This window comes from Streptomyces sp. CCM_MD2014 (assembly GCF_000772045.1).
Lineage (GTDB): Bacteria > Actinomycetota > Actinomycetes > Streptomycetales > Streptomycetaceae > Streptomyces > Streptomyces salinarius.
Genome location: NZ_CP009754.1, coordinates 1,254,558 through 1,369,900 on the forward strand (window position 1 = coordinate 1,254,558; position 115,343 = coordinate 1,369,900).

A 115,343-nucleotide genomic window follows, 5' to 3' on the forward strand; every position below is an offset into this window, starting at 1 on the left:
GCGACGCTGCTGGAGATCGGGCCCGAGGGGGCGTCGGCGGACCATGCGGCCAACCCCACCACCGTGCAGGACGTGTTCGTCCGGATCGGCGGCGCGGGCCCCGGCAAGGCCACGACCAGCATGGTGGTCAACAGCCGGCACACGATCGTCGACCACACCTGGGTGTGGCGCGCCGACCACGGCGACGGCGTCGGCTGGGAGACCAACCGCGCCGACTACGGCGTGGTGGTCAACGGCGACGACGTACTGATCACCGGCCTGTTCGTCGAGCACTTCAACAAGTACGACGTGCAGTGGAACGGCGAGCGGGGCCGCACGGTCTTCTTCCAGAACGAGAAGGCCTACGACGCCCCCGACCAGGCCGCGATCCAGAACGGCTCGGTCAAGGGGTACGCCGCCTACAAGGTCGGGGACGACGTCACCGAGCACGAGGGCTGGGGCATGGGCAGCTACTGCTACTACAACGTGAACCCGTCCATCGTGCAGCACCACGGTTTCGCCGCGCCGACCCGGTCGGGGGTGCGCTTCCACGGGCTGCTCGTGGTGTCGCTGGGCGGCCAGGGACAGTACGAGTGCGTCATCAACGACACCGGTGCGCCCACGTCGGGGACGGACACCGTGCCGTCGAAGGTGGTGCAGTACCCCTGAGCCGTGCTGCCCCGGGCGTCCCGCAGCGGGGGTGCCCGGGGCAGGCGGGGGCGGCCGTCTCCCGTGGAGCTCGCAGGTCTCGGTGGCGGCAGGTCATCCGGCATCGCCCGGGCTCGCGTTCGGCAGGCCCGGTGACCGGGCGATCTCTCGTTCGGCGGCTTCGATCAGGGCCAGTGCGGCCTCGGCCGCGGCCTCGGGGTCGCGCGCTTCGACGGCCCGCACGATGGCGCGGTGCCCCGGCAACGAGGCTTCCACCGCTCCCGGGGTCTGCGTGCTGATGAGGAAGCTGTGCTCCAGGGCGATCTCGACGGCCCGGCCGAGTGAGCCGATGAGACGGTTGCCGCTGGCGGCGAGCAGGGCCCGGTGGAAGGCGAGGTCGGCCTCGACGTAGCCACTGCGGCCGGGTGCCGCCGCCGCGGCCTCCATGGCGGCCAGCGACTCGTGCAGGACGCGCAGGTCGTCGGGTCCGGCCCGGTGGGCGGCGAGCCGGGCCGCCTTCGGCTCGACGATCAGGCGCAGTTCGCCCGTGTCGCGCAGCAGGGACGCGGCGTCCCCGTCCTGCTTCCAGCGCAGGACGTCCCGGTCGAGATGGTTCCAGTGCTCCGGAGGCAGCACCCGGGTGCCGGTGCGCGGTCGTACGCGCAGCATCCCCTTGGCCATCAGTGCCTTGACCGCTTCTCGCACCACTCCGCGGCTGACGCCCAGGTCGGCCGCGAGCGCGTCCTCGACGGGCAGCGGGTCCCCCGGGTTCCAGACGCCGCCCACGACGCGCCGCCCCAGTTCGTCGACCACACGCTGGTGCGTGGTCGGGAAGTGTCCCACGATCTCTGCCCGCCCCCTGGACGCCATTCATCGAATCATTTAATGATTGTGGCACAGGGTATGGCCCCGCGGACCCTCACCCGAGAACGCCCCTTCGTGAGACGGACGACGCCACAGCCGACGGGAGTGACCGCATGACCGACGGGCAGAGGACGAGCCGACGCAGCCAGGCGTGGTTCGGCGCGCAGGGCCGCAGCGGGATGATCTACCGCTCCTGGATGCGCAACCAGGGGTTCGGGCACGAGGTGTTCGACGGGCGCCCCGTCATCGGCATCGCGACCAGTGCCTCCGAACTCGCCCCGTGCAACGCCCACCTGACCCGCGTCGCCGAAGCCGTCAAACGCGGCGTGTGGCAGGCGGGCGGGCTGCCGCTGCAGTTCCCCACCATGGCCACCGGCGAGACCCTGATGCGCCCCACCGCGATGCTGTACCGCAACCTGATGGCGATGGAGGTCGAGGAGCTGATCCGGGCCAACCCGCTCGACGGGGTCGTGCTGCTGTCCGGCTGTGACAAGACGACCCCCGCCATGCTCATGGGCGCCGCCAGCGTCGACCTGCCCGCCGTGATGGTCACCGGCGGGCCGATGCTCAACGGCAAGTACCGGGGTCGGGACGTGGGGTCCGGCACCCACGTGTGGAAGTTCGAGGAGGATCTCAAGGCCGGCCGGATGACCCAGGAGGAGTGCTTCTTCGCGGAAGGCTGCATGGCCCGCTCGAACGGGCACTGCATGACGATGGGGACCGCCTCGACGATGGCCTGCGTGGCGGAGGCGCTCGGCATGCAGCTGCCCGGTTCCGCGGCCTGGCCCGCGGTCGACTCCCGCCGGATGGAGACCGCGCAGGCGGCCGGGCGACGCATCGTGGGGATGGTGGAGGAGGAGCTGCGCCCCTCTCGGATCCTGACCCGGGAGGCGTTCGAGAACGCCGTCCGGGTCAACGCGGCCATCGGGGGCTCCACGAACGCCGTCATCCACCTCACCGCCCTCGCGGGGCGTGTCGGTGTCGAGTTGAGCCTGTCGGACTTCGACGACCTGGTCCGCGAGGTGCCGACGCTGGTCAACCTGATGCCCAGCGGCACGTACCTCATGGAGGACTTCTGCTACGCGGGCGGCCTGCCGGCCGTCCTGGCCGAGCTGCTCAAGGGCGAGTTGCTGCACGGCGACCAGATCACGGTCACCGGACGCACCGTCGCCGACAACACCGAGCACGCCGAACACGTCGGCTCCGACGTCATCACCCCTCTCGACGCCCCCTTCCAGCCGGCCGGCACCGGCATCGCCGTGCTGCGCGGCAACCTGTGCCCCGACGGGGCCGTGATCAAGCAGTCCGCGGCGTCGCCCCACCTGCTCACCCACCGCGGCCCCGCGCGCGTCTTCGACTCTCCGGAGGCCTACCACGAGGTCGTCGACGACCCGGAACTCGACATCGACGAGAACACCGTCGTCGTCATCCGCAACGCCGGTCCCAAGGGGTACCCGGGTATGCCCGAGGTGTCCAACGTCCCGCTCCCCGCCAAGCTGCTGAAGGCCGGCGTCAAGGACCTGGTGCGGGTCTGCGACGGCCGGATGAGCGGCACGGGGTACGGAACGGTGGTCCTGCACGTGGCGCCCGAGGCCGCCGTCGGCGGACCCCTCGCCCTGGTGCGCGACGGCGACCCCGTCGTCCTCGACGTTCCGAACCGCACCCTGCACCTGGACGTGGACGACGCCGAGCTCGGTCGGCGCCGAAAGCTGTGGAGGGCGGCCGCCGAGCAGTACGCCGGCGGCTACACCTGGCTCTACACGCAGCACGTGGAACAGGCCGACCGGGGCGCCGACTTCGATTTCCTGCGCGGACGTCGTGGCCACGGCGTCCCCCGCGACTCCCACTGAGGCCGGCCCCGGGAACCGTACTCCCCCGACCCCAGGAGAGCATCGATCGTGGAATCGGCAGCAGTACACCCTCGTCCAATCCTCACCGGCTCCTGTGTCCTGCCCAAGGACGCGGACCGCGCGGCCCTCGTCGCACGCGTCCACGCCCCGGAGTGGGACGGGCCGTGTGTGGCCGCTGTGCGCGGGGAGCGTGTCGTCGACCTGACGGACGTCGTTCCCACCGTCTCCGACCTCATGGAACGCGACGACGCGGCGGCCGTCGTGCGGGAGGCAGACGGGGGACGCGTCTGGCACCTGGACGAACTGCTCGCAGCACCCCACGGCCGTCGTGACGTTCCCCATCTGCTCGCGCCCGTCGACCTTCAGGTGATCAAGGCCGCCGGTGTGACCTTCGCCGGGAGCCTGCTGGAACGCGTCATCGAGGAGCGCACGGGCGGCGACCCGGCGCAGGCCGCCCGGGTACGGGCCCGTGTCGAGCGGGCGGTGGGCGGCGCGCTCGACGGTGTCCGTCCCGGATCGCCCGAGGCGGACCGGGTGAAGGAACTGCTCGTCGCCGAGGGTCTGTGGTCGCCGTACCTGGAGGTCGGCATCGGTCCGGACCCGGAGGTGTTCACCAAGGCGCCGGTCCTGTCCGCGGTCGGCGTCGGCGCCGACATCGGAGTGCTCGCCGCCTCGGTGTGGAACAACCCCGAGCCCGAGGTCGTCCTCGTCGTGGACTCGCGCGGCCGCGTACGCGGCGCGACGCTCGGCAACGACGTCAACCTCCGTGACGTCGAGGGACGCAGCGCGCTGCTGCTGGCCCGTGCCAAGGACAACAACGCCTCGTGCGCGATCGGCCCGTTCATCCGCCTGTTCGACGACGGCTTCGACCTCGACACCGTCCGCGGGCTCGACGTCGGCCTGCGGGTCGACGGCCCGGAGGGCTACGCGCTGCACGGCAGCAGCTCCATGCGCGAGATCAGCCGCGACGTCCTGGACCTGGTGGCCGCCACGCACGGTCCGCACCACCAGTACCCGGACGGCTTCGTGCTGTTCACCGGGACGCTGTTCGCCCCCACCGAGGACCGAAAGGCACCGGGGTCGGGCTTCACCCACGAGCACGGCGACGTCGTACGCATCTCCAGCCCGCACCTCGGCACCCTGGTCAACACCGTCGTCACCAGCGAGCAGGCCGCGCCGTGGACGTTCGGCGTACGTGCGCTGACGCGCAGTCTCGCCCGGCGCGGCGTGCTGTGAGCCACCGGGGCGTCAGGCGGCTCCCGGCGGGCGGCCCGGCTCCCGGCCGAACATCGACCGCAGGCGTCGCGTGTGGTCCGGGTACCGTGCGGGCCCGGTCAGCGTGACCCCGGCGACGAGGCGGTGATCCGCGCTGGAGGCGGCCAGCCGCAGTTCCAGCTCACCCGGTTCGACCACGCGCCGGCCGTCGCGTCCGGTGAAGGAAGCGAGGTCGGCCGGGACCGTGACACGCAGACGTACGGCCTCGCCCGGCTCCAGGTCGACCCGGGCATGGCCGACGAGACGCTGCACCGGCTGGACGACGGAGGCGACGGGGTCGTGCAGATACAGCTGCACGACCTCGGTTCCGGACCGCTCGCCCGTGTTGCGGACGGTGAAGGCGAGACGGAACTCGCCGTCCGTCGGCGCCTCCTGCGCGTCGACCCTCAGGTCTGTCCATTCGAAGCGCGTATAGGACAGGCCGTGGCCGAAGGCGAACGCGGGTGTCGGGTCGACGTTCGACACTGCTCCGGCGTGGGCGAGCCGCGCGCCGAGGTAGGTGGCCGGCTGCGAACCCGGCCCGCTCGGCACGCTGACCGGAAGCCGCCCGGAGGGATTGACGCGGCCACTGAGCACACCGGCGATCGCGTGCGTGCCCTCCTCCCCCGGGAAGAAGGACTGCACGATCGCGGCGCCCTCCCCCACGGCACGGCCGAGTGCGTACGGCCGCCCCGCGAGCAGCACGGTGACCACGGGGGTCCCCTGGTCGAGCAGGGCGTCGAGCAGCTGTTGCTGCGCCCCCGGCAGTGCCAGCGTCTCGGCGTCGCACCCCTCACCGCTGGTGCCCCTCCCGAAGAGCCCGGCGCGGTCCCCGAGCACCACGACGGCGATGTCGGCCTCGCGTGCCACGCGTGCGGCCTCCGGGATGCCGGTGAGGTCCCCGTCGTCGATCCCGGTGCCCCGGGAAAAGGTGATCTCGGCCTCGGGGAACTCCGCGGCGAGGGTGTCGTGCAGCGTCGGCAACTCGATGCCGTGCGGGGTCCCGGGGTGGCGGACGCCGATGTGCTGGGGGAAGGAGTAGCAGCCGAGTACGGCGGTGGGCTCGCCGGCGTTGGGACCGAGCAGGGCGATGCGGCGAGGCCGGTCCAGCGGCAGGGTGCCGTCGTTGCTCAGCAGCACCACCGCCTCCTGGGCGATCGTGCGGGCCAGTTGCCGGTTCTCCGGCCCGTCCAGGTCGATCCGGCCCCTCAGGGCTTCCGGGTGGTCGAGATCCGCCCCTTCCAGTGCGGCCGGCACCGGGTTCCAGTCCGGATCGAGCATGCCGAGCCGCGCCTTCTGCGTGAGTGTCCGGCGAAGGGCGCGGTCCACCAGCGCCTCCGGGACGCGCCCGTCCGCGACGGCCTCGGCCAGGGGAGCGCCGTACGTCTTGACGTTGGGCAGCTCGACGTCGACGCCCGCCCCCAGCGCCAGTGCGGCCGCGTCGGCCCAGTCGGCCGCCACCCCGTGCAGGGTCCTGAGGAAGGCGATGGCGAAGTAGTCGGCGACGACGGTGCCGTCGAAGCCCCAGGTGTCGCGCAGCAGCCCGGTGAGCAGGTCCTCGTCGGCCGCGGAGGGGACGCCGTCGGTGTCCGTGTACGCGTTCATCACCGACCGGGCGCCGCCTTCGCGTATCGCCATCTCGAACGGGGGCAGCAGGACGTCGGCCCGCTCGCGGGGGCCCACGGAGCAGGGAGCGAGGTTGCGGCCGGCGCGTGAGGCCGAGTAGCCGGCGAAGTGCTTGAGGGTGGCGACGATCCCGGCCGACTCCAGCCCGCGCACGTAGGCCGTTCCGACGGTGCCGACGAGGTACGGGTCCTCTCCGATGGTCTCCTCGACCCGGCCCCAGCGGGCGTCCCGCACCACGTCCAGGACGGGAGCGAGTCCCTGGTGGACGCCGACGGCGCGCATGTCGCGTCCGATGGCGGCGGCCATGCGCTCGACCAGGTCCGGGTCGAACGTGGCGCCCCAGGACAGCGGGACCGGGTAGGCGGTCGCGCCCCAGGCGGAGAAGCCCGCCAGGCACTCGTCGTGGGCGAGCGCGGGAATGCCGAAGCGGTTCCCGGCGGCGATCCGGGTCTGCGTACGGGCCAGGGAGAGCGCCCCCAGCGCCGGGTCGACCGGGACCGTCCCGAAGGGCCGGGTCAGCTGGCCCAGCCCGGTGGGCAGGAGGGCGTCGAGATCCACGGCCTCTTCCATGTCGTGCTGGTGCGGGGCCACTTCGTCCCCTTCGTCGGAGGCGCCCACCCAGACTCCGTACATCTGGGCGGTCTTCTCGGCGAGCGTCATCGCGGCGACGAGCGCGTCGACGCGCGCGGTGACGGAGGCGGTGGTGTCGTTCCAGAGCGGGGCGGTGGTGGTGTTCTCGTTCTCTTCGGCCACGTTGGCGTTCACTTTCCTCCCACGTCGGCGTCGGTCAGCGACTGAATCCGGCGGTCAGACCGCTCAACAACTGGCGGCGGCCGAAGGCGTACAGGATCAGGACGGGCAGGGTGGTGAGGACGACCGCGGCCAGAACGGCGGGGACGTTGACCCCGTACTGGCCCTGGAAGGCCCACAGCGCGAGCGGCAGGGTCCGGCGCTGCGGGCTCTGGGTGAGCACCAGTGGCAGCAGGAATCCGTTCCAGATGGTCAGTGCGTTGAAGATGGTCACGGTGAGAATGGCCGGTCGGGTGAGCGGTGCGGCCAGCCGCCACATCGTCGTCCATTCGCCGGCGCCGTCGACCCGCATCGAGTCGAACAGTTCGTTGGGCACGTCCCGGACGAAGTTGGCCAGCACCAGCACCGACAGCGGGATGGCGAAGGCGACGGACGGCAGGATCAACGCCAGCAGACTGTCGTACAGCTGGAGTTTGATGATGATCAGGTAGACGGGGATGACGGTCGCCTGCAGCGGGATGGCCAGGCCCATGAGGAACAGGCCGTTCATCGCGCGCAGTACCCGCATGCGCCGGCCTCGGACGATCGCGTAGGCCGCCATGAAGGAGAACACGACCGCCGGCACCACGGCGCCGACCGTGACCACGACGCTGTTCGCGAAGTAGCGCAGGAAGTCGGACTCGACGACCAGCCGGTAGTTGTCCAGCGTCGGGTCGGCCGGAGGCACCAGCGGGTTCTCCGCGTAATAGCGGCTCTGGGCCTTGAGGCTGGTGATGAGGGTCCAGTACAGGGGCACGGCGACCACGACCAGCCAGAGCCATCCCGCCAGACCGCCGGCCCAGTTGCGCCGGCCGGTCACCCGGGACGAGCGCTGCGGCCGGTCGCGGCCGGCGGCCTCGGGCGGCCGTCGTGCCTCGGACAGTTCGGTGGTCACCTCAGACTCCCTCGAGTTGGCTCGCGCCGGCGTCCCGGCCTCCGAGCCGGCGCAGCAGCAGCGCGAGGGCCAGACCCACCAGGACCAGGATGACCGCGATGACGCTGGCCGGTCCCATCAGACTGGCCTGGAATCCCCGCTTGTACATGTCCAGTGCGAGCACCCGGGTGGCATCCCCGGGACCGCCCTCGGTCAGCACGAAGATGAGGTCGAAGAAGGTCAGCGACCCCACCACCATCAGCGTGGACGAGGTGATGACGGTGTACTTCAGCTGGGGCAGGGTGATGCTGAAGAACTGCCGGACGCGTCCGGCCCCGTCCAGCTGTGCCGCCTCGTAGAGTGACGTGGGAATCTGCTGGACGCCGCCTTGGTAGATCAGGGTGTGGAACGGGACGAACTGCCAGGAGACGACGAAGACGACGACACCGAACGCGAGCCCCGGCCGCCCCAGCCAGTCCTGGACCAGCAGCGGCAGCTTCAGTCCCGCCCCGAGCCCGAAGTTGGGATCCAGCAGCGCCTTGTACCCGATCGCGATGGCGGCGGAGCTGAGCATCAAGGGGATGAAGTAGACCACGCCCAGCACCGCGCGGTACCGCTGGCGGCCCGCCAGGAACGTGCCGAGCAGAATGCTCAACGGTGTCTGAACGGCCCAGGACACGGCCATCACCAGGAACGTCACCCACAGGGCGTGCGGCAGCCCGGGGTCGGTGAGCACCGCGCGCCAACTGTCCAGCCCAGAGGCGTGGATGGTGCCGATCCCGTCCCAGGTGGTGAAGCTCAGCGCGAAGACACCGACGAGCGGAACCACCGCGAAGCCGACGTACACCACCAGCGCCGGCGTCGCCAGCCACGGCAGGATGCTGCGCGGTGGGCGACCGGGCGAGTGGCCCGTGTGCGGGCTCATGTGCCGATGACCGCGTTGAGGTTGGCGGCGAACTGCTGCGGCGAGACGGACAGCTGGAACAACTTGGCGACGTTGTCCAGCAGCGTCTCGGCGGCCGTCGGGCTGAGGGCCTGGTCCCAGGACTGCACGAAGGTCTTGGCCTTGCTGGCGATGCCGTAGTTCACCTGGAGGAAGTCGGCGCTCTTGGAGGCGGCCAGGAGCTTCTCCGTGCCGACCCGGACCGGAACGGACCCGTTGTCGATCCACGCCTTCACCTCGGCGTCCTGGAGGACACCGGTCGCGAAGAACTCCTTGGCGATCTTCTTCTCCTCCTCGGTGGCCTTGGAGGAGAGGGAGAGGTACTGGGCGGGGTTGCCGACCGCGTTGCTCGGATCGCCCTTGCCGCCGTCGACGGGCGGGAAGTTCATGTAGCCGAGGCCGCCGCTGGCGACGAAGTCACCGCCGTCGGCCTGCTGGATGCCGTACGACCACGCGCCGTGCAGCATCATCGCGGCCTTGTCGGTGTAGAGCAGCGCCTGGTCCGCGTTGGAGTCCGCGGTGATGGACGAGAAGCCCTTGATGAACCCGTCGGCCTCGACCAGTTCCTGCACCCTGGTCAGCGCGGTGATGGCGTCGGGGTGCGACCAGGCGTCCTTCTGTCCGTCGATGACGGCCTGAAACACCTCTGGACCGCCGATGCGGTCGAACAGGAACTCCAGCCACATCATGTTCGTCCACCGGGACTGCCCACCGAGGGAGAACGGCGCTATGCCCTTCGCGTTGAACCGGGGCACCAGCGCCATCATGTCTTCCCAGGACTCCGGTGGCTCGGCGCCGACCTTCTCGAAGACCCTCTTGTTGTAGTAGAGGACGATCGGCTGCACTGCGTCGCACGGGACCGCGTAGATCTTGCCGTCCACGGTCGCCGCGCCGAAGGACGACGGGAAGCGTGACTTCTTGACCTCGGGATGTTCGTCGAACCACGAGGTGAGGTCGTCGACCTGGCCGGCTTCCGCGTAGGTGCGCAGCGTCCCGCCGCCCCAGCCCCAGATGATGGTGGGCGCCTGCCCCGCACCGATGGCCGTCTTGATCTTGGTCTTGTAGGCGTCGTTCTGGAACGTCGTGTCCTTGATCCGGCTGTCCGGGTGGGCCTTGTTGAAGGCGTCCACCGCACCGGCTCGGACGCCTTCCTGCGGCTGGCCGTTCAGGTACCAGTACGTGGCTCCGCCACCGCTCTTGCCGGGTCCGGACGAGCCGCAGGCCGCCAGCGCCGCGGAGACCGGCACACCGGCGGCCAGGCCTAGGAGAGTACGTCGGGAGAGCGCCATGTCTTTTCTCCGCACCCGAGAGCCGTCGGCTTCTCGTGACTCGTGGTGAAAGGTTTTCGAAATCGCCTTCTCCGAGCTCTGGTCATGCAAGTTAGGGAGCAGACTGACAAGGTGTCAAGGCATGTGCGCAAGCGTTCTCCTGCTTCAAGAACCGTTGGTACGACTGGGATTTGACGATCGGCAACGAGTCCGGACAGCTTCGAAACAGTTTCGAAAGGCATGACTGCGGGGCAGAGAAGGTGAGGTGACACGAGTCGCGTTGCCGTACTGTTGACCGGTTCCACCCGCGTTGCCGGCCCGAGCGGCGACTCACCACACGGTGGACGTATCCGTGGGAGGGAACCGATGCGACCGGACGCGAGGCGCACCACGTTGGCGGACATCGCACGAGCGGCCGGGGTGTCCGTGGCGACCGTGTCCAAGGTGGTCAACGGCCGTGGTGACGTGGCTCCGCAGACCCGCACCCGGGTGCAGGAACTGCTGCACCAGCACCACTACCTCGCCCCCGTGTTCCGGCACACGGAGGCGGTGGAAAGCCCCACCATCGAGGTGCAGTTCAGGGGTGGACTGAAGTCGTACGTGGCCGAGACGCTGGAAGGGATCATCGATTCGGCCTCCGAGTCCGGGGCCTCGGTGGTGATCAGCAAGGCATCCGGTGCCCCGCACTGGGCCCGGGACCTGGTCTCGGCCGGGCGTCGTGCCGTCATCGCGGTCACCAGCGTGTACACCACGGCGCACCTGAACGAACTGGCCCGGTCCGGGCTGCCCCTGGTGGTGCTGGACCCGTTGCACCTGCCGGACAGCCGGATCCACAGTGTCGGGGCCACCAACTTCGCGGGCGGCCTGGCCGCGACCCGGCACCTGCTCTCCCTCGGCCACCGCCGAGTTGCCTATCTCGGCGGACCCGCCATGGCCGTGTGCAACCAGGCACGCCTGCACGGCTACCGCGCCGCCATGGAGGCGGGCGGCGTCCCCGTGCCCGATGCCTACACCCGGCCGGGAGAGTTCACCTACGAGACCGGACTGCTCGGAGCCGCGGCGCTGCTGGACCTGGACGAGCCGCCCACCGCGGTCTTCGCGGGCAACGACGAGATCGCCGTCGGTGTCGTCGAGGCCGCCCGTGCTCGAGGCCTGCGCGTCCCGGAGGACCTGAGTGTGGTCGGCTTCGACGACACGAGCCTCGCCCAGATGGCGTCGCCGCCCCTCACCACCGTCCGCCAGCCCTTGCGCGAGATGGGCGGTGCCGCCCTGCGCACCGCCCTCCGGCTCGCCAACGGTGAGCGGGTCGATTCCCATCACATCGAGCTCGCCACCGAACTCGTGGTACGCGCCTCCACGGCGCCGCCCCGCGCGGTGTCTCCGGAGCGCGGGTAGCCGGAGAGGAAGGGGCCGGGTCCCCAAGCCCGACGCCACACGGGAGCCCGCGGTTCGGCACCCTCATGCCCGGGGCGTGAGGGTGCCGCGCCGCGCCTACCGCGTGGTCGTGACGGTCGTCGCGACCGGCGCGGGTGCGTAACCGGTGGGCCGGGCGGTGAAGGTGCCGCGGCCCTGGGTGCGGCTGCGCAGGCGGGTCGCGTACCCGAACAGCTCGGCCAGCGGCACGGTGGCGGTGACCACCGCCGCGCCGCCCCGCGTGCCGGAGCCGGTGACCCGGCCGCGGCGCGCGGCGAGGTCACCGAGCACACCGCCGACCGCGTCCTCGGGCACGGTGACCGTGACCTCCACGACCGGTTCCAGCAGGACCATCTCCGAGGCGCGCAGGGCGTCACGGAGACCGAACCGGCCGGCGGTGCGGAAGGCCGTGTCCGAGGAGTCCTTCACATGGGTCTGGCCGTCGGTGAGCGTGACCCTCAGGCCGGTCACCGGGTGCCCGCCGAGCGGACCTGCGGCGAGGGCGTCCCGGCAGCCCGCCTCGACGGCCCGGACGTACTCCTGCGGCACGCGCCCGCCGACGACCGTCGAACGGAACACGAATCCGCCCGCGCCTTCACTGCCGTCGCCCGCGGTGTCCCGCTCCCACGGCTCCACGTCGAGCACGACGTGCGCGAACTGACCCGCACCGCCGTCCTGTTTGACGTGCCGGTACACGAAGCCGGTGACCCCTTCGCCGACCGTCTCGCGGTACGCCACGCCGGGGCGGCCCACGGACACCTCGAGACCGTGCTCGCGCCGGACGCGCTCCATCGCCACCTCCAGATGCAGTTCCCCCATGCCCGACAGCACGGTCTGCCCGGTGTCCGGGTCGGCCCGCACGGCCAGTGAGGGGTCCTCCTCGGTCAGCCGGGTGAGCGCGGCGGCCAGCCGGTCGGTGTCGGTGGAGCGCCGTGCCTCCACGGCCACGTGCACGACCGGTTCGGCCACGCCGGGCGGTTCCAGGAGCAGCGGGGCGCCCGGTGCGCACAGGGTCGAGCCGGCGCGGGACGACTTCAGTCCGACGACGGCGACGATGTCCCCGGCGACCGCGCGCTCCAGCGGGTCGTGCCGGTCGGCCCGTACCCGCAGGATGCGGCCGATGCGCTCGGTGCGGCGCGTGCCCGCGTCCCACACGGTGTCTCCCTTCTCGATCGTGCCCGAGTAGACCCTCAGGTACGTCAGCCGTCCGGTCGGTGTGGCGTTCACCTTGAACGCCAGTGCCGCCATCGGCGCCGTCGGGTCGGCGGGCCGTTCCTGCTCCGTGCCGTCGTGCGTGCCGCGCACCGGCGGTACGTCGAGCGGCGAGGGCAGGTACGTCACCACGGCGTCGAGCAGCGGTTCGACACCGCGGTTGCGGTAGGCCGAGCCGCACAGCACGACCACGCCGTCGCCGGTGCGCGTCAGGTCGCGCAGGGCCGCGGCGAGGGTGGCCGCGGTGAGCGTCTCCCGGTCGCAGAACTCCTCCAGTGCGGCCGGGTGCCGTTCGGCCACCGCTTCCTCCAGCAGCCAGCGCCTGTGTGCCGCCTCCTCGCGCAGGGCGTCGGGCACCGGACCCTCCTCGGCCGCGTCCGCGCCGTCCGCCCAGACGAGGGCGCGCATGCGCACCAGGTCGACGACGCCGGTGAAGCCGTCCTCCGTGCCGATGGGCAGCTGCACGACCAGCGGCACGGGGTGCAGCCGTTCGCGGATGGAGGCGACGGCGGTGTCGAGGTCGGCACCGGCCCGGTCCATCTTGTTGACGAACGCGATCCTGGGCACGCCGTGCCGGTCGGCCTGCCGCCACACGGACTCGCTCTGCGGCTCCACTCCCGCGACCGCGTCGAACACGGCGACGGCGCCGTCCAGCACGCGCAGCGAGCGCTCGACCTCGTCGGCGAAGTCGACGTGCCCCGGGGTGTCGATGAGGTTGATCCGGTGACCGTCCCACGAGCAGGAGACCGCCGCGGCGAAGATGGTGATGCCGCGGTCGCGTTCCCGCGGGTCGAAGTCGGTGACGGTGGTGCCGTCGTGGACCTCGCCGCGCTTGTGGGTGGTGCCGGTGGTGTAGAGGATCCGCTCGGTGACGGTGGTCTTGCCGGCGTCGACGTGGGCGAGGATGCCCAGGTTGCGGACTCCGGCGAGCGGGTCGGTGCCGGTGTGGGTGTGGGTGCTGACGTGGGTGCGCACGGCCTGTGGCCTTTCGCTGCTCGGTCGAGCTCATCTGTGAACAGGGCGGCGCGATTCCCGGGACCGGACATGCGGGGGACGGGGCCACGGGCCCCGCGAGGGCGGGGCGGCAGTGGCGTTGTGTCAGATGCCGGTCGCGGGCATCCGGTGCCGGCCGCGCAGCGGACACCGGACGGCCGAAGACACCAGGATCACCTCGTACCGGGACGGGGGAACGACGGCAGTGGTGCGGATACGCACGGCCCTGCTCCCCTCACTCGGTCTCGATCTCGGTGTGTGGTGAGTGTAGGGAGGCCGGGTCCGGCGCCGCACCGGGTTTTTTCGTCCGGGAACGCGAAATGCCGACCGGGATGTCTCCCGGCCGGCATCACACTCTGCCTGTCTTGTGTCCGAGGGGGGACTTGAACCCCCACGCCCGATAAAGGGCACTAGCACCTCAAGCTAGCGCGTCTGCCATTCCGCCACCCGGACGAGGTGTCTGTCGCGGTGCGGGGTGTTCCCCGCGGCGACATGGACAACCATACCAAGGTTTCGCAGTGCCTTTCACCTGCGTTTCCTTCCCCCGCCCTCTCCCCGGGCGGCGGTCCGGGACCGGCGGCTCCGCTGCGCCTAGGGTCGCACCATGAGTGACTGGATGGTTACGCGGGGCCCGTCTCCGCGTCGTCGGCCGCGGGCGTTGTCGCCGCTCAGGGAACATCTGCGGGACACGTTCTGGTTCGCGCCCACCGCGGCCATGGTGGGTGTCTTCGTGGTCTGGCTGGCGGCCCAGGAGCTCGACGCCGCCCTCGTGCGTTCACTGCAGGACGACGGCGACTACGACACGCTCGCCGAGCTGCTGCGCTTCGCGGACGACGCGAAGACGGTGGTGTCGGCGGTCGGCTCGGCGATGATGACCTTCATCGGCGTGGTGTTCAGCATCTCGCTGGTCGCCGTGCAGATGGCGAGCGGGCAGTTCACCCCGCGGGTGGTGCGGCTCTTCGTCCGCAGCCGGATCACCAAGGCGACCTTCGCCGTGTTCCTCGCCACCTTCGTACTGACGCTGCTCGTCCTGACCAGCTACGACAGCAACGCCGACCCCCGCACCGCCACGTCCGTCCCGCTGGTGCAGTCGGTGCTGACCCTGGTCATGGTCGCGCTGAGCCTGCTGCTCTTCGTGATGTACGTGAACGCCACGCTGCGGCTGATGCGGGTCAGCCATGTGATCGCCCGGATCGCCGCCGAGTCCTTCCGGGTGGCGGCGCTGATGCCGGTGCCGGCGGGCGGCGGGGCTCCCGGCCTCGGGCCTGTGACGGCGTGGGTCGCCCACGACGGGCAGGCCGGTGTGCTGCGGGACGTGCACGTCGCCCGGCTGGTGCGGGTGGCCCGCAAGCACGGGGTGGTGCTGCGGCTGGTCCCGCGCATCGGTGACTTCCTGGTGCCGGGCACACCGGTCCTGGCCGTGCACGGCGGGCCGGCTCCCTCGCGCCGGGCGCTGCGGTACGCGCTGTCCGTGGGGGTGGAACGCACCTTCCACCAGGACCTGGCGTTCGGGCTGCGCCAGCTGTCGGACATCGGGCTGCGCGCCCTGTCCCCCGCGGTGAACGATCCGACGACCGCCGTGCAGGCGCTGGACCGGGTGGTGCAGATCCTGGCCACGCTGTCCCGGCGGCCGCTGGACGCCGTGCCGCACCGGGACCGGCGCGGCGCGGTGCGGCTGGTGCAGCCCGTGCCCGGCTGGACGGAGCTGGTGGACCTCGGGTTCGCCGAGGTGCGTGCCTGCGCCGTCGGGTCGCCGCAGGTCACGCGGCGGCTGCTGGCCGGCCTCGACGACCTGCTGCTGCTCGTGCCGCCGGAGCGGCGCGGCCCGCTGCTGCGCCACCGCGAGCTGCTGCGGCAGGCCGTCGAGCGGACCGCGCCGACCCCGGCGGACCGGGCCTTCGCCCTGCGGCCGGACCGGCAGGGCATCGGCTGACCCGGGGCGTCCGTCGGGTCCGCCTCACGTCCGCCGCGGCATGAGGTGGTGGTCCGGGAAGTTCCCCGGCAGCCGCTCCCCCGCCGGTCCGCGGGTGACGGCGCGCACCAGCAGCTCACCGCCCACGAAGGCACCGCGCCACGATCCGCCGTGCCCGCCGAACAGCTCCTCGCGGTCGCCGCGGGAGCGGGGCACGCCGTGGCCGACCTTGAACGCCCGGATCTGCGGCGCCAGCCTCTCGTAGGTCGCCGGGTCGTCCGTGGACAGGGTGGCCACGAGGGCGCCGTTGGAGGCGTTCATCGCGGCGAGCAGCTCGGCCTCGGTGTCGGCCAGGACGATGGTGTCGACCGGGCCGAAGGGTTCCGCGTGGTGCAGCGGTGAGGACCGGGGCGGGTTGAGCAGTGTGACCGGCTGGACGTAGGCCGAGGTGTCCTGGCCGGGCAGGAAGCGGGCGTCGGCGGCGCTGCCGCGGTGCAGCGGGACGGCGCCGCGGTCCACGGCCTCGGCCACCTGGTCCTGGAGCTCCTTGGCCTTGGCGGCGTTGATCACCGGTCCGAAGTCGAGCGCCGGGTACGGGTCGTCCGGTGCCGCGACGGCGAGCGGGTGGCCGACGCGCAGGGTGCGGACCGCCGGGAGGTACGCCGCGAGGAACGCGTCGAACAGCCGGCGCTGGACGACGAAGCGCGGGTAGGCGGTGCAACGCTGCTTGCCGTAGTCGAAGAGCTTCGGGATCACTTGCGCGAGGGCGTCCCAGTCCGTGAAGTTCCAGATGCCCCAGGTGTTGAGTCCTTCCTGTTCGAGGATGTGCCGCTTGCCGAGGTCGGCGACCGCGGTGGCGACGGCGGCGCCCGTGTCCCGGCCGCCGACGAAGGAGACGCAGCCGATCTCGGGCGCCCGCACCAGCGCCTGGGACAGCTCGCCGCCGCTGCCGCTGACGAGCGTGACGGGAAGTCCCTCGCGGGCGGCGAGCGCGCACGCGAGCGTCAGGCAGGCGACGCCGCCGTCGGTCGGGGTCTTGGCGACGACCGCATTGCCCGCCAGTGCCTGGACCAGCATGGCGTGGACGAGCACGCTCATCGGGTAGTTCCAGCTCGCGATGTTGGACACCGGGCCGTCCAGCGGGGCGCGCCCGTCGAGCATGGCGTCGATGCCGTCGACGTACCAGCGCACTCCGTCGACGGCCCGGTCGACGTCGGCCTGTGCCGACCGCCAGGGTTTGCCGATCTCCCAGACCAGCAGCAGTGCCAGCAGTTCGCGGTGCTGGGCCAGGGCGTCGAGGGTGGCCGCGACGCGGGCGCGGCGTTCGGGCAGGGGGACGTGGCGCCAGGCCCGGTGCTGGTCGAGCGAGGCGCGTACGGCGTGCTGGGCCGTCGCGGCGTCGAGCCGGGGCGGGCCGGCGACCGGGGTGCCGTCGACCGGGCTGGTGGCCGGCAGGACCCGGCCGTCCGCCCGCCAGCCGGCGTCCCAGAGGTTGAGGACGCGGTCGTCGCGGAACGCCTCGGGCGCGGCGGTGCGGCAGCGGCGCCAGGCGTCGGCCCACGAGGTGCCGGACTTGAGGGTGAGGGCTGCGGGGCCTCGCGCGCCGGCCGCCGTCATGCGCGGGCTCCGTCTTGGGTGGCGTCTTGGGCGCCGTCTTGGGCGGCTCCGTCTTGGGCAGCGCCGTCTTGGGCAGCGCCGTCGAGTACGGCGAGTACGTGCCGTGCCGTCTCGGTCGGTGTGCTCCCCACCCGTACACCGGCCGCCTCCAGCGCCTCCTGCTTGGCCCGTGCCGTGCCGGAGGAGCCGGACACGATCGCGCCGGCGTGGCCCATGGTGCGGCCCTCGGGCGCGGTGAAGCCGGCGATGTAGCCGACGACGGGCTTGGTGACGTGCTCGCGGATGTAGGCGGCCGCTCGTTCTTCCGCGTCGCCTCCGATCTCGCCGATGAGGACGATCAGTTCGGTGTCGGGGTCGTCCTGGAAGGCGGCGAGGCAGTCGACGTGGCTGGTGCCGACGACGGGGTCGCCGCCGATGCCGACGCAGGTGGAGAAGCCGGTGTCGCGCAGTTCGTACATGAGCTGATAGGTGAGCGTGCCCGACTTGGAGACCAGGCCGATGCGGCCGGGCTTGGTGATGTCGGGCGGGATGATGCCCGCGTTGGACTGGCCGGGGGTGATCAGGCCGGGGCAGTTGGGCCCGACGACGCGGGTGCCCCTGGTCCTGGCGTGGGCGGTGAAGGCGACGGAGTCGTGGACCGGGATGCCCTCGGTGATGACGACCGCGAGGCCGATGCCGGCGTCGGAGGCCTCCGTCACCGCGGCCTTGGCGAAGGCGGGCGGCACGAAGACCACGGTGACGTCGGCGCCCGTGCTCTCGATGCCCTCGCGGACCGAGCCGAAGACGGGTACGGCACGGTCGTCGAAGTCGACGGTGCGGCCCGCCTTGCGCGGGTTGACGCCGCCGACGACGTCGGTGCCGGCGGCCAGCATGCGGCGGGTGTGCTTCATGCCCTCGGTACCCGTCATGCCCTGGACGAGGACCTTGCTCTCCTTGGTGAGGTAGATCGCCATGTCGTCCTGTCTCCTTATCCGGCGGTGGGCGCCGCGGTGGCGAGCCGGGCGGCACGGCGGGCGGCGCCGTCCATGGTGGTGGCCTGTTCGACCAGGGGATGCGCACGTGCGTCGAGAAGCGCCCGGCCCCGGGCCGCGTTGTTGCCGTCGAGGCGTACGACGAGCGGCTTGGTCGGCCGGACCTCGTCCAGGGCCCGGACGATGCCGTCGGCGACCGCGTCGCAGGCGGTGATGCCGCCGAAGACGTTGACGAGGACGGACTTCACGTCGGGGTCGGAGAGGACGACCGACAGCCCGTCGGCCATGACCCGGGCGGAGGCGCCACCGCCGATGTCGAGGAAGTTGGCGGGGCGGGCGCCGCAGCCGGCGACCACGTCGAGCGTCGACATGACCAGTCCGGCGCCGTTGCCGATGACGCCGACCTCCCCGTCGAGCTTGACGTAGTTGAGGCCCTTGGCACCGGCTCGCGCCTCCAGGGAGTCGGACGCGGGCTTCTCGTCGCCCCAACGGGACCGGCGGAAGCGGGCGTTGTCGTCGAGGGTGACCTTGCCGTCGAGGGCCACGATACGGCCCTCGACCGTCCTGACCAGCGGGTTGACCTCGACCAGGAGGGCGTCCTCGCGGACCAGCACCTTCCACAGCCGCACCAGGGTGTCGACGGTCTGCGGGGGCAGTCCCGCGGCGTCGGCGATGCGCACCGCGGTGGCCGTGTGCACGCCCGCGACGGGGTCGACGGGGATGCGTGCCACGGCCTCGGGCCGCCGGGCGGCGACCTCCTCGATCTCCGTGCCGCCCTCCGCGGAGGCGATGGCGAGGAAGCCCCCGGACGCGCGGTCGAGGACGTAGGAGACGTAGAACTCCCGCCCGATGTCGCAGGGTTCGGCGAGCATGACGGTGCCCACCGTGTGCCCCTTGATGTCCATGCCGAGGATGCGCCGTGCGGCCTGCTCGGCCTCGGCGGGGTCGGCGGCGAGGCGCACTCCGCCCGCCTTGCCGCGCCCGCCGGTCTTCACCTGCGCCTTGACGACGACGCGTCCGCCGAGTGCGCGGGCGATCTCCCGGGCCCGCTCGGGCGAGTCGGTGACCTCCGCCCTCGGCACCACGATCCCGTGTTCCTCGAAGAGTTCCCTTGCCTGGTGTTCGTACAGGTCCATCTCGGCTCCTGACTGAAAGTGCCGCACGCCCCCTGGACACCACCCACCGGATGCGGGATAACAAGCTTCATACAGTATTCGTCGACTGTATGCAATGTACCGCGAGAGCGCCCCAACCCCTCGTGAAGGGACAGGACTTCGCCATGTCCGACGACACCCAGGACGTCATCTCCGGCGGCCACCTCGTTGCCAAGGCACTCAAGGCCGAGGGGGTCGACCGCATCTACACGCTGTGCGGCGGCCACATCATCGACATCTACGACGGCTGCGTCGACGAGGGCATCGAGGTCGTCGACGTACGCCACGAGCAGGTCGCCGCGCACGCCGCCGACGGATACGCCCGTATCACCGGCAGGCCCGGCTGCGCGGTGGTCACCGCCGGCCCGGGCACCACCGACGCCGTCACCGGTGTCGCCAACGCCTTCCGCGCCGAGTCGCCCATGCTGCTGATCGGCGGTCAGGGCGCTCACACCCAGCACAAGATGGGGTCCCTGCAGGACCTGCCGCACGTCGACATGATGACCCCGATCACCAAGTTCGCGGCGACCGTTCCGGACACGGCGCGGGCGGCGGACATGGTGTCGATGGCGTTCCGCGAGTGCTACCACGGCGCGCCCGGGCCGTCCTTCCTGGAGATCCCGCGTGACGTGCTGGACGCCAAGGTGCCGGCGGAGAAGGCGCGGGTGCCGCGCGCCGGGGCGTACCGTGCCTCCACCCGGTCGGCGGGAGACCCGGAGGCCGTCGAGCGGCTCGCCGACCTGCTGGTGCACGCGGAGAAGCCGGCCGTCCTGCTCGGCAGCCAGGTGTGGACGACCCGTGCCACCGAGGCGGCCGTCGAGCTGGTCCGCACGCTCAACGTCCCGGCGTACATGAACGGCGCCGGCCGCGGGACCCTGCCGCCCGGCGACCCGCACCACTTCCAGCTCTCGCGCCGCTACGCCTTCTCCAACGCCGACGTCATCGTGATCGTCGGCACGCCCTTCGACTTCCGCATGGGCTACGGCAGGCGGCTCTCGCCGGACGCGACCGTCGTGCAGATCGACCTCGACTACCGCACCGTAGGCAAGAACCGCGACATCGACCTCGGCATCGTCGGCGATGCGGGCCTGGTGCTGAAGTCGGTGACCGAGGCGGCGTCCGGACGGATCAACGGGGGCGCGGCGAAGCGCAAGGAGTGGCTGGACGAACTGCGCGCGGCCGAGCGGACGGCGCTGGACAAGCGGCTGCCGCAGCTCAGGTCGGACGCCTCCCCCATCCACCCGTACCGGCTGGTCAGCGAGATCAACGACTTCCTCACCGAGGACTCGATCTACATCGGCGACGGCGGCGACATCGTCACCTTCTCCGGGCAGGTCGTGCAGCCCAAGTCGCCGGGCCACTGGATGGACCCGGGACCGCTGGGCACGCTCGGCGTCGGCGTCCCCTTCGTGCTGGCCGCCAAGCAGGCGCGGCCCGACAAGGAGGTCGTCGCCCTCTTCGGCGACGGCGCCTTCTCACTCACCGGCTGGGACTTCGAGACCCTGGTCCGCTACGACCTCCCGTTCGTCGGCATCGTCGGCAACAACTCCTCGATGAACCAGATCCGCTACGGCCAGGCCGTGAAGTACGGCAAGGAGCGCGAGCGGGTCGGCAACACGCTCGGCGACGTGCCCTACGACCGGTTCGCCCGGATGCTGGGCGGCCACGGCGAGGAGGTCCGCGACCCCGCCGACATCGGCCCCGCGCTGCGCCGGGCCCGCGAGTCCGGCAAGCCGTCCCTGATCAACGTCTGGGTGGACCCGGACGCGTACGCCCCCGGAACCATGAACCAGACGATGTACAAGTGAGGTGACCCCCATGACCGGCACGACAGGCACGACTGGCACGACCGCAACGCCTGCGAAGGCTCTTGAGGGCATCCGCGTCCTGGACATGACGCATGTGCAGTCGGGGCCCTCGGCGACCCAGCTGCTCGCCTGGCTCGGCGCGGACGTCGTGAAGCTGGAGGCGCCGCACGGTGACATCACGCGCGGGCAGCTGCGCGATCTGCCGGACGTCGACTCCCTCTACTTCACGATGCTCAACTGCAACAAGCGGAGCATCACCCTCAACACCAAGACGGAGCGCGGCAAGGAGATCCTCACAGAGCTGATCCGCCGCTCGGACGTCATGGTCGAGAACTTCGGCCCCGGCGCGGTGGACCGGATGGGGTTCACCTGGGACCGCATCAAGGAGATCAATCCACGGATCGTCTATGCCTCCATCAAGGGGTTCGGCGAGGGCCCGTACACCGCGTTCAAGGCGTACGAGGTCGTCGCGCAGGCCATGGGCGGATCGATGTCCACCACCGGTTTCGAGGACGGACCGCCGCTGGCGACGGGGGCCCAGATCGGGGACTCGGGCACGGGCGTCCACGTCGTGGCGGGCATCCTCGCCGCCCTCTACCAGCGGGAGCACACCGGACGCGGTCAGCGGGTGAACGTGGCCATGCAGCACGCGGTGCTCAACCTCTGCCGGGTGAAGCTGCGCGACCAGCAGCGCCTGGCCCACGGTCCACTCGCCGAATATCCCAACGAGGACTTCGGCGACGAGGTTCCCCGGTCCGGCAACGCGTCCGGCGGCGGGCAGCCGGGCTGGGCGGTCAAGTGCGCGCCGGGCGGCCCCAACGACTACGTGTACGTCATCGTCCAGCCGGTCGGCTGGCGGCCGCTGAGCGAACTGATCGGCCGGCCGGAGCTGGCGGACGATCCCGAGTGGGCGACGCCGCAGGCACGGCTGCCGAAGCTGAACAAGATGTTCCAGCTGATCGAGGAGTGGTCGTCCACCCTGCCCAAGTGGGAGGTGCTGGAGCGGCTGAACGCCCACAACATCCCGTGCGGGCCGATCCTGTCCACCAAGGAGATCATCGAGGACGAGTCGCTGGTCGCCAACGAGATGGTCGTCACCGTCCCGCACCCCGAACGCGGCGAGTTCGTGACCGTGGGCAGCCCGCTCAAGCTCTCCGACTCCCCCGTGCGGGTGACCAGTTCGCCGCTGCTGGGCGAGCACAACGAGGAGGTCTACGTCGGCGAGCTGGGCCTCGGCGAAGAGGAACTGCGGCTGCTCAAGTCGAACGGGGTGATCTGACGTGATGGCCGAGGACCGCCGGGCGCGGGTGCGCGGGCTCCTGGACGCCGTACGGGCCGAGGGGCGCACGGCGCTCACCGCGCCCGAGGGCAAGGTGCTCGCCGACGCCTACGGAATCGCCGTACCGGGTGAGGAGCTGGCGCGGGACGTCGACGAGGCGGTGGCGTGCGCGGCGCGGTTCGGCGGGCCGGTGGTGATGAAGATCGTCTCGCCGGACATCCTGCACAAGACCGACGCCGGCGGTGTGGTCGTCGGGGTCGAGGGCGCGGCGGACGTGCGGGCGGCGTTCTGCCGGATCGTCGACAACGCACGCGCGTACGACGCCTCCGCGCGGATCGAGGGCGTGCAGGTGCAGGAGCTGCTGCCGCAGGGGCAGGAGGTCATCGTCGGGGCGGTCACCGACCCGACGTTCGGGAAGGTGGTGGCGTTCGGGCTCGGCGGGGTGCTGGTCGAGGTGCTGAAGGACGTCACCTTCCGGCTGGCGCCCGTACACGCCGACGAGGCGCTGTCGATGCTGGACTCGATCCGGGCGGCGGAGGTGCTGCGCGGGGTGCGCGGGCAGGCCGGGGTGGACCGGTGGGCGGTGGCGGAGCAGATCCGCCGGGTCTCCGAACTCGTCGCCGACTTCCCGGAGATCGCCGAGGTGGACCTGAACCCGGTGATCGCCACGCCCGAGGGCGCGGTCGCGGCCGACATCCGGGTGATCCTGGCGACCGACGCGCCGAAGGAACGGCGCCGGTACACGCGCGAGGAGATCCTCGCCTCGATGCGCCGCCTGATGCAGCCCTCTTCGGTCGCGGTGATCGGTGCGTCGGGCGAGCCGGGGAAGATCGGCAACTCGGTGATGCGCAACCTCGTCGACGGCGGTTTCGCGGGCGAGATCCACCCGGTGAACCCCAAGGCCGATGACATCTTGGGCCGCAAGGCGTACAAGAGTGTCACCGACGTTCCCGGTGAGGTGGATGTGGCGGTCTTCGCGATCCCCGCGCGGTTCGTGGCGGCGGCCCTGGAAGAGGTGGGGCGCAAGCGGATCCCCAACGCCGTCCTGATCCCCTCCGGCTTCGCCGAGACCGGTGAACAGGCGCTCCAGGACGAGATCGTGGCGGTCGCCGAACGGCACGGCATCCGGCTGCTGGGCCCGAACATCTACGGCTACTACTCGACCTGGCAGGACCTGTGCGCCACGTTCTGCACGCCGTACGACGTCAAGGGCGGCGTCGCGCTCACCTCGCAGTCGGGCGGCATCGGCATGGCCATCCTGGGCTTCGCCCGGACGACGAAGACCGGTGTGTCGGCGATCGTGGGTCTCGGCAACAAGTCGGACCTGGACGAGGACGACCTGCTGACCTGGTTCGGCGAGGACCCGCACACCGAGTGCATCGCGATGCACCTGGAGGACCTCAAGGACGGCCGCGCCTTCGTCGAGGCCGCGCGGGCGACCGTGCCGAAGAAGCCGGTCGTCGTGCTCAAGGCGGGCCGTACGGCGGCGGGGGCCAAGGCCGCCGGGTCGCACACCGGGGCACTGGCCGGGGACGACGCCGTGTACGACGACATCCTGCGACAGGCAGGCGTCATCCGGGCGCCGGGGCTCAACGAGATGCTGGAGTACGCGCGCGCGTTGCCCGTGCTGCCCGCCCCCGAGGGCGACAACGTGGTGATCATCACCGGCGCCGGCGGCAGCGGTGTGCTGCTCTCGGACGCGGTGACGGACAACGGGCTGTCGCTGATGGAGATACCGCCCGACCTGGACACGGCGTTCCGCGCCTTCATCCCGCCGTTCGGCGCGGCGGGCAACCCGGTGGACATCACCGGGGGCGAGCCGCCGTCGACGTACGAGGCGACGATCCGGCTCGGCCTGGAGGACTCGCGCATCCACGCGCTCGTCCTCGGCTACTGGCACACCATCGTCACGCCGCCCATGGTGTTCGCCGAACTCACCGCGCGCGTGGTGGCCGAGTTCCGCGAGCGCGGCGTCGAGAAGCCCGTGGTGGCCTCCCTGGCGGGCGACGTCGAGGTGGAGGAGGCGTGCCAGTACCTCTTCGAGCACGGTGTCGTGGCGTACCCGTACACGACCGAGAAGCCCGTGGCCGTACTGGGCGCCAAGTACCGGTGGGCACGGGCCGCGGGGTTGTTGGGGGGCGGTTCATGACGTGAGACGGCGAGGGGCCGGGCGACGGGTGCGCGTCGGCCGGCCCCGGGGACCCGCGCGCGCACGAAAGGCATGGGACAGGGGGCGCTGGCCAGTTCTTTCGACGCTAGGGGTGCAATCGACATGACAACCACCGATGTCACACGGGTCGCCGCCTACCGGGAGGTGACCGACAGGAACGGGCGCGTCTACCGCGTGGGCGAGTCCGACATCGACATCATGGGACGCAAGCGCAAGTGGATGGTGATCCTGCCCTGGATCGGGATGATGGGCATCTCCTCCGCCGAGTACGCGTTCGCGTCCGCCGAGGACACGCTGCACGAGGCCCACCACTGGTCCAGCGGCAGCATCTACTGGATGATGACCGCCTGGGTGTTCTGCCAGGCCGCGGTCGCGTTTCCGGCGGGGCGGCTGCGGGAGAGCGGCAGGCTGCCGGCGCGCTGGGCGATGATGCTGGGGTCGGCCGGCACGCTGCTGGGCTATCTGTCGCTGGCGTTCGCGCCACATGTCTCGCTCGCCTTCATCGGGTTCGGCGTGTTCAGCGGCATGGGTGCCGGCATGGTGTACGCGACCTGCGTCAACATGGTCGGCAAGTGGTATCCGGAGCGCCGGGGCGGGAAGACCGGCTTCGTCAACGGCGGTTTCGCCTACGGCTCGGTGCCGTTCGTCTTCATCTTCCACGGCTACATGGACACCTCGAACTTCCGCTGGGTGCTGGTCTCGGCGGGTGTCCTGCTCGCCGCGATGGTGGCGGTCGCCGGCTTCTACTTCCGGGACCCGCCGAAGAACTGGTGGCCGGCCGCCGTCGACCCGCTGAACCCGCCGGCCGACCCGCGGGCCCGGCGTTCGCTGGAGAAGAACCCGCCGGCCGTCAAGCAGTACTCCCCGATGGAGGCCTGGCGGACCGGCCGGGTGGCGCTGATGTGGTTCTGTCTCGCCTGTACCTCCGGGGTGAACATCTTCGGCATCGCCTTCCAGGTCGACATCGGCGAGGAGGCGGGCTTCGCGGCCGGGATCGTGGCCACCGCGATGTCGCTCAAGGCGATCGTCAACGGCACCGGGCGCGGCGTCATCGGCTGGCTCTCCGACCTGTACGGCCGCAAACAGTGCCTGCTGTACGTGTGCGCCATCCTGGGCCTCGCCCAGTTCGGCATCATCTGGTCGGCCGAGATCAAGAACCTGCCGCTGTTCCTGATCTTCTCCGCCGTCTCCGGGTTCGGCGGCGGTGCCATCTTCCCGATGTTCGCCGCGCTGACGGCGGACTACTTCGGGGAGAACAACAACGCCACCAACTACGGCATGGTCTACAGCTCCAAGCTGGTCTCCGGCCTGGGCGCCGGCATGGGTTCCGTGGTCGTCGGCGCCTGGGGCTACAACGGTGCCTTCAGCCTGGCGGGCAGCATCTCGATCTTCGCCGGGTTCGTGGCGCTGTTCCTGCATCCGCCGGGACGCTCGAAGGGCAAGCGCGTCACTGCGAATCCCCGGCCGCTCGGCGAGGAATGACCCGACTGAGGCTTCTTCGCACGGACCGGGCGGCCCCTCCCCCAGCACGCGGGAGGGGCCGCCCGGTCCGTGCGGCGGGTCAGTGGCGCCGCTTGCGCAGGGCGGCCAGGTTGTCGTAGCTGATCTTGGCCTCGCGCAGGGACTGCGCGGGGTCGGTGGCGCTCGGGGAGTTGTCGTCCTCGATCATCGGGTTGTGGTAGTTGCGCTGCCCGACCCGGGAGAAGAACGTCGTGTAGTCGATGACGCCGGTCCCGAACGGCACCATGTCGTAGCCCATGCCGTTGGTCGTGCTGACCACGCCGTCCTTGGCGTGGAAGAGCGGGTAGCGCCGGTTGTTGCGGACGACCAGCCCGGCCGGGTCGAAGACGTTCTTCCGGGTGGTGCCGTCGTGGGCGGTGTACTCGTGGAACTTGTACTGGGCGACGTGCGCCCAGAAGATGTCCATCTCCAGCCAGACGACCCTCGGGTCGGTGATCTTCAGGAAGTACTCCAGCTTCCGGATGCCCGAGCTGCGGGTCGGCCGGCCCTGGTCGTCCAGCGGGCCGCCGTCGAGCAGGAAGCCGTAGGCGCTGTCGTGGTTGTGCGTGTAGAGCTTGATGCCCTCCCGGTGGGCGATCTCGCCGAGGGCGTTCCACTTGTCGGCGGCCACGTCCCAGTCGGCGCGGTAGGAGCTGCCGGTGGGGTCGCCGCCGGTGCCCATGTGGTCCATGCCGAGGATGTTGGCGATCTCCAGGTGCTTCTTGAAGGTGTCCTTGTCCGCCTGGGTCAGCGGCCAGGAGGACGGGATGAAGCCGTGGTTGCCCTGGGCGCGCAGCCCGTAGTCGTCGAGCCAGGAGCGCAGCAGCCGGGCGCCTTCGACGGACTCCAGGTCGGCGCCGCCCGGCGCGTTGGCGTGCTGGCGGTAGCCGGCGAACTCGACCTGGCGGTAGCCGTGGCGGGCCAGCTGCTTGAAGACCTCGCGGAAGCCGGAGGGCAGGTCGGAGGCGAGGGGGTCGCGGGCGGTGGCGTCGCGGACGGTGTAGAGGATGATGCCGCGCTTGTCCGCCGGGACGAGGATCTGCCCGTGGCCGTGTCCGTGCCCGTGGTCGTGGTCTCTGTCCCGGCCGTGGGCGAGGGCCGGGGAGGCTCCGAAGACGGGGGCGGCGACGGCACCGGCCGCCACGGCGGTGCAGGTGCTGAGGAAGCGGCGCCGGTTCACGCCGAGGGTGCGGCGCAGGCTCTCGCCTGGTCCGTCGGCGGACGGGTCGGTGCCGGCGTCGGTGCGGGAGGGGTCGGTGAACGGGGTCACTGATGCCTGCCTTCTGGGTCGTGGCCTGCGCCGATGCGGCTCGGGCGGGCCGTTGTCAGTGCCGTGTGTTTCACTCTCGGTAGTCGGATTCGGCAGGCGCACCGGGTGGTGCGTCAGCCGAGTCCGGCCAGCCGGAGCAGGAGTTGTTTCACGTCGGTGGCCGCGACGCGGTCTCCGACAGCGCGGGGGGTGGAGCAGATGAGGAGCGGACCGTCGTCGTCGCTCGCGGGGAGGCGGCCGTGGCTGCCTCGAATAGGTGAGGGGTCCAGGGGCACGACCGCCATGCGGTAGCGCATGCCGAGCTTCTTGCGGGCCAGGGCGCCGGCCGCCTTGACCTTGACGTAGGGGTCGAGCGGGTCCATGAACAGCTCGACCGGGTCGTAGCCGGGTTTGCGGTGGATCTCGACGAGCTGCGCGAAGTCGGGCGCGCGGTCGTCGTCGAGCCAGTAGTAGTACGTGAACCAGGCGTCCGGCTCCGCCACGGCGACGAGTTCGCCGGCGCGCGGATGGTCGAGGTGCTGGGCCTTCTTGCCCTCGTCGTCGAGGAGTTCGGCGATGCCCGGCAGTCCGTCCAGGGCCGCACGGGTCGCGTCGAGGTCCTCGGGGCGGCGGACGTAGACGTGGGCGATCTGGTGGTCGGCGACCGCGAAGGCGCGGGAGGCCATCGGGTCGAGGTACTCCATGCCGTCCTGGGTGTGCACCTCAAGGAGTCCGGCGCGGCGCAGGGCGCGGTTGATGTCCACGGGCCGGCTGACGGGGGTGATGCCGTACTCGGAGAGCGCGACGACGGTGCGGCCCTCGGCGCGGGCGTCGTCGAGCAGCGGGGCCAGGGCCGCGTCCAGGTCGGCGGCCGCCTTGAGGGAGCGCGGGTCGTCGGGGCCGAAGCGCTGCAGGTCGTAGTCGAGGTGAGGGAGGTAGCAGAGCGTCAGGTCGGGGTGCCGGGTGGCCATGATGTGCCGGGTGGCGTCGATGATCCACTGGCTGGAGACCAGGTCCGCGCCGGGTCCCCAGAAGTGGAAGAGGGGGAAGGTGCCGAGCTTGTCGGTGAGTTCGTCGTGCAGGGCCGGGGGCCTGGTGTAGCAGTCGGGTTCCTTGCGGCCGTCGGCGTAATAGACGGGACGGGGGGTGACGGTGATGTCGGTGTCGGCGCCCATGGCGTACCACCAGCAGATGTTGGCGACGGTGTAGCCGGGGTGGGCGCGGCGGGCGGCGTCCCAGAGTTTGTCGCCGGAGACGAGGCCGTTGTGCTGGCGCCACAGCAGGACGTCGCCGAGTTCCCGGAAGTACCAGCCGTTGCCGACGATGCCGTGCTCGCTTGGGTGGGTGCCGGTGAGGAAGGTGGACTGGGCGGCGCAGGTGACGGCGGGCAGCACGGTGCCGAGCGGCGCGCGGGAACCGGACTGGCCGAGCTGCTTGAGGTGGGGCATGTGGTCGAGGAGGCGGGGGGTGAGACCGACGACGTCCAGGACGAGGAGGGGGGTGGGTGCGTCGGGGCGGAGCGGTCCTTCGGCGTCGGCCGGTCGGTGGGTGGGTCCGGTCATGGCAGTTCCTTCAGGCCGAGGTCCGTCAACAGGTCGCGGGCGAGGGTCAGCTCGGCGGCGATGCCGTCGGTGAGCTGGGCGCGGGCGCGGGGCCGCAGCTCGGGCGGGAGGGCCTGCCAGGTGTAGGTCTCGACCTCCAGATGGCGGGTGAGGGGGTGCGGGCCGCCGACGAGCCGGGTCAGCGCGGCCTCGAGCACGGGAAGGGTGGAGGTGAGGGGTGCGGCGGGCGCCGCGTGCAGGGGGACGTGGAAGTGGGCGCGCCAGGGCGCGGTGGCGGGCAGCGGGCCGCCGTCCGCGAGGGCCTCGTCGAGGTCGTCGGTGCCCTGCCGGCCGCCGGACGGTGTGGTGGTGCGGGTCTGGTGCAGGAAGCGCGGCTCGGCGAAGACGGCGAGGGCTTCGCGGACCGCGGGGTCGGCGGGGTGTTCGGCGTGCAGTGCGGCGGACAGCTGGGACTTGACGACGGGCACGCGGGCGGCCGTGAGGGCGTCCAGGGCGGTGTCCGGATCTTCGAAGGAGGTGGCGAGGTGGCAGGTGTCGACGCAGACGCCTATGCGTTCGTGGCCCATCGCGGTCAGCGGTGCGATGGCGTCGTGGGTGGTCTCGACGACGCAGCCGGGTTCCGGTTCCAGGCCGACGCGGATGGAGCGGCCGGTCAGTTCGTGAAGGGCGTCGAGGCGTTCGGCGAGGGTGACCAGGGCGGCGCGGGCCTTGTCGGCGCGGGCCTCGTCGTAGGCGGTGCGCCAGGCGAGGGGAAGGGTGGAGATGGTGCCGTCCGTGACGTCGTCGGGCAGCAGTCCGGCGAGCAGCCGGGCCAGGGAGGTGGTGTGGTCGAGGCGTTCGGGATCGGCCCAGTCCGGCTTGTAGACGCGGTACTTGACCTCTTCGGCGCCGAAGCCCTCGTAGGGGAAGCCGTTGAGGGTGACGACCTCCAGGCCGCGCCGGTCGAGTTCGGTGCGCAGGCCGCGCAGGGCGGCGGGGTCGGTGACCAGGGCGTGGGCGGCGTCGCGGGCGAGCCACAGCCCGATGCCGAGCCGGTCGCGCCCGAGGCGTTTGCGGACCGGCTCGCAGTGGTCGCGGAGCTGGGCGAGGACGCCGTCGAGGGTTTCGGCGGGGTGGACGTTGGTGCAGTAGGCGAGGTGGACGGTGGAGCCGTCGGGGTGCCGGAAGCGCATGGCTCACTCCCCGCCGCGCAGGATGGAGTTGCCCTCGTGGGTGGCCTCGCCCGAGGCCACGTCGAGTTCGAGGCGTCCGCTGAGTCCGTAGAAGGCGACGGGGTTGCGCCACAGCACCCGGTCCACGTCGTCCTCGGTGAAGCCCTCGGCGAGCATCAGGTCGCCGACCTTGCGGGTCTTGAGCGGGTCGCTCCGGCCCCAGTCGGCGGCGGAGTTCACCAGCACCTGCTCCGGGCCGTACTCGCGCAGCAGGGCGACCATCCGGGCCTCGTCCATCTTGGTGTCGGGATAGACGGAGAAACCGAGCCAGGCGCCGCTGTCCTTGGCCTCCTTGACGGTGGTCTCGTTGAGGTGGTCGACCAGGACCCGTTCCGTGGGCAGGGCGGACTCGCGGACCGCGTCGAGGGTGCGCCGCAGGCCGGCGAGCTTGTCCCGGTGCGGGGTGTGCACGAGGGCGGGCAGGCCGTGGTCGGCGGCGAGCTGGAGCTGGGTGGCGAGGGCGGTGTCCTCGGCGGGCGTCATCGAGTCGTAGCCGATCTCGCCGACCGCGACCACCCGGTCCTTGACGAGATAGCGGGGCAGTTCGTCGAGGACGGGCAGGCAGCGGGGGTCGTTCGCCTCCTTGGGGTTGAGCGCGATCGTGCAGTGGTGGGCGATGCCGTACTGGGCGGCACGGAAGGGTTCCCAGCCGAGCAGGGCGTCGAAGTAGTCGCGGAAGGAGTCGGGAGAGGTGCGGGGCTGGCCCAGCCAGAAGGAGGGTTCGACGACGGCGCGGACGCCGGCGGCGTGCATGGCCTCGTAGTCGTCGGTGGTCCGGGATGTCATGTGGATGTGGGGGTCGAAGATGCGCATCAGGACTCCTTGCCGTGGGGGTCGGCCGTGCCGGACGCGGGGCGTCCGGACTCGGTCAGGGCCAGGACGCGGTGCAGGTCTTCGGGGACGGTGCGGTCCGCGGCGGTGCGTTCGGCGGCGTAGTCGGCGAGCATCCGGGCGAGTTCGTCGTCCCCTCGGGCCCGGCGGGCGAGGTCCGCCACGCTGTCGACGGGGACACCGGTGAACAGGCACTTCAGTACGGCGTGCCGCCACTGGTGCGGGTCGAGGTGCCGGGCCGCGTAGGGGCCGAGGGCGGCGGCGACGAGCCGGGTGTCGTTGGTGCGCAGGGCGTCCTCGACGAGCGGCAGGGCGTCCGGGCCCGGCACCAGGTGCGGCAGGGCGTGCAGGACGGCGCGGCGTTCGTCGGCGGTGCCCTGGGTGTAGACCCGGGTCAGGGCGTCCGTGTCGGCCTGGGCGGCGTGCAGGACGAGGACGCGTGCGGCGTCGGCGTGGGCAGGGCCGCAGCGGCGTCCGGCCTCGGCGAGGCGCAGCTCCCACACCGAGATGGGGCCGTGGGTGCCGGGGTGGGCGGCGGCCTCGTCCAGGGCCTGGTCCAGCCAGGCGCGGGCGGCTCCGCCGAGGCGGGTGGCGAGGGCCGCGCGCAGTTCGGCGGGCGGGACGTGGGCGGGGGTGGTGCCCTGGTCCGGTCCGGCCTGTCCGACCTGTCCGTCGGGCCCGGCGGGGGCGCCGGCCGCGTCCTGGCTGTCGGGGGTGACGTGGGCGGCGTGTGGCTGCGTCATGGTGTGGCTCCCTTCAGTGGGTGGCGGAGGGCTCGCCCGAGCGGTTGGTGCGGGACGGTGACGCCGGTGCGGCGCGCCGCAGGAACGGGAGGGAGCGTTCGGCGAAGTGGGGGCCCGCGTGGGAGTGGCGGGGCAGTTCGACGACGGTCAGGCCCCGGTAGCCGGTGGCGGCGAGGGCCTCGAGGACGGGCGGGAAGTCGATCTCGCCGTCACCGAAGGGGAGGTGTTCGTGGACGCCGCGGCGCATGTCCTCGATCTGCACGTGACGCAGCCAGGGGGCGGCGGCGCGCACGCAGTCGGCGGGAGGGAGCGGTTCGAGGCACTGGCAGTGGCCGATGTCCAGGGTGAGGCCGAGCGGTTCGGGATCGCCGAGGGTGCGGCGCAGGGTGTGGAAGTCGGCGAGGGTGGAGAGGAGGTGCCCGGGTTCGGGTTCCACGGCGAGGGGGACGCCCGCGGTGGCGGCGGCGTCCAGGACCGGGGCGAGGGACTCGGCCAGCCGCTTCCACGCCGTGTCCTCGTCCGTGCCCGCCGGGGTGACGCCGCTGAAGCAGTGCACGGCGTGGGCGCCGAGGTCGGCGGCCACGCCGACGGCACGGAGGAGGAGGTCGGTACGCCGCGCGCGGTCCTCCGGGTCCGGGTCGAGCAGGGAGGGGCCGTGCTTGCGACGCGGGTCGAGCACGTAGCGGGCACCCGTCTCGACGGTCACGCCCAGACCGAGCGCGTCCAGTCGCCGCGCGACCCGGCGGGTGCGGGCGGCGAGGTCGTCGGCGAGCGGATCGAGGTGCATGTGGTCGAGGGTCAGGCCGACGCCGTCGTACCCCAGGTCGGCGAGGAGGGCGAGGGCGTCGTCGAGACGGAGGTCGGCGAGGCCGTTGGTGCCGTATCCGAAGCGCAGCGGGTGCGCGGCGGCCCCCTCCGCCGCCGTGTCGCTGGTGCCACGACCGGCCTGGGTCTCGTTCGGTCCCTGGTTCACGTCGCGGGTCATGTGATGCTCACCTTCCTCATGGCGGTCCGTCGCGCGAACCACCGGCCGGCCGGGGCGAGGGCCGCGACCAGGAGGGACGTGGCGCCGGCACCCGAGCGGGCGGCGAGCGCGGCCTGGAGCGGGACCGTGGCCCGGATGCCACCGCCCACGGCGCGCTGGGTGAGCGGGGGCGAGGGGTTGAGCACGGCGTGGAAGTAGGGGCGGGCGGCCGTCGCGGTGTAGGCGGCGCTCAGCCCGGCCCTGAGCGCGTCGGCGACACCGGGTGACGGGATGGAGCCCGGCAGGCCGGGGGCGGCTGCTGCCCGCCGGCCTGCCGGGAGTCGGGTGGGGCGGCGGGCGACCAGGCCGGTCAGCGCCCCCGTCGTGGCGAGGGCGGCCAGCGGGGCCAGGACCGAACCGCCGGTGGTCTCCCGGCGGGAGACGGCCGTGACCGCGAGGGTGTGGCTGCCGAGCAGCGCGGCCGAGGGCAGCGCCGCCCGGGTGCCGCCCCCGGTGGCGGCCGCGCCCAGCAGCAAGTCGAGGCCACGTGCCGCCGCCATGGCCGCGGGGCCGGCCGGTGTGTGCTTCAGAGCGAGGTCGTAGGCCCACACGGTGGCCGCGAGGGGCGCGGCGATCGTGAGGGCGGGTCGTCCCGCTCCGGCGGCCAGGGCGAGCCCGGCACCGGTGAGGGCACCCGCGGCCGCGAGTGCGGCGGCGGGGCGGATGCGGCCGGACGGGAGGGGGCGGCGCGGGCGCTCGACGGCGTCCTCGGCGCGGTCGGCCCAGTCGTTGAGGGCCATGCCGGCCTCGTACAGGCACAGGGAGGAGCCGATGGCCAGGAGCGTGCGGGGGCCGGGGCGCGCACCGGCCGCCGCCGCACCGGCCAGGGCGTCGCCGGGGACGGTGAACAGGGCGGGCAGGCGGAGGAGTTCGGCCCAGGCACCGGCGCGGGAGGAAGGGGCGGGCGGTGCTGCCGCACCCGCGGGAGGCGGTCCGGCGGCAGCGTCAGGCGGCCCCGGCGTCTGTGCCGCACGGCCCGAGGGACCGGCCGGCCCCCCGTCTGACGCACGGGCCGACGCACCGGTCGGCATCCCGCCCGACGCGCGTGCCGCGGACGTGCCGCGTGTGCTGTTCCGCGCGGCGGCGGAGATGCGGCTCATCGCCCCGCCCCGCGCTCGTCGGCGCCGCCGCCGGTTCCCGAGGCCCCGGGGGTCCCGCCGTCCTCGCCGTCCTCGCGCCGTCCGGAGTCCCCGCCGTCGCAGGCTCGCTCCTCGGCGTCCCGGAGTCGCCCGGCGAAGCGTTTCAGCTCCCCGTACTGCTCGGCCAGGGAGGCCGGCCCCTCCCCCACCGGGTCCTTGAAGTAGAAGCCCAGTTCTTCCAGCGGGCCGGACAGCCCCTTCTGGTGGGCGCGGGCGGCCAGGCGGGCCAGGTCGAGGACGAGCGGCGCGGCGAGGGACGAGTCGCAGCCCTGCCAGGTGGTCTGGAGGACCATGCGGGCGCCGAGGAAGCCGTCGAAGGCGATGTGGTCCCAGGCGGTCTTCCAGTCCCCGAGCGCGGGCACGTCGTCGATGTGGACCTCGCCCTCGACGGGGGCGCCGAGGGTGTCGGCCAGCACGCGCTCCTTGCCGGCGTTCTTCGCCGCGGCGGCGGCCGGGTCGGCCAGTGCGGCACCGTCGCCGCCGCCCAGCAGGTTGGTGCCCGACCAGGCGCGCACCGCCAGGGCCCGCTGCGCGAACATCGGGCCCAGCACCGAGCGCAGCAGGGTCTGACCGGTCTTGCCGTCCCGGCCGGCGTACGGCACCCCGGAGGAGTCGGCAAGCGCGGCCAGCGCCGGGTGGTGCAGGCCGGTCGACGGGGTGAAGTTGACGTACGGGCAGCCGGCGCGCAGGGCGGCCGCGGCGTAGAGGGAGCTGGCGGGCAGGCCGGCCCCCGTGGGCGCGGGCTCGGTGGAGGCGACGTTCACGACCACCGTCCGGTCCACTCCGCAGCGCCGGGCGAAGTCGGTGATGTCCGCGGCGAACGCGGCGATCAGTTCCTCGTCGTCCCGGGTGTCACCCGGCAGGGGGCCGCCGATGCGTATCTCGCGGTCGGCCGCGGCCAGTTCGGCGCCCACGGCCGAGGGCAGCCCGTGCGGCAGCACTCCCCCTGCGGCCAGTGCCTCCGCCCGCTTCGGCAGGGGGCAGTCCACGGTGTCGTGGCCGCCGAAGACGAGGGACGACAGGGCGGGGAGTCCCGCGTCGGCGAAGTCGGTGGTCTCGGTGACCATGCCGGTCGCGGGGTGCAGCCCCGCGGTCACGGCGGCACAGCCCGCCACCACCGTGGTGGCGACGGAACCGCGGGCTCCGATCAGCCAGACACCGGTACGGGAGCCGTGGGAGGAAGCAGAGGGGGACGCGGACATGGGCAGCCTCCTTGTCGAGCGCGTCGAGCACACACGAGCGGTGGTACGGCCGGGTGGGGTGTTCCGTGCGGGGTGTTGGGGTCCGTGGGGGTGTGAGGGTCCGTCGGGGTGTGAGGGTCCGTCGGGTGACGGCGGGCGGAGGTCCGGCGTCCTCCGCCCGCCGCCGTTCCGGTTGCCCCGAGGGGTGGGGCGCCCCTGGAAGAGGTCACCCCTCGGGCACGGTTCGCCCTAGGAGGGCAGTTCCTTGAGCTGGATGTTGCGGAAGGAGACCTGGTCGTCGGCACCGTGGTTCTGCAGGCCGATGTAGCCGTCGGTCAGGCTCCGCTCGGGGTCCTTGTTGGTGAAGTCGTTGATCTTGACTCCGTTGAGGAACACCTGGAGGCGTTCGCCCTGGACCTTGATCTCGTAGGAGTTCCACTGCCCGGGCGGCCGCAGAACCTGGTCACGGGCCTTGATGTTCGCCGCCTTGAACGTGTAGATCGCACCGGTGGTGCGGTCCACGGCGTCCGTGGCGTCGATCTGGATCTCGTAGCCCTTGTTCACGGCTGACCAGGGGTCGTCGGAGGCCGGGAAGCCCACGAAGACGCCGGAGTTGTCGTCGCCCCACATCTTCCAGTCGAGCTTGAGGGAGTACGACTTCAGCTCCTTGGCCTGGTACCAGAGCAGGCCCATGCCGCCCTCGGACTCCAGGACGCCGTCCTTGACGTTGAACTTGCCGGGGCCGGCCTGCTTCCAGCCGTCCAGGGTCTCGCCGTTGAAGATGTCCCGGTAGCCCTTGGCGGGCTTGCAGTTGGCCTTGACCTGGCCGGTGGCGTACTGCATGCCGCCGAGCAGGTGGTTCCGGAAGGCCTCGTCCGCGTAGGACTCCTTGGTGTGGCCCATGCCGGTGTAGAAGGAGCGGCCGCCGCCGTAGTTCTGGCACCAGGCGATCGGGTGGTCGCCCTTCATGTTCCCGCCCTGGTAGGTGGTCTCGTCCAGGGTGGCGAGGACCTTGGCCTGCTCACGCGGGTTGGTGCGGTAGTTGTACCACTCGTCGGTGCGCTCCCAGGCGTCGTCCAGGTGCGCGGTGGCCGGGTGGTCGTGGTCCTCGACACGGACGGTGGCCTTCTGGATGGCCGGGTGCGAGTCGAAGTAGGCGCCGACGAGGCCGCCGTAGAACTCCCAGTCGTACTCGGTGTCGGCGGCGGCGTGGATGCCCATGTAGCCGCCGCCGTTCTTGACGTAGTTCTCGAACGCCTTCTGCTGGTCGGCGTTGAGGACGTCACCGGTGGTGGACAGGAAGGCCACCGCGTCGTACTTGGCCAGGTTGGCCGTGGTGAACTGCCCGGCCTCCTCGGTCGCGGTGACGGAGATGCCGGCCGGGGTGCCCAGCTCCTTCAGGGCGGCGATGCCCGCCGGGATGGAGTCGTGGCGGAAGCCCGCGGTCTTGGAGAAGACCAGGACCTTCTTGCCGGCCTTGAACGGCTCCTTGGAGAACTCGAAGTCGTCGATGTCGAACAGCGCGCCCTCGCCGCCCTTGAAGACCAGGTAGATGTCGGTGGTCTTCTTGGGCAGGGCCCGCAGCGGCACGTCGACGTCCTGGAAGGTCTCCCAGCTGCCGGTCGGCGGGATGTAGGCAGAACCGTGCAGCGGGCCGGTGGGCGAGCCGGTGCGCAGCTCGACGTAGCCGCCGGTGCCGCCGGAGGAGGCCCGTACGGTCAGCTTCTTCTGCCCGTCGAACTTGTAGGGGGTGAAGGAGATCCAGTCGCCGTCGTTGATGTCGCCGACGGTCTTGCCGCCGTTGGCGCCGGTCTTGTCGATGGGCGACACGCCCTGCTGGGCGGAGAAGTGCTCGGCCTGGCGGTGCGGGGGCTGGATCACGGTGCGGGCGGTGCCGGTCAGGGCCTCCTGGCCGTTGGCTCCGCCGTCGGTGTAGCTGGCGCCGACGACGCCGTAGATGTTGGCGTTGGGGTCGTGTCCGCCGTCGCCCGGCGGCGGGTTCAGGGTGCCCTCACAGCCCATCTCGCTGGTCAGCTCGTGGGCGTGGGAGTCGTGGCCGAGGCTGTAGGCGACCTTGACCTTGGAGCAGTCGATCGTCTCCTCGGGGTCGGTGACCTTCACCTTGAAGGGGATGGGCTCCCCCATGGGGAGAAGGGTGCCGTTGCCGGGGGTCTCGATGACCACCTTGGGCTCGGTGTTGCCGACCACGATGCGGACACTGGCGTTGCCGGTGTTGCCCTCGGGGTCCTTGGCCGTGAAGGTCGCGGTGTAGGTGCCGACCTTCTTGTACTTGTGGGTGGGCGTGAGCCCCTCGCCCTTGGTGCCGTCGCCGAAGTCCCAGCTGTAGGTGAGGTCCGGGGAGTCGGCGTCCTTGGCGGTGGCGGTGAAGGCGACCTTCAGGCCTGCCGCGCCGGAGGTCTTGTCGGCGCTGACCTCTGCGATCGGGGAGAAGCCGTCCGCGGCGTTCTCGATCCGGTACAGGGCGGAGTCCTTGTCGCCCTGGAACCAGGACAGGCCGTAGTCCAGGACGTAGAGCGCGCCGTCGGGCCCGAACTCCATGTCCATGATCTGGGTGCCGGTCCACGGGAAGTCGTTGATCTTCGCGACCGAGCCGTCCTCGTTCTGCTCGATCCGCTTGATCCACCGGCGGCCGAACTCACCGGCGAAGAAGTCCCCGTCGTACTCCTCGGGGAACTTGACGCTGGAGTCGAGCTCGGGGTCGTAGCGGTAGACCGGGCCGCCCATCGGGGACTCGGAACCGCTGCCGAACTCGGGCACGGAGTCGTCGTCGTACGGGATCCACGCGGCCTGCGCGGGCGGCAGGTCGGTGAGGCCGGTGTTGTGCGGCGAGGTGTTCTTCGGAGCCGCGCAGTCGAAGGTCTCGCCGGAGGTGCCGGTGGCGAAGTCGTAGTCGACGTACGGGTCGTTGTCGCCGGTGCAGAAGGGCCAGCCGAAGTTGGCGGCCTTGGTGACCTTGGCGAACTCGACCTGTCCGGCCGGGCCGCGCTTCGGGTCGGCGGCGCCCGCGTCGGGGCCGTAGTCGCCGACGTAGACCGTGCCGGTCTTCTTGTCGACGCTGATCCGGAACGGGTTGCGGAAGCCCATGGCGTAGATCTCGGGCCGGGTCTTCTCGGTGCCCGGCTCGAAGAGGTTGCCCTCCGGGATGGTGTACGAGCCGTCCTCGGCGACCTTGATGCGCAGGATCTTGCCGCGCAGGTCGTTGGTGTTGCCGGCGCTGCGGCGGGCGTCGAAGGCCGGGTTGCGGTCCGGGCGTTCGTCGATCGGCGTGTAGCCGTCGGAGGCGAACGGGTTGGTGTCGTCGCCGGTGGAGAGGTAGAGGTTGCCCTCGGCGTCGAAGGCGATGTCGCCGCCGACGTGGCAGCAGGTGCCGCGGGAGGCCGCGACGTCCAGGACCTTCTTCTCGCTGGACATGTCCAGCGTGCCGTTGGCGTTGAGGACGAAGCGGGAGAGGCGGTTGACGCCGTCGAACTCTTTGAAGTCCTCGGCGGTGCCGTTCTCCGGGGCGTCGCCCGCGGGGGTGTCGAGCGGCGGGGCGTAGTAGAGGTAGATCGCCCGGTTGTTCTCGAAGTCCGGGTCGATGCCGACGCCCTGCAGGCCCTCCTCGTCGTGGTTGTAGACGGGGATCTTGCCGGCGACCTTGGTGACGCCGCCCTGGTCGGTCAGGCGCAGTGTGCCGTCGCGGGCGGTGTGCAGGACGCTGCGGTCGGGGAGCACGGCGAGCGACATCGGCTCGCCCATCTCGGGCTCGCCCTTGGCCAGCGGTACCTGCTGGAACTGCCCCTCGGCGGCGGCTGCCGTCTCGTCGTGCTCCGGGTGGCCCGGGTGGGCGCCGGCGACGGTCGCCGGGGTGCCCACGGCCAGCAGCAGGCCGGTGAACAGGGCGAGGGTGGTGCGGAGTTTGGGGCGCCTGGTGGTGCCGGTGGCTTTGAGTCTGGTTCTGTGCACGAAGTCCCTCCGGGAACGGGGTGGGCCGTACTGGGATGGGTGCGAAGACGTGCGATGCGGGCGCCGGGGTGCGCCGTCACCCCGGAGGCGTGAGTGTCTTGAACACTTCAGGGACGGTAACCGCGTTCTTCCGGAGCCAACACCCCTTGGACCGGAGCTGGTTGAACTTTTTCCCAACTCAGGACAAAGCGGGATTCGGGCAGCCCTGACCGGGCACCGGCACGGCTGCCGGTCCCCGGTCCCGATCCGCGGTCGAACCGCGGGATCAGCTGTTGAAGGCCGCGTCGAAGGACGCGCTGGGCGGCTCGAAGTCGAAGGCCTTGAGCCGGGTGAGGGCTTCCGGTGCCCCCTGCAGCCGGTCCATGCCGGCGTCCTCCCACTCGACGGAGACGGGTCCCTGGTAGTCGATGGAGCGCAGCATGCGGAACACGTCCTCCCAGGGGACGTCACCGTGTCCGGCCGACACGAAGTCCCAGCCGCGCCGCGGGTCGCCCCACGGCAGGTGGGAGCCGAGCCGTCCGTTGCGGCCGTCGAGGCGCCTGCGGGCCTCCTTGCAGTCGACGTGGTAGATGCGGTCGCGGAAGTCCCACAGGAAGCCGACGGGGTCGAGGTCCTGCCACACGAAGTGCGAGGGGTCGAAGTTGAGGCCGAAGGCCGGCCGGTGGCCGACCGCCTCCAGCGCGCGGTGCGTGGTCCAGTAGTCGTAGGCGATCTCGCTCGGGTGGACCTCGTGGGCGAAGCGCACGCCCTCGGCGTCGAAGACGTCCAGGATGGGGTTCCAGCGGTCCGCGAAGTCCTGGTACCCGCGCTCGATCATGGATTCGGGCGCGGGCGGGAACATGGCGACCAGATGCCAGATGGCGGAGCCGGTGAAGCCGATGACGGTGTCGACGCCGAAGCGGGCGGCGGCCCGTGCGGTGTCCTTGATCTCGGCCGCGGCGCGCTGCCGTACGCCCTCCGCGTCGCCGTCGCCCCAGATGCGGGCGGGCAGGATGGCCTCGTGGCGCTCGTCGATGATGGCGTCGCACACGGCCTGGCCGACCAGGTGGTTGGAGATCGCCCAGCACTTGAGGCCGTACTTGTCGAGCAACTGATGGCGGGAGTCCACGTAGGAGGGGTCGGCGAGGGCCTTGTCGACCTCGAAGTGGTCTCCCCAGCAGGCGAGTTCGAGGCCGTCGTAGCCGAAGTCGCGGGCGAGGCGGCAGACCTCCTCCAGCGGCAGGTCCGCCCACTGTCCGGTGAAGAGCGTGAAGTTGCGTGGCATGTCGCTGCCGGCCTCCTCAGAGTCCGATGGGGGCGATCGGGGTGTAGACGGAGTTCTTCTCGGCGCTCTCCTCCACGGCCGCGAGCACGCGCTGCACCTGCAGCCCGTCGGCGAAGGAGGGTTCGGGCGCGCGGCCCTCGGCCACGGCGTGGACGAGGTCGCGCGCCTGGTGCACGAAGGTGTGTTCGTAGCCGAGCCCGTGGCCCGGCGGCCACCAGGCGTCCAGGTAGGGGTGTTCGGGTTCGGTGACGAGGATACGGCGGAAGCCCGCGTGCTCCCCCGGTTCCGTGCCGTCGTGGTACTCCAGCTCGTTGAGCCGTTCCAGGTCGAAGGCGAGCGAACCGCGCTCCCCGTTGAGTTCGATGCGCAGGGCGTTCTTGCGGCCGGTGGCGTACCGGGTGGCCTCGAAGGAGACCAGGGCGCCGGAGGTGAGACGGCCGGTGAACACGGCCGCGTCGTCCACCGTCACCCGGCCCGTCGCCCCGTCCGCCGATCCCGCGGACAGGCCCCTGGGGGCCCCGGCGGGCAGCGGACGTTCCCGTACGAAGGTCTCGGTGAGGGCGGAGACACCCGCGATCCGCTCCCCCGTCAGGTACTGGGCGAGGTCGACGATGTGGGCGCCCAGGTCGCCGAGCGCGCCCGACCCGGCCAGCTCCTTGCGCAGCCGCCAGGTGAGCGGGGCCTTCGGGTCCACCAGCCAGTCCTGGAGGTACGTCACCCTGAGGTGCCGCAGCCGTCCGACGCGTCCTTCGGCGACCATGCGCCGGGCCAGCGCGGTGGCGGGGACCCTGCGGTAGTTGAACCCGACCATGGCCAGCTGTCCGCGCGCTCCGGCCTGCTCGGCGGCGCGGGTCATCTCCTGCGCCTCCTCGACGGTGTTGGCCAGCGGCTTCTCGCACAGGACGTGTTTGCCGGCGGCGAGGGCGGCCAGGGCGATCTCGGCGTGGCTGTCGCCGGGGGTGCAGATGTCGACGAGGTCGATGTCGTCCCGTTCGATCAGGGTCCGCCAGTCGGTCTCGGTGCTCGCCCAGCCGTGCCGGTCGGCGGCGAGGCGGACGGCGTCGGCGTCCCGTCCGCAGATCGCGGCCAGTACGGGGTTCAGCGGCAGGTCGAAGACCCGGCCCGCGGTGCGCCAGCCCTGGGAATGGGCGGCACCCATGAAGGCGTAGCCGACCATGCCGACGCGCAGGGGCGGTCTGGTCGCGGACGCCCCCGTCGCCGCCCCGGCCCCGGCAGCGGTCCCGGTATCGGTCCCGCTGCCGGTCCCGGCGGCTGCCTCCTCGCTGCCGGCCCCCTCGGGCTGCTGCGGCTGTCCCATGCGGATGTCCTCCTCGTCGTGGTGGCGCGGTGGGGGGTGGGCCCCGTCCCGGCGGCGGCTGGTCGGGCCGTCGCCGGGACGGCGGCCCTCACTTGAAGCCCGTGGACATGTACTGGTCGACGTTGTCCTTGTCGACGACGGCCGAGTAGCAGGTGACGGTCGAGGGGATCTCGAACTCGGCGAGGCCGCTGACGCCCTTGCCCTGGCCGAGGGCGCGGGCCAGGTCGATCGCGGAGGCGGCCATGGTCGGCGGGTAGAGCACCGTCGCCTTCAGGACGCCGCTGTCCGCCTTGATGGCCTGGAAGGCGGACAGCGCGCCCGCGCCGCCGACCATCAGGAAGTCGTCGCGTCCGGCCTGCTCGATGGCGCGCAGGGCTCCCACGCCCTGGTCGTCGTCGTGGTTCCACAGGGCGTCGAAGTCCGACTGGGCCTGGAGCAGCTGGGCCATCTTGGCCTGGCCGGACTCGACGGTGAACTCGGCGGCCTGGCGGGCCACCTTCTTGATGTTCGGGTAGTTCTTCAGGCCGTCGTCGAAGCCCTGGGTGCGCTGCTGGGTCAGTTCCAGGTTGTCGATGCCGGCCAGCTCGATGACCTTGGCGTCCGACTTGTCCTTGAGCTTCTCGCCGATGTAGTGGGCGGCGTTGAGACCCATGCCGTAGTTGTCGCCGCCGACCCAGCAGCGGTAGGCCTGGGGGCTGTTGAAGATCCGGTCGAGGTTGATGACCGGGATGCCCGCCCGCATCGCCTTCAGACCGACCTGGGTGAGGGCCTTGCCGTCGGCCGGCAGGATGACCAGGACGTCGACCTTCTTGTTGATGAGGGTCTCGATCTGGCCGATCTGCTGCGCGGTGTCGTTGGAGCCCTCGGTGACCTCCAGGGTGACCTCGGAGTACTTCTCGGCGCGCTTCTTGGCCTGTTCGTTGACGGCGTTGAGCCAGCCGTGGTCGGCCTGCGGACCGGCGTAGCCGATGGTGACGGGCTTGCCGGGCTTGTCGTCGGCGGCCGGCTGGGTGTCCGCGGCCTTGTCGTCGCCGCCGTCGGGGTCGTTGCTGGTGCACCCCGTGAGGACGGCACCGGCGGACACGGCGGCGGCTCCGAAGAGCAGCCCTCTGCGACTCGTGAGCTTCGTCATGACGGTGAACCCTTTCCTCAATGCGTGCTTGCGGTACGGCGCTGGACCAGCACGGCGGCGACGATGATCGCGCCCTTGGCGATCTGCTGCACGTCGGTCTGCAGGTTGTTCAGGGCGAAGATGTTGGTGATCGTGGTGAAGATCAGGACGCCGAGCACGGAGCCGAGGATGTGGCCCCGGCCGCCGGTCAGCAGCGTGCCGCCGATGATCGCGGCGGCGATGGCGTCGAGTTCGTAGAGGTTGCCGTTGGTGTTCTGGCCGGAGCCGGCGAGGGCGATCAGCAGGAAGGCGGCGATGCCGCAGCACAGCCCGGACAGCAGGTAGAGGTAGAGGCGCTGGCGGCGGACGTCGATGCCGGCCAGCCGGGCGGCCTCGGCGTTGCCGCCGACGGCGACGGTGCGCCGTCCGAAGGTGGTGCGGTTGAGCACCAGCCAGCCGATGACGGTGACGGCCGCGAAGACCATGACCAGCGGAGGTATGCCGAGTACGTACGAGTCGCGCTCGGCGAGGTCGAGGACGCCCGGGACCGTGACGACCTGGGTGCGGCCGTCGGTGATCTGCAGCGCGAGGCCGCGCGCCGAGGCGAGCATGGCGAGGGTGGCGATGAACGGGACCATCTGGCCGAAGGCGATCAGCACCCCGTTGACCAGTCCGCAGCCCACGCCCACCACGACCGCCGTGAAGAGGATGCCGAAGAACCCGTACTCCTGGGTGGCGACCGTGGTCGCCCACACCGAGGACAGGGCGACGATGGCGCCGACGGACAGGTCGATGCCGCCGGAGACGATGACGAAGGTCATGCCGACGGTGACGACGCCGATCACGGACGCCTGGGTGAGCACCAACTGGAGGTTGCGGGTGTCGAGGAACGAGTCGGGCTGGGTGATGCCGCCGATGAGGACCAGGACGGCGAGTACGCCGAGCAGGGTGAGGGTGCGGACGTCGGCGCGGCCCAACCGGACCCGCCAGGCGGGCGGCCCTTCCACCGGTGCCGCCTTGTCGGTGCCGCCCCGTGGCGGGGACACGTGCTGCGTCATGACGCCGGGCTTCCTTCCATCACGAGGTCGAGTACGCGGGGTTCGTCGAGTTCGCGGGCGGGGGCCTCGTGCACGACGCGGCCCTCCCGCAGCACCAGTACGCGGTCGGCCAGGCCCAGCACCTCGGGCACCTCGCTGGAGACCAGCAGCACGGCGAGGCCCTCGTCGGCGAGGCGCCGGATGACGGCGTACAGCTCGGCGCGGGCGCCCACGTCGACGCCGCGGGTGGGCTCGTCGAGCAGCAGGACCCGGCAGCCGCGGAGCAGCCAGCGGGCGAGCACCGCCTTCTGCTGGTTGCCGCCGGACAGGGTGCGCACGGGCACGGCGGGGTTGTCGGGCCGCAGCGACAGCTCGCGGGTGGCCTCGCGGGCCGCGCCGAGTTCGGCGCCGCGGTCGATCCAGCCGCCGCGCGAGAAGCGGGACATGGCGGAGACCGACACGTTGCGGGTGACGGACTCGAGCATGAGCAGGGCCTGGGCCTTGCGTTCCTCGGGGGCGAGCCCGAGCCCGGCGCGTACGGCGGCCCGGACGCTGCCGGGCCTGAGCGGCTGCCCGCCGACGAGGACGCGGCCGGTGGTCGCCTTGCGGGCGCCGTAGACCGTCTCCAGGATCTCGGAGCGGCCGGAGCCGACGAGCCCCGCGAGGCCGACGATCTCACCGGGCCGCACTTCGAGGTCGAGCGGCGCGAACTCGCCCTGGCGGGACAGTCCTTCGACCTTCAGCACAGGTTCGGCCGCGGGTGGTTCGGCCGGCCGCTCCGGGAAGACGTACTCGACGTTGCGTCCGGTCATCAGCGCCACCACCTCGCGGGTGGGCGTGGACTCGGCGGGCAGCCCGCCGGCGACGGCCCGGCCGTCCTTGAGGACGGTGACCCGGTCGCCGATGCGGCGGATCTCCTCCAGACGGTGCGAGATGTAGACGACGGCGACTCCGTCGGCGGTGAGGTCGGCGACGATGCGGAAGAGGTTGTCGACCTCGTCCGGGTCGAGCGCGGCGGACGGCTCGTCCATCACGATCAGCCGTACGTCGTGCGACAGCGCCCGCGCCATGGAGACGATCTGCTGCTGCGCCGCCGACAGGTCCCCGACCAGCCGCCCGGGATCGACCTCGGGATGCCCGAGCCGCTTGAGCAGCTCGGCCGTCGACGCCTTGGCCGCCCTTCCCCGGACGACGAAGCCGGCGGCGGTCGGTTCGTGGCCCAGGTGGACGTTCTCGGCGACCGACAGGTGCTCGACCAGGTCGAGTTCCTGGTAGATGGTGGCGATGCCCAGGCGCATGGCGGCGATCGGCGAGCGCAGGGTGACGTCCTCGCCGCGCCAGCGGATGGTGCCGGTGTCGGGCTGGTGGGCGCCGGCCAGCACCTTGATGAGGGTGGACTTCCCGGCGCCGTTCTGGCCGAGGAGGCAGTGCACCTCGCCGGCCTGGACGTCGAGGTCGACGCCGTCGAGGGCCCGGACGCCGGGGAACGACTTGGTGATGCCGGACATGCTGAGCAGAGGTGGTTCTGGTGCCATGTGAGGTCCCCTCGGCGGGCTTGCGGGCCGGTGTCAGGGCAGAGCGGAGCAGGGCGTGGCGAAGCGGGTGACGGTGATGCGGAACAGGGCATGACGGGGTGGAGCGCCGTGCTGGTGGATCTGCGGTACCGAACGAGTGCTGCGCGGGTGAGAAAGCGAGTGCTACGCGGGTGAGAACAGGTGGTCGCTGATCAGCCGGGCCGCGCCGATGACTCCGGCGGTGGGACCCAACTCCCCCAGGACGATGGGCAGGTTGCCGGTCGCCAGGGGCAGCGACTGGCGGTAGACCTGGGTGCGGATCGCGGCGAGCAGGTTGTGGCCGAGGCCGGTCACCCCGCCGCCGATCACCACCAGGCCGGGGTTGAAGAAGCTGACCAGGCCGGCGATGACCTGGCCGGTGCTGCGGCCGCCCTCGCGGATCAGGTCGAGCGCGGTGGCGTCACCCGCGGCGGCAGCGGCGGCGACGTCGGCGGCGCTGAGGCCCCCGTTCGCCTCCAGCCGGTTCGCGAGTTCGGCCGAACGGCCCTGCTCGGCGGCCTCCGTGGCGTCGCGGGCCAGGGCCGCGCCGCTGAAGTGGGCCTCCAGGCAGCCGCGGTTGCCGCAGGCGCACTGACGTCCGTCGGGCACGGCCTGGATGTGCCCGATGTCGCCCGCGCTGCCCGTGGTCCCGCGGTACACGTCCCCGCCGACGACGATGCCGCAGCCGATGCCGGTACCGATCTTGACGACGAGGAAGTCCTGCTGGGTGCGGGCGACGCCCGCGTGCTGTTCCCCCAGCGCCATCAGGTTCACGTCGTTGTCGACCATGACGGGGCAGCCGAGTTCCTGGCTGAGCGCCTCCCGCACGGGGAAGCCGTCCCAGCCCGGCATGATCGGCGGCGCCACCGGCACGCCCTCGGGGAAGCGGACCGGTCCCGGGACGCCGATGCCGGCGCCGTCGAAGCCCTCCGCGAGCCCGGAGGCCCGCAGCTTGGCGGCCATCGACAGCACCTGCTCGAAGACCGCGACCGGACCCTCGCGCACGTCCAGGGGCTGGTTGATGTGCCCGAGGATCTCCAGCTCGGCGTTGGTGACGGCGACGTCGACCGAGGTCGCGCCGATGTCGACGCCGAGGAACCGCAGTTCGGGGTTGAGCCGGACGTTGTGGCTGCGGCGCCCGCCGCGCGAGGCGGCGAGTCCGTCGGCGACGACGAGTCCGGTCTCCAGCAGCCGGTCCACCTCGACGGCCAGTTTCGACCGGGAGAGGTCGACCTGGTCGCCGAGCTGGGCGCGGGAGTTGGGCCCACCGTCGCGCAACAGCTGGAGCAGGCGCGCTTGGTGGGCGTTCGCGGGTCGTGCGGTCATGCGTCTCACGAGCCCCTCCCCGCCTCAATCGGCTGTGAGTGTGCCGGTCTTCCGGCCTCGTCCAGTGGCTTGCTTTCGGAGGGAACGTAGCAGCGGGCGCCGGGTGTGGGAAGAAGTTACGCAGGAATTGCCGCGAACTTTCTCCACTGAGTGGACAAAGAAGGGGCCGGCGCCGGACGGCCGCGCACACGACGAGGCCGCCCGGCGAACCTGCCGGGCGGCCTGCGCACAAGCTCCGAACGGGCCCTGAACGGGCTCCGCCCTCAGGATTCCCCGCGTGCGTGGTACGAACGCCGGGTGTGTTCCGTGTGTTCGCGCATCAGCCGGGTCGCCGCCTGCTCGTCCCGCTCGGTGATGGCGGCGATCAGCTTGCGGTGCTCGATCCAGGACTGCCGGCCGCGCTGCCGGGCGACCGGGGTGTAGTACCAGCGGACCCGGCGGTCGACCTGTGCGGCGAGTTCGGCGAGGACGGTGTTGCCCGCCAGCTCCATGACCTTGCGATGGAAGCGGGCGTTGAAGGCGACGGCGGCGTCCACGTCCTCGGCGGCGACGGCCCGCTCCCCCTCCGCGCACAGCTCCTCCAGCGCGGCGATGCCGGCGCTGGAGGCGTTGGCCGCGGCGAGCCGCGCCGCCTCGGCCTCCAGGAGCGTACGTACGGTCAGGAGCTGGTCGGCCTCCTCCTCCGTCGGCTCGTGCACGAAGGCGCCCTGCGCGGGGCGCAGATCGACCCAGCCCTCGGTGTTGAGCCGCTGCAGCGCCTCGCGCACCGGCTGCCTCGACACCCCGAGATGACCGGCGAGTTCGCTCTCCACGAGGTGCTGGCCCGGCTGGAGGGCCCGCGTGGTGATGAGTTCGAGCAGCGCCTCGTAGACGCGGTCCCGCAACGGGCCGGGCCGCTCCAGCTTGGGCACCGCGCCCTGCGGCAGTCCTGCGGACAACATCGGTCCCCCCTCGACGGCCGGCACACAACCAGTACGCGCGACACTCGTACACGCAAGTATTGATTGTCTTTCGTCTACAGTCTACGGCGCGCTCCCGGCATGCCGGTGTGTAGACCACGTCACACCGCGGGGCGGCGGGGTGTCAGGGGCAGCGGACGACCTGTCCCGCGTAGGAGAGGTTGCCGCCGAAGCCGAAGAGCAGCACCGGGTCCCCGGTGGTGATCTCGCCCCGCTCGACCAGCTTGGAGAGGGCCAGGGGAATGCTCGCCGCCGACGTGTTGCCGGACTCCACGACGTCGCGGGCGACGACGGCGTTCACGGCGCCGATCTTCGCGGCGAGGGGTTCGATGATGCGCAGGTTGGCCTGGTGCAGGACGACCGCGGCGAGGTCGGCCGGGGCGAGACCGGAGCGCTCGCAGGCCTGGCGCGCGATGGCGGGCAGCCGGGTGGTCGCCCAGCGGTAGACGCTCTGCCCCTCCTGTGCGAACCGCGGCGGTGTCCCCTCGATGCGGACCGCGTTGCCCATCTCCGGCACCGACCCCCACAGCACCGGCCCGATGCCGGCCTCCTCGCCCGGCGCGCACGCCTCGACGACGGCGGCCCCGGCCCCGTCCCCGACCAGCACACAGGTGCTGCGGTCGGTCCAGTCGACCACCTCGGACATCTTGTCCGCGCCGACGACCAGGGCCCGGCTCGAGGATCCGGCCCGTACGGCGTGGTCGGCGGTGGCCAGGGCGTGGGTGAAGCCGGCGCACACGACGTTGAGGTCCAGTGCGGCGGGGCCGGGGATGCCGAGGCGGGCCGCGACGCGGGCGGCGGTGTTCGGGGAGCGGTCGATCGCGGTGGAGGTGGCGACCACCACCAGGTCCACGTCGGCGGGGGTCAGCCCGGCCGCCGCGAGCGCCTTCGCGGAGGCGTGGCCGGCCAGCTCGTCGACCGGCTCGTCGGGTCCGGCGATCCGGCGCGTACGGATGCCCACCCGGCTCGTGATCCACTCGTCGCTGGTGTCGACCATGCCCGCCAGGTCCTCGTTGGTGAGAACCTTGGCGGGCTGGTAGTGGCCGACGGCGGTGATGCGGGAGCCGTGGTGCATGGGTGGAGTCCTCGCTGCCTCGGGGTACGGGATCCACCAGTGTGATCAGTGACCGACGGGTACGGCGGCAGGTGATACGACAGGAAACCGGCGCCCGGCTTGTCGGCTTCGGTCAGCATCCTCCGCCGCCGTCGGCCGTCGCCGCTCCCCTGCCCCCGCCCTCACCCGGTGAAGAGCTGGGTCGCCTTCCGGACGAGTTCGTAGAGCCCGTAGGCGAGCGGCGCTCCCACCCAGAGCCAGGTGAAGGCGATCAGCGGCCGCCGGCCGGGCGGCCCGGCCGCGTCAGGCGGACTCTGGCTGCTGTCGGCTGACATCGTTGCCCTCCTTCTGCGCGGGCTGCGCGGGGACGGTGGCGGCGGGTTCGTGGTGCCGGGCGTGCACGGGCCGGATCAGTTCGTTGGCGACGAAGCCGACCACCAGCAGCCCGATCATGATGAGGAAGGACGTGCCGTACAGCGCCGAGCCGTGCCGTCCGGCCTCCTCCTGGTGGTCGGCGATCCAGTTCACGATGAGCGGCCCGAGGACGCCGGCCAGCGACCACGCGGTGAGCAGCCGTCCGTGGATCGCGCCGACCTGGTAGGTGCCGAAGAGGTCCTTGAGGTAGGCGGGGGCGGTGGAGAAGCCGCCGCCGTAGAAGGACAGGACGACCAGGGCGCACAGGACGAACAGCGGCTTGGAGGAGTCGCCGAACAGCGCGATCAGGGTGTACATCAGCGCGCCGACGCCGAGGTACACGCGGTAGATGTTCTTGCGTCCGATCAGGTCGGAGGCGGAGGACCAGCCCAGTCGGCCCGCCATGTTGGCCGCCGACAGCAGCGCCACGAACCCGGCCGCCGCGGTGGCCGACACCGGTGTGGAGGTGTCGGCGAAGAAGTCCCGGATCATCGGCGCGGCCTTCTCCAGGATGCCGATACCGGCCGTGACGTTCATGCAGAGCACGATCCACAGCAGCCAGAACTGCGGGGTGCGCATGGCCGAACGCGCCGAGACCTGGACGCCTTCGAGCGGCGCGGGCCGCCCGTCCGCCCGCTCCCTGGGCCGCGGCACCCGCACCAGCAGCACGCCGAGCAGCATGAAGACGGCGTACGTCAGTCCGTGGACGAGGAAGGCGAGGGCGATCCCCGAGTTGTCGGTGCCGAAGGACTTCAGCATCTGCGCCGACCAGGGCGAGGCGATGAGCGCGCCGCCGCCGAAGCCCATGATGGCGATGCCGGTGGCCATGCCGGGCCGGTCCGGGAACCACTTGATCAGCGTCGAGACGGGCGAGATGTAGCCGATGCCGAGGCCGATCCCGCCGACGAAGCCGTAGCCGAGGACGATCAGCCAGTACTGCTCCACCGCCGCGCCGAGCGCGGACAGCAGGAAGCCGGACGAGAAGCAGACCAGGGCGACGGTCATCGCCCAGCGGGGCCCGTGCCGTTCCACGAGCGTGCCGCCGAACGCGGCGGACAGACCGAGCATGACGATGCCGAGCTGGAAGGGCAGCGCGCTCTGCGTGCCGCTGAGGCCGAGCGCGGACTCCAGAGGCGGTTTGAACACGGACCAGGCGTAGGCCTGCCCGATGGAGAGGTGGACCGAGAGAGCGGCCGGGGGAACGAGCCAGCGGCTCCAGCCCGGGGGTGCGACGGGGGGACTCATGGGTCCCCAACCGTAGGCATCCGGAAAGCGCTTGAGAAGACTGTTGAGCAGACAACTACAGAAGCTGAGCACACGACCACGGACCACCACCACTGCTGCACAAAGCCTTGCCGCCCCAACCTCCATACTGTAGACAATATTTCGTCGACATCATCGGGACTCGTCGACCCATTCCCTTGCTTCCCAGTTCCGCGGTATCCCTCGACCGAACGGAGCTCCCCCGCCATGAAAGTCGCAGTCCTCGGCGCCGGGGCGATCGGCGCCTACGTCGGCGCCGCGCTCCACCGTGCGGGCGCCGACGTGCATCTCATCGCCCGTGGACCCCATCTGGCGGCCATGAGGCAGTACGGAGTCCGGGTGCGCAGCCCGCGCGGCGACTTCACCGCGCACCCGCGCGCCACCGACGACCCGGCCGAAGTCGGCCCGGTCGACTACGTGTTCCTGGGTCTGAAGGCGAACTCGTACGCGGCGTGCGGGCCGCTGATCGAGCCGCTCCTGCACGACGCCACGGCGGTCGTGGCCGCCCAGAACGGCATCCCCTGGTGGTACTTCCACCGGCACGGCGGCCCCTGGGACGGGCGCCGTCTCGAAAGCGTGGACCCGGCCGGCGCGGTCAGTGCGGTGCTCGCGCCCGAACGGGCCGTCGGCTGCGTCGTGTACGCGGCCACCGAACTGGAACAGCCGGGCGTCGTACGGCACGTCGAAGGCACCCGGTTCTCGATCGGCGAGCCCGGCCGGGAGGTCTCCGCGCGGTGCCTGGCGCTCAGCGAGGCCATGCGGTCGGGCGGTTTGAAGTGCCCGGTCGAGCCGGACCTGCGCAACGACATCTGGCTCAAGCTGCTGGGCAACATCTCCTTCAACCCGATCAGCGCCCTGGCCCGGGCCACCATGCGGCAGATGTGCCGGCACGGCGGCACCCGCGAGGTCATCGAGACCATGATGACCGAGACGCTGGCGGTCGCCGCGGCTCTCGGCTGCGAGGTGGGCGTCTCCATCGAACGCCGGCTCGCGGGCGCCGAGCGGGTCGGCGACCACCGCACCTCCACGCTCCAGGACCTGGAGCGCGGCAAGCCGCTCGAACTCGACGTCCTGCTCGCCGCCGTCGTCGAGCTGGCGGAGATCACCGGGGTCCCGGTGCCCACCCTGCGCACCGTGCACGCCCTGTCGGACCTGCTCGCGCTGAGGAGCGCCGCATGAGGAAACGCGACCGAACCCCCAAGACCTACACCCGCCTCACCCACCCCCTGGTCCGGGACTCGCGCGACGAGCCCTTCCGCCGTGCGACCTGGGACGAGGCCCTGGACCGCACGGCGCGGGGCCTGGCCGCGGCGCGCGGCGCGTTCGGGATGTTCTCCTGCGCGCGGGCGACCAACGAGATGAACTACGTGGCGCAGAAGTTCGCCCGCGTGGTCATGGGCACCCACAACGTCGACTCCTGCAACCGCACCTGCCACGCCCCGAGCGTCGCGGGCCTGTCGGCCGCCTTCGGCTCGGGCGGCGGCACCTCCTCCTACGAGGAGATCGAGCACACCGACGTCATCGTGATGTGGGGCTCCAACGCCCGCTTCGCGCACCCGATCTTCTTCCAGCACGTCCTGAAGGGCATACACAACGGTGCCCGCATGTACGCGGTGGACCCGCGCCGCACCTCCACCGCCGAGTGGGCGGAGAGCTGGCTCGGTCCGAACGTCGGCACCGACATCCCGCTGGCGCACGCGGTCGGCCGCGAGATCATCCACGCGGGCCTGGCCAACGAGGCGTTCATCGCCCGCGCGACGACGGGCTACGAGGACTACAAGGCCCTGGTCGAACCCTGGACCCTCTCCCTCGCCGAGAAGGTGACGGGCGTACCGGCCGCCGCCATCCGCGACCTGGCCCACGCCTACGCACGCGCCGAGCGCGCCCAGCTGTGCTGGACCCTCGGCATCACCGAGCACCACAACGGCACGGACAACGTCCGCGCCCTGATCAACCTCTCCCTGCTCACCGGCCACGTCGGCCGCTACGGCTCCGGCCTGCAACCCCTGCGCGGCCAGAACAACGTGCAGGGGGGCGGCGACATGGGCGCCATCCCCAACCGGCTCCCCGGCTTCCAGGACGTGCTCGACCCGGAGGTCCGCCGGAAGTTCGAGACGGCCTGGGACACGGTGGTCGAGCCCCGCCACGGCCTCACCCTGACCGAGATGTTCGAGGCCATGGACGACAGCACCCTCCGCGCCGTCTACTGCATCGGCGAGAACCCGGCCCAGTCCGAGGCCGACTCCGAACAGGCGGTACGCCGCCTGCGTGCCCTGGACTTCCTCGTCGTCCAGGACATCTTCCTCACGAAGACCGCCGAACTGGCCGACGTGGTCCTCCCGGCGACGGCCGGCTGGGCGGAGACCGAGGGCACCACCACCAACAGCGAACGGCGCGTACAACGCGTCCGCAGGGCGGTCACCCCGCCGGGTGAGGCCCGGGAGGACATCGACATCCTCTGCGACCTCGCGGCCCGCCTCGGTCACGACTGGAAGTACGCCGACGCGGAGGCGGTCTGGAACGAGCTGCGCTCCCTCTCCCCCGACCACCACGGCATGACATACGCCCGCCTGGAGGAGCACCAGGGCATCCAGTGGCCGTGCCCGAGCACGGAGGACCTGGAACCGCCGTACCTGCACGGCAGGCTGTGGGCCCCGGACCCGGCCGACCGGGGCCGCCGGGCCCCCTTCGGCCTCGTCCGGCACGACCCGCCGGTGGACCTCACCGACGAGCAGTACCCGATCCGGCTGACCACGGGACGCCGCCTCGACTCCTACAACACGGGCGTGCAGAGCGGCGGTTACTCCTCTCCCCTGCGCCGCGGGGAGTCCGTCGAACTCTGCCCGGAGGACGCCGAACGCTACGGGGTCGTGGTCGGCGAGCAGGTCCGGGTCACCTCCCGGCGCGGTTCACTGCTCGCGCCCGTCTGGGTCGACCCGGCCCTGCGCCCCGGCCTGGCCTTCATGAGCTTCCACTTTCCCGACGAGGTGGACACCAACCAGCTGACCATCGAGGCCAACTGCCCGATCGCCGGGACGGCGGAGTTCAAGGCCTCGGCGATCCGGATCGAGAAGGTGAGCACCGGTGGACCTGCGCTTCGGTGACGGCAAACCCACGGACGAGGAACGCGCGGCCGTCGACGCCCTGCTGGGCCCGCCCGAGTCCTCCTGGGAGGGCGCGGACCGCTCCGACGCCGACCTCAGATGGGCACGGGGAGGCCGGGAGGCCCGGGACCGCCGCGACCGGCTCCTGCCGGCCCTGCACGCGCTCAACGACCGCGTCGGCTGGATCAGCGAGGGCGCCCTGGACTACGTGTGCCGCCGCCTGACCGTCCCTCCGGCCGAGGCGTACGGGGTGGCCACCTTCTACGCCATGTTCTCGGTCCGCCCCCGCCCGGCCACGGTCCTGCACGTCTGCACGGACCTGGCGTGCACGGCGGCGGGGGCGAGTGGGCTGTGCGCGGCGGTGGAGGCGCGGCTGGGCCGGGAGAGCGGCGTGAAGGTCGAACGCAGCCCGTGCCTGGGTCTGTGCGAGCGCGCCCCGGCGGCGCTGGTGATCCGGGCGGGTGCCCCGGCCCGTCCGGCGCAGGAGGACACTCCAGCCCGTCCGGCGTTCGAGGACGAGGCCGTCCAGGCCGAAAGCGGGGGTCCGGGGGCGGCAGCCCCCGGGGACGGGAAAGGGAAGGGGCGGCGGGGGCGAAGAAGCCTCCACGCGACGGCGGTATGCGCCCCCGCAACCCCCGACCGGGCGGTCGCGGCGGCCACCACCCCCGAAACCGCCCCCACCGAACCCGCCCCCGAAACCGCCGTCCCCCAGTCCGGCGACCCAAACCTCACCCTCCTCCGCCGCATCGGCACCACCGACCCCACCTCCCTGGACGACTACCGCGCCCACGGCGGTTACACCGCCCTCCGCCGCGCCTTCGACCTCGGCCCCGCGGCCGTCATCCGCGAGGTCACCGACGCCGGCCTGGTCGGCCGCGGCGGCGCAGCCTTCCCGACCGGCCGCAAGTGGCAGGCGACGGCCGCCCAGCCCGACCACCCGCACTACCTCGTCTGCAACGCCGACGAATCCGAACCGGGCACCTTCAAGGACCGCGTCCTCATGGAGGGCGACCCGTACGCCCTCGTCGAGGCGATGACGATCGCGGCCTACGCGACCGGCGCCCACCAGGGCTACCTCTACCTCCGCGGCGAGTACCCCCGCGCGCTGGCCCGCCTCACCCACGCCATCGAGCAGGCCCGCACCCGCGGCCTGCTCGGCGACGACGTCCTCGGCCAGGGCTACGCCTTCGACATCGAGATCCGGCGCGGCGCCGGCGCGTACGTCTGCGGCGAGGAGACGGCCCTGTTCAACTCCATCGAGGGCCGCCGCGGCGAACCCCGCTCCAAGCCGCCGTTCCCCGTCGAGAAGGGCCTGTTCGGCAAACCCACCGTCGAGAACAACGTGGAGACCCTGGTCAACGTCCTCCCCGTCCTCACCATGGGCGCCCAGGCCTACGCGGCGATCGGCACCCCGGCCTCGACCGGCCCGAAGCTCTTCTGCGTGTCCGGCACGGTGGCCCGCCCCGGCGTCTACGAACTCCCCTTCGGCGCGACGCTCGGCGAGTTGCTCACCCTCGCCGGAGTCCGCGACAACCTGCGCGCGGTGCTGCTCGGCGGCGCCGCCGGGGGATTCGTCCGCCCTGACGAACTGGACATTCCGCTCACCTTCGAAGGCACCCGCGAGGCGGGCACGACCCTGGGCTCCGGCGTCGTCATGGCCTTCGACGACACGGTCCCGCTCCCCCGACTCCTCCTGCGCATCGCCGAGTTCTTCCGCGACGAGTCGTGCGGGCAGTGCGTGCCGTGCCGGGTCGGGACCGTGCGCCAGGAGGAGGCGCTGCACCGGATCGCCGACCGCACGGGCGCCGCGGCGGCCGACGACATCGCCCTGCTCCGCGAGGTCGGCCGCGCGATGCGGGACGCCTCGATCTGCGGTCTCGGGCAGACCGCGTGGAACGCCGTGGAATCCGCCATCGACCGTCTGGGGGCGTACGAATGACCGCGATACCGCTCGGAGTGCCACGCCGTCTGGTGGAGTTCACCCTCGACGGACAGGAGGCCATGGTCCCCGAAGGGTCCACGATCCTGGACGCCTGCCGGGCCGCCGGGAAGGACGTCCCGACCCTGTGCGAGGGCGACACGCTCACCCCGAAGAACGCCTGCCGGGTCTGCGTGGTGGACGTCGAGGGCGCCCGGACCCTCGCGCCGGCCTGCTCGCGCAGGGCGGAGCCCGGCATGGTGGTGCGCACGGACACCGAGCGCGCCCGGCACAGCCGCAAGGTCGTCCTCGAACTCCTCGCCTCCTCGGTCGACCTCTCCACGACCCCCCACGCCGATCGGTGGATCAAGGAGTACGAGGCGAAACCGGACCGCTTCGGCCCGGACGCCGCCCGCGTCGACGAGGAAGCACGTGTCGACAACGACCTCTACGTGCGCGACTACGGCAAGTGCATCCTCTGCTACAAGTGCGTGGACGCCTGCGGCGACCAGTGGCAGAACAGCTTCGCCATCGCGGTCTCCGGCCGCGGCTTCGACGCCCGGATCTCGGTCGAGCACGACGGGCCGCTGACCGATTCGGCGTGCGTGTACTGCGGCAACTGCATCGAGGTGTGCCCGACGGGCGCCCTGTCCTTCAAGTCGGAGTACGACATGCGGGCGGCGGGCACCTGGGACGAGGAGCGGCAGACGGAGACGACGACGGTGTGCGCCTACTGCGGTGTGGGCTGCAACCTCACGCTCCATGTGCAGGACAATGAGATCGTCAAGGTCACCTCTCCGCACGACAACCCGGTGACCCACGGCAACCTGTGCATCAAGGGCCGCTTCGGCTACCAGCACGTACAGAACCGGGACTGACCGGCACACCGACCGGCGCAAGGGGCACGAACATGGGACGAGTCACGGAACGACGCAAGGTGATCCGCGTACGGGACGGCGCGGTCTCCACCCGGCCGGACACACTCGTCGCCGAGGAGCCGCTGGAGATCCGGCTGAACGGCAAACCCCTCGCGATCACGATGCGCACCCCGGGCGACGACTTCGCCCTCGCCGCGGGGTTCCTGGTCAGCGAGGGCGTGCTCGCCGAGCAGGGCGACCTGCAGAACATCGTGTACTGCGCGGGCGCCACGGTCGACGGCTCGAACACGTACAACGTGGTCGACGTGCGGACGGCCCCCGGCGTGCGCGTGCCGGACATCACCCTGGAGCGCAACGTCTACACCACCTCGTCCTGCGGGCTGTGCGGCAAGGCGAGCCTGGACGCGGTGCGTACGACGGCCCGCTGGCCCATCGCCGACACTCCCCCGGTGCGCGTCACCCCGGAGCTGCTGGCGGACCTGCCCGACCGGCTGCGCGCGTCCCAGCGGGTCTTCGACCGGACCGGCGGGCTGCACGCGGCGGCGCTGTTCACCGAGGACGGCGAGCTGGTGGACGTGCGGGAGGACGTGGGCCGGCACAACGCGGTCGACAAACTCGTCGGCCGCGCCCTGCAGAACGGCGATCTGCCGTTGTCGCGCTCCGTCCTGCTGGTGTCGGGCCGGGCCTCCTTCGAGCTGGCGCAGAAGGCCGTGATGGCGGGCGTCCCGGTGCTGGCCGCGGTGTCCGCGCCGTCCTCGCTCGCGGTGGACCTCGCCGCCGAGACCGGCCTGACGCTGGTGGGCTTCCTGCGCGGCAGCTCCATGAACGTGTACGCGGGCGAGGACCGCGTCGCCCTGCGGGCCGCGGCCGCCCAGGGCTGACCTCACCCCTCCCCCGCGACACGGCGGCGGGGCCCCTGCCGGGCGGGGAGCGCCCCCTGCGCCCCTGGGGCCCCGCCTCGACCGCGCCGGCCGACCACGCCGGCCGTCCGCCTCAGCCGTCCGCCTCCGTACCGGCGACCCTCCGGACCAGGTCCATGAGCCGCGCCCGCTCGTCCTCGGTGAGCGGCGCCAGCAGCTCGGCGTTGGCCGCGCGGGCCGCCTCCTCGCAGCGACCCAGCACCCGGCCGCCCTCCTCCGTGAGCGACACCGCGTTCTTGCGGCGGTCGCCGGGGTCCGGCACCCGGACGACGAGACCGGCGGACTGCAGGTCGTTGAGGACGCCTACCAGGTCCTTCGGATCGAGGCCGATGCCGCGCCCCAGGTCGGCCTGCGCGACCGGGGCGAGGTCGCGGACGGCCGAGAGCACCACGTGATGCCACATCTTCAGGCCCTCGGCCGCCAGCGCGCCGGCCACCAGGGCCCTTCCGCGGGCGGCGGCGCGGCCCAGCAGCCAGCTGGGGAGGGAGCGGATCTCGGGCAGCGGTGCGGCGGTCATGGCGACAGCCTACCGGTAATCGTTGGACTTCCCCACGATTCCGGGCTTACCGTTGGGACCACCAACGATTCCCCGACTTCCCGGAGGTGCGCTTCCATGCGCCGTGTCCGTTACGCGTCCACCGGCGGTCCGCTGTTCCTCGAGGAGGTCCCCGTGCCCCGGCCGGACGCCGGTGAGGTCCTGGTGCGCTGCGAGGCGGTCGGCGTGACGCTGCCCGTCGTCCGCAAGGTCACCGAGGCCGCCGATCCCGTGCCGCTCGGCGGGGAGGTCGCCGGTGAGGTCGTCGCGCTCGGCGCCGGCGTCACCGGCCTCGCGGTGGGCGACCGCGTCACGGGGCTGTGCTTCGGGCACGGGTACGCCGACTTCGCGGTCCTGCGCCGGGACATGGCCTCGCCGGTTCCCGACGGGGTCGGCGCGGTCGAGGCGGTCGCGCTGGTGCGCAGCGGTCTCGTGGCCCTCGGTGTCCTGTCGGCCGCCCGCCCCCGGCCCGGGGAGGCGGCACTCGTGACGGCCGCGGCGAGCGGGGTCGGTCACCTGGCCGTCCACCTCGCCCGTGTCCGGGGCGCCGCGCGGGTCGTGGGCGCCGTCTCCGACCCCGCCAAGGCGGACTTCGTGCGCTCGCTCGGTGCCGACGAGGTGGTGGTCTACGGCGACGACGGCTGGGGCGAACCCGTCGACTACGTCCTCGACGGCGTGGGCGGCGACCTCCTCACCCCGGCGGTCGGCGCCCTCGTCCCGGGCGGCCGGCTGGTGGCGTACGGCTCGGGCGGCGGGACCGTGCGGGCGTACGACCTGCTGGTCGGGGCCAGGACGGTGACGGGGTTCCAGATGGCACGGATCGCCCGTGAGATGCCGGAGGTGTACGAGGGGTGGCGGCGGGAGCTGTGGCGGCTGTACGCGGAGGAAGGGCTCCGGCCCGCCGTGCACGGACCCTACGCGCTGGAGGACGCGGCGAGGGCGCACGAGGCCGTCGCGTCGCGCGGCAACCTCGGGAAGGTCGTACTCGTCCCCTGAGGCGGTCCGAGCCCCTGCCCCCCCGGTACGCGGGAAGCGGCGCGCTCCCGGCGGGCACGGGACGCCCGACTACGGGACACCCGGCTACGGGACACCGTGCCACGGTCGCTTCACGCGGACCGGCTCGCGGCGCCGACCGCGGTGCGCTCCGGGGCGGCCGGGCGCTCCTGGGACGGCACCGCCTCCGGATCGTGCGAGCGGCGCTTGGCGATCACCGCGCACACCATCAGCTGCATCTGGTGGAAGAGCATCAGCGGCAGGACGGCGAGCGAGGCCTGGGCGCCGAACAGGACACTGGCCATGGGCAGCCCGGCGGCGAGCGACTTCTTGGACCCGGCGAACTGGATCGCGATCCGGTCCTCCCGCCCGAAGCCGAGCCCCTTCGCCCCGTACCAGGTCAGGACCAGCATCACCGCCAGCAGCACCGCCTCGACGGCCAGCAGCCCGGCCAGCCGCACCGGGCTCACCTGGTGCCAGATGCCCTGCACCATGCCCTCACTGAACGCGGTGTAGACGACCAGGAGGATCGAACCGCGGTCGACGAGCCCGAGCACCTTCTTGTGCCGGGCGACGAAGCCGCCGATCCACCGGCGGAGCACCTGTCCGGCCACGAACGGCACCAGCAGTTGCAGCACGATCTTCACCACCGAGTCGGCGGAGAACCCGGCCCCGCCGCCCAGCAGCGCGGCGGCCAGCAGCGGTGTGACGACGATGCCGACCAGTGAGGAGAAGGACCCGGCACAGATGGCGGCGGGCACGTTGCCGCGGGCGATGGAGGTGAAGGCGATCGACGACTGGATGGTCGACGGGACCAGGGTGAGGAAGAGCAGGCCCTGGTACAGGGGGTCGGTCAGGAACACCGGGACCAGGCCGCGCGACGCGAGGCCGAGCAGCGGGAAGACGACGAAGGTGCAGGCCAGCACGGTGACGTGGAGCCGCCAGTGCCGTACGCCGTCCATCGCCTCACGGGTGGAGAGCCGGGCGCCGTAGAGGAAGAAGAGGAACGCGATCGCGCCCGTCGAGGCACCGGAGGCGACGTCCGCGCCCGTGCCGCGGGCCGGCAGCAGCGCGGCGAGGCCCACCGTGCCGAGCAGCAGCAGGATGTACGGGTCGATCGGCATCCAACTCGGCCAGCGCAGGCGTTTCACGGTGCTCCACATGCTCGTTGCTTACTCGTTCTCGCTCGTTTCCGCGGGGTCACGGGTCCCCGCTCCATCGTGCTCCTCCGCTCGGCGATCGGGAATCCCGTATACCGCTCTGACTGTCATCACGATCACCGATGGGCGGCGCTAGCCTGGCGTCATGTACGACCCCTCGCACCTGCGCACGTTCCTGTCGGTGGCCCAGACGCTGAGCTTCACGCAGGCCGCCCGGCGGCTCGGCCTGCGCCAGTCGACGGTGAGCCAGCATGTGCGGCGGCTCGAGGACGCCACCGGACGGCAGCTGTTCAGCCGGGACACGCACTCCGTGGAGCTGACGGAGGACGGGGAGGCGATGCTCGGGTTCGCGCGCCGGATCCTGGAGGTGCACGAGCAGGCGACGGCCTTCTTCACGGGCACCCGGCTGCGCGGACGACTGCGGTTCGGGGCGTCCGAGGACTTCGTGCTGACCCGGCTGCCGGAGATCCTGGAGGGCTTCCGGCACGACCACCCCGAGGTGGACCTGGAGCTGACGGTGGAGCTGTCGGGGACACTGCACGAGCAGCTGGCGGCCGGGAAGCTGGACCTGGTGCTCGCCAAGCGGCGGCCCGAGGACCCGCGGGGCGAGCCCGTGTGGAGCGACCGGCTGGTGTGGATCGGCGCGGAGCGGCTGCGCCTCGAACCGGACCGCCCGGTGCCGCTCATCGTCTACCCGCCGCCCGGTATCACGCGTGCGCTCGCCCTGGACGCGTTGCAGCGGGAGGGACGCGAATGGCGCGTCGCGTGCACCAGCGGCAGCCTCAACGGCCTGATCGCGGCCGCCCGTGCGGGTCTGGGCGTGATGGCGCACTCGCACGGCCTCGTCCCGCCCGGTCTCGTCCGGGTGCCGGACCGGGCCGGGCTGCCCGAGCTGGGCGGCGTCGACTTCGTGCTGGTGCACGGCCGGCGCCATCCCTCGGCCCAGGGCGCGGCGGACGCGCTGGCGGCGGCGATCCTGGCGGGCGGCGACCGTCTGCACCGGCCTCAGCGCACGGGACTCGGATAGGTGAGCTGCTTCACCCGGCGCAGGAACGGCGACGCCTCCACGTGCTGGACGCCCTCCAGACGGCCGAGCGGGCCGCTGAGGTAGGCGTAGAGGTCGGCGGTGCTGCGCACGACGGCGGTGGCGACGATGTTGGACGGGCCCGCGGTGGCGGCGGCGTGGGCGATCTCGTCGTGCGCGGCGAGTGCCTCACCGACCCCGTGCAGGGCGGCCGGACTGGTGGTGAGCCACAGGACTGCGGCTGTGGAGTAGCCCAGGATCTCGGAGTGGTACTCCACGTCGATGTACACGGCGCCGGAGGCGAACAGCGCGGACAGCCGGCGCTTGACCGCGGACTCGGAGCGGCCGGTGGCGCGTTGCAGCTCGGGATGCCCGGCCCTCCCGTCGCGCTCCAGGACGGCGAGCAGCGGCTCGTCCTCGGGGAGGATGCGGGCCGGTCCGGGTGAGGCCGGACCGTGGTCGGGCCGCAGCGCCGCGACCTGGTCGTCACTGAGCACACGGAACTTGCGGAGCCAGCCGCTGGGTCCGCCGTAGAAGCGGTGCAGGATCTGGTGGGCGTGGATCTCCAGGACGCGCGGGGTGCGCGGCAGCTTGCCGAGCAGCAGGTCGTCCCGGTCGCCGGGGCTGCGCGGCCGGGTGCCGAGGATGACCTCGGTGCCGCCGGCCGCCAGCCCGATCCAGCTGGTGTCGGACCGCTTGGCGAGGGCGTCGGCGATGGCCAGGGCGCTGTCGGGGACGCAGCGCAGCCGCAGCGTCCAGTGGTCCTGGCCGAGCGCCGCCGCGTCCCGGACGGCGACCACCCGCAGCCCGCCCTCGGCGCACAGCCTGCGGTAGCGGCGGGCCACGGTCTGGTCGGAGACGCCGAGGACCGCCCCGATGCGGCTGAAGGAGGCCCGTCCGTTCACCTCCAGGGCGTCCAGCAGACGCAGGTCGAGTTCGTCGAAGGTGTCGGATTCCATCCGCATGGCGGCTCCTCCCGTCGGATTCCGTCGCATCACTCTCACAGACCGGTGCGATCGGCCGGGCGATGCCCATCGTACGGAGGCACGCAATCACGTACGACACGGGAGAGAAGACGGATCATGCGTAGATGGGGGCCGCTCACGGCGGTGTGTCTGGGGACGTTCATGCTGTTGCTGGACGTGACGATCGCGGTCGTCGCGCTGCCGGACATGGCCGGGGGGCTGCACGCCTCGCTGAGCGATCTGCAGTGGGTGATGGACGGCTACGCGCTGGCACTGGCCGCGCTGATGCTGGGGCTGGGAGCAGCGGCCGACGTCCTGGGCCGGCGCCGGGTGCACGTGGCGGGCGTGGTGCTGTTCGCGGTGGCGTCGCTGCTGTGCGGACTGGCCACCGGGCCGGGGATGCTGGTCGCCGCGCGCGGGCTGCAGGGCGTGGGCGCGGCGGCGATGTTCGCGACCACGCTGCCGCTGCTCGGCTCGGTCTACCAGGGGCGCCGGCGGTCGATGGCGCTCGGCGTGTGGGGCGCGGTCAGCGGCGCGGCGGCGGCCGTGGGGCCGGTGCTGGGCGGGCTGCTCACCGACGGTCCGGGCTGGCGGTGGATCTTCTGGGTGAACCTGCCGGTGAGCGTGGCGGCGGTCTGGCTGACGCTGCGCGTGGTGCCGGAGTCCCGCGGGGCGGCCGGGCGCCGCGTGGACTGGGCGGGGACGGCGGGCTTCGCGGCGTTCGCCGGGGCGCTGACGTACGGGGCGGTCCGGGCCGGGTCGCACGGCTGGACGGAGGGCGGCACGCTCGCCTCCTTCGTGCTCGCGGTGCTGGCGCTGGGCGCCTTCGTCGCCGTGGAGCGCCGGGTCGCCGATCCGCTGCTGGACCCGCGGCTGTTCCTGCGGCCGGCCTTCTCCCGCGTGATGCTGGGCGGGCTGGCCTTCAACGCGGCGGCGTTCGGCGTGATGGCGTACACGTCCATATGGCTGCAGACGCTGCTCGGGATGAGCCCGGTGCGGGGCGGCCTCGTGTTCGTGTGGCTGTCGCTGGCGTCCTTCGTGGTGGCCGCGGCGGGCGGCCGGCTGCTGCACGGGGTGCCTGCGCGGCTGACCATCGGCGGCGGCCTGCTGCTGATCGCGGCGGGGCAGTTCCGCATGGCGTTCCTGGACGCGGACTCCACGGCGTCCGCCCTGGTGCCGGGGCTGCTCCTGGTGGGCGTCGGGACGGGGCTGGTGTCGCCCGGCATCGCGGGTGCGGCGCTGGCGGCGGTCCCGGCGGAGCGGGCCGGCATGGCCGGGGGTGCGGTCAACACCTTCCGGCAGCTCGGGTACGCGCTCGGCATCGCCGTGTTCGGCACGGTGCTGACCTCGCGGATGCGGGACACCCTGCCGCACGACGCGGCGCACGGCCTGGCGGGCGGTGCGGCGGACGCCCTGCGGGGCGTGTTCGGCGAGCACGCGCTGCGGGCCGCGTTCGCCTCCGGACTGAACGCGGCCGCGGTGGCCGCGGGCGCGGTCGCGGCGGTCGCCGGGGTGCTGGTGCTCGTCCTGGTGAGGGCCGATCGCGGCGGCCGGGGCAGGGGTGTGACGGATTCCGCGGCGCCCGCGCTGAAAGAGGAGGAGGCCGTTCCGGCAGCCCCGTACCGACGGTAAGCGGGTCGTACAGATTCGGTGGAGATAACGGCACCGAAACTTACTCAACCGTCAGGAATCTGTCCGACCCTTCCCCATGTGAGCGCATTTCCTCCTGCTGACCAGCGCGAACATGAGCCCTGTTCGTTTTTGGCGCCCCTCCCGTCCCCGCGTCGGGTGGGGTAGCTTTCACCGCGCTGTGCGGGGGGCGTCATCGAAGCGGGGATCGAAAAGCGGGGAGCGGGGTTTGCGCGAGTTCACCAGTCCTCCCTTGGCGTTGGCACCACCGGTGGGCGGTCTTGCCGACGTCGTCTTCGAGCATGCCCAGGAGGACCCGCGCCACATCGCGCTCGGCCGCAAGGACGAGAGCGGGCAGTGGCGGGACGTCACCGCCGGCTCCTTCCGCGACGAGGTGCTGGCCCTCGCCAAGGGGCTCCTCGCCCAGGGCATCCGCTTCGGCGACCGGGTCGCCATCATGTCCCGCACCCGCTACGAGTGGACCCTCTTCGACTTCGCCCTGTGGGCGATCGGCGCCCAGGTGGTGCCGGTCTACCCGACCTCCTCGGCCGAGCAGTGCATGTGGATGCTGTACGACGCCGAGGTGACGGCGGCGGTCGTGGAGCACGAGGACCACGCGATGACGATCGCCACGGTCATCGACCGGCTGCCGCACCTGCGCGGGCTGTGGCAGCTGGACTCCGGCGCCGTCCAGGAGCTGTACGACGCGGGCGCGCACCTCGACGACGAGGTGGTCCACCGGCACCGCAGGGCGGTTACGCCGGAGTCGGTGGCCACCGTCATCTACACCTCGGGCACCACCGGCCGTCCCAAGGGCTGCGTGCTGACCCACGGCAACTTCATGTACGAGGCGGACACCGTCATCGAGCGCTGGGAGCCGGTGTTCCACTCCAGGCGGGGCGACGAGGCCGCGACCCTGCTGTTCCTGCCGCTCGCGCACGTCTTCGGACGGATGGTGGAGGTGGCGGCGATCCGCGGCAAGGTCCGCTTCGGCCACCAGCCCCAGCTCAACGCCGCGGCCCTCCTGCCCGACCTGGCCGCATTCAGGCCGACCTTCATCCTGGCCGTGCCGTACATCTTCGAGAAGGTGTTCAACGCGGCGCGGCGCAAGGCCGAGAAGGAGGGGAAGGCGGGGCCCTTCGAGAAGGCCGTCGACGTGGCCGTGAAGTACGCGGAGGCCGTCGAGGCGAAGGCCTGGGGGACCGGGCCCGGGCCCTCGGCGGGGCTGCGGATGCAGCACCAGTTCTTCGACAAGCTCGTCTACTCCAAGGTCCGGGCCGCGATGGGCGGGCGCATCCGCAACGCCATGTCGGGCGGTTCGGCCATGGACCGCAGGCTCGGGCTGTTCTTCGCGGGCGCGGGCGTGCAGATCTACGAGGGCTACGGCCTGACCGAGTCCACGGCGGCCGCCACCGCCAACCCGCCCGAGCGCACCCGCTACGGCACCGTCGGGCAGCCCATACCCGGCGTCACCGTGCACATCGCGGACGACGGCGAGATCTGGCTGAACGGCGGCAACGTCTTCGAGGGCTACCTGAACAACCCGAAGGCCACCGACGAGACCCTGCACGACGGCTGGCTGGCCACCGGGGACCTGGGCGCCCTGGACGAGGACGGCTACCTCACCATCACCGGCCGCAAGAAGGAGATCCTGGTGACCTCCGGCGGCAAGAGCGTCTCCCCCGGTCTCCTGGAGGAGCGGGTGCGCGACCATCCGCTGGTCAACCAGTGCATCGTCGTCGGCAACGACCGCCCCTACGTCGCCGCCCTCATCACCCTCGACCAGGAGGCGGTCGAGCACTGGCTGACGATGCGCAACAAACCGCAGATGTCCCCGGCCGAACTGGTGCACGACGCCGATCTGGAGACGGAGGTGCGGCGCGCGGTCGTCGCGGCCAACACGCTGGTGTCCCAGGCCGAGTCCATCCGTACCTTCCGCATCCTCGCCCAGCCGTTCACCGAGGAGCACGGGCTGCTGACGCCCTCGCTGAAGCTGAAGCGCAAGGCCATCGAGAACGCCTACGGCACCGAGGTCGAGGCACTTTACCGAGCGTGAGTCCCGCGGTCAGGAATGCGCCGGGGCCCGTGATCGTTGACGATACGAGTACCACCTGACCACAACCGAAGGATCAAGAGCTCGTGAGCAGCAAGGTCCCCCCGATCATCCTGAACAACGGCGTCGAGATGCCCCAGCTGGGCTTCGGCGTCTGGCAGGTGCCGGACGACGAGGCCGAGACGGCCGTCGCCCAGGCGCTGGAGGCCGGGTACCGCAGCATCGACACAGCGGCGATCTACGGCAATGAAGAGGGCACCGGCAAGGCGATCGCCGCCTCCGGCCTGCCCCGCGAGGATCTCTTCGTCACCACCAAGCTCTGGAACAGCGACCAGGGGTACGACGCCACGCTCCGCGCCTTCGACACCTCGCTGGCGAAGCTCGGCCTGGAGTACCTCGACCTCTACCTGATCCACTGGCCCATGCCGGCCAAGGACACGTACGTCGATACGTACAAGGCCTTCGAGAAGCTGCTCGCCGACGGCCGGGTCCGGGCCATCGGCGTGTCCAACTTCCTGCCGGAGCACCTGGAGCGGCTGACCGCCGAGACGTCGGTGATCCCGGCCGTCAACCAGATCGAGCTGCACCCCCACCTCCAGCAGCACGCCGCCCGCGAGGTGCACGCGGAGCAGGGCATCGCCACCGAGGCCTGGTCACCGCTCGGCTCCGGCAAGGGCATCCTGGACATCCCCGCGATCGTCGCGATCGCCCAGAAGCACGGGCGCACCCCGGCCCAGGTCGTGCTGCGCTGGCACCTCCAGCTGGGCAACGTGGTGATCCCGAAGTCCGTGACGCCGTCCCGGATCAAGGAGAACATCGACGTGTTCGGCTTCGCCCTGGACACCGAGGACCTCGCGGCGATCAGCGCCCTGAACGAGGACCGCCGGCTCGGTCCCGACCCGGCGCACCTCAACTCCTGAGCGGTGCCCGCAGGGAAGAGGGGCCCGGCCGTCCGCGCGGCCGGGCCCCTCTTCCACGTGTCAGTTGGGCTGCCCGACCGGCCGTACGACCACGGTGTTGACGTCGACCCCGGCGGGCTGGGTCATGGCCCAGACGACCGAGTCGGCGATCTGGTCGGCGGTGAGCAGCTCACCGGGCGGCAGGCCCCCGATGCCGTCCCAGAACGGGGTCTCCACCCGGCCCGGCGCGATCAGGGTCACGCCCACGCCCCACTGCGTCACCTCGCGCCGGGTGTTCTCGGCAAGGCCGGTCACCGCCCACTTGGTGGCGCCGTAGATGTTGCCCGGTGTGTTCACGAAGCCCGCGACACTGCCCACGAGCACGATCCGTCCGCGTGTCTCCTTGAGCGCGTCGATGGACGCCCTGATCAGCAGGGCCGGGCCCAGCACGTTGGTCAGCACCATCTCCGTCCAGCCCGCCGGGTCACCCTCGGCGACCGAGTCGTGGGTGGCGAAGCCGGCGTTGGCGACGACCGTGTCGAGGCGGCCGAACTCCTTCAGCGTGGTGTCGACGGCGGCCGCCACCTGGTCGTGTTCGGCGGCGCTGCCCCGGATCGTCAGCAGGTCCCCCGGGTCGCCGAGTTCCGCGCGGAACGCCCGCAGCCTCGCCTCCCCGCGTCCCGTGACGGCCACCCGCTGCCCGGCGTCCAGCAACCGCCGGGCGACGGCGGCCCCGATGCCGCTCCCCCCACCGGTGATCAGCGTGACCGGTGTGTCGGTCATGGTTCCCCCCTGTCTGCGCCTGTTTCCCACGGACACCGGGAGTCCATCACTTGGAGCGCTCTCGAAGTCAAGCCCTCGTGCCGGACCGGTCGTCAGACCGGCCGTACCGCCGTGTACACGGTGTGCGCCACCAGTACGAACAGGTCCCGGCGGCGGTGCACGCCCGCCTCGTCGGCGGGGTCGAGCAGCCGGTCCAGGGTGGCGAGGTCGCCGGCGTCCAGTCGGTCGCCGATCCGCTCGCGCAGCCGGGACAGGGACGTGGTGACGTAGGCGCGGGCCGCGTCGGAGACGGGCGCGGGCAGGTCGAGCAGAAAGCTGCGGGTGCCGGTGTGCTTCAGTCCGGCGGCGGTCAGCATCGCGGGCCAGTCCTCGGCCTCGGCCACGGAGTCCGGCAGGTCGGCGCGCATCTCGGCGAACGCGTCCTCCTCCACGGCACGGAGCCTGGCCTGGAGCCCGGGGCGCCCGATCCCGATGTCGCGGGGCAGGAAGCGGGCGGGCAGTCCGCCCTCCAGGATCGCCAGCGTGCCGCCGGGTGCGAGGTGTCCGCCGAGGTCGGCGAGGGCCGCGCGCTGGTCGGGGAGGTGGTGCAGGCTCTGGCTGGCCCACATCAGGTCGGCCGGGTAGTCCAGGTCGGCCAGCGCACCGGGCAGGTCGCCGGCGAGGGTGCCGAAGCGGTCGCCGAAACCAAGCCGCTCGGCACGGGCGCGGGCCCGCTCCAGCAGCGGTGCGGCGCCGTCGGCGGCGACGACGCGGGCACCCGGGAAGGCGTCGGCGAACAGGCAGGAGACGACGCCGGGGCCACTGCCGACGTCGACGACCAGGCCCGGATCGGTCACCTCCCGGCCCAGCCAGGCCAGGGCCTGCCGGTACAGCGGCGTGTACAGCTCGGCCTGCGCCTCGAGATGGGGGGCCATCTCGGCCCAGTCGATGTCGCCGTGGTCGTGCGCGTGTCCGTGGCCCTGCTCGTGGGCGGAGCCGTGCGTGTCCTGGTGGTGGTCGTGCGCCATGCTGGTCAGCCTCCCGTTCGCGGTGCCGCCAGGGTGCGACGACTCGCCGCCCGGAGGCAATCGGTGTTGCCGGTTCGGCAACAGCGGGAGGCCCGTCGGGGCCCGGCGCGCAAGGACCGGGCCCCGACGGCTCACCCGCGCGGGGCGCGCGGGAATCCGCTCACGACAGGGGCGGGTAGGCGTTCTTCATGAGCTCCTGGAACTGCGCGGAGAACCACTTCCCGGAGAGCGGGGCGTCCGGGAGGGCACCGGACATGCTGTTTCCGTTGCGCTCGTTGCCGGTGTACGTCGGGTCGCACATCCGGTCGAATCCCTTGCCCTCGTCGTTCGGGATCTCCTTGCTCGCGCCGTCCGACTCACCCGGCGGCTTCATCCACACGTAGGCGTCGATGCCCGGCTCGGGGTTGGCCTGCGGCCGTTCGCCCAGGCCCGCCCCGGACTGGTTGCACCAGTTGCCGGGGTGGATGCGGCGGTCGTAGCGCCCGCCGTCCACGTAGGTGTTCACGTCGGTCGTCGCGCCCGGTCCGGTGGGCCGGTCGGCGCCGCCCCAGCCGTTGCGGGACGTGTCGATCAGCATGCCGAGGTTCTGGTCGAAGCCGAGCGAGACGAGCTTGTCGCGCATGGCCTGGGCGTAGGAGAGTTCGTCGGTGTACTGGTTCCAGTCGACCCAGTCGGACTGGCGCACGGAGGTCCCGTTCACCGAGTCCGTGATCTTGAAGTTCTCCTCCTTCAGGGCGCTGTAGTTGGCGGTGTTGACGATGAAGCCGTGCACGTCGTCGAGGGTCGCGCCCTCGGTGGTGGCGGCGGTCTTGAACATCTCGGCGGAGGGGCCGAAGTTGCTGTCCCAGCCGAGCCAGCCGTGGTGGCCGGCGTCGACGTAGTTGTAGACGTTGCCGATGTCACCGAGCTTGTTCAGGGCGTAGCCGACGCCCTTCTGGTAGTTGCCGTTGGCCTTCATCACGTCGCAGTTCTCCGTGACGGTCGGCCGCCCGGAGACGTTGGTGACCAGGTTGGGCAGCGAGTCGATCTCGACCGTGGTGACGATCCGGAGGTCCGCGTACTTCGAGTCGCCGAGGATCTCGGCGATGGGGTCGATGTACTCGGTCTTGTACCGGTCGATCTCGGTCGGGCCCAGCTCGCCGTTGGAGGCGAGGGCGGAGCAGTCGCGCCCCGGCAGGTTGTAGATGACGAGCTGGACGACCATCTCGCCGGAGCCCTTCTGCTCCAGCGCGGCGTCCAGGTGGTCGCGCAGGCCCATGCCGCCGTTGACACCCTCGATGGCGGCGATCCGGTCGAGCCACACGCCCGTCGGTTCGTCGGCGATGCGGTCGCCGCCGGGCTCGGCGGCGGCGTTCGCCGACCACTCGGGGTTCACGTAGACCTTGGCGCCCTCGTAGGGGTTGTCCACCCGGCCGGACGGGTCGGTGGGCGGGTCGGTCGGGTCCGTCGGCGGGTCCGTGGGGTCGGTCCCGCCGTCGACGTTGCAGGTCACGCCGTTGAGGGTGAAGGTGGCGGGGATCGCGTTGCTGCCGCTGTAGGTGCCCTGGAAGCCGAAGCTCGCCGAGCCGCCCGTGGCGAGCGTGCCGTTGTAGGACTCGTTGGTCGCGGTGACGGCGGCGCCGCTCTGACTGACCTTCGCGTTCCAGCTGTTGGTGACCTTCTGGCTGCCTGCGTACGTCCATCCCAGCGACCAACTGGACGTGGCGGCACCGTTGTTGGTGACGGTCACGGCAGCGGTGAATCCGCTTCCCCAGTCGTTCTGCACCTGGTAGTCGACGGTGCAGGCGGCGGCCGCGGCTCCGGCGCTCGCGGACTGGGCGGCCAGTGCCGTGCCGGAGGCGCCGGCGACCAGTGTCAGGGCGGCGAGCATCGCGGTTCTGGTACGGGTCATGAGTGCGGGTTCCTTCTTTCGTGGGGGTGCTGCTGTCGTCCGGGGCCACGCGCTGCTCGGCGCGGCCCGCTGCCGATCGGCCTGGGGGTGCCGTCGTGATCGGAGGTCAGGAACGGCCCGCGGGCACGGTGGAACCGCCCGGGGGGTGAGCGATCCGGCACACGGGCCGGCGAAGCGTCGGACACATGGCGGCCACGGCTGAGGCAGCGGCTAAAAGTCCTGAACGCGGAGGGTGGAGCGGGGGGTGGCGCATGAGCGACTCCTTGCAGTTCGGACGCGCCGTGACGGACGCGTCGACTGGTGGAACCGCTCCCACTGGTGCAGCGAAGGTAGCGCCAAGTGACGGCAAAGAACAGAGGAGTTACCGACTTTCTGCCGACGGAACCCGTCGAATCTTTTCGACTGTTCACACATCTTGACCGCACCGGGCCCCCTCCCCACTATGGGAGCGCTCCCACTGGTTCAAGGCTTGTTGCTCCTCCCCCTCCCTCCCCGAGCCGCAAGGAGGAACCAGCACCATGCACCCCGGACACAGACACAGACGCCGCACCGCGCGGCGCTGGTGGACCGCCGCGCTGGCGGCCCTCGCACTCCCCCTCACCATGCTGGGCACGGCCTCGACTCCCGCCCAGGCGGCCGCGCTCCAGTGCAGCGTGGACTACAAGACCAACGACTGGGGCTCCGGCTTCACCGCCGAGCTGACGCTGACCAACCGGGGCTCCGACGCCATCGACGGCTGGACCCTGACGTACTCGTACGCGGGCAACCAGAAGCTCACCAACGGCTGGAACGGCACCTGGTCCCAGTCCGGCCAGAACGTCACCGTGAAGAACGCGTCGTACAACGCGCGGATCGCCGCCGGGGCCGCCGTCTCCACCGGCGGGCAGTTCACGTACAGCGGCGGCAACGCCGCGCCGACGGACTTCGCGGTCAACGGCACCTCCTGCGCGGGCGCCCACCAGCCGCCGATCACCGTGCTGACCAGCCCGGAGGCGGGAGCGGTGTACTCGCAGGGCGAGGCGGTCCCGCTGGCCGCCACGTCGGCCGCGGCCGACGGCGCCACGATCAGCAAGGTGGAGTTCTACGACGACACCACCCTGCTGGGCACCGACACGAGTTCGCCCTACACGTACTCGGCCACTGGCTTGACCGTGGGCAGTCATTCCCTGGTGGCGAAGGCCTACGACAGCATGGGTGCCTCCGCGGACTCGACCCCGGTCGGCATCACGGTCGCCTCGGGACCGACCGTGGTCGCCTCGCCGAGCCAACTGGGCATCAAGCAGGGCGAGTCGGGGACCTACGAGGTCAAGCTGTCGAAGCAGCCGGCCGCGAACGTGACCGTCACGACCGCCCGCGCGAGCGGCAACACGGGCCTGACGCTCACCGGCGGCGCGAGCCTCACCTTCACCCCGTCCAACTGGGACACCGCCCAGGAGGTGACCGTCTCCGCGGACGCCTCCGGCAGCGGCTCGGCGGTCTTCGAGTCGACGGCCCCCGGCCACGGCAAGGCCTCGGTCACCGTGACCCAGCTGGCGGCGGCGAAGGACTACGACGCCCGCTTCCTGGAGCTGTACGGCAAGATCACCGATCCGGCGAACGGCTACTTCTCACCGGAGGGCATCCCGTACCACTCGGTCGAGACGCTGATCGTCGAGGCACCGGACCACGGCCACGAGACCACGTCCGAGGCGTACAGCTACCTGCTGTGGCTCCAGGCCATGTACGGCAAGGTGACCGGCGACTGGGAGAAGTTCAACAATGCCTGGGAGATCATGGAGACGTACATGATCCCCACCCACGCCGACCAGCCGACCAACTCGTCCTACAACGCCTCGAAGCCGGCGACCTACGCGCCCGAGCTGGACACGCCGAACGAGTACCCGGCGCCGCTGGACGGCACCGTGCCGGTGGGCTCGGACCCGATCGCCGGTGAGCTGAAGTCCGCGTACGGCACGGACGACGTCTACGGCATGCACTGGCTCCAGGACGTCGACAACACCTACGGCTACGGCAACTCGCCCGGCAAGTGCGAGGCGGGACCCTCCGACACCGGCCCGTCGTACATCAACACCTTCCAGCGCGGCGTGCAGGAGTCGGTGTGGGAGACGGTGCCGCAGCCGACCTGCGACGCCTTCAAGTACGGCGGGAAGAACGGCTATCTGGACCTGTTCACCGGTGACTCCTCCTACGCCAAGCAGTGGAAGTTCACCAACGCCCCGGACGCCGACGCACGCGCCGTACAGGCCGCGTACTGGGCGGACATCTGGGCCGGTGAGCAGGGCAAGAGCGACGAGATCTCCGCGACCCTCGACAAGGCCGCGAAGATGGGCGACTACCTGCGCTACGCCATGTTCGACAAGTACTTCAAGAAGATCGGCGACTGCGTGGGGCCGACGAGCTGCCCGGCCGGCAACGGCAAGGACTCCTCGCACTACCTGCTGTCCTGGTACTACGCCTGGGGCGGCGCGGTGGACACCTCGGCCGGCTGGGCCTGGCGCATCGGCTCCAGCCACACCCACGGCGGCTACCAGAACCCGCTGGCGGCCTACGCGCTGAGCACCGACGCCGACCTGAAGCCGAAGTCGGCGACGGGCGCGGCCGACTGGGCCAAGTCCCTCGACCGGCAGCTTGAGTTCTACCGCTGGCTGCAGTCCGACGAGGGTGCCATCGCGGGCGGCGCGACCAACAGCTGGAAGGGCCGCTACGCGACACCGCCGGCCGGAACGCCGACCTTCTACGGCATGTACTACGACGAAGCGCCGGTGTACCACGACCCGCCGTCCAACCAGTGGTTCGGCTTCCAGGCGTGGTCCATGGAGCGGGTCGCCGAGTACTACCAGCAGAGCGGCGACGCCGACGCCAAGGCGGTCCTGGACAAGTGGGTCGACTGGGCGCTGTCGGAGACGACGGTCAACCCGGACGGCACCTTCCGGATCCCGTCGACGCTCGAGTGGTCGGGCCAGCCCGACACCTGGAACGCCGCGTCCCCGGGTGACAACGGCGACCTGCACGTCACGGTCGCGGACTACACCAACGACGTCGGTGTGGCGGCGGCGTACGCCAAGACCCTGACGTACTACGCCGACCGCTCGGGCGACACCGAGGCGGCCTCGACCGCCAAGGCGCTGCTCGACGGCATGTGGGAGAACAACCAGGACGCGCTCGGCATCGCCGTCCCGGAGACCCGCGCCGACTACAACCGCTTCGACGACGGTGTCTACGTCCCGAGCGGCTGGAGCGGCACCATGCCGAACGGCGACACGATCGACGCGTCGTCGACCTTCGCCTCGATCCGCTCCTTCTACCAGGACGACCCTGCCTGGTCGAAGATCGAGAGCTACCTCCAGGGCGGTGCCGCGCCCACGTTCACGTACCACCGGTTCTGGGCCCAGGCGGACATAGCCCTCGCCATGGGTTCCTACGCGGAGCTACTGGAATAGCCCCCGCGGGGCGCTCCGCGGGGTGGCGGTTCGATTCCGCCGCACTCCTTCGGGGCGCCTGACAGCTCCGCGTAATCGGTCTCGTCACCGGACGACGGGACCAACCGACCGGGCGGCCCCTGCCCACACCTGGGGCCGCCCGGTCCTCGCATGTGTTCTGTTCCCGACGAGAGGACGGTTCCCCACCGTGCGAAGAACCCGGACACTCACCGTGCTGCTGGCCCTCGCGGCCGGTCTGCCGGCGGGCAGCCCGCCCACGGCGCTGGCCGCCGAGCCGGTGCCGCGGGCGGCCCTCGCCGCCGACAGCTACACCTGGCAGAACGCCCGCATCGACGGCGGCGGTTTCGTCCCCGGCATCGTCTTCAACCGCGCCGAGAAGGACCTGGCCTACGCCCGTACCGACATCGGCGGCGCCTACCGCTGGCAGGAGTCCTCCCACACCTGGACGCCGCTGCTCGACCACGTCGGCTGGGACGACTGGGGTCACACGGGCGTGGTCAGTGTCGCCTCCGACTCCGTGGACCCGGACCGGGTGTACGCGGCGGTCGGCACGTACACCAACGACTGGGACCCGACGAACGGCGCGGTGCTGCGCTCCGGGGACCGGGGCGCGACCTGGGAGAAGACAGACCTGCCGTTCAAGCTGGGCGGCAACATGCCCGGCCGCGGGATGGGCGAGCGCCTGGCCGTCGACCCGCACGACAACGACGTGCTGTACCTGGGTGCCCCCAGCGGCCACGGCCTGTGGCGGTCCACCGACGCGGGCGTCACCTGGTCCGAGGTGACGGCGTTCCCGAACCCCGGGAACTACGCGCAGGACCCGGGCGACACGTCCGGCTACGCCTCCGACAACCAGGGCATCACCTGGGTCACGTTCGACGAGTCGACGGGCAGCGCGGGTACGGCCACCAAGACGGTGTACGTCGGGGTGGCCGACAAGGAGAACGCGGTCTACCGCTCGACCGACGCGGGCGCGACGTGGGAGCGGCTCGCCGGGCAGCCCACGGGCTACTTGGCGCACAAGGGCGTCCTGGACGCCGAGAACGGCTACCTGTACCTCGCGTACAGCGACACGGGCGGTCCGTACGACGGCGGCAAGGGCCGGCTGTACCGGTACGCGACGGCGACCGGCACCTGGACGGACGTCAGCCCGGTCGCGGAGGCGGACACGTACTTCGGCTTCAGCGGCCTGACCGTCGACCGGCAGCACCCGGGGACGGTGATGGCGACCGCGTACAGCTCGTGGTGGCCGGACACGCAGATCTTCCGCTCGACGGACAGCGGCGGCACGTGGACGCAGGCCTGGAACTACACGTCGTACCCGGAACGCGAGAACCGCTACACGATGGACGTGTCCTCGTCCCCGTGGCTCACCTGGGGTGCGAACCCGGCGCCGCCCGAGCAGACGCCGAAGCTGGGCTGGATGACGGAGGCGCTGGAGATCGACCCGTTCGACTCGGACCGGATGATGTACGGCACGGGAGCGACGATCTACGGCACGGAGGACCTCACGAACTGGGACTCCGGCGGCAAGTTCGCCATCGAACCGATGGTGCGCGGCCTGGAGGAGACGGCGGTCAACGACCTGGTCTCTCCGCCGTCCGGTGCGCCGCTCCTCAGCGCGCTGGGTGACGTCGGCGGCTTCCGGCACACCAGCCTGACCGAGGTCCCCTCGATGATGTACACCTCGCCGAACTTCACCTCCACGACGAGCCTCGACTTCGCGGAGAAGAACCCGGACGTCGTGGTCCGGGCGGGCAACCTCGACTCGGGTCCGCACGTCGCCTTCTCGACGGACAACGGCGCCAACTGGTTCGGGGGCACAGACCCGTCGGGGGTCAGCGGCGGCGGCACGGTCGCGGCGGGTGCGGACGGCAGCCGCTTCGTGTGGAGTCCGGACGGCGCGGGCGTCCAGTACACGACGGGCTTCGGCACCGCGTGGCAGGCGTCGGCCGGCATCCCGGCGGGCGCGATCGTCGAGTCCGACCGGGTGGACCCCGCGACCTTCTACGGTTTCAAGTCCGGGCGGTTCTACGTCAGTACGGACGGCGGCGCGACCTTCACCGCCTCGGCGGCGACCGGCCTGCCCACCGGCGACAGCGTCCGCTTCAAGGCACTGCCGGGCGGGGAGGGCGACGTCTGGCTGGCCGGCGGTGCGGCGGACGGCCCGTACGGTCTGTGGCACTCGACGGACGGCGGCGCGAGCTTCACCAAGCTGGCGAACGTCGACGCGGCGGACACCGTCGGTTTCGGCAAGGCGGCCCCGGGCGCCTCCTACCAGACCCTGTTCACCAGCGCGGAGATCGGCGGCGTGCGCGGCATCTTCCGCTCCACGGACGAGGGCGCGACCTGGACCCGCGTCAACGACGACGCCCACCAGTGGGGATGGACCGGCGCCGCCATCACCGGCGACCCGCGGGTCTACGGCCGGGTGTACGTGGCGACCAACGGCCGGGGCATCGTCTACGGCGACACGGCAGGGGGAGACGGCGGCACCGATCCGGGCCCGGGCCCCGACCCGACGCCCACCGGAGCCTGCGAGGTGGAGTACACGGTCACCAACCAGTGGTCGGGCGGCTTCCAGGCGGACGTCCTGCTCACCAACACCGGCACGTCGGCCTGGAACGGCTGGTCCCTCGGCTGGACGTTCCCCGGCGACCAGAGGGTGACCCAGATGTGGAACGCCGAGCACACCCGGTCCGGTACGACGGTGACGGCGAAGAACGTCGCCTGGAACGCCGGCGTGGCACCCGGCGCCTCGGTGAGCTTCGGGTTCACGGGGAGCTGGTCGGGAACCAACGCGGAACCGTCCTCGTTCGCGCTGGGCGACCGGGTCTGCGGACGGACGTGAACGTCCGGGAGGGCGCGTCCGGTGGCGCGCCCTCCCGGCGCCGTGACCAGTGCGCCCGTTTCGCGCCCTTGTGGCGCTGCTGCGCTTCTTCGACCGTTGTGTCAGTGGGAGTGGTCGGCGAGGACAGGGGGCGTCGCATGGCGCGAACGTGGGAGGGTCCGGCAGGGCGGCTGCTGCTCGGGCTGGCGGTGCTGCTGGACCGGACGGTCACGGGCAAGGCCGCGAAGAGGCGGCTCCACCACTGCCGGGACGCCGCTCTGCGCGCCGCGTACCGGCGGGGCGTACCGGTGGAGGTGCTCGCCTCCCGGACGCGGCTGACGCAGAGGTGGGTCAGGACGGTGGTCACCGGCGGGAAGCCCCCGCCGGTGGACGAGGCCGCGTGAGGGTCAGGGCGTGTAGACGGACGGGCGCGGAGCCGTCGGCATGCCGGCGCCCAGGAAGAAGCTCGGGTGCGGGGGCTGGTTGTAGGCCGTGTTCTGCCAGGCCAGGGCCGTGCGGTACTGGGTGTCGTGGAGGAGGGTCGTGATGCGGGTGTCCGTGTCGTAGGGGGTGGCGTAGATGCGCAGGGCCGTGTTGTCCGACGTGCGCCAGACGACCTCCTCGCGCCAGTCGCCGAGGATGTCTCCGGCGAGGACCGGGGTGGCCTTGGTGCCGTTGTTCGACGCGACGCCGGAGCCGGTGAGCAGGCGGGTGTCGCCGGACGTGCCGTACTTGTCGATGCGGGTGCCGTCGAGGAGTTCGCGGACGGTGTCGCCGTCCCACCAGGACAGGAAGTTGGTGCTGGAGGGCTTGCGGCCGTTCACCACCGTGCCCTCGGGGTTGCGGATGCCGCTCTCGGCGGACGACCAGGACTCGGCGCCCGCGCTGCCCGCCCAGATGTCACCGGAGACGCCGCGTCCGTTGTCTCCGCTCGCGCCGGTGGACCAGAGGATCCGGCCGGTGCGCGCGTCGGCCATCCACGACGAGGGCTTGGAGCCGTCCTCGTCGACCTTGAACTCCTCCAGCCCCGCCCGGGACGGGTCGAGGTCACCGACGTGCATGGCGTCGCCGTGGCCGTTCCTCGTGGTCCACAGGGTATAGCCGTTGTCGTCGACGGCCATCGCGCCGTAGACGATCTCGTCCCTGCCGTCGCCGTCGACGTCCGCGACGGAGAGCTGGTGGTTGCCCTGGCCGTCGTAGCCCTTGCCGCTGTTGGTGGAGGAGTTGGTGTCGAAGGTCCAGCGGCGGGTGAACCGGCCGTCCCGCCAGTCCCAGGCCGCGATCACCGTGCGCGTGTAGTATCCGCGCGCCATGATCACGGAGGGGCGGGAGCCGTCCAGGTACGCCGTGCCGGCCAGGAAGCGGTCGACGCGGTTGCCGTAGGAGTCGCCCCAGGAGGAGACCGAGCCGCGGGCCGGGACGTAGTCGACGGTGCCCATGGCCCTGCCGGTCCGGCCGTTGAACATGGTGAGGTACTCGGGGCCCGACAGCACGTAGCCGCTGGAGTTGCGGTGGTCGGCGGAGGAGCTGCCGATGACCGAGCCGGTGCCGTCCCTGGTGCCGTCGGCGGTCTTCATGGCGACCTCCGCCTGGCCGTCGCCGTCGTAGTCGTACACCTGGAACTGCGTGTAGTGGGCGCCGGAGCGGATGTTGCGGCCCAGGTCGACGCGCCACAGGCGGGTGCCGTCGAGGCGTATGCCGTCGACGATCGTGTTGCCGGTGTAGCCGGACTGGGAGTTGTCCTTGGCGTTGGTCGGCTGCCACTTGAGGACGATGTCGAGGGCGCCGTCGCCGTCGAGGTCGCCGACGGAGGCGTCGTTGGCCTCGTAGGTGTAGGAGACGCCGTCGGGGGTGGTGCCGCCGGCCGGCGGGCTGATCGGTACGTCCTTGTACCCGGCGCGGAACTGGATCGCGTGCACGGAGTCGCCCTGCTCGGTGCCGTTCACGACCGCGCGGACCGTGTAGTCGGCGTGGGAGGGGGCGCCGGAGTGGAAGTAGGTGGTGGAGCCCGTGATGGGGCTGGAGTTGACCTTCGTGCCGGCCCGGTAGACGTTGAACGCGACGTTGTCCGGGTCGGTGCCCAGCCAGCGCCAGCCGACCAGGTTGCCGTCGCCGGTGTGGACGCTGACGACGCCCCGGTCCAGGGCCTCCACCTGGCGCGCGGTGGCGGCCTCGGCGGTGTCGGGGGCCAGGGTGGTCAGGCCGGCGCCGAGGAGCCCGGCGGCGGTGAGGGCCGCGGCCGGGGCGAGGCGGCGTCTGCGGTGCGTGCGGGGGCGGGTGTGGGGGTGCCTCACGGGACGAACCTCCTGGAGGGCGGATGGATTCCGCCTCCCAGTCGCCGCCCGGGGCCGCCGGGTTGCCGCCCTCGCTCTACGGCTTCCGGAACGCGGCGAGCGTGAAAACCGGGTCGGGCCGGGGCCGGTCCTGGTCCGGCAGGGCGGCCAGCCGCGCGGCGAACTCCTCCGCGAGCGGCTCGCCCGGCGGCAGCGTGACGAACCAGCCGCGCCGCAGGTCCGCCACCGTCCGGCGGGGGCTGCGGCCCTGGCCGTGGCCGGTGAAGCGGGCCGTGCCCGCGGGGAGCAGGCCGTGCTCGCGGGCGTACTCCTCGACCAGGTGGGCGGCGTCGTGCGCGGTGCTGGGCGGGCGGGCGGCGAGCACGGCGTCGATGTCGCTGCCCACGTTGTGCGAGGCGCCTTTGTCCACCGTGGTCACGTACACCCCGCCGGGCCGCAGCACGCGGGCGCACTCGCCGACGATCGCCCGCGCGTTGTGGGCGCCGCCCGCGAGGTGCAGCAGCCACACGCTGGTGACGGCGTCGAACTTCCCGCCCGCGAAGGGCAGTCGGCGGCTGTCGGCGAGCGCGACGGCCCCGGGCAGCCGGGCGTCGGCACGGCGGGCCATGGCGGGGACGAGGTCGACGCCGGTCACCCGGAGGCCGTCGCGTCCGGCCGCGATCCGCCGGGTGACGATGCCGGTGCCGCACCCCACGTCGAGCAGGCGGCGGGCCTGCCGCGGCACCAGGCTCAGTACGGCACGCGCGGCCGCGGCGGCCCGGGGCTCGCCGCCGCGGGACTCGTCGTACCGCTCCGCTTCCTTGTCGTAGTCGAGCACACCGTCAGTGTGCCCCGTGTCCGGCGGCCAGGTCCTCCACCCTGCGGGCGAGCTCGAAGTCCTTCTCGGTGACGGCGCCGCCCGCGCTGTGGGTGTGCACGGCGAGGGCGACCGTGTTGTAGCCGAGGGTCAGGTCGGAGTGGTGGTCCAGTTCCTCCTGCACCTGCGCGACGTGGACGACCATCGCGGTCGCCGCGAAGTGGGAGCCGAGCCGGTAGGAACGCGTGAGACGGCCGGCGTCGAGCGACCAGCCGGGCAGCCCGGCCAGACGCTCCTCGACCTCCTGCGACGACAGCGGTTCGACGGGCATGTGCTGCGCTCCTTCGCTGGTGGTGCTCGACGGACGGATCGGCTCCAGCGTGCCACAGCGCGGCCGCTCCGGCGCGGCCCGGCGTCGACTAACGTGCTGTGCATGACCGCACTCGTCTCCGGTACCGCCCCCGCCACCGACCGGGGCGTGGGCCCGCTGCTGCGGGCCTGGCGGGAGCGGCGCCGGGTCAGCCAGCTGGAGCTGGCCCTGCGCGCCGACTCCTCCGCCCGCCACATCAGCTTCGTCGAGACGGGCCGCTCCCGGCCGAGCGAGGAGATGGTGCTGCGCCTCGCCGAGCACCTGGAGGTCCCCGTACGCGAGCGCAACGCGCTGCTGCTCGCGGCCGGTTACGCCCCGCGCTACCCGGAGACCCCGTTGGACGACCCCGCGCTCGGCGCCCTGCGCGAGGGCATGGAGCGGCTGATCCGGGGCTACGAGCCGTATCCGGCGCTGGTCGTCGACGGGACGTACCGGGTGCTGGCGGCCAACCGGGGGATCACGATGCTGATGGACGGCGTCGCGGAGCACCTGCTCGCACCGCCGCTGAACGCCATCCGGCTGACGCTGCACCCTGAGGGGCTGGCGCCGCGCATCCGCAACCTGCGCGAGTGGCGCGGCCACCTGCTGGAGCAGATGGGACGGCAGATCGCCCTGCACCGCTCGCGGCCGCTGCGGGAGCTGTACGACGAGGTGGCGGCGTACCCGGTGCCTCAGACCGCGCCGGGCGGCGAGCCGGAGGAACCGGTGCCGTACTTCGCGCTGCCGATGCGGATCGAGCACCAGGGGCACGTCCTGTCGTTCATCTCGTCCATCTCCACCTTCAACACCCCGATGGACGTGACGGTCGCCGAGCTGGCCATCGAGACGCTGCTCCCGGCCGACCCGGCGACGGTCAAGTACCTTCACTCGCTGCTTCCCTGACCCTGCCTCAGGGCGGCGTACTGGAGCAGCGCGAACCCGGTCACGACGACGGCCTGGAGTACCGTCCACACCGCTCCGGCCGCGGTGGGCGTGAGCCAGAGCACGAGCGCGACGAAGCTGACGGCCGCCCAGGCCAGGTTGGCCTCGACGACGGCCCTGACCGCGAGCGCCGCAGGCCGGGGGCGGGCGGCCAGCAGGCCCACGCACCCGGCGTACACCGCGAGGAAGGCACCGAGGGCGAGCAGCAGCCCGGAGCCGGCGCCGAACCAGCGGCCGAGCGGGCCGGAGAGGGCGAGGTAGGCGAGCGCGTTGGCGCCGGTCACCGCCGCGTCGAGGGCGAGGAAGCGGCGGAGCATCAGCCGCGGCTCGGCCGTACGGGCGAGTGCGGCAAGCTGGTGCGTGGACATGACGAGTCAGCCTCCGTCGGTTCGGACATGCTGGAGGGCGGGCCGGGCCCCGGACCGGAGTGCGCCGGACCGGAACCCGGTGGCTCCACGATCCCGCCCCGGGCGGGCGGGGTCGATTACCCGCCGGGTAATGCCCCCGGTACCGGCCGGCTGATCCGTCCGGTCCCGGAAAGATCCACGAACACCCCTGTGAGACTGACAGAGGAACATGACAGACTGCGATGAGACTTGGGCGCGTTGGGGAGGCGTGGCGTGAGTGAGCGGCGGGCCGCACCCACCGTGGGCCAGGTGGTCCTCGGCAGACGGTTGCAGGAACTGCGGGAGACGGCGGGCCTCAAGCGCGAGGAGGCCGCCAAGGTGCTCCGCGTGGCCCCGGCGACGGTACGGCGCATGGAGATGGCCGAGGTCGCGCTGAAAATACCGTACGTCCAGATACTGCTGACGGCGTACGGAGTCGGCGCCGACGAGGTCGCGGCCTTCGTCGCGCTCGCCGAGGAGGCGAACCAGCCGGGCTGGTGGCAGCGGTACCACGACGTGCTGCCGGACTGGTTCAGCCTGTACGTGAGCCTGGAGGGCGCCGCGCGGATCGTGCGCTCCTACGAGCCGCACTTCGTCCCGGGCCTGCTGCAGACCGAGGACTACGCGCGCTCGGTCCTGGAGGCCGGGACGATCGGCAACGCGGGCGGCGACGCGGTGGAGCGGCACGTGTCCCTGCGCATGGAGCGGCAGCGCCTCCTCGAGCGCCAGGACCCGCCCCACCTGTGGGTGGTGATGGACGAGACGGTGCTGAGGCGCCCGGTGAGCATCCACGGCCGGGTGATGCGCGAGCAGCTCGACAAACTGCTGGAGTTCGCCGCCCGGGACCGCGTGACGCTCCAGGTCGCCGAGTTCGAGGACGGACCCCATCCCGGGACGTACGCCCCCTTCACGCTGTTCCGGTTCGCGGAGCCGGAGCTGCCCGACATGGTCTTCACCGAGTACCTGACGGGCGCCCTGTACCTGGACTCCCGCGCCGAGGTCTCGGCGCACCTGGAGGTCCTGGACCACATGACGGCGCGCGCCGCCTCGACCCAGCGCACCGAGAAGATCCTGCGCGCCTACCGCGAGAACTTCTGACCGGCGACGACCCTCACACAGCGAACGCAGCCCCGAGGAGACGACACCGCATGACCGGATCCGAGCCCGTGCCCGCGCCCCTCGACACCAGCCGGCCGCACCCGGCCCGGGTCTACGACTGGTGGCTGGGCGGCAAGGACAACTACCCGGTGGACGAGGAACTGGCGCGGAAGATCCTCGCGGCGGACAGCACGGCGGTGCGCGGGGCGCGCGCGAACCGCCGGTTCATGCACCGGGCGGTCCGTACCCTCGCCGAGGCCGGGATCCGCCAGTTCCTGGACATAGGCACCGGCATCCCCACCGAGCCGAATCTGCACCAGGTGGCCCAGGCGGTGGCCCCCGAGGCGCGGATCGTCTACGCCGACAACGACCCGATCGTCCTCAGGCACGCCGAGGCGCTGCTGCACGGCTCGGCGCAGGGCGCCACCGACTACGTCCACGCGGACGTCCGGGACCCCGAGACGATCCTGCGGCTGGCGGGCGAGTCCCTGGACTTCGACCGGCCCCTCGCCCTGTCGCTGGTGGCCCTGACGCACTACCTCGGCGACGCGGCCGACGGCGACGACGTGTACGGCCTGCTCAAGCGGTACACCGACGTGCTCGCACCGGGCAGCTTCCTGGTCCTCTCCCAGGTCACGCCCGATCTGAACCCGGAGGCGGTGGGCAAGGCCGCGGAGCTCTTCGCCCGGAGCGGCACGCCGTTCCACCCGCGCTCCCTCCCCGACTTCGCGCGCTTCTTCGACGGCCTCGAGCTGCTGGGCCCCGGCATCATCCCGGTCACCGGCTGGCGGCCGGACCCGGAGGACGTGGCGGCCCAGTCCGAGGGCATCGTGCCGGTGTACGCGGGGGTGGCCCGCAAGCCCTGACCCGGACGTCGAGGGCCCCGTGCTGACCCGTACGGGCGCCGCGAACGGGTGCGCTCCCGCGCCCGCCCCTAGGTTCGGGAACCAGGGCGAGCAAGGGAGCGCACGTGACCGAGACGCGGACACCGCCCACCGAGCCGGGCGCGGCGCTGCTGCGGGCGGGACGGTTCTTCCGGCCGGGCACCGCCGCACCCGACCTGCACAGCATCGGGCTGGTCGGCGGGCGGGAGTCGGACGCCTTCTACCGGGACCGCTGGAGCCACGACAAGGTCGTGACGTCGACGCACGGCGTGAACTGCACAGGTTCGTGCCGGTGGAACGTGTTCGTCAAGGACGGCATCATCACCTGGGAGACCCAGGCCACGGACTATCCCTCGGTCGGCCCGGACCGCCCCGAGTACGAGCCGCGCGGCTGCCCCCGGGGCGCCGCCTTCTCCTGGTACACCTACTCCCCCACCCGGGTGCGCTACCCGTACGTGCGCGGGGTGCTCCTGGACATGTACCGGGAGGCGAAGGCCCGGCTGAGGGACCCGGTGCTGGCCTGGGCCGACATCCAGGGCGACCCGGAGCGCCGCGCGCGGTACCAGCGGGCCCGCGGCAAGGGCGGCCTGGTCCGGGCGAGCTGGGACGAGGCGGTCGAGATGGTCGCCGCCGCCCACGTGCACACCATCCGCACCCACGGCCCCGACCGCATCGCGGGCTTCTCCCCCATCCCCGCCATGTCGATGGTGTCGCACGCGGCGGGCGCCCGCTTCCACTCGCTGATCGGCGCCCCGATGCTGTCGTTCTACGACTGGTACGCCGACCTGCCCGTGGCGTCCCCGCAGGTCTTCGGCGACCAGACGGACGTGCCGGAGTCGGGCGACTGGTGGGACGCTGCGTACCTGATCATGTGGGGCACGAACGTGCCGGTGACCCGCACGCCGGACGCGCACTGGATGGCGGAGGCCCGCTACCGGGGCCAGAAGGTGGTCGTGGTCTCGCCGGACTACGCCGACAACACCAAGTTCGCCGACCAGTGGCTGCACCCGCACCCGGGCACCGACGCCGCGCTGGCGATGGCGATGGGGCACGTGGTGCTCAAGGAGTTCTTCGTCGACCGGACGACCCCGTTCTTCGACGACTACGTGCGCCGCTTCACCGACCTGCCGTTCCTGGTGACGCTGACCGAGCGGGACGGGGGGTACGTCCCGGGCAAGTTCCTGCGCGCAGCCGACCTGGGGCAGGGCGGCGACGACGCGCTGTGGAAGACCGTCGTCCTGGACGAGACGACGGGCCGCGCGGTCGTCCCGAACGGCTCGCTGGGCTTCCGCTGGAACGAGGCCGACCGGGGGAAGTGGAACCTGGACCTGGGCGACGTGCGCCCCCGGCTGAGCCTGCACGGCCACGAGATGGCGTCCGGCGTGGAAGTGCTCCTCCCCCGTTTCGACACCGAGGGCGGCCCGCACGGCCAGGGGCGCGGGGACGTCCTGCGCCGGGGCGTCCCGGCGACGCGGCTCGGCGGGGCGACCGGGCCGCTGGTGACGACGGTGTTCGACCTGCTGCTCGCCCAGTACGGCGTGGCCAGACCGGACGTGCCGGGCGACTGGCCGGCGTCGTACGAGGACGCCGACGCGCCCGCGACACCCGCCTGGCAGGAGACGCACACCTCGGTCCCGGCGGCGGCCTGTGTGCGCATCGCCCGGGAGTTCGCGCGGACGGCGGAGCGCTCCAAGGGCCGCTGCATGATCCTGATGGGCGCGGGCACCAACCACTGGTTCCACTCCGAGACGATCTACCGGGGTTTCCTGGCCCTGCTCCAGCTCACCGGCTGCCAGGGCCGCAACGGCGGCGGCTGGGCGCACTACGTGGGCCAGGAGAAGTGCCGTCCGGTGACGGGCTGGGCGTCGCTGGCCGCCGCGTCGGACTGGTCGCGCCCTCCCCGCCAGGCGATCGGCACCGGGTACTGGTACCTGCACACCGACCAGTGGCGCTACGACCGCTTCCGCGCCGACGTCCTCGCCTCACCGCTGGGCGAGGGGCGGCTCGCGGGGATGGCCGGCGCGGACTGTCTCGCCCTGTCGGCGCGCACGGGCTGGATGCCGTCCTACCCGACCTTCGACCGCAATCCGCTGGAGCTGGGCGAGACCTTCGGCGACCCGGTGGCGAACGCGGTGGCGGAACTGCAGGCGGGGACGCTGAAGTTCGCGGGCGAGGACCCGGACGCGCCGGAGAACTGGCCGCGGATCGTGACCCTGTGGCGGGCCAACCTGCTCGGCTCGTCCGGCAAGGGCGCCGAGTACTTCACCAAGCACCTGCTGGGCACCCAGTCCTCGCTGCGGGCCGAGGAGGCGGCGCCCGGCGAGCGGCCCCGGGACGTGGTCTGGCACGAGGAGGCGCCCGAGGGGAAGCTCGACCTGCTCCTCTCGCTGGACTTCCGGCACACCTCGTCCACACTGCTGTCCGACGTGGTGCTGCCCGCCGCGACCTGGTACGAGAAGCACGACCTGTCCAGCACCGACATGCATCCCTACGTGCACGCCTTCTCCCCGGCGGTGAACCCGCCGTGGCAGGCGCGCACCGACTTCGACACCTTCAAGCTCCTCGCGGAGAAGCTGAGCGAGCTGGCCGAGGACCATCTCGGGGTGCGCAAGGACCTGGTGGCGGCACCGCTCCAGCACGACACTCCCGGCGAGATCGCCCAGCCGGGCGGCGTCGTACGCGACTGGCGGTGCGGGGAGTGCGCCCCGGAGCCCGGGAAGACCATGCCGAACCTCGTGGTCGTGGAGCGCGACTACACGGCGATCGGCGCGAAGTTCGCGGCGCTGGGACCGCTGGCGGAGACCAAGGGGCTGCCCGCCAAGGGCATCACCCTGAAGCCGGACGAGGAGGTGGCCCGGCTGCGGGACCTGAACGGCACGGTGCGCGGCGGCCCGGCCGACGGGCGTCCGGCCCTGGACACGGCGGTGAAGGCGGCCAACACCATCCTGGCCCTGTCCGGCACCACCAACGGGCGCCTGGCCACCCAGGGTTTCCACACCCTGGAGGCGAGGACCGGACAGGAGATGGCCCACCTGGCCGCCGAGCAGGAGGGCAAGCGGATCACGTACGCCGACACCCAGGCGGCGCCCGTGCCGGTGATCACCTCGCCGGAGTGGTCGGGCAGCGAGGCCGGAGGGCGGCGCTACACGGCGTTCACGATCAACACCGAGCACCTCAAGCCCTGGCACACCCTCACCGGCCGGCAGCACTTCTTCGTCGACCACGACTGGATGCACGAGCTGGGCGAGGCGCTGCCCGTCTACCGTCCGCCGCTGGACATGCACCGGCTGTTCGGCGAACCGCGGCTGGGTCCCGACGGGCACCACGAGGTGACGGTCCGCTACCTGACCCCGCACAACAAGTGGTCCATCCACTCCGAGTACCAGGACAACCTGTTCATGCTGGCGCTGTCCCGCGGCGGTCAGACCATCTGGATGTCCGCCGAGGACGCGGCGGCGATCGGCGTCGCCGACGACGACTGGATCGAGGCGGTCAACCGCAACGGCGTGGTGGTGGCCCGCGCGATCGTCTCGCACCGCATGCCGCCCGGCACGGTCTACATGCACCACGCCCAGGAACGCACGGTCAATGTGCCCCTCACGGAGACCACCGGGAAACGCGGCGGCGTCCACAACTCGCTCACCCGCCTGCTTCTCAAACCGACCCATCTCATCGGCGGCTACGCCCAGTTGTCCTGGGCGTTCAACTACCTGGGCCCGACGGGCAACCAGCGCGACGAGGTGACGGTGATCCGCCGCCGCTCCCAGGAGGTCGAGTACTGATGCGCCCGATGGCCCAGGTCGCGATGGTCATGAATCTCGACAAGTGCATCGGCTGCCACACCTGTTCGGTCACCTGCAAACAGGCGTGGACCAACCGGCGGGGCATGGAGTACGTCTGGTTCAACAACGTCGAGACCCGCCCCGGACAGGGCTATCCGCGCCGCTACGAGGACCAGGAGAGATGGCGGGGCGGCTGGGAGCTGAACCGGCGCGGCGCCCTGAAGCTGAAGGCGGGCGGCCGGTTCAGGAAGCTCGCCGGGATCTTCTCCAACCCGCGGCTCCCGGAGATCAAGGACTACTACGAGCCCTGGACGTACGACTACAAGAACCTCACCGACGCTCCGCTCGGTACCGACTACCCGGTCGCGCGGCCCGTCTCGCAGCTCGACGGCAAGCCGATGAAGATCGGCTGGTCCTCGAACTGGGACGACAGCCTGGGCGGCGCCCCCGCCTACGGCGACCTGGACCCGATGGTGGAACGCACCCGGCAGCAGGCGTCCGAGAAGGTGCGCTTCGCCTACGAAGAGACCTTCATGTTCTACCTGCCGCGCATCTGCGAGCACTGCCTCAACCCCTCGTGCGTGGCGTCGTGCCCGTCCGGGGCTCTGTACAAGCGCTCGGAGGACGGCATCGTCCTGGTCGACCAGGACCGCTGCCGGGGCTGGCGGATGTGCGTGACCGGATGCCCGTACAAGAAGGTGTACTTCAACCACCGCACCGGCAAGGCGGAGAAGTGCACCTTCTGCTACCCGCGCATCGAGGTCGGCCAGCCCACCGTCTGCTCGGAGACCTGCGTGGGGCGGCTCAGGTATCTCGGGGTGGTCCTGTACGACGCCGACAAGGTGACCGCGGCCGCCGAGACGCCGGACGAACGCGAGCTGTACCAGGCGCAGTTGGGTGTCTTCCTGGACCCGGAGGACCCGGCGGTGCGGCGGGCCGCCGAGGACGCCGGGATCCCGTTCGACTGGATCGAGGCGGCCCGGCGCTCCCCCGTGCACGCCCTGGTCAGCAAGTACAGGGTCGCGCTTCCCCTGCACCCGGAGTACCGCACGATGCCGATGGTCTGGTACATCCCGCCGCTGTCGCCGGTCGTCGACGCGCTGACGGAGACGGGGCACGACGGCGAGGACGCGGACAACCTATTCGGCGCGATCGACACGCTGCGCATCCCGCTGGAGTACCTGGCCGAGCTGTTCACGGCCGGTGACACCGGGCCGGTGCGGGCCTCGCTGGAGAAGCTGGCCGCGATGCGCGCCCACATGCGGTCGGTCAACCTCGGGGAGGAACCCGATCCGGTCGTGGGCGAGGGCGTCGGCATGCGAGCGGCCGAGATCGAGGAGATGTACCGGCTGCTGGCGCTCGCCAAGTACGAGGAGCGGTACGTGATCCCGACGGCGGCCGTCGGAGACGCGCACCGCCTTGAGGCGTCCGCACTGCCGGACACGTGCAGCCTCGACACCGACGGCGGGCCCGGCATGGGCGGCGACGGGCCCTTCGGAGCGGACTCGGGGCGCAGGCGGCTGCCGCTGGTGCCGGTGGAGAACTTCCACATCCTGCGCGGGCGGCAGACCGCCGACGACGAGAGGGAGGTCTGATCCGATGCCCGGCTTCGAGGTGCTGTACCAGGCGGCGGCGCTCTGTCTGACGTATCCCGACGACGACTTCCGCGCCCGGCTGCCCCTGCTGCGGGAGGCCGCACCGCAACTGCGCGGTTTCACCGACCATGCGTCGGCGACCGAGCAGGGCGCACTCCAGGCGCACTACGTCGAGGTCTTCGACTTCAGGAACCGGCACAGCCTGTACCTGAGCTGGTGGACCGACGGCGACACCCGCAACCGCGGGATGTCCCTGGTCCGGTTCAAGGAGCTGTACCGCGCGCACGGCCTGGAGTTCACCGGTGAGGAGCTGCCGGACTTCCTGCCCGCGGTCCTGGAGTTCGTCTCCCGCACCGGGGACATGGAGATGCTCACCGAGCACCGCGCCGCCCTGGACCAGCTGCGCTCCCGGCTCACCGCCTTCGGCACGCCCTACGCCTGCGTCCTGGACGCCGTGTGCGCCACCCTGCCGCCCGCACCCACCGGAGCCCGCCGATGAACGTCTTCCTGTGGGGTGTTCTGCCCTACGCCGCCTTCGCGCTGCTGATCGCGGGCCTGGTCTGGCGGCACCGCTACGACCGCTTCGGCTGGACGACGCGTTCGTCGCAGGTCTACGAGTCGAAGCTGCTCAACATCGCGTCACCCGTCTTCCACTACGGCATTCTCTTCGTGCTGGCCGGTCATCTGATCGGCCTGTTCGTCCCGGCGTCCTGGACGCAGGCCGTCGGCATCAACGAGCACGCGTACCACCTGTTCTCGCTCTACGGCGGCACCTTCGCCGGGGTTCTCGCGGTCGCGGGCATCGGCATCCTGATCTACCGTCGCCGCACCAACGCGCCGGTCTTCCGGGCCACCACGGCCAACGACAAGCTCATGTACGTCTTCCTGCTCGGCGCCCTGCTCCTCGGCATGATCGCCAAGCTCTCCGACACCTCGGGCAACGGCTACGACTACCGGAGCACCATCGCCCCCTGGTCGCGCAGCCTGTTCACGCTGAACCCGAAGACGGAGCTGATGGAGGGCGTGCCGGTGCTGTACCACGTGCACGCGGTGGTCGGGATGGTGCTGGTCGCCCTGGTGCCCTACACGCGTCTGGTGCACATGTTCAGTGCGCCCCTGCAGTACCTGACCCGCCCGTACGTGGTCTACCGGTCGCGCGACCCCAGGCAGCTGGGGCCGCGCCCGGACCGGCGGGGCTGGGAGCGCGCGGGCTCCTAGCCGGTTAGGCCAGCTTGGCGGTGAGGGTGATGGTCGTGCCGGTCAGGGCCTGGCTGACCGGGCAGTTCTTCTTGGCGTCCTCGGCGGCGGCGACGAACGCGTCGTTGTCGAGGCCGGGGACGGTGCCCTCCACGGTGAGGTGGATTCCCGTGATGCCCTCACCGGGCTGGAAGGTGACGTCGGCGGAGGTGGTGAGCTTGGTGGGCGGGGTGCCGGCGCCGGTCAGGCCGTTCGACAGCGCCATGGAGAAGCAGCTGGAGTGGGCGGCGGCGATCAGCTCCTCGGGGCTGGTCTTGCCGTTCGCCTGCTCGGCGCGCGACGGCCACGACACCGGCTGCTCGCCGATGCCGGACGAGTCGAAGGTGACGACACCCTTGCCCTCGAACAGGTTGCCTTCCCAGACGGTGTGCGCGGAGCGCGTGGTTGCCACGGCGGTTCCTCTCGAATTCTCTTGCTGTAGCTGGGCGGTGGGAGCCCGGCGGCCGGGTTCCCGCCCCCATCCGATCACACTCCGGCTCAGCTCACCCGGAAGACCGGCCCTCGGGCGGTGAACGGCAGCCGCGCGCCCTGCGGAATCAGGTAGGCGTGCTCGCGCCGCACCCGCAGCGCGTCGCACCAGCCGTCGGTGATGACGAGGACCGGCGCGGTGGGCGGGAAGTCGTCGGCGCGCAGCAGCAGGTCCACGCCGGGCTGCAGGACGGTGCCGCCGCGGCCGTGCACCCGCACCCTCCCGGCGATGTCCGTGACGGGCAGATATCCGGCGTCGTGGGGCGCGGCGTCGCAGTACACGACCCGGGCGGCGGGCACGTCGCGGGCCTCGGCGTAGGAGGCGATGGCACCGAGCGCCTTGCCGAGCAGGGTGCGGTCCATGGAGCCGGAGGTGTCCAGGACCACGCCGAAGGTGCAGCGGGCGATCTCCTCGGGCGGGAAGTACCGTCCGGCGCGCGGGATGTCGGGGGTGGCGGCCTGGCGCCGCGAGGGGCGGGCGTACGAGCGGACCGGCTCGGGGCGGGGCACGTACGCGTCGAACCAGCGGGCGAGGCGGGCGTCCCAGGGCAGGGGCGGGTGGCTGAGGGCGCGGATCTCCTCGACCAGGCCGCCGGGCAGGAAGCCGCGCCCCTGCTGCTGGTGCAGGTCGAGGCCCTGGGCCAGGCCCCGGCGGTAGAAGCCGTCGAGGTCGACGCAGTCGCGGGGGGAGCCGAGCGGGCCGCCGAGGATGTCTCCGACGCCCTTGCCGCGCAGGGTGGACAGGCGGCGCATGCGGCGCAGGTCGTCGGCGATGCGGTCGTAGACCTCCTCGGCGGAGAGCCCGGCGAGCTCGGGGTCGTGCAGCAGGCCTTCGGGCATGGTGCCGACCTGCATCTCGACGAGCCAGCCGTTGATGACGTAGTCGCAGGCGACGTTGAACAGGTACGGGTCGCGGGTGCCGCGGCGGTCGCCGTGGCGCAGGGCGGCGTGCAGCATCTCGTGGGCCAGGACGAAACGCCACTCCTCGTCGTCGTACCGGCGCAGGGGGTTGACGTAGATCTCCCCGGCCTCCGCGTTGACGGCCGCGACGGAGATGCCGTGGGTGCGGGCGAGTTCGGCGTCGGCGACGAGGGTGATGCCCGCCGCGATGCCGCCGAGCAGCGGGTAGGAGGAGACGAACCAGCTCAGGGCCCGCTGCCAGGGCTGCAGACGGGTGGGGCCGCCGAGCATGGCGTCGCGGCGGCCGCCCGCGAGGTCGAGGGCGGTGGACATGGTGCGGGTGAGGGCGTGGGCGAAGGCCAGTTGCCAGTCGGGGGCCTGCCCGTTCCAGCGGTCCCAGGGGACGAGCAGCTGGTCGGGGTCGCCGCCCGCGGTCCCGCAGTGCTCGTAGGCGGCGGGGATGCCGCCCTGGCGGCGCCAGGCGGCGGCGATGCGCTCCTCGTCGCCGTCGGGGTAGGCCGGCGGCAGGTGGTCCGGGGTGCGGCCGACCGGGAAGGTCAGGAGGAAGCGGTTGACGACGGTGCAGCGGGCGGCGAGGTCGTAGCGGTCGGGCTGGACGCGCTCGCCGGTGGCCGCGGGCACGTGGCCGAAGCCGAGATGGATCAGGGCGTGGGCGAGGGCCCAGGCCCAGTCGGCGGGTTCGGCGTGGCGGGTGGGGTTCAGGTGGACCCGGCCGTCCGAGTCGACCCGGGCGAGGCCCTGCCGGGGTGCGACCTCGCACTCCTCCTCCCGGCACAGCTTGACCTCCATGGCCGCGAGTGCCGGGTTGGCCCACGCCAGCTGCACACCCTTGGCGCAGTCCTCGGCGGCCGGGTCCTTCTTCTTCTGCCGCTGCTTCTGCTTGCGGACGCGGCTCACCGGCGGGCCTCCACCAGCCGGGGCATGTCGCGGGCGGCCTCGACCAGGAACCAGGCGGGCAGGACCGGGTTGCCGTCGGCGTCGGAGGCGATGACGCTCTGGGCGACCTCGACGGAGATCTCGGCGAGCTGTACGAGCAGCGACTTGGCGCGGTAGGCGGTCTGGCGGCCGTTGGCCGACATGTGCTCCTTGCTCGCGGGCAGTTCCTTGACCAGGCGGCCGCGGAAGGACTCGGCGAGGTAGTAGAGCAGGTCGCGGTCCTCGAGGCGGTGCGGCCAGCGGGCCTCGCCCTTGAGGATCGCCTCGATGCCGAAGCGGCTGCGGACGATCTTGACGTAGCCGCAGAAGGCGGTCGCGTGGGCGGGGGTCAGGGTGCCGTGCGCGAGGACCTTCAGGGTCTCCTCGTCGAGGTCCCGGCCGAAGGAGTGCAGGGCGTCGGAGAGCATGTGCCAGGAGCGCGGGGTGGAGAACGGCTCCTCGGTCTTGGGCGGCTTGGACCACAGGTGGTCGGGGCGGTCGGTGAGGTGGTCGGTGATCCAGGGGTGGATGCCGTTCTCGCCGGCCCAGACCAGCCAGTCCTGCGCGCAGGCGTCGAGGTGGACGTGGGTGAGGCGGTTGACCAGCGCGGAGGCGATGGGGCGGGCGAGCGCGTTGTCGGTGGCGCGGTTTCCGGCGCCGATGACGATGGAGCCCTTGGGGAGTTCGTAGTTCCCGATGCGGCGGTCGAGGATGAGGGAGTAGAACGCCTTCTGCACGTCCGGGGTGGCCGCGTTCAGCTCGTCCAGGAAGAGGCAGTACGGCTCGTCGCGGGCGATGGCCTCGGGCGGGCAGAACACCGACCGGCCGTCCCGGATCTGCGGGACGCCGATCAGGTCCTCGGGCGCCAACTGCGTGCCGAGCAGGCTCACGCACTCCAGGCCCAGCGAGTCGGCGAAGTTCCTCACCAGGGAGGACTTGCCGATGCCGGGTGCGCCCCACAGGAAGACCGGCCGCACCGTGGCGAGGCCGAGCAGCAGTTCCGGGAGGCGGGCGGGAGTGACGGTGACGGCTGCCTGCACGCAGGGGCTCCTCGGAGGGCGAAGGGTCGGGAGGCGACCGGCCCAGTGTGCGTGCCCGCGGTGTCCCCACGCAGCCCAATTACGGGGCGGTGGGCTCCTCGGCGCGCCGCCTGCGGGCCGCCATCACCGCGTACACGAGCACGCCCGCGAACAGGAACAGCACACCTTGGTAGACCGCCGCGTAGCCCGCGCCCGCGACCAGCCACAGCGAGAACGCCGCCGCGGCCGACGCGATCACGCCGTCCCTCACCAGGCGCGCCCGGTCGACCTTCTCGCCCTGCCCGGAGACCAGGTGGAAGAGCTGGGCGGCCGTGGCCAGGAGGTACGGCACGGTGGCGGTGAAGGTGGTGACGAGGACGAGGACCTCGAAGACCTTCGCCGAGCCGGACGTGTAGTTGTAGACGGTGAGCAGCGAGGCGAGGACCACGGTGACGCCGACTCCGACGGTGGGCACCCCGCGCCGCTTGCGGGCGAAGGCGGCCGGGAAGAGGCCGTCCTTGGCCGCCGCGTACGGGGTCTGGGCGCTGAGCAGGGTCCAGCCGTTGAGGCAGCCGGTCATCGAGACCAGGGCGGCCAGCGCGACGGCCCAGCCGCCCCAGGCGCCGCCGAACATGGCGTTCACGGCGTCCGAGAAGGGGGCCGAGGAGGTGACCAGGCGGTCGTGGGCGACGGTGCCGAAGACGGAGAGGGTGCCGAGGAGGTAGACGAGGGCGGCGCCCGCGGTGCCGATGACGGTGGCCCGGCCGACGGTGCGGCGCGGGTCCCTGACCTCGCCGGCGCTGACGGCGGCGGACTCCACGCCCAGGTAGGAGAAGAGCAGGATCGCGGCGGCGGCGGAGACGGCGCCAATGCCGCTGGAACCGCTCGCGTTGAACGGGCCGAGGTTGTCCGGGTCGAAGAAGAACAGCCCGCCGACCGCGACGAGCAGCAGCGGCGCGAACTTCAGCACGGTGGAGACGAGCTGGACGGCGCCGACGTAGCGGGTGCCGGCGAAGTTGGCGAGCGCGGGCAGCCACTGGATGACGAGGGCGGCCAGGCACGCGGACCAGCGGTGGTCGTTCACCGGGATCAGGACGTCGAGGTAGCCGACGGCGGCGACGGCGAGCGCCGCGTTGGACACCCAGGTGGTGATCCAGTAGGTCCAGGCGGCGAGGAATCCGGCGAAGTCGCCGAAGGCGCCGCGGGCGTAGACGTAGGGGCCGCCGGTGCGCGGGTCGCGGGCGGCGAGACGGCCGAAGACCAGAGCGAGCGCGATGGCCCCGACGGTCAGGACGCCGAAGGCGAGCAGGCTGATGGTGCCGAACGGGGCGACGGAGGCCGGGAGCAGGAAGATGCCGCCGCCGATGACGTTGCCCATGACCAGGGCGGTGGCGACGGGGAGCCCGAAGCGTCGGGCGTGCCGGGTGCTCTCGGATACGGGGGCCGCGGGGATCTCCCGCGGTTCCGGAGCCGGTGGGGGGACGGTCCCGGTGACGTGCATGGGTGGTGCCTCTCATGGAACGGGTCCGGGATCGCCGGACCGGCCCATGGTCGGGCACGGCCCTGCCTCGTTCCAAATCAGGCGCTTTTGTCCTGTACGAGCCCGTCCGCGACGGGAAAAGGTGCTCCTTCGACGACGTTCGGCCGTGGATTCTCCGCCTGCACCGGCACCTGGGGGCCGTTCGACTCGCGCAGCCAGTGGCGCAGCACCCGGTGGATCCGCTCGGCGCCGACGAGTTCCTCGCCCTGGCCGGCCGGCGCGGACAGCACCGTCGGGGAGAGCAGGAAGGCGTGCGACTGGGCGCCGCCGAGCCCACCGTGGGAGCCGATCTGCTCCTCGAAGGCGAGGACCTCGCCGTCTGCCGGGTCGTGGAAGGAGTTGACCATGATGTCCGCGGTGTGCGGGAAGGAGTGGGTGCGGCGTACGGCGTCGGCGGCGCCGGGGCCGAAGGGGGCGAGCGGCCCCGGGTCCTCGTCGAGCCGGTCCAGGGGCACCTCCGCGCCGTGTGCGCCGAGCACGACGCCGCCGTGTTCCTCGCTGCGCACCAGCAGGAAGCCGATGCCGGGGTGGTTGGCGAGGGTGGGCAGCAGGGCGGGGTGGCGGGCGTCGATCTCCTCCCGGGTCATCCGGTGCGGGACGTCCGGGAAGGAGACCAGGCCCAGGTTGCCGGAGGCCAGCACGATCGGTTCGGACCGGCGTCCGGCGGGGGTGTCGGCGGGCCGCTGCTGTTCGGCGCCCTCCTCGACGGGGCGGTGCAGGGCGGCCCGTACGGTGTTGCGCGCCTCGGCGCCGCTGCGGGTGCGCCGGGCGCTGCGCGGCACGGGCAGTCCGCAGCCGGCCCGCACCAGGTCGGCGAGGGTCAGGCCGTAGCGGGCGCGGAAGGTCTCGCCGGGGCTCTGGCCGTGGTCGGACAGGACCACGATCCGGTACGGGCGCGGGGCGTGCTCGGCGACGTTCTGGATCAGCGCGAGAGCCCGGTCGAGCCGCTGGAGGACCTTGGCGGCGTCCCGGCTGGCCGGCCCGGAGTGGTGGGCGACCTCGTCGTAGGCCACCAGGTCGGCGTAGACGGCGGTGCGGCCGGCGAGCATGTCGCCCATCACCGCGGCGACGACGACGTCGCGCTCGACGACGGTCGCGAAGGCGCGGACGAAGGGGTAGAGGCCGCCGCGGGAGACGCGCGGGCGGACCTTGTGGACGCGGGCGCGGGTGGACTGGCCGATCTCCCGGCACACCTCGGCGACGAAGGACATCGCGGTGCGCACCGCGTTGGCCGGGTCGGAGAAGTAGGCGAAGTACCCGGACCTGGATCGGGTCTCGCGGCTGCGGCGGCGGGTGGCTATGGACAGCACGAGGGCCTGTTCGTCGGCGCCGCCGCCGAACAGATTGCCGCGGCTGGCGCCGTCGAGGCTGAGCAGTCCCCCGTCGCCGGTTCGTTCGACGGCGCGGTACTGGAGTTCGGCGGCGCTGGTCGGGCGGTTGCTGACCATGACCTCGCCGGTGTCCTTCTCGTACCAGCGGAACGCGGGGACGTCGTGGTTGCTGCCGTGCAGGATGCCGAGCTGGCTGGCGCCGGTCTGGCTGGACCAGTCGGTGCGCCAGGGGTCGAGCCGGTGGGTGGCGGAGGTGCCGTCGCGGCCGAGCCAGCGGGCGACGGTGGGCATGACGCCGCGGTCGACGGCGTCCAGCAGGACGTCGTGGCCGACGCCGTCCAGTTGCAGGAAGACGGTGCCGGGTCCGGCCGGGCAGGGCGGCCCGGATCTGCGGCGACGGTCGGCGAGGCGGTAGAGGCGGCGCCGGTAGGCGTCGTCGTCGCGCACGGCCAGGGCGCCGCCGGTGGCGGAGGCGACGGCGGACATGACGGCGGCCACCACGACCGCCGTCTCGGGGGCGACGCCGCCGCGTCCGGCCGGGTTGACGTCGATCGCGAGGAGCAGCAGCCCGCCGTTCAGGAAGAAAACCAGCAGGCCGAGGACGAGGGCCGGCACCAGGAGCAGCAGGCGGACCATGAGCGGCCAGACCAGGGCGGAGAGCAGACCGAAGGCACCGGCGCCGACCGCGGCGGTCATGGCGATGTCGGTCGCGCTGTCGCCGTCGGGCGACTGGAGCCGGAAGTCCGGCAGGATTCCGGCGAGCACGAGCATGGTGAGGGTGGACACGGCCCACACCGCGACACTGCGCCCGATCTGGCTGGCGACCCGGCGCCAGCGGCCTCCGCTCACTTCCCGCACACCTCACGTCCCCGGCCCGTCGTCCGTGCGGGCCTTCCCCACCCTGCCACAACGCCCGGGAGTGCCCGTTTGTCCCCCCGGGTCCGGTTCACACCCCGGGGTGGTGGTCAGCGGCCGTCGTACCCGGCCGTCGGCATGGACAGTCTGCGGTGCACGCACGCCTTCATCCGGGCGTCGTACGACGGTTCGGCGTGGCCGACGGTCTCGACGCGGACGCCGCGCCGCGCGCACTCCGCGGTGAAGTCGTCGACGGAGGACAGCGCGCTCTCCAGCACCCGGCGGCTCGGTGCCACGAACAGGTCCTGCCCGGGGCGCACCCCCTCCCACAGGGCGTCGTGGTCGTGCCGCAGCCTGCGCACCAGCAGTTGCCGGGCGACGACGTAGCCGTGCTCGGCGGCCCAGCGGGCGCACATGGCGTGCTGGCTGCGGGAGTCGACCAGGAAGGGGTCGTCGTCCAGCTGTTCCAATGGCGTCAGACTCGCGATCGCCGTCACCCGCACCGGCCCCATGGTGTCCCCCCTCACCTCCCGTCACCTCCCGTTTTCGCCGCCGACCCTACTCCTGGACGTAGGCTTCGGGGAGTCGCGCGAAGGAGGCAAAGAGGTGCCGGTGGAGCTCACGTGGTGGGGTCACGCCACCTGCACGGTCGAGGACTCGGACATCCGCGTGCTCACCGATCCCTTGTTCGTACGCCGGCTCGCCCACCTGCGCCGCAGGCGGGGCGCGGTGCCGCCGCCGGAGGCCTGGCGTGCGGACGTGGCGCTCGTGTCCCACCTGCACGCCGACCACCTGCACGTGCCGTCGCTCGCGCGGCTTGCGCCGGGCACGCGCCTCCTCGTGCCCCGGGGCGCACGCCGGGCGGTGCCGGGGCTGCGCCGGCTCGGGCACCTGGAGCTGACCGAGGTGGCGCCGGGCGACGAGACAACCGTCGGTGACCTGCTCATACGGGCGGTGCCCGCGCGGCACGACGGGCGGCGGCTGCCGGTCGGACGGCACCGCGCCCCCGCGCTCGGGTATGTCGTCGAGGGCGAGGCGCGGACGTACTTCGCCGGGGACACCGGTCTGTTCGACGGCATGGAGAAGGAGGTCGGGCCCGTCGACGCGGCGCTGCTGCCGGTGGGCGGCTGGGGCCCGTACTTGGGCGCGGAGCACCTGGACGCCGGGCGGGCGGCCGAGGCGCTGGCCCGGCTGGCGCCGCGCACGGCGGTGCCGGTGCACTACGGCACGTACTGGCCGATCGGGATGGACGCCGTGCGCCCCCACGAGTTCCACACGCCGGGCCAGGAGTTCGTGCGCCTGTCGGCGCTGCGCGCGCCGGGAGTGGCGGTGCACCGGCTGGGGCACGGCGAGAGTGTGCGGGTGGAGGTCGCGCGGTGAGCTGGCTGGCGGCCGCGACGCTGGACATACCGACGGAGCCGACGCAGCAGGCGCTCGGCTACCCGTCGCTGTTCCTGCTGGTGCTGATCGGGGCGCTGGTGCCGGTGGTGCCGACGGGCGCGCTGGTCAGTTCGGCGGCGGTGGTGGCGATGCACCAGACGCTGCCGTTCGCCATGCTGATGGTGTTCGCGACGGCGTCGCTGGCCGCGTTCTGCGGGGACATGGCCCTGTACTGGCTGGGCCGGCGCGGGGTGGGCTCGAAGAACGGCTCGCGCTGGCTGGAGGCGATCCGGTCCCGGGCGCCGGAGGACCGCCTCGAGCAGGCGCAGGAGAAGCTGGCCGAGCACGACGTGGCGGTGCTGGTGCTCTCCCGGCTGGTGCCGGCCGGCCGGATTCCGGTGATGCTGGCCTGCCTGCTGGCGAAGTGGCCGCTGCGCCGCTTCGCGCGGGGCAACCTGCCCGCCTGCCTGGCCTGGGCGCTGACGTACCAGCTGATCGGCGTCCTCAGCGGCGCCCTGTTCAGCAAGCCGTGGGAGGGTGTGGCCGCGGCGATCGCCCTGACCGTGCTGGTCAGCGTGGCGCCGGGGCTGTGGCGGCGGCTCCGGGGGCCGGCGAAGGCGTAGGCCGGGCGGAGGTGGCCCGGCGGGGGCGGGGCGGGCGCTATTCCAGCACCCGGGAGGCGCCGACCGGCAGGTCCCACAGGTGTTCGCGGGGCAGGCCGGCCTGCTGCCAGGCGGCGCGGACCCGGGTGAGGGGCTCCATCACCGGTTCCGCGGAGAGCACGAACGTGCCCCAGTGCATCGGCGCCATGTGGCGCGCGCCGACGTCCTGGGCGGCCCGTACCGCCTCCTCCGGGTCGCAGTGCACGTCGCTGAGCCACCAGCGGGGGTCGTAGGCGCCGATGGGGAGCAGGGCCAGGTCGATGCCGGGGTAGCGGCGGCCGATGCGGCCGAACCAGTGGCCGTATCCCGTGTCGCCGGCGAAGTAGACGCGCCGGCCGTCGGGGTCGGTGAGCACCCAGCCGCCCCACAGGGTGCGGCAGGTGTCCGTGAGGCTGCGCTTGGACCAGTGGTGGGCCGGGACGAAGTCGAACCTGACCCCGTTCAGCTCGGTCGCCTCCCACCAGTCCAGCTCGGTGACGCGGGTGAAGCGGCGGCGGTGGAACCAGCGGCCGAGACCGGCGGGCACCAGCACGGGGGTGTCGCGCGGGAGCCTGCGCAGGGTGGGGGCGTCCAGGTGGTCGTAGTGGTTGTGGCTGATGACGACGGCGTCGACGCGGGGCAGGGCGCTCCAGGGGACGCCGACGGGGGTGATCCGGGCCGGGGTGCCGAGGATACGGCGGGACCAGACCGGGTCGGTGAGCACGGTGAGGCCGCCGATCCGCACGACCCAGCTGGCGTGTCCGGCCCAGGTGACGGCGACGGTGCGGGCGTCCACGCGCGGCAGCGGCCCGGGGGCGTAGGGCAGCCGGGGGACGTCGGCGAGTCCGGCGGGGCCGGGTCTCACCGCCCCCTCGCGGGCGAATCTGGCCAGGGCTTTCAGGCCGGGCAGCGGTGCGGTCAGCCGGTCGTGGAAGGTCCGCGGCCACACCCGGTGCTCGGCCTGCGGCCGGGGTGCGGCGAGCGGCGGGTGGGCGGGGACCGCGTCGGTCTCCTCGGCCGACGCGGGGGTGTTCTCGGCGGACGTGGGGGTGCTGGTGGTCGACCGGGGCTGCTGCGTCATCGAGGGGGCTCCCATCGCTGAGCGTCGCGGAGACCGTCGAAGACCGTCTTCAGACCGGTCAACGCGCGTTGCACATGTGGCACTTCCAACGGGTCCGGGGACTGGAGGCATTCCGCCCGCCGCTCGTCGGTGCCCCCGTCGAGCAGGGGGCCGGTGGCGAGCCGGACGCGCAGGGCGGGCAGGTCGTCGCCGAAGCGGTGGCCGCCGGGGGCGGGGACGCCGAGCCGGGCGGTGAGGAAGTCCTCCAGCTCCTGGGCGTCGCCGACCCCCTCGGCGGCGAGCGCGTCCCGCAGCGGGCCGAGGTCGGCGTAGAGGTGGCGGCCGGCCTGCGGGGGCCGGGCGGTGGCGCCGGCGGAGACGACGGCCGCGTGCACGGCGGCGGCCACGCGCGCGTGCAGGCGCACTGCGGCCGCCCGGCGGGTGGTGACCGGCTCGGGTTCGCCGAGCGCGTACCCGGCCGCGGCGGCGACGGGGGCCGCGACGCGGGCGCCGAGCGCGGTGAGCACGTCGAGCACGCGCGCGTGCAGGCCGTTCCCGGCGGCGGACGCGGGGAAGCGGGCGACGGCGGCCGGCCAGGCGGGCGGGAGCAGCGCGCCGGCCAGGTCGGTGAGGACGGTGACCCGGTCGGGCAGCATCTCGGCGGGGCTGAGGACGACGGTGGCGTGCGGGTCGTGCAGGGTGTCGCGCCAGGTCTCGTCGCTGACCAGGTGCAGTCCCTCGCCGGCGGCGGCCTCGACCGTCTCGTGCAGCAGCTCGGGCGGGGCGACGGTGCCGGTGGGGTCGTCCGCGACGGACAGCACGAGCAGGCGGGGATCGCCGCCCTCGGCGCGGACGCGGCGGACGGTCTCCAGGAGGGCGTACGGGTCGGGCACGCCGCCGGACTCGGCCGACGTCGGTACGTGGAAGACGGGCCGGCCCAGCAGGCGTGCGTACGGTGCCCACCAGGCGGCGCAGGGACGGGGCACCATGACGTCGCCGCCCAGCGCCGCGGTCAGCGCCAGCAGCAGGGCGCCCGCGCCGGGGGCGGCGGCGAGGTGGCCCGGGTCGGTGGTCAGACCGCGCCGGTCCCAGTAACCGCTCGCGGCCTCCAGGAGGGCGGGGGCGCCGCCGGCCGGTTCGCCGTGCGGGCGGCCCGCGGCGGCGGCGAGCACGGCGGCCAGCTCGGACAGCACCGGCAGCCCGTCACCGGGAAAGTGCGGCCCGTAACGAACGGGCCCGTGCCCCGCGGCGCCGGGTCGGCTCACGCCGGGAGGGTTGCCGGAGCGGCCCGCGGAAGCGTGCCCCGCGGCCCCGGTGCCCGACGCACCGTGTCCGCCGGCCGCCCCACCGGAAGCCCCTGCCCCGACACCGTCCCGAAGCGCCGGGCCACCCTGCTGAACGGCCGGGCCGCCGGAACGCGTGTTGGGGTCGCCGGGCACCGTGGCCGGGGCGTTCGTACCCGTGCCCGAGCCTTCGGGGTCCGTGCGCCGCATGCGTACCTCCGCGCGGTCCGTGCCGTGTGTTCGTGCCGTGACCAGTCTCCGTCGGGCCTGTTCGCGTCGTGCCCGTTGCCCGCTCGCGCTCGTTGGTCCCCGTACCCCGCGTGCCGCCCCGCCATGGCTCCGGCTCGCGGTTGCGCGTGTCACAGGTGGGCCGGGTCAGCTCCGGCCGGCCTCCCCGCGCAGGCGCAGCCGCAGCCGGTGTGCCGCCGCACCGGCCGCGCCCGCGATCAGGACGCCCCCGGCGACCAGGGCGGGGACCGAGTCGCCGAAGGTGCCGCCGGCACCCGCCCGCACCCCGTGCTCCGCCGACGCGCCGCCGCAGGGCGTGCCCTGGGTCGCGGACTCACCGCGCGGGGCCGCGGGTTCGGGGCATGCCGGCTTGGTGGGGGCGCAGGGCGTGCCGTGCGTGGAGGTCCCCGCGCGGGGAGCGGCGGAGTCCTGGCACGCCGGCTTGGTGGCAGCGGCGCCGCCCTCTTCCGGCACGCTCATCGTCGCGCTCCAGGGAGCGCCGTCCTCGCCGCCCGAGGCGTCCGGGCAGGCGCCGTCGACGCTCCATTCGTCGGCGACCCCGGCCGGGTCCTCCGTCTCCGACCAGCCTTCGGCCTCCGCCGCGTCCCCGGGATCCACCGCGGCCTCGGGATCCACCGCGTCCCCGGTATCCGCCGCGTCCCCGCTGCCGGCGGCGCCCTCCGGTACCGCGGCCGCCTCCGGGTTCCCCGAGCCCGTTTCGGCGCGCTCGGCCGTGACGTCCTCGGCGGCGGCTATGCGCGCGGTGCCGCGGTAGGTCGGCCCGGACGCCGTCCCCCCGTCGTCCGCCACCTTGCGCAGCGCCACGGTGCCCTCCTCGAAGGCCGCCGAGGTGGCGTCGAGAGTCGCGGGCGCGGACCCGCCGGTCGGACCGCACGAGACCGAGACGGTGACGGTGTCCCCCGGCGCGGCGGCCGCCGGACTGACCCGCGCGGCGGCCTGTCCGGGGGGCGGCGGGACGGGCTCCTCGGCGGTCGGAGGGGGAACGGCGTCCGAGTCGCCGGCGGACGGCGGGGCCACGGGTTCCCCGGCGTCGGCGGGAGGCGGTGGGACGCCCGGGTCGGCCGCGCCGGTCCCCGCGCAGACGCCGAGGGCGGCACTGGCCAGGACGGCGACGGACAGGGCGCGGGCGGTGCGGTGCATGGGACGGGCTCCTTCGAGCGACGGCTTGCGGGGCACTGCACTCGCGCCCCTCGGCCATCACAGCCCGACCGGCCCGGGGCCGCCCGTCACCGTGCGCCGTTCGCGCGAACGGAGGGTCCGGGCGGGTGAGCCCGAGGTTTCACGCCCCCTTCTCGGGTCCCGGTTCCCGCAGGACCTGCTCGCGCACCCGGTCGCAGCAGCGGGTGATCAGGCGGGAGACGTGCATCTGGGAGATGCCGAGCTGTTCGGCGATGCGGCTCTGGGTCATGTCGTCGAAGAAGCGCATGTAGAGGATGGCCCGCTCGCGCGGGGGCAGCGCGGCCAGCCGGTCCTTGACGGCCTCGCGGTCGACGACCGTGTCGAGCGCCGGGTCGGGGGCGCCGAGCGCGTCGCCCAGCGAGTAGCCGTCCTCGCTGCCGGGCAGTTCGGCGTCCAGGGACAGGGCCGTGAAGCTCTCCAGCGCCTCGAGGCCGGTGCGGACGTCCTCCTCGCTGAGGTCGGCGCGCTCGGCGATCTCGGTGACGGTGGGCCCGCGGCCGGAGATGGTCTGGGACAGGTCCTGGCGGGCGAAGCGCACCCGGTTGCGCAGTTCCTGGACCCGGCGGGGTACGTGCAGGGTCCACATGTGGTCGCGGAAGTGGCGCTTGATCTCGCCGGTGATGGTCGGCACGGCGTAGCTCTCGAAGGCGTTGCCGAGCTCGGGGTCGTACCGGTCGACGGCCTTGACGAGGCCGAGGGCCGCGACCTGGCGCAGATCCTCGTAGCTCTCGCCGCGGCTGCGGAACCGTCCTGCCAGCCGTTCGGCCATGGGCAGCCATGCCTCGACGATCCGGTCGCGGACCGCGTCACGCTCGGGACCGTCGGGAAGGGTGGCGAGCCTGCGGAAGGCGTCGGCGGTGTCGGGGGCGTCGTCGTGCGGGTGCTTCACACTGGCGTGGATCGGCATGGTGTGTCGCAACTCCCTCGGAGCGCGGGGTCCCGCCGTCGCGCCGGACGAGGGTCCGGTCGGTGCGGCCCGCGAGGGAGGCGACCGTCATGCGGACGGCCTCCGGCGCGTGACGCGGACGGCACCGGTACGACGACGCGGCCCTGGGGTCGGGCGGTCACCGTGGGAGGACATCCGGCTCCGCTCGGACGCATCCGCGGCGGCGTCGCGCCGCTCCCACGGACGTGCCTCCTGTCCGAAGCACTGACCTTGCGCCTGCCCCCTGACTCCCACGGCAAACACCCGGATTCTCAGCCCTTGCGCGCCTGTTTGAAGCGCAGCATGTTGCCGGCCGGGTCGCGGAAGGCGCAGTCGCGGACGCCGTAGGGCTGGTCGACCGGCTCCTGGAGGACTTCGGCGCCCGCGGCACGGATGTGCTCGAAGGTGGCGTCGACGTCGTCGGTGGTGAGGATGACGCCGCGCAGGTGGCCCTTGGCCAGGAGTTCGGCCATGGCTGCCTTGTCGGCGGCCGACGCGTTGGGGTCCGCGAGCGGGGGTTCGAGGACGATGTCCACGTCGGGCTGGGCCGGGGAGCCGACGGTCACCCAGCGCATCCCTTCGAAACCGACGTCGCCCCGGACTTCCATGCCGAGCACGTCCCGGTAGAAGGCGAGCGCCTTGTCGTGGTCGTCGACGGCTATGAAGCACTGCGAGAGGTTGATGTCCATGCGCGTCACGCTACGGGCGGTGGCGCGGGCGTCGCTTCTCCGTTCCTGACGGACCGGCCTGACCCCAACGACACCCCCTGGCCGCCCCGCACCGGCCGGGTGTAGACCTTGGCGACGCAGGCCGGGACGGCGGCGCCGTCGGAGTGGTCGCGCTCCCGGTAGGCGCTCGGGCTCTCGCCGACCAGTTCGGTGAAGCGGGTGCTGAACGACCCGAGCGAGGTACAGCCGACCGCGAAGCAGACCTCGGTGACGCTCATGTCGCCGCGCCTGAGCAGCGCCATGGCGCGCTCGATGCGGCGCGTCATCAGGTAGCTGTACGGCGTCTCCCCGTAGGCGGCACGGAAGCTGCGGGAGAAGTGGCCCGCCGACATGAGGGCCACGCGGGCGAGCGCCGGCACGTCGAGCGGTTCGGCGTACTCGCGGTCCATCAGGTCGCGGGCCCTGCGCAGCCGGGCCAGGTCCTCAAGCGTCGTCACCCGGCCACGATCCCACGGCACCGGGCACCGCCGGTAGCGTTTTTGGCGCCGTGGGCCGCTGCCCGCGTCAGGCGCCGACGTAGGCGGCGAGGTGCTGGCCGGTGAGGGTGGAGCGGTCGGCGACCAGGTCGGCGGGGGTGCCCTCGAAGACGATCCGGCCGCCGTCGTGTCCGGCGCCCGGGCCGAGGTCGATGATCCAGTCGGCGTGCGCCATGACGGCCTGGTGGTGCTCGATGACGATGACCGACTTGCCGGCGTCGACGAGGCGGTCGAGCAGGCCGAGCAGCTGCTCCACGTCGGCGAGGTGCAGTCCGGTGGTGGGCTCGTCGAGGACGTACACGCCGCCCTTCTCGCCCATGTGCGTGGCCAGCTTGAGCCGCTGCCGCTCGCCGCCGGAGAGGGTGGTGAGCGGCTGGCCGAGGGTGAGGTAGCCGAGGCCCACGTCGGAGAGCCGCTGGAGGATCTTGTGCGCGGCCGGGGTGCGCGCCTCCCCCGCGCCGAAGAACTCCTCGGCCTGGTCGACGGACATCGAGAGCACCTCGCTGATGTCCCGGCCGCCGAACCGGTACTCCAGCACCGAGGGCTGGAACCGCTTGCCCTCGCAGTCCTCGCAGGGCGCGGCGACGCCGGCCATCATCGCCAGGTCGGTGTAGACGACGCCGGCGCCGTTGCAGGCGGGGCAGGCGCCCTCGGAGTTGGCGCTGAAGAGGGCGGGCTTCACTCCGTTGGCCTTGGCGAAGGCCTTGCGGATGGGATCGAGCAGCCCGGTGTAGGTCGCGGGGTTGCTGCGCCGCGAGCCCTTGATGGGGCTCTGGTCGACCGATACGACGTCGGCGCCGGGCGGGACCGAGCCGTGGATCAGGGAGCTCTTGCCGGAGCCCGCCACGCCGGTGACCACGCAGAGCACGCCGAGCGGGACGTCGACGTCGACGTCCTGGAGGTTGTGCGTGTTCGCGCCGCGGATCTCCAGGGCCCCGGTGGGCTTGCGGACCGACTCCTTGAGGGTGGCCCGGTCGTCGAGGTGGCGGCCGGTGACGGTGTCGGCGCCGCGCAGTTCCTCCACGGTGCCCTCGAAGCAGACGGTGCCGCCCGCGGTGCCGGCGCCGGGGCCGAGGTCGACGACGTGGTCGGCGATCGCGATGGCCTCCGGCTTGTGCTCCACGACGAGAACGGTGTTGCCCTTGTCGCGCAGGCGCAGCAGCAGGTCGTTCATCCGCTGGATGTCGTGCGGGTGCAGTCCGACGGTGGGCTCGTCGAAGACGTACGTGGTGTCGGTGAGGGAGGAGCCGAGGTGGCGGATCATCTTGACGCGCTGTGCCTCGCCGCCGGACAGGGTGCCCGCCGGCCGGTCGAGGGAGAGGTAGCCGAGGCCGATCTCCGTGAAGGAGTCGAGGGTGTCCCGCAGTGCGGTGAGCAGCGGGGCGACCGACGGCTCGTCGAGCTCGCGGACCCACTCGGCCAGGTCCCGGATCTCCATCGCGCAGGCGTCGGCGATGGAGATCTTCCCGATCTTCGACGAGCGGGCGCCCTCGCTGAGCCGGGTGCCCTCGCACTCGGGGCAGGTGGTGAAGGTGACGGCCCGTTCCACGAAGGCCCTGATGTGCGGCTGCATCGCCTCCTTGTCCTTGGACAGGAACGACTTCTGGATCTTCGGGATGAGCCCTTCGTAGGTGAGGTTGACGCCGTTGACCTTCACCTTGACCGGCTCGCCGTACAGGAAGTCCCGCAGTTCCTTGTCGGTGTACTCGCGGATCGGCTTGTCCGGGTCGACGAAGCCGGACTGGGCGTACACCTGCACGGTCCACTGGCTGTCCGACTTCCAGCCGGGGATGGTGAAGGCGCCCTCGGCGAGCGACTTGGAGTCGTCGTAGAGCTGGGTCAGGTCGATGTCGGAGACGGTGCCGCGGCCCTCGCAGTGCGTGCACATGCCGCCGGTGCGCTGGAAGGTCGCCTTCACCGCCTTCTTGTTGCCGCGCTCGACGGTGATCGCGCCGCTGGCCCGGACCGAGGCGGTGTTGAAGGAGTAGGCGCTGGGCGGGCCGATGTGCGGCTCGCCGAGGCGGCTGAAGAGGATGCGCAGCATCGCGTTGACGTCGGTGGCGGTGCCGACGGTGGAGCGCGGGTCGGCGCCCATCCGCTGCTGGTCGACGATGATCGCGGTGGTGAGGCCGTCCAGGACGTCCACCTCGGGCCGCGCGAGGGTGGGCATGAAGCCCTGGACGAACGCGCTGTAGGTCTCGTTGATCAGCCGCTGCGACTCGGCGGCGATGGTGTTGAAGACCAGTGAGCTCTTGCCCGAGCCGGAGACTCCGGTGAACACGGTCAGCCGGCGCTTGGGAAGGTCGACGCTGACGTCCTTGAGGTTGTTCTCGCGGGCGCCGTGCACACGGATCAGGTCGTGGCTGTCGGCGACGTGCGATCCGGGCCCCTGCGGGCCCGGCCTCTTGGCGCTGCTCATCGTGTCTCCATCTGTCGGGGGCTCGGTGAGGGTGACGCCCTCAGTGCCTCGGTGGTCACACGCTAGAGGGGCGACGACGGCCCGCGCTTCTCGATTACTGACTCGGTCACTGATCCGCTTCTCGTCCGCCGATCCGCTCGGATGACCCGCGCACCGGCCCGGAGGAAATCGGAATGGACCCGTCCGGGTGAATCCGTGTCGGCCCGCGGTGTCCGGGTACGCGGTCCGCACCCCCTGAGGATGTGGAGGGAGACATGCAGCGAGGCAGCGACCGGATGAGCGTCCACCGCGACGACGAGATGAAGCACGAACTGCAGGGTCTGCTCAGGTCCGGGCACCCCACCCGCAGCGAGGAGTGGAACGACCCGGAGCCGGCCGCCGAGGACGATCCGGACGTCGTGTACGGACCCGTGACACCGGGCCGCGGACCGACGTACCTGGAGGCGCTGCGGCTGGAGCTGGCCCGGAACCTGACCCGGGGCAGCTTCCCCGCGGGACCGCGGGAACTGACCCGCGCGCTGCGCCGCGGCAACGCGCCGGACGCCCTCGTCGAAGGGCTGGACCGGCTGCCGCACAAGGCGCGCTACGACAACGTCCAGGAACTGGCGGTGGCCCTCACCGAGAGCGGCCGGTCCGGTCCGTCCGGTACCTGAAGGAAGGGAGTCCGAACTCCATGCGCATCGCATTTCTCACCGCGCCCGAGGGCGTGGAGCAGGTCGAACTGACCGAGCCGTGGAAGGCGGCGAAGGACGCGGGGCACGACCCCGTGCTGGTCTCCACGCAGTCCGGAGAGATCCAGGGCTTCAACCATCTCGACAAGGCGGACACCTTCCCGGTCGACGAGGTGGTGGGCGACACGTCCGCCGACTCCTTCGGCGGCCTGGTGCTGCCCGGCGGGGTGGCCAACCCGGACTTCCTGCGGACGGACGAGAAGGCCGTGGCCTTCGTCAAGGACTTCTTCACGCAGGGCCGCCCGGTGGCCGCCATCTGCCACGCGCCGTGGACGCTCGTCGAGGCGGACGTCGTGCGCGGCCGCACCATGACCTCGTGGCCCAGTCTGCGGACCGATCTGCGCAACGCGGGCGCCACCTGGGTCGACGAACAGGTCAAGGTCTGCGACGGGGGCAGCAACACCCTGATCACCAGCCGCAAGCCGGACGACCTCGCGGCCTTCTGCGAGACCTACCTCGCGGAGTTCGCCAAGGCGGCCGGCTGAGGCGGGCGGACAAGATCACGGACGGCGGGCCACCGGCGAGGGATCGCGGTGGCCCGCCGTCGTGCTCAGCCACCGGGCGCGGCGGTCTGGCCGCAGCCGCGCTCCCGGGCGCCCTCGCGGGTGCGGCCCGCGGCCACCGGGCGCCGGGGGTTGCGGCGCAGCCATTCGCCCTCGAGCCTGGCCATTCGGTCGTTGTGGGCCCGCAGCGCGTCGTTCGACCCGTACAGGAGGGTGTCGTGGCGCGTGCGGTGGATGGTCTCCAGCTCTTTCATCAGCTGCTGGTCGTCCAGGCGGCCCGGGTCCACTCCGGTCATGGTGTCGTCCCGCGTGTCGTGTTCGTTCATGCGTCCCGGGTACCCGCCCCGGAGCACTACCACCCCCGAGCGGCACCCGGGAGGGCAGCCACATGGACCTCGCGTTTCTCCACCCCCTCTACGAACACCAGGGACCCTGGGCCTCCGTCTACGTCGATCTCTCCCGGAACGCGGAGGACACCGCCCACGAGCGCGAGCTGACGGCCGCCGCGGTCGCCCGGGAGCTGGCGGAGCAGGGCGCCGACGAGGCCACCTGCCGGGCGGTGCGGGAGGCGGTGGACGAGCTGCGGCACGCCACCGATCCGCACGGGCGGGCCCTGTTCGCCTGCGCCGGCCAGGTGGTCCTCGATCCGCCGCTGGCCCGGCCCCCGTACGGCGGCACCACCGCCGACTGGGCCCCGCTGCCGCACGTGACGCCGCTGCTCGACCTGGCCGGCGAGGACCCGGTGTGCGTGGTGGCGTACATCGACCGCAAGGGCGCCGACTTCGAGCTGCGCAGTGCGCTGGGCAGCTCGAACGCGGGCGGCGTGACCGGACGGCAGTGGCCGGTGCACCGCACGAGCAGCGTGGACTGGTCGGAGCGCCACTTCCAGCTCCGGGTGGAGAACACCTGGGAGCACAACGCGGCGGAGATCGCGGACGCGCTCGCCGTGTGCCAGGAGGAGACGGGTGCCGACCTGCTGATCCTGGTGGGCGACGACCGGGAGCGGCGTTCCGTGCACGAGCGGCTGCCGGGCCGCCTGCAGGAGCGCGTCGCCGAGGCCTCGCGCGGCGCCGGCAGCAGGCTGCTGGACGACGAGGTGGAGGGCCTGCGCGAGGACCACGTCCGCAGCCGCGCCCGAGAGGACCTGGACCGGTTCCTGGCCGCGAGGTCGCGGGACGACGAGGGCCGGTCCGGCGCGGCGGAGGGCGTGCCCGCGCTGGTCGAGGCCGCCCGGGAGCACCGCATCGACGAGCTGCTGGTCATCCCGGACGCCCCCGACACGCACCGGGAGGTGTGGATCGGCGAGGACGCCGACCAGGTGGCCGTGCGCCGTACCGAGCTCAAGACGCTCGGCGAGCAGAACTCCTGGTCGGCCCGGGCGGACGACGCCCTGCTGCGCTCCGCGGTGATGACCGGTGCCCCGGCGATCTCGGTGACGCCGGTGCTGCCGCCGGAGACCGCGGAGAAGGCTCCGGTGGGCGGCCTGGGGGCGCTGCTGCGCTGGAGGTGACCTCGATCCGGCACCCGGCCGGGGTGGCTCAGCGCGCCCGCTCGACCCGCCGTTCGTCCCAGACCGGCTCCGGCGTCTCGCGCACGCGTCCGTCGCTGCCGAAGACCAGGTAGCGGTCGAAGGAGCGGGCGAACCAGCGGTCGTGGGTGACCGCGAGGACCGTGCCCTCGAAGCCCTCCAGGCCTTCCTGGAGGGCTTCGGCCGATTCCAGATCGAGGTTGTCGGTGGGTTCGTCGAGGAGCAGCGCGGTGACGCCCTGGAGTTCGAGCAGCAGGATCTGGAAGCGGGCCTGCTGGCCGCCGGAGAGCCGGTCGAAGGACTGCTCGGCCTGCTGGGTCAGTTCGTAGCGCCGCAGCCGGGACATGGCGGCGCCCCGGTCCTGGGAGTGCTCGGTCCACAAGATGTCCAGGAGGGTGCGGCCCAGCAGCTCGGGGTGGGCGTGGGTCTGCGCGAAGTGTCCCGGCAGCACGCGCGCACCGAGCTTCCAGTTCCCGGTGTGCGCCACGGCGTCGCCGGCCAGCAGCCGCAGGAAGTGCGACTTGCCGGAGCCGTTGGAGCCGAGGACCGCGACCCGTTCGCCGTAGAACACCTCCAGGTCGAAGGGTTTCATCAGGCCGGTCAGTTCCAGTTGCTCGCAGGTGACGGCGCGGACACCGGTGCGGCCGCCCTTCAGGCGCATCCTGATGTCCTGTTCGCGCGGCGGCTCGGGCGGCGGGCCGGCCTCCTCGAACTTGCGCAGCCGGGTCTGGGCGGCGCGGTAGCGGGACGCCATGTCCGGGCTGTTCTCCGCCGCCTGACGCAGCGTCAGGACGAGCTTCTTCAGCTGGGCGTGCTTCTCGTCCCAGCGGCGGCGCAGTTCCTCGAAGCGCGCGAAGCGCTCCCGGCGGGCCTCGTGGAAGGTGGCGAAGCCGCCGCCGTGCACCCAGGCGTCGGCACCCGCGGGTCCCGGCTCGACGGAGACGATCTTCTGTGCGGCGCGGGCGAGCAGTTCGCGGTCGTGGGAGACGAACAGCACGGTCTTGCGGGTCTCGGCGAGCCGCTCCTCCAGCCAGCGTTTGCCGGGCACGTCGAGATAGTTGTCCGGCTCGTCGAGCAGGAGCACCTCGTCGGTGCCGCGCAGCAGGGCCTCCAGCACCAGCCGCTTCTGTTCGCCGCCGGACAGGGTGCTCACCTGCCGCCACTGGGCCTTCTCGTACGGCACCCCGAGCGCGGCCGTGGTGCAGATGTCCCACAGTGTCTCGGCCTCGTAGCCCTGGGCCTCGGCCCAGTCGGCGAGCGCCTGCGCGTAGCGCATCTGGGCGGCCTCGTCGTCGACCGTCATGATCGCGTGCTCGGCGGCGTCGACGGCACGGGCGGCCTCGCGGATCCGGGGCTGCGCCACGGACACCAGCAGGTCGCGCACGGTCGTCTCGTCCCGTACGGAACCGACGAACTGGCGCATGACGCCGAGGCCGCCGGTGACGGTGACGGAGCCGCCGTGCGGCTTCAGCTCGCCGGCCAGCAGCCGCAGCAGGGTGGTCTTGCCCGCGCCGTTGGGTCCGACGAGGGCCACGACGGCCCCCTCCCCCACCCGGAAGGAGACATCGCCGAGCAGTGCCCTCCCGTCGGGGAGGTAGTACTCCAGGTGCGCGGCTTCGAGATGACCCATGGGACCGGATTCTGCGGCTCCGGCCGGGCTCCGGGCAAACCGTTTTCGGCGGCGGGACCGGGACGCGCGGCACGTGGGGAGCGCCACGGCAGGAAACGCCGTCCGCAGGGTAGGGGAGAGCCATGAGTCCCGACGTAGACCTCACCGCCCCGACGCCCGGCCCGCACCCCCTGCGCACCGGCTTCCTGCGGCTGGACCAGCGGCTGTTCGAGGCCGTCGCCGCCCGTACCTGGCCCGGCGCGGACCCCCTGCTGCCCCGGTTGAGCCGGAGCGCCAACCACGGAGTGCTGTGGTTCGCGGCGGGCGCCGCGCTGGCCGCGACCCGCACCCCGAGGGCCCGGCGGGCCGCCGCCCGGGGCCTCGCCTCGCTGGGTCTGGCCTCGCTGACGATCAACACCCTCGGGAAGCGCTCGGTGCGCCGGCCCCGGCCGGTCCTCGACCCGGTCCCGCTGGTGCGGCAGTTGAAGCGGCAGCCGATCACGACGTCGTTCCCGTCCGGGCACGCCGCGTCGGCCGCCGCCTTCGCGACCGGCGTCGCACTGGAGTCCCCGGCGTGGGGGGCGGCGGTGGCCCCGGTGGCGGCCGCGGTCGCCCTGTCCCGGGTCTACACCGGCGTCCACTTCCCGAGCGACGTGCTGGCCGGCGCGGCGCTCGGGGCGGGTGCCGCGTTCGCCGTACGGGGGATGGTGCCGACGCGGGCCCAGCACGTGCCGCCGGCCCGGCCGCGCGCCGAGGTGCCCGCGCTGCCCGGCGGCGAGGGGCTCGTCATGGTCGCCAACGTCGGCTCGGGCACCTCGGAGAGGGTGCGGGCGCTGTGCGACGCGCTGCCCGACGCCGAGGTCGTGGAGTGCGAGCCGGGGGACGTCCGGGCCGAGCTGGAGAAGGCGGCCGGGCACGCCCGGGCGCTCGGTGTGTGCGGCGGCGACGGCACCGTGAACGCCGCGGCCGAGATCGCGCTCCGGCACGGGCTGCCCCTCGCCGTCCTGCCCGGCGGCACGCTCAACCACTTCGCCTACGACCTGGGCATCGAGGACGTACGGGATCTGTGCGGCGCGCTGGAGCGGGGCGAGGGTGTGCGGGTGGACGTGGGCCGGTTCGCCTCCGGCGGGCGGCGCGGCGTGTTCCTGAACACCTTCAGCCTCGGTGTGTACCCGGAGCTGGTGAACGAGCGGGAGCGCTGGTCGTCCCGGATCGGCGGCTGGCCGGCCGGGGTGCTCGCGGCCGTACGGGTGCTGCGCGCCGACCGGCACCCGCTGGAGGCCGAGGTGCGGGGCCGCAGGCGTCCGCTGTGGATGCTGTTCGCGGGCAACGGCACGTACCACCGCCGGGGGCTGGCCTCGGGACGCCGGCTCGACCTGGCGGACGGCCAGTTGGACGTGCGGGTGGTGCACGGGGGCCGCCGGCCCGCCCTGCGGCTGCTCTCCGCGGCCCTCGCGGGACCGCTGACCCGCTCCCCCGCCCACGCCGCGGTGCAGGTACCCCGGCTGCGCCTGTCGGGGGTCGCGCCGGGCACGCTGATGGCGTACGACGGCGAGCTGACCGAGACCGAGGGCGATCTGACGCTGGAGAAGCTGCCCGAGGCGCTCACGGTGTACCGGCCGCTGCCCGGCGGCGGGCTGCTCTCCTGACGCTCCGTCAGTCCATATCGCAATACGGGGATCTCACTATGCGGCTGTCCGGCGTACCGTGAGCGCACTGCCGTGAGAGGGGATCCACCATGCCGAAGCCGCATGAGACCGCCGTCTACACGCACGGGCACCACGAGTCCGTGCTCCGCTCGCACACCTGGCGCACCGCCGAGAACTCCGCCGCCTACCTGCTGGGGTCGCTGCGGCCGCACATGCGGATCCTGGACATCGGCTGCGGACCCGGCACCATCACCGCCGACCTGGCGGAACTGGTGCCGGACGGCCACGTCACCGGTGTGGACCGGGCTCCGGAGATCGTGGAGAGGGCCCGGGCCACGGCCGCCGGGCGCGGGCTGGCCAACACCGACTTCGCGGTCGCCGACGTGCACGCGCTGGACTACCCGGACGACACCTTCTGCGTGGTCCACGCCCACCAGGTGCTCCAGCACGTGGGCGACCCGGTGCAGGCGCTGCGGGAGATGAAGAGGGTCGCGAAGCCGAACGGGATCATCGCCGTCCGCGACTCCGACTACGGCGCCATGACCTGGTACCCCGCGTCCCCGGGCATGGACGAATGGCTGGACCTGTACCGCCGGGTGGCCCGCGCCAACGGGGGCGAGCCGGAGGCCGGGCGCCGGCTGAAGGCCTGGGCCCTGGAGGCGGGGTTCACCGACATCACGGCGACCTCGGCCACCTGGACCTTCGCCACACCTCGGGAGCGGGAGTGGTGGAGCGGCCTGTGGGCGGACCGCACCCTGGCGTCGGCGTACGCGGAACGCGCCACCGAGGGCGGTCACGCGACGCCGGAACAGTTGCGGGCCGTCTCGGCGGCCTGGCGGGAGTGGGGAAAGCGGCCGGAGAGCTGGTTCAGCGTCCTGCACGGAGAAATTCTGTGCCGAAAGGAAGCCTGACCGACGCCTGTTCGGTGGATTTCGGGAAACCAGTACGGCAGGAGGTTATAAACTATGGTTCCGCTTCTGCTCGTACTGCTTCTCGCGATCGTCCTTTTCGGTGTCGGGTTCGCGGTGAAGGTTCTCTGGTGGATCGCTCTGGCGGTTCTGGTCCTGTGGCTGATCGGTTTCCTGGCCCGCGGGACGAAGGCCGGTGGCGGCAGGAGCCGCTGGTACCGGTGGTGAACGACCGGTGACGCACGGCCGGTGATGGACGGCCGGTGACGAACGACCGGTGACGAGGCTGCTGCCCCGGGAGTGACGCTCACTCCCGGGGCAGCAGCGGTCCCAGCGGCCCGAGGTCCAGGTTCAGGTCCTCGGGCCGCAGTCCGTAGCGGTCGCGCAGTTCGGTCATGCGGTCGTCGAGGAGCATCAGGGTGAGCCCGATCCGCTCCTCCTGGTCCTCGCTCAGGTCGCCCTCGTCGACGCGGCGCAGCGCCTGGCGTTCCATGAGCTGGCGCAGCAGCTCGACGACCGTCAGCACCAGCTTCATCAGGTCGCGCTCGACCGTGTCGGGGTCGAGGTCGAGGCGGCGCGGGCGAGGCTCGGCCGGTTCCGGACGCCCGGTGTGTTCGGTCATGTCAGTCCCCGAACGGTGAGGGGACGTTGCGGTTGACCGAGCTGATCAGCGCGTTCAGGTCGATGCGGACCAGGTCGACGTCCGCGATGCGCAGCGTGACGTCGCCGGTGATGACGACTCCGCCGGCCAGCAGCCGGTCGAGCAGGTCCACGAGGGCGATCTCACGGCGCTCCACGACGGTCATGATCCCTCCCCCGCATTCTCTCCGGCGAAGGAATAGGCCGCCCAGGGACCGGTGAGTTCCACGCGCATTCCTGGCACGTCGTCCTTCGTGCGGTCCACCATTTCCACGAATTCCTCGGATGCGTCGCGGCGCACCAGATAGGCGGCGTTGAGGACGTTCCGACCGGCCGCCCCGGAAAGGCGCGGATTCTGCGGTGCGTGCAGCCGCGCGTCGTCGGCCCGGCCGGACAGCGTCGTGTGCAGACCCGTGGCGAACTCCTCGGCCCTGCTCCACAGGTCCTCGTTCGCCCGGGACTGCCGGCGCCGCTGCCGCAGGTAGTCCCGGCCCGAGACGGGCTTCGGCGCGGGCGGGGCCGGTGCGGCCGGCCGACTGGCCCCCGCCTGCTCGGTCTTCTCCGTCTCGACGTACACCTTCACGCCCCACTCCACCCGGCCGTCCAGCCGGTCGAGCGTGCGCCGGAAGGCCGCCTCGCGCTCCTC

General features: G+C 72.2%; 93 protein-coding genes and 1 tRNA gene (2 of these 94 cut by a window edge). 37 read left to right on the forward strand and 57 right to left on the reverse strand.

Translation table 11 applies throughout. The annotated features are described in order from the left end of the window. Positions 1–648 carry the final stretch of a hypothetical protein gene (locus NI25_RS05445; RefSeq protein WP_061441356.1) on the forward strand. Its footprint begins 1,152 nt before the window's first position, so the window shows 648 of its 1,800 coding nt (coding positions 1,153–1,800); its start codon lies off the left edge, out of view; the stop codon is at positions 646–648. Positions 649–741: 93 nt separating this feature from the next. On the opposite strand, the gene NI25_RS05450 is transcribed toward NI25_RS05445, so the two are convergent. After that, entirely contained in the window at positions 742–1,497 is a 756-nt protein-coding gene (locus NI25_RS05450; protein WP_061441357.1) for a FadR/GntR family transcriptional regulator, read from the reverse strand. 107 nt (positions 1,498–1,604) lie between these two features. Between NI25_RS05450 and NI25_RS05455 the strand changes: the two genes are divergently transcribed. Both NI25_RS05455 and NI25_RS05460 read left to right on the forward strand, forming a co-directional pair. After that, complete coding sequence (locus NI25_RS05455; protein WP_061441358.1) at positions 1,605–3,341, forward strand: IlvD/Edd family dehydratase; 1,737 nt, start codon at positions 1,605–1,607, stop codon at positions 3,339–3,341. Positions 3,342–3,389: 48 nt separating this feature from the next. Further along, positions 3,390–4,577, forward strand: a complete 1,188-nt coding sequence (locus NI25_RS05460; protein ID WP_061441359.1) for a fumarylacetoacetate hydrolase family protein — start codon at positions 3,390–3,392, stop codon at positions 4,575–4,577. A gap of 12 nt (positions 4,578–4,589) precedes the next feature. Here the strand turns inward: NI25_RS05460 and NI25_RS05465 are convergent, their stop codons facing one another. Genes NI25_RS05465 through NI25_RS05480 form a run of 4 tightly spaced genes read right to left on the reverse strand, consistent with a single transcriptional unit; the run spans position 4,590 to position 10,116 of the window. Then, entirely contained in the window at positions 4,590–6,986 is a 2,397-nt protein-coding gene (locus NI25_RS05465) for a beta-glucosidase family protein (protein ID WP_061441360.1), read from the reverse strand. Positions 6,987–7,008: 22 nt separating this feature from the next. Then, on the reverse strand, positions 7,009–7,905 hold the full coding sequence (locus tag NI25_RS05470; protein ID WP_061441361.1) for a carbohydrate ABC transporter permease: 897 nt from the start codon (positions 7,903–7,905) through the stop codon (positions 7,009–7,011). 1 nt (position 7,906) lies between these two features. Then, on the reverse strand, positions 7,907–8,809 hold the full coding sequence (locus tag NI25_RS05475; protein ID WP_061441362.1) for a carbohydrate ABC transporter permease: 903 nt from the start codon (positions 8,807–8,809) through the stop codon (positions 7,907–7,909). After that, the gene (locus NI25_RS05480) at positions 8,806–10,116 is read right to left on the reverse strand and encodes an extracellular solute-binding protein (RefSeq protein ID WP_061441363.1); all 1,311 of its coding nucleotides are present in this window, start codon (positions 10,114–10,116) and stop codon (positions 8,806–8,808) included. The genes NI25_RS05475 and NI25_RS05480 overlap by 4 nt, the downstream gene beginning before the upstream one ends. A gap of 345 nt (positions 10,117–10,461) precedes the next feature. On the opposite strand from NI25_RS05480, the gene NI25_RS05485 reads away from it, so the two are divergent. Next, complete coding sequence (locus NI25_RS05485; protein WP_061441364.1) at positions 10,462–11,490, forward strand: LacI family DNA-binding transcriptional regulator; 1,029 nt, start codon at positions 10,462–10,464, stop codon at positions 11,488–11,490. Positions 11,491–11,586: 96 nt separating this feature from the next. On the opposite strand, the gene fusA is transcribed toward NI25_RS05485, so the two are convergent. Both fusA and NI25_RS05495 read right to left on the reverse strand, forming a co-directional pair. Next, positions 11,587–13,695, reverse strand: coding sequence for an elongation factor G (gene fusA / locus NI25_RS05490; RefSeq protein ID WP_061441365.1), 2,109 nt, complete (start codon positions 13,693–13,695; stop codon positions 11,587–11,589). 386 nt (positions 13,696–14,081) lie between these two features. After that, positions 14,082–14,166, reverse strand: a tRNA-Leu gene (locus tag NI25_RS05495). 151 nt (positions 14,167–14,317) lie between these two features. Here NI25_RS05495 and NI25_RS05500 point away from each other — a divergent pair. Next, on the forward strand, positions 14,318–15,646 hold the full coding sequence (locus NI25_RS05500) for a DUF2254 domain-containing protein (RefSeq protein WP_107071631.1): 1,329 nt from the start codon (positions 14,318–14,320) through the stop codon (positions 15,644–15,646). A 24-nt stretch (positions 15,647–15,670) separates the two neighbouring features. On the opposite strand, the gene NI25_RS05505 is transcribed toward NI25_RS05500, so the two are convergent. The 3 genes from NI25_RS05505 to sucC are packed head-to-tail and all read right to left on the reverse strand — an operon-like array spanning position 15,671 to position 19,349. Further along, positions 15,671–17,242 (reverse strand): aldehyde dehydrogenase family protein, encoded by a 1,572-nt coding sequence (locus NI25_RS05505; protein WP_061441367.1) that lies wholly within the window; start codon positions 17,240–17,242, stop codon positions 15,671–15,673. Next, entirely contained in the window at positions 17,239–18,195 is a 957-nt protein-coding gene (sucD, locus tag NI25_RS05510) for a succinate--CoA ligase subunit alpha (RefSeq protein WP_061441368.1), read from the reverse strand. Before sucD ends, NI25_RS05505 begins: the two co-directional genes overlap by 4 nt. A 14-nt stretch (positions 18,196–18,209) precedes the next feature. Then, positions 18,210–19,349: an ADP-forming succinate--CoA ligase subunit beta gene (gene sucC / locus NI25_RS05515; RefSeq protein ID WP_061441369.1), complete on the reverse strand. Its 1,140-nt coding sequence runs from the start codon at positions 19,347–19,349 to the stop codon at positions 18,210–18,212. A gap of 143 nt (positions 19,350–19,492) precedes the next feature. Between sucC and NI25_RS05520 the strand changes: the two genes are divergently transcribed. The 4 genes from NI25_RS05520 to NI25_RS05535 all read left to right on the forward strand — a co-directional run bounded on the left by NI25_RS05520 (position 19,493) and on the right by NI25_RS05535 (position 26,106). Next, positions 19,493–21,175, forward strand: a complete 1,683-nt coding sequence (locus tag NI25_RS05520; RefSeq protein WP_061446759.1) for a thiamine pyrophosphate-binding protein — start codon at positions 19,493–19,495, stop codon at positions 21,173–21,175. A 10-nt stretch (positions 21,176–21,185) separates the two neighbouring features. Further along, positions 21,186–22,454: a formyl-CoA transferase gene (gene frc, locus NI25_RS05525; RefSeq protein WP_061441370.1), complete on the forward strand. Its 1,269-nt coding sequence runs from the start codon at positions 21,186–21,188 to the stop codon at positions 22,452–22,454. Between the two features lie 4 nt (positions 22,455–22,458). Next, positions 22,459–24,603 carry an acetate--CoA ligase family protein gene (locus tag NI25_RS05530; protein WP_061446760.1) on the forward strand — a complete coding sequence of 715 codons (2,145 nt, stop codon included), beginning with the start codon at positions 22,459–22,461 and terminating at the stop codon, positions 24,601–24,603. A gap of 123 nt (positions 24,604–24,726) precedes the next feature. Next, on the forward strand, positions 24,727–26,106 hold the full coding sequence (locus NI25_RS05535; RefSeq protein WP_061441371.1) for an OFA family MFS transporter: 1,380 nt from the start codon (positions 24,727–24,729) through the stop codon (positions 26,104–26,106). 79 nt (positions 26,107–26,185) lie between these two features. Here NI25_RS05535 and NI25_RS05540 read toward each other — a convergent pair whose 3' ends face one another. The 19 genes from NI25_RS05540 to NI25_RS05625 form a co-directional block, all read right to left on the reverse strand. Then, a complete protein-coding gene (locus tag NI25_RS05540) occupies positions 26,186–27,394 on the reverse strand; it encodes a sugar phosphate isomerase/epimerase family protein (RefSeq protein ID WP_061441372.1) in 1,209 nt (402 codons plus the stop codon). 113 nt (positions 27,395–27,507) lie between these two features. Then, positions 27,508–28,935 carry a nucleotide pyrophosphatase/phosphodiesterase family protein gene (locus tag NI25_RS05545; protein WP_061441373.1) on the reverse strand — a complete coding sequence of 476 codons (1,428 nt, stop codon included), beginning with the start codon at positions 28,933–28,935 and terminating at the stop codon, positions 27,508–27,510. Next, the gene (gene eboE / locus NI25_RS05550) at positions 28,932–30,107 is read right to left on the reverse strand and encodes a metabolite traffic protein EboE (RefSeq protein WP_061441374.1); all 1,176 of its coding nucleotides are present in this window, start codon (positions 30,105–30,107) and stop codon (positions 28,932–28,934) included. The genes NI25_RS05545 and eboE overlap by 4 nt, the downstream gene beginning before the upstream one ends. A 3-nt stretch (positions 30,108–30,110) precedes the next feature. Continuing rightward, a complete protein-coding gene (locus NI25_RS05555) occupies positions 30,111–30,959 on the reverse strand; it encodes a TatD family hydrolase (protein WP_061441375.1) in 849 nt (282 codons plus the stop codon). Then, the gene (locus tag NI25_RS05560; protein WP_061441376.1) at positions 30,959–31,720 is read right to left on the reverse strand and encodes an EboA domain-containing protein; all 762 of its coding nucleotides are present in this window, start codon (positions 31,718–31,720) and stop codon (positions 30,959–30,961) included. Before NI25_RS05560 ends, NI25_RS05555 begins: the two co-directional genes overlap by 1 nt. 13 nt (positions 31,721–31,733) lie before the next feature. Further along, positions 31,734–32,705, reverse strand: coding sequence for a sugar phosphate isomerase/epimerase family protein (locus NI25_RS05565; protein ID WP_228954638.1), 972 nt, complete (start codon positions 32,703–32,705; stop codon positions 31,734–31,736). Next, a complete protein-coding gene (locus NI25_RS05570; protein WP_233520682.1) occupies positions 32,702–33,844 on the reverse strand; it encodes an SCO3242 family prenyltransferase in 1,143 nt (380 codons plus the stop codon). Before NI25_RS05570 ends, NI25_RS05565 begins: the two co-directional genes overlap by 4 nt. Beyond that, complete coding sequence (locus NI25_RS05575; protein WP_061441377.1) at positions 33,841–35,085, reverse strand: inositol-3-phosphate synthase; 1,245 nt, start codon at positions 35,083–35,085, stop codon at positions 33,841–33,843. The genes NI25_RS05570 and NI25_RS05575 overlap by 4 nt, the downstream gene beginning before the upstream one ends. A 228-nt stretch (positions 35,086–35,313) precedes the next feature. Next, positions 35,314–39,030 carry a ThuA domain-containing protein gene (locus NI25_RS05580; RefSeq protein WP_061441378.1) on the reverse strand — a complete coding sequence of 1,239 codons (3,717 nt, stop codon included), beginning with the start codon at positions 39,028–39,030 and terminating at the stop codon, positions 35,314–35,316. Between the two features lie 265 nt (positions 39,031–39,295). Further along, positions 39,296–40,294, reverse strand: coding sequence for a sugar phosphate isomerase/epimerase family protein (locus NI25_RS05585; protein WP_061441379.1), 999 nt, complete (start codon positions 40,292–40,294; stop codon positions 39,296–39,298). A 16-nt stretch (positions 40,295–40,310) separates the two neighbouring features. Beyond that, positions 40,311–41,612, reverse strand: coding sequence for a Gfo/Idh/MocA family protein (locus NI25_RS05590; protein WP_061441380.1), 1,302 nt, complete (start codon positions 41,610–41,612; stop codon positions 40,311–40,313). 88 nt (positions 41,613–41,700) lie between these two features. After that, positions 41,701–42,744, reverse strand: coding sequence for a substrate-binding domain-containing protein (locus tag NI25_RS05595; protein ID WP_061441381.1), 1,044 nt, complete (start codon positions 42,742–42,744; stop codon positions 41,701–41,703). A 17-nt stretch (positions 42,745–42,761) separates the two neighbouring features. Then, positions 42,762–43,781, reverse strand: a complete 1,020-nt coding sequence (locus NI25_RS05600) for an ABC transporter permease (protein ID WP_061441382.1) — start codon at positions 43,779–43,781, stop codon at positions 42,762–42,764. Continuing rightward, positions 43,778–45,295 (reverse strand): sugar ABC transporter ATP-binding protein, encoded by a 1,518-nt coding sequence (locus NI25_RS05605; RefSeq protein ID WP_061441383.1) that lies wholly within the window; start codon positions 45,293–45,295, stop codon positions 43,778–43,780. The genes NI25_RS05600 and NI25_RS05605 overlap by 4 nt, the downstream gene beginning before the upstream one ends. A gap of 162 nt (positions 45,296–45,457) precedes the next feature. Then, positions 45,458–46,639, reverse strand: a complete 1,182-nt coding sequence (locus tag NI25_RS05610) for an ROK family transcriptional regulator (protein ID WP_061441384.1) — start codon at positions 46,637–46,639, stop codon at positions 45,458–45,460. A 263-nt stretch (positions 46,640–46,902) separates the two neighbouring features. Further along, positions 46,903–47,580, reverse strand: coding sequence for a GntR family transcriptional regulator (locus NI25_RS05615; RefSeq protein ID WP_061441385.1), 678 nt, complete (start codon positions 47,578–47,580; stop codon positions 46,903–46,905). A 142-nt stretch (positions 47,581–47,722) separates the two neighbouring features. Then, positions 47,723–48,673, reverse strand: coding sequence for a beta-ketoacyl-ACP synthase III (locus NI25_RS05620; RefSeq protein WP_061441386.1), 951 nt, complete (start codon positions 48,671–48,673; stop codon positions 47,723–47,725). A gap of 161 nt (positions 48,674–48,834) precedes the next feature. Beyond that, the gene (locus NI25_RS39605; protein ID WP_199560829.1) at positions 48,835–48,987 is read right to left on the reverse strand and encodes an MFS transporter small subunit; all 153 of its coding nucleotides are present in this window, start codon (positions 48,985–48,987) and stop codon (positions 48,835–48,837) included. Beyond that, on the reverse strand, positions 48,956–50,311 hold the full coding sequence (locus NI25_RS05625) for an OFA family MFS transporter (protein ID WP_061441387.1): 1,356 nt from the start codon (positions 50,309–50,311) through the stop codon (positions 48,956–48,958). The genes NI25_RS39605 and NI25_RS05625 overlap by 32 nt, the downstream gene beginning before the upstream one ends. Before the next feature lie 225 nt (positions 50,312–50,536). Here NI25_RS05625 and NI25_RS05630 point away from each other — a divergent pair, with 225 nt between their 5' ends. Genes NI25_RS05630 through fdhD form a run of 5 tightly spaced genes read left to right on the forward strand, consistent with a single transcriptional unit; the run spans position 50,537 to position 57,110 of the window. Then, a complete protein-coding gene (locus NI25_RS05630) occupies positions 50,537–51,508 on the forward strand; it encodes a 2-dehydropantoate 2-reductase (RefSeq protein ID WP_061441388.1) in 972 nt (323 codons plus the stop codon). Continuing rightward, complete coding sequence (locus NI25_RS05635; protein ID WP_061441389.1) at positions 51,505–53,433, forward strand: molybdopterin oxidoreductase family protein; 1,929 nt, start codon at positions 51,505–51,507, stop codon at positions 53,431–53,433. Before NI25_RS05630 ends, NI25_RS05635 begins: the two co-directional genes overlap by 4 nt. Then, on the forward strand, positions 53,414–55,372 hold the full coding sequence (locus NI25_RS05640; protein ID WP_061441390.1) for an NAD(P)H-dependent oxidoreductase subunit E: 1,959 nt from the start codon (positions 53,414–53,416) through the stop codon (positions 55,370–55,372). The genes NI25_RS05635 and NI25_RS05640 overlap by 20 nt, the downstream gene beginning before the upstream one ends. After that, positions 55,369–56,229: a 2Fe-2S iron-sulfur cluster-binding protein gene (locus NI25_RS05645; RefSeq protein WP_061441391.1), complete on the forward strand. Its 861-nt coding sequence runs from the start codon at positions 55,369–55,371 to the stop codon at positions 56,227–56,229. Before NI25_RS05640 ends, NI25_RS05645 begins: the two co-directional genes overlap by 4 nt. A gap of 32 nt (positions 56,230–56,261) precedes the next feature. Then, the gene (gene fdhD, locus NI25_RS05650; protein WP_061441392.1) at positions 56,262–57,110 is read left to right on the forward strand and encodes a formate dehydrogenase accessory sulfurtransferase FdhD; all 849 of its coding nucleotides are present in this window, start codon (positions 56,262–56,264) and stop codon (positions 57,108–57,110) included. Between the two features lie 112 nt (positions 57,111–57,222). Here the strand turns inward: fdhD and NI25_RS05655 are convergent, their stop codons facing one another. After that, positions 57,223–57,666, reverse strand: a complete 444-nt coding sequence (locus NI25_RS05655; protein ID WP_061441393.1) for a MarR family winged helix-turn-helix transcriptional regulator — start codon at positions 57,664–57,666, stop codon at positions 57,223–57,225. Between the two features lie 96 nt (positions 57,667–57,762). Between NI25_RS05655 and NI25_RS05660 the strand changes: the two genes are divergently transcribed. After that, positions 57,763–58,680 carry a quinone oxidoreductase family protein gene (locus tag NI25_RS05660; RefSeq protein WP_061441394.1) on the forward strand — a complete coding sequence of 306 codons (918 nt, stop codon included), beginning with the start codon at positions 57,763–57,765 and terminating at the stop codon, positions 58,678–58,680. A 110-nt stretch (positions 58,681–58,790) separates the two neighbouring features. Here the strand turns inward: NI25_RS05660 and NI25_RS05665 are convergent, their stop codons facing one another. Then, a complete protein-coding gene (locus NI25_RS05665; protein WP_233520839.1) occupies positions 58,791–59,801 on the reverse strand; it encodes a bile acid:sodium symporter family protein in 1,011 nt (336 codons plus the stop codon). A 181-nt stretch (positions 59,802–59,982) separates the two neighbouring features. Here NI25_RS05665 and NI25_RS05670 point away from each other — a divergent pair, with 181 nt between their 5' ends. Beyond that, positions 59,983–60,864: a LysR substrate-binding domain-containing protein gene (locus tag NI25_RS05670; protein WP_061441395.1), complete on the forward strand. Its 882-nt coding sequence runs from the start codon at positions 59,983–59,985 to the stop codon at positions 60,862–60,864. Here NI25_RS05670 and NI25_RS05675 read toward each other — a convergent pair. Further along, entirely contained in the window at positions 60,843–61,826 is a 984-nt protein-coding gene (locus NI25_RS05675; protein WP_061441396.1) for an Lrp/AsnC family transcriptional regulator, read from the reverse strand. The genes NI25_RS05670 and NI25_RS05675 overlap by 22 nt on opposite strands. A gap of 117 nt (positions 61,827–61,943) precedes the next feature. Here NI25_RS05675 and NI25_RS05680 point away from each other — a divergent pair, with 117 nt between their 5' ends. The 3 genes from NI25_RS05680 (at position 61,944) to NI25_RS05690 (ending at position 66,428) form a co-directional block, all read left to right on the forward strand. Then, positions 61,944–63,458 (forward strand): MFS transporter, encoded by a 1,515-nt coding sequence (locus NI25_RS05680; RefSeq protein ID WP_061441397.1) that lies wholly within the window; start codon positions 61,944–61,946, stop codon positions 63,456–63,458. Between the two features lie 226 nt (positions 63,459–63,684). Then, positions 63,685–65,511, forward strand: coding sequence for an AMP-dependent synthetase/ligase (locus tag NI25_RS05685; protein ID WP_061441398.1), 1,827 nt, complete (start codon positions 63,685–63,687; stop codon positions 65,509–65,511). Between the two features lie 83 nt (positions 65,512–65,594). Beyond that, a complete protein-coding gene (locus tag NI25_RS05690) occupies positions 65,595–66,428 on the forward strand; it encodes an aldo/keto reductase (protein ID WP_061441399.1) in 834 nt (277 codons plus the stop codon). Positions 66,429–66,488: 60 nt separating this feature from the next. On the opposite strand, the gene NI25_RS05695 is transcribed toward NI25_RS05690, so the two are convergent. The 3 genes from NI25_RS05695 to NI25_RS05705 form a co-directional block, all read right to left on the reverse strand. Continuing rightward, positions 66,489–67,190, reverse strand: coding sequence for an SDR family oxidoreductase (locus tag NI25_RS05695; protein WP_061441400.1), 702 nt, complete (start codon positions 67,188–67,190; stop codon positions 66,489–66,491). 92 nt (positions 67,191–67,282) lie between these two features. Next, a complete protein-coding gene (locus tag NI25_RS05700) occupies positions 67,283–68,197 on the reverse strand; it encodes a class I SAM-dependent methyltransferase (protein ID WP_061441401.1) in 915 nt (304 codons plus the stop codon). Between the two features lie 160 nt (positions 68,198–68,357). Continuing rightward, positions 68,358–70,088 (reverse strand): cellulose 1,4-beta-cellobiosidase, encoded by a 1,731-nt coding sequence (locus tag NI25_RS05705; RefSeq protein ID WP_061441402.1) that lies wholly within the window; start codon positions 70,086–70,088, stop codon positions 68,358–68,360. A 518-nt stretch (positions 70,089–70,606) separates the two neighbouring features. On the opposite strand from NI25_RS05705, the gene NI25_RS05710 reads away from it, so the two are divergent. The 3 genes from NI25_RS05710 to NI25_RS05720 all read left to right on the forward strand — a co-directional run bounded on the left by NI25_RS05710 (position 70,607) and on the right by NI25_RS05720 (position 76,762). After that, positions 70,607–73,528, forward strand: coding sequence for a glycoside hydrolase family 48 protein (locus NI25_RS05710; protein WP_061441403.1), 2,922 nt, complete (start codon positions 70,607–70,609; stop codon positions 73,526–73,528). Positions 73,529–73,715: 187 nt separating this feature from the next. Continuing rightward, positions 73,716–76,379: a cellulose binding domain-containing protein gene (locus NI25_RS05715; RefSeq protein ID WP_061441404.1), complete on the forward strand. Its 2,664-nt coding sequence runs from the start codon at positions 73,716–73,718 to the stop codon at positions 76,377–76,379. A gap of 137 nt (positions 76,380–76,516) precedes the next feature. Further along, positions 76,517–76,762, forward strand: coding sequence for a hypothetical protein (locus NI25_RS05720; RefSeq protein WP_061441405.1), 246 nt, complete (start codon positions 76,517–76,519; stop codon positions 76,760–76,762). A 3-nt stretch (positions 76,763–76,765) separates the two neighbouring features. On the opposite strand, the gene NI25_RS05725 is transcribed toward NI25_RS05720, so the two are convergent. The 3 genes from NI25_RS05725 to NI25_RS05735 form a co-directional block, all read right to left on the reverse strand. Then, positions 76,766–78,652: a rhamnogalacturonan lyase gene (locus NI25_RS05725; RefSeq protein ID WP_061441406.1), complete on the reverse strand. Its 1,887-nt coding sequence runs from the start codon at positions 78,650–78,652 to the stop codon at positions 76,766–76,768. Between the two features lie 76 nt (positions 78,653–78,728). Next, positions 78,729–79,469: a class I SAM-dependent methyltransferase gene (locus NI25_RS05730; RefSeq protein ID WP_061441407.1), complete on the reverse strand. Its 741-nt coding sequence runs from the start codon at positions 79,467–79,469 to the stop codon at positions 78,729–78,731. Between the two features lie 4 nt (positions 79,470–79,473). Then, positions 79,474–79,779: a 4a-hydroxytetrahydrobiopterin dehydratase gene (locus NI25_RS05735; RefSeq protein WP_061441408.1), complete on the reverse strand. Its 306-nt coding sequence runs from the start codon at positions 79,777–79,779 to the stop codon at positions 79,474–79,476. A 102-nt stretch (positions 79,780–79,881) separates the two neighbouring features. On the opposite strand from NI25_RS05735, the gene NI25_RS05740 reads away from it, so the two are divergent. Then, positions 79,882–80,700, forward strand: a complete 819-nt coding sequence (locus tag NI25_RS05740) for a helix-turn-helix domain-containing protein (protein ID WP_061441409.1) — start codon at positions 79,882–79,884, stop codon at positions 80,698–80,700. Here the strand turns inward: NI25_RS05740 and NI25_RS05745 are convergent. Further along, on the reverse strand, positions 80,682–81,107 hold the full coding sequence (locus NI25_RS05745) for a hypothetical protein (protein WP_061441410.1): 426 nt from the start codon (positions 81,105–81,107) through the stop codon (positions 80,682–80,684). The two genes, NI25_RS05740 and NI25_RS05745, sit on opposite strands and share 19 nt — an antisense overlap. 252 nt (positions 81,108–81,359) lie before the next feature. On the opposite strand from NI25_RS05745, the gene NI25_RS05750 reads away from it, so the two are divergent. The 6 genes from NI25_RS05750 (at position 81,360) to narI (ending at position 89,702) form a co-directional block, all read left to right on the forward strand. Next, positions 81,360–82,223 (forward strand): helix-turn-helix domain-containing protein, encoded by an 864-nt coding sequence (locus tag NI25_RS05750; protein ID WP_061441411.1) that lies wholly within the window; start codon positions 81,360–81,362, stop codon positions 82,221–82,223. A gap of 50 nt (positions 82,224–82,273) precedes the next feature. After that, entirely contained in the window at positions 82,274–83,089 is an 816-nt protein-coding gene (locus NI25_RS05755; RefSeq protein ID WP_061441412.1) for an SAM-dependent methyltransferase, read from the forward strand. Between the two features lie 104 nt (positions 83,090–83,193). After that, a complete protein-coding gene (locus NI25_RS05760) occupies positions 83,194–86,889 on the forward strand; it encodes a nitrate reductase subunit alpha (protein WP_061441413.1) in 3,696 nt (1,231 codons plus the stop codon). Beyond that, positions 86,889–88,484, forward strand: coding sequence for a nitrate reductase subunit beta (gene narH / locus NI25_RS05765; RefSeq protein WP_061441414.1), 1,596 nt, complete (start codon positions 86,889–86,891; stop codon positions 88,482–88,484). Before NI25_RS05760 ends, narH begins: the two co-directional genes overlap by 1 nt. A 4-nt stretch (positions 88,485–88,488) precedes the next feature. Beyond that, the gene (gene narJ, locus NI25_RS05770) at positions 88,489–88,983 is read left to right on the forward strand and encodes a nitrate reductase molybdenum cofactor assembly chaperone (protein WP_061441415.1); all 495 of its coding nucleotides are present in this window, start codon (positions 88,489–88,491) and stop codon (positions 88,981–88,983) included. Then, positions 88,980–89,702, forward strand: coding sequence for a respiratory nitrate reductase subunit gamma (gene narI / locus NI25_RS05775; RefSeq protein ID WP_061441416.1), 723 nt, complete (start codon positions 88,980–88,982; stop codon positions 89,700–89,702). Before narJ ends, narI begins: the two co-directional genes overlap by 4 nt. A gap of 4 nt (positions 89,703–89,706) precedes the next feature. On the opposite strand, the gene NI25_RS05780 is transcribed toward narI, so the two are convergent. The 6 genes from NI25_RS05780 to NI25_RS05805 all read right to left on the reverse strand — a co-directional run bounded on the left by NI25_RS05780 (position 89,707) and on the right by NI25_RS05805 (position 97,302). Next, positions 89,707–90,132, reverse strand: a complete 426-nt coding sequence (locus NI25_RS05780) for an OsmC family protein (protein WP_061441417.1) — start codon at positions 90,130–90,132, stop codon at positions 89,707–89,709. A gap of 86 nt (positions 90,133–90,218) precedes the next feature. Then, the gene (locus NI25_RS05785) at positions 90,219–92,027 is read right to left on the reverse strand and encodes a DUF2201 family putative metallopeptidase (RefSeq protein ID WP_061441418.1); all 1,809 of its coding nucleotides are present in this window, start codon (positions 92,025–92,027) and stop codon (positions 90,219–90,221) included. Continuing rightward, the gene (locus tag NI25_RS05790) at positions 92,024–93,085 is read right to left on the reverse strand and encodes an ATP-binding protein (RefSeq protein ID WP_061441419.1); all 1,062 of its coding nucleotides are present in this window, start codon (positions 93,083–93,085) and stop codon (positions 92,024–92,026) included. The genes NI25_RS05785 and NI25_RS05790 overlap by 4 nt, the downstream gene beginning before the upstream one ends. A 79-nt stretch (positions 93,086–93,164) precedes the next feature. Continuing rightward, complete coding sequence (locus tag NI25_RS05795) at positions 93,165–94,565, reverse strand: amino acid permease (protein ID WP_061441420.1); 1,401 nt, start codon at positions 94,563–94,565, stop codon at positions 93,165–93,167. 77 nt (positions 94,566–94,642) lie between these two features. Next, a complete protein-coding gene (locus tag NI25_RS05800) occupies positions 94,643–96,784 on the reverse strand; it encodes a phage holin family protein (protein WP_228955070.1) in 2,142 nt (713 codons plus the stop codon). A 116-nt stretch (positions 96,785–96,900) separates the two neighbouring features. After that, positions 96,901–97,302 (reverse strand): hypothetical protein, encoded by a 402-nt coding sequence (locus NI25_RS05805; protein WP_061441422.1) that lies wholly within the window; start codon positions 97,300–97,302, stop codon positions 96,901–96,903. Between the two features lie 94 nt (positions 97,303–97,396). Between NI25_RS05805 and NI25_RS05810 the strand changes: the two genes are divergently transcribed. Together NI25_RS05810 and NI25_RS05815 are read left to right on the forward strand one after the other, a co-directional pair. Next, the gene (locus NI25_RS05810; protein WP_061441423.1) at positions 97,397–98,170 is read left to right on the forward strand and encodes an MBL fold metallo-hydrolase; all 774 of its coding nucleotides are present in this window, start codon (positions 97,397–97,399) and stop codon (positions 98,168–98,170) included. After that, positions 98,167–98,793, forward strand: a complete 627-nt coding sequence (locus tag NI25_RS05815) for a DedA family protein (protein WP_061441424.1) — start codon at positions 98,167–98,169, stop codon at positions 98,791–98,793. The genes NI25_RS05810 and NI25_RS05815 overlap by 4 nt, the downstream gene beginning before the upstream one ends. A gap of 37 nt (positions 98,794–98,830) precedes the next feature. Here NI25_RS05815 and NI25_RS05820 read toward each other — a convergent pair whose 3' ends face one another. The 7 genes from NI25_RS05820 to NI25_RS05850 form a co-directional block, all read right to left on the reverse strand. Then, positions 98,831–99,892, reverse strand: coding sequence for an MBL fold metallo-hydrolase (locus NI25_RS05820; protein ID WP_061441425.1), 1,062 nt, complete (start codon positions 99,890–99,892; stop codon positions 98,831–98,833). After that, a complete protein-coding gene (locus tag NI25_RS05825; RefSeq protein WP_383519007.1) occupies positions 99,889–101,364 on the reverse strand; it encodes an aminotransferase class I/II-fold pyridoxal phosphate-dependent enzyme in 1,476 nt (491 codons plus the stop codon). The genes NI25_RS05820 and NI25_RS05825 overlap by 4 nt, the downstream gene beginning before the upstream one ends. A gap of 165 nt (positions 101,365–101,529) precedes the next feature. Beyond that, on the reverse strand, positions 101,530–102,543 hold the full coding sequence (locus NI25_RS05830) for a hypothetical protein (RefSeq protein ID WP_061441426.1): 1,014 nt from the start codon (positions 102,541–102,543) through the stop codon (positions 101,530–101,532). 139 nt (positions 102,544–102,682) lie between these two features. Continuing rightward, positions 102,683–103,489, reverse strand: a complete 807-nt coding sequence (locus NI25_RS05835; protein ID WP_061441427.1) for an RNA polymerase sigma factor SigF — start codon at positions 103,487–103,489, stop codon at positions 102,683–102,685. Between the two features lie 290 nt (positions 103,490–103,779). Next, positions 103,780–104,196: a VOC family protein gene (locus tag NI25_RS05840; RefSeq protein WP_061446765.1), complete on the reverse strand. Its 417-nt coding sequence runs from the start codon at positions 104,194–104,196 to the stop codon at positions 103,780–103,782. A 5-nt stretch (positions 104,197–104,201) separates the two neighbouring features. Then, positions 104,202–104,672, reverse strand: a complete 471-nt coding sequence (locus tag NI25_RS05845; RefSeq protein WP_061441428.1) for a helix-turn-helix transcriptional regulator — start codon at positions 104,670–104,672, stop codon at positions 104,202–104,204. Between the two features lie 67 nt (positions 104,673–104,739). Then, positions 104,740–107,130 (reverse strand): ATP-binding cassette domain-containing protein, encoded by a 2,391-nt coding sequence (locus tag NI25_RS05850; protein WP_061441429.1) that lies wholly within the window; start codon positions 107,128–107,130, stop codon positions 104,740–104,742. 254 nt (positions 107,131–107,384) lie between these two features. Between NI25_RS05850 and NI25_RS05855 the strand changes: the two genes are divergently transcribed. Both NI25_RS05855 and NI25_RS05860 read left to right on the forward strand, forming a co-directional pair. After that, positions 107,385–107,783 carry a DUF2795 domain-containing protein gene (locus NI25_RS05855; protein WP_061441430.1) on the forward strand — a complete coding sequence of 133 codons (399 nt, stop codon included), beginning with the start codon at positions 107,385–107,387 and terminating at the stop codon, positions 107,781–107,783. 20 nt (positions 107,784–107,803) lie between these two features. Then, positions 107,804–108,346 (forward strand): type 1 glutamine amidotransferase domain-containing protein, encoded by a 543-nt coding sequence (locus NI25_RS05860; RefSeq protein ID WP_061441431.1) that lies wholly within the window; start codon positions 107,804–107,806, stop codon positions 108,344–108,346. Positions 108,347–108,411: 65 nt separating this feature from the next. Here the strand turns inward: NI25_RS05860 and NI25_RS05865 are convergent, their stop codons facing one another. Continuing rightward, positions 108,412–108,690 carry a DUF6158 family protein gene (locus tag NI25_RS05865; protein WP_061441432.1) on the reverse strand — a complete coding sequence of 93 codons (279 nt, stop codon included), beginning with the start codon at positions 108,688–108,690 and terminating at the stop codon, positions 108,412–108,414. Positions 108,691–108,752: 62 nt separating this feature from the next. Between NI25_RS05865 and NI25_RS05870 the strand changes: the two genes are divergently transcribed. Further along, entirely contained in the window at positions 108,753–109,874 is a 1,122-nt protein-coding gene (locus NI25_RS05870) for a Vms1/Ankzf1 family peptidyl-tRNA hydrolase (RefSeq protein WP_061441433.1), read from the forward strand. A 28-nt stretch (positions 109,875–109,902) separates the two neighbouring features. Here the strand turns inward: NI25_RS05870 and NI25_RS05875 are convergent, their stop codons facing one another. Further along, entirely contained in the window at positions 109,903–111,522 is a 1,620-nt protein-coding gene (locus NI25_RS05875) for an ABC-F family ATP-binding cassette domain-containing protein (protein WP_061441434.1), read from the reverse strand. 122 nt (positions 111,523–111,644) lie between these two features. Here NI25_RS05875 and NI25_RS05880 point away from each other — a divergent pair, with 122 nt between their 5' ends. The 3 genes from NI25_RS05880 (at position 111,645) to NI25_RS05890 (ending at position 114,286) form a co-directional block, all read left to right on the forward strand. Continuing rightward, positions 111,645–113,150: a bifunctional phosphatase PAP2/diacylglycerol kinase family protein gene (locus tag NI25_RS05880; protein WP_061441435.1), complete on the forward strand. Its 1,506-nt coding sequence runs from the start codon at positions 111,645–111,647 to the stop codon at positions 113,148–113,150. Positions 113,151–113,239: 89 nt separating this feature from the next. Then, entirely contained in the window at positions 113,240–114,061 is an 822-nt protein-coding gene (locus tag NI25_RS05885; RefSeq protein WP_061441436.1) for a class I SAM-dependent methyltransferase, read from the forward strand. Between the two features lie 54 nt (positions 114,062–114,115). Beyond that, on the forward strand, positions 114,116–114,286 hold the full coding sequence (locus NI25_RS05890) for a hypothetical protein (RefSeq protein ID WP_061441437.1): 171 nt from the start codon (positions 114,116–114,118) through the stop codon (positions 114,284–114,286). Between the two features lie 79 nt (positions 114,287–114,365). Here the strand turns inward: NI25_RS05890 and NI25_RS05895 are convergent, their stop codons facing one another. The 3 genes in view from NI25_RS05895 to NI25_RS05905 are tightly spaced (at most 1 nt apart) and all read right to left on the reverse strand, a layout consistent with a single transcriptional unit that may run on beyond the window. Then, a complete protein-coding gene (locus tag NI25_RS05895; RefSeq protein WP_061441438.1) occupies positions 114,366–114,680 on the reverse strand; it encodes a gas vesicle protein K in 315 nt (104 codons plus the stop codon). A gap of 1 nt (position 114,681) precedes the next feature. Next, a complete protein-coding gene (locus NI25_RS05900; RefSeq protein ID WP_003972471.1) occupies positions 114,682–114,864 on the reverse strand; it encodes a gas vesicle protein in 183 nt (60 codons plus the stop codon). Continuing rightward, a protein-coding gene (locus NI25_RS05905; RefSeq protein WP_061441439.1) for a GvpL/GvpF family gas vesicle protein crosses the window boundary here: on the reverse strand, positions 114,861–115,343 show its 3' portion. Its footprint extends 312 nt past the window's final position; only the last 483 of its 795 coding nucleotides appear in the window; its start codon lies beyond the right edge, outside the window; its stop codon occupies positions 114,861–114,863. Before NI25_RS05905 ends, NI25_RS05900 begins: the two co-directional genes overlap by 4 nt.

Coding starts and splice junctions, on each gene's coding strand:
- NI25_RS05450 (WP_061441357.1), bottom strand. CDS start 1,497: ATGGCGTCCAGGGGGCGGGCAGAGATCGTGGGACACTTCCCGACCACG.
- NI25_RS05455 (WP_061441358.1), top strand. CDS start 1,605: ATGACCGACGGGCAGAGGACGAGCCGACGCAGCCAGGCGTGGTTCGGC.
- NI25_RS05475 (WP_061441362.1), bottom strand. CDS start 8,809: ATGAGCCCGCACACGGGCCACTCGCCCGGTCGCCCACCGCGCAGCATC.
- NI25_RS05480 (WP_061441363.1), bottom strand. CDS start 10,116: ATGGCGCTCTCCCGACGTACTCTCCTAGGCCTGGCCGCCGGTGTGCCG.
- NI25_RS05485 (WP_061441364.1), top strand. CDS start 10,462: ATGCGACCGGACGCGAGGCGCACCACGTTGGCGGACATCGCACGAGCG.
- NI25_RS05500 (WP_107071631.1), top strand. CDS start 14,318: ATGAGTGACTGGATGGTTACGCGGGGCCCGTCTCCGCGTCGTCGGCCG.
- NI25_RS05505 (WP_061441367.1), bottom strand. CDS start 17,242: ATGACGGCGGCCGGCGCGCGAGGCCCCGCAGCCCTCACCCTCAAGTCC.
- sucD (WP_061441368.1), bottom strand. CDS start 18,195: ATGGCGATCTACCTCACCAAGGAGAGCAAGGTCCTCGTCCAGGGCATG.
- sucC (WP_061441369.1), bottom strand. CDS start 19,349: ATGGACCTGTACGAACACCAGGCAAGGGAACTCTTCGAGGAACACGGG.
- NI25_RS05520 (WP_061446759.1), top strand. CDS start 19,493: ATGTCCGACGACACCCAGGACGTCATCTCCGGCGGCCACCTCGTTGCC.
- frc (WP_061441370.1), top strand. CDS start 21,186: ATGACCGGCACGACAGGCACGACTGGCACGACCGCAACGCCTGCGAAG.
- NI25_RS05530 (WP_061446760.1), top strand. CDS start 22,459: ATGGCCGAGGACCGCCGGGCGCGGGTGCGCGGGCTCCTGGACGCCGTA.
- NI25_RS05535 (WP_061441371.1), top strand. CDS start 24,727: ATGACAACCACCGATGTCACACGGGTCGCCGCCTACCGGGAGGTGACC.
- NI25_RS05545 (WP_061441373.1), bottom strand. CDS start 28,935: ATGACCGGACCCACCCACCGACCGGCCGACGCCGAAGGACCGCTCCGC.
- eboE (WP_061441374.1), bottom strand. CDS start 30,107: ATGCGCTTCCGGCACCCCGACGGCTCCACCGTCCACCTCGCCTACTGC.
- NI25_RS05555 (WP_061441375.1), bottom strand. CDS start 30,959: ATGCGCATCTTCGACCCCCACATCCACATGACATCCCGGACCACCGAC.
- NI25_RS05560 (WP_061441376.1), bottom strand. CDS start 31,720: ATGACGCAGCCACACGCCGCCCACGTCACCCCCGACAGCCAGGACGCG.
- NI25_RS05565 (WP_228954638.1), bottom strand. CDS start 32,705: ATGACCCGCGACGTGAACCAGGGACCGAACGAGACCCAGGCCGGTCGT.
- NI25_RS05570 (WP_233520682.1), bottom strand. CDS start 33,844: ATGAGCCGCATCTCCGCCGCCGCGCGGAACAGCACACGCGGCACGTCC.
- NI25_RS05575 (WP_061441377.1), bottom strand. CDS start 35,085: ATGTCCGCGTCCCCCTCTGCTTCCTCCCACGGCTCCCGTACCGGTGTC.
- NI25_RS05585 (WP_061441379.1), bottom strand. CDS start 40,294: ATGCCACGCAACTTCACGCTCTTCACCGGACAGTGGGCGGACCTGCCG.
- NI25_RS05590 (WP_061441380.1), bottom strand. CDS start 41,612: ATGGGACAGCCGCAGCAGCCCGAGGGGGCCGGCAGCGAGGAGGCAGCC.
- NI25_RS05595 (WP_061441381.1), bottom strand. CDS start 42,744: ATGACGAAGCTCACGAGTCGCAGAGGGCTGCTCTTCGGAGCCGCCGCC.
- NI25_RS05600 (WP_061441382.1), bottom strand. CDS start 43,781: ATGACGCAGCACGTGTCCCCGCCACGGGGCGGCACCGACAAGGCGGCA.
- NI25_RS05605 (WP_061441383.1), bottom strand. CDS start 45,295: ATGGCACCAGAACCACCTCTGCTCAGCATGTCCGGCATCACCAAGTCG.
- NI25_RS05610 (WP_061441384.1), bottom strand. CDS start 46,639: ATGACCGCACGACCCGCGAACGCCCACCAAGCGCGCCTGCTCCAGCTG.
- NI25_RS05615 (WP_061441385.1), bottom strand. CDS start 47,580: ATGTTGTCCGCAGGACTGCCGCAGGGCGCGGTGCCCAAGCTGGAGCGG.
- NI25_RS05620 (WP_061441386.1), bottom strand. CDS start 48,673: ATGCACCACGGCTCCCGCATCACCGCCGTCGGCCACTACCAGCCCGCC.
- NI25_RS39605 (WP_199560829.1), bottom strand. CDS start 48,987: ATGTCAGCCGACAGCAGCCAGAGTCCGCCTGACGCGGCCGGGCCGCCC.
- NI25_RS05625 (WP_061441387.1), bottom strand. CDS start 50,311: ATGAGTCCCCCCGTCGCACCCCCGGGCTGGAGCCGCTGGCTCGTTCCC.
- NI25_RS05630 (WP_061441388.1), top strand. CDS start 50,537: ATGAAAGTCGCAGTCCTCGGCGCCGGGGCGATCGGCGCCTACGTCGGC.
- NI25_RS05635 (WP_061441389.1), top strand. CDS start 51,505: ATGAGGAAACGCGACCGAACCCCCAAGACCTACACCCGCCTCACCCAC.
- NI25_RS05645 (WP_061441391.1), top strand. CDS start 55,369: ATGACCGCGATACCGCTCGGAGTGCCACGCCGTCTGGTGGAGTTCACC.
- fdhD (WP_061441392.1), top strand. CDS start 56,262: ATGGGACGAGTCACGGAACGACGCAAGGTGATCCGCGTACGGGACGGC.
- NI25_RS05655 (WP_061441393.1), bottom strand. CDS start 57,666: ATGACCGCCGCACCGCTGCCCGAGATCCGCTCCCTCCCCAGCTGGCTG.
- NI25_RS05660 (WP_061441394.1), top strand. CDS start 57,763: ATGCGCCGTGTCCGTTACGCGTCCACCGGCGGTCCGCTGTTCCTCGAG.
- NI25_RS05665 (WP_233520839.1), bottom strand. CDS start 59,801: ATGCCGATCGACCCGTACATCCTGCTGCTGCTCGGCACGGTGGGCCTC.
- NI25_RS05670 (WP_061441395.1), top strand. CDS start 59,983: ATGTACGACCCCTCGCACCTGCGCACGTTCCTGTCGGTGGCCCAGACG.
- NI25_RS05675 (WP_061441396.1), bottom strand. CDS start 61,826: ATGCGGATGGAATCCGACACCTTCGACGAACTCGACCTGCGTCTGCTG.
- NI25_RS05680 (WP_061441397.1), top strand. CDS start 61,944: ATGCGTAGATGGGGGCCGCTCACGGCGGTGTGTCTGGGGACGTTCATG.
- NI25_RS05695 (WP_061441400.1), bottom strand. CDS start 67,190: ATGACCGACACACCGGTCACGCTGATCACCGGTGGGGGGAGCGGCATC.
- NI25_RS05700 (WP_061441401.1), bottom strand. CDS start 68,197: ATGGCGCACGACCACCACCAGGACACGCACGGCTCCGCCCACGAGCAG.
- NI25_RS05705 (WP_061441402.1), bottom strand. CDS start 70,088: ATGACCCGTACCAGAACCGCGATGCTCGCCGCCCTGACACTGGTCGCC.
- NI25_RS05710 (WP_061441403.1), top strand. CDS start 70,607: ATGCACCCCGGACACAGACACAGACGCCGCACCGCGCGGCGCTGGTGG.
- NI25_RS05720 (WP_061441405.1), top strand. CDS start 76,517: ATGGCGCGAACGTGGGAGGGTCCGGCAGGGCGGCTGCTGCTCGGGCTG.
- NI25_RS05735 (WP_061441408.1), bottom strand. CDS start 79,779: ATGCCCGTCGAACCGCTGTCGTCGCAGGAGGTCGAGGAGCGTCTGGCC.
- NI25_RS05740 (WP_061441409.1), top strand. CDS start 79,882: ATGACCGCACTCGTCTCCGGTACCGCCCCCGCCACCGACCGGGGCGTG.
- NI25_RS05745 (WP_061441410.1), bottom strand. CDS start 81,107: ATGTCCACGCACCAGCTTGCCGCACTCGCCCGTACGGCCGAGCCGCGG.
- NI25_RS05755 (WP_061441412.1), top strand. CDS start 82,274: ATGACCGGATCCGAGCCCGTGCCCGCGCCCCTCGACACCAGCCGGCCG.
- narH (WP_061441414.1), top strand. CDS start 86,889: ATGCGCCCGATGGCCCAGGTCGCGATGGTCATGAATCTCGACAAGTGC.
- narJ (WP_061441415.1), top strand. CDS start 88,489: ATGCCCGGCTTCGAGGTGCTGTACCAGGCGGCGGCGCTCTGTCTGACG.
- narI (WP_061441416.1), top strand. CDS start 88,980: ATGAACGTCTTCCTGTGGGGTGTTCTGCCCTACGCCGCCTTCGCGCTG.
- NI25_RS05795 (WP_061441420.1), bottom strand. CDS start 94,565: ATGCACGTCACCGGGACCGTCCCCCCACCGGCTCCGGAACCGCGGGAG.
- NI25_RS05805 (WP_061441422.1), bottom strand. CDS start 97,302: ATGGGGCCGGTGCGGGTGACGGCGATCGCGAGTCTGACGCCATTGGAA.
- NI25_RS05820 (WP_061441425.1), bottom strand. CDS start 99,892: ATGACGCAGCAGCCCCGGTCGACCACCAGCACCCCCACGTCCGCCGAG.
- NI25_RS05825 (WP_383519007.1), bottom strand. CDS start 101,364: ATGCGGCGCACGGACCCCGAAGGCTCGGGCACGGGTACGAACGCCCCG.
- NI25_RS05830 (WP_061441426.1), bottom strand. CDS start 102,543: ATGCACCGCACCGCCCGCGCCCTGTCCGTCGCCGTCCTGGCCAGTGCC.
- NI25_RS05835 (WP_061441427.1), bottom strand. CDS start 103,489: ATGCCGATCCACGCCAGTGTGAAGCACCCGCACGACGACGCCCCCGAC.
- NI25_RS05840 (WP_061446765.1), bottom strand. CDS start 104,196: ATGGACATCAACCTCTCGCAGTGCTTCATAGCCGTCGACGACCACGAC.
- NI25_RS05850 (WP_061441429.1), bottom strand. CDS start 107,130: ATGAGCAGCGCCAAGAGGCCGGGCCCGCAGGGGCCCGGATCGCACGTC.
- NI25_RS05855 (WP_061441430.1), top strand. CDS start 107,385: ATGCAGCGAGGCAGCGACCGGATGAGCGTCCACCGCGACGACGAGATG.
- NI25_RS05860 (WP_061441431.1), top strand. CDS start 107,804: ATGCGCATCGCATTTCTCACCGCGCCCGAGGGCGTGGAGCAGGTCGAA.
- NI25_RS05865 (WP_061441432.1), bottom strand. CDS start 108,690: ATGAACGAACACGACACGCGGGACGACACCATGACCGGAGTGGACCCG.
- NI25_RS05870 (WP_061441433.1), top strand. CDS start 108,753: ATGGACCTCGCGTTTCTCCACCCCCTCTACGAACACCAGGGACCCTGG.
- NI25_RS05875 (WP_061441434.1), bottom strand. CDS start 111,522: ATGGGTCATCTCGAAGCCGCGCACCTGGAGTACTACCTCCCCGACGGG.
- NI25_RS05880 (WP_061441435.1), top strand. CDS start 111,645: ATGAGTCCCGACGTAGACCTCACCGCCCCGACGCCCGGCCCGCACCCC.
- NI25_RS05885 (WP_061441436.1), top strand. CDS start 113,240: ATGCCGAAGCCGCATGAGACCGCCGTCTACACGCACGGGCACCACGAG.
- NI25_RS05890 (WP_061441437.1), top strand. CDS start 114,116: ATGGTTCCGCTTCTGCTCGTACTGCTTCTCGCGATCGTCCTTTTCGGT.
- NI25_RS05895 (WP_061441438.1), bottom strand. CDS start 114,680: ATGACCGAACACACCGGGCGTCCGGAACCGGCCGAGCCTCGCCCGCGC.
- NI25_RS05900 (WP_003972471.1), bottom strand. CDS start 114,864: ATGACCGTCGTGGAGCGCCGTGAGATCGCCCTCGTGGACCTGCTCGAC.